The sequence below is a fragment of the Rhodococcus sp. I2R genome, assembly GCF_020889545.1.
Taxonomy (GTDB): domain Bacteria; phylum Actinomycetota; class Actinomycetes; order Mycobacteriales; family Mycobacteriaceae; genus Rhodococcoides.
In genome coordinates this window covers 56,838-147,538 of sequence record NZ_JAHUTG010000013.1, presented here as the reverse complement: position 1 = coordinate 147,538, position 90,701 = coordinate 56,838, and the positions used below count along the sequence as shown (strand labels likewise).

General features: G+C 64.8%; 88 protein-coding genes, 1 tRNA gene and 1 pseudogene (1 of these 90 only partly in view). 45 read left to right on the top strand and 45 right to left on the bottom strand.

What is annotated here, in order from left to right:
* Positions 1-120: 120 nt before the first annotated feature.
* Genes KVY23_RS15655 through nth form a run of 4 tightly spaced genes read right to left on the bottom strand, consistent with a single transcriptional unit; the run spans position 121 to position 3,390 of the window.
* A complete protein-coding gene (locus KVY23_RS15655; protein ID WP_230557356.1) occupies positions 121-1,311 on the bottom strand; it encodes a MarP family serine protease in 1,191 nt (396 codons plus the stop codon).
* The gene (locus KVY23_RS15650) at positions 1,308-2,051 is read right to left on the bottom strand and encodes a CoA pyrophosphatase (protein ID WP_083667501.1); all 744 of its coding nucleotides are present in this window, start codon (positions 2,049-2,051) and stop codon (positions 1,308-1,310) included. The genes KVY23_RS15655 and KVY23_RS15650 overlap by 4 nt, the downstream gene beginning before the upstream one ends.
* Positions 2,048-2,707 (bottom strand): TlpA disulfide reductase family protein, encoded by a 660-nt coding sequence (locus KVY23_RS15645; protein WP_206509037.1) that lies wholly within the window; start codon positions 2,705-2,707, stop codon positions 2,048-2,050. Before KVY23_RS15645 ends, KVY23_RS15650 begins: the two co-directional genes overlap by 4 nt.
* Positions 2,704-3,390: an endonuclease III gene (nth, locus tag KVY23_RS15640; protein ID WP_230557365.1), complete on the bottom strand. Its 687-nt coding sequence runs from the start codon at positions 3,388-3,390 to the stop codon at positions 2,704-2,706. The genes KVY23_RS15645 and nth overlap by 4 nt, the downstream gene beginning before the upstream one ends.
* Positions 3,391-3,551: 161 nt before the next feature.
* Here nth and KVY23_RS15635 point away from each other — a divergent pair, with 161 nt between their 5' ends.
* Together KVY23_RS15635 and KVY23_RS15630 are read left to right on the top strand one after the other, a co-directional pair.
* Positions 3,552-3,803, top strand: a complete 252-nt coding sequence (locus KVY23_RS15635) for a hypothetical protein (protein WP_075838459.1) — start codon at positions 3,552-3,554, stop codon at positions 3,801-3,803.
* Between the two features lie 223 nt (positions 3,804-4,026).
* On the top strand, positions 4,027-4,701 hold the full coding sequence (locus KVY23_RS15630; protein ID WP_019662947.1) for a Crp/Fnr family transcriptional regulator: 675 nt from the start codon (positions 4,027-4,029) through the stop codon (positions 4,699-4,701).
* On the opposite strand, the gene KVY23_RS15625 is transcribed toward KVY23_RS15630, so the two are convergent.
* Positions 4,698-5,480, bottom strand: a complete 783-nt coding sequence (locus KVY23_RS15625) for an MBL fold metallo-hydrolase (protein ID WP_206509035.1) — start codon at positions 5,478-5,480, stop codon at positions 4,698-4,700. The genes KVY23_RS15630 and KVY23_RS15625 overlap by 4 nt on opposite strands.
* 34 nt (positions 5,481-5,514) lie before the next feature.
* Between KVY23_RS15625 and KVY23_RS15620 the strand changes: the two genes are divergently transcribed.
* Positions 5,515-6,408 (top strand): Gfo/Idh/MocA family protein, encoded by an 894-nt coding sequence (locus tag KVY23_RS15620; RefSeq protein WP_230557355.1) that lies wholly within the window; start codon positions 5,515-5,517, stop codon positions 6,406-6,408.
* On the opposite strand, the gene KVY23_RS15615 is transcribed toward KVY23_RS15620, so the two are convergent.
* Together KVY23_RS15615 and KVY23_RS15610 are read right to left on the bottom strand one after the other, a co-directional pair.
* Positions 6,361-6,816: a RidA family protein gene (locus KVY23_RS15615; RefSeq protein ID WP_374108728.1), complete on the bottom strand. Its 456-nt coding sequence runs from the start codon at positions 6,814-6,816 to the stop codon at positions 6,361-6,363. The two genes, KVY23_RS15620 and KVY23_RS15615, sit on opposite strands and share 48 nt — an antisense overlap.
* 5 nt (positions 6,817-6,821) lie before the next feature.
* Positions 6,822-6,989: a DUF4177 domain-containing protein gene (locus KVY23_RS15610; RefSeq protein WP_075838463.1), complete on the bottom strand. Its 168-nt coding sequence runs from the start codon at positions 6,987-6,989 to the stop codon at positions 6,822-6,824.
* 50 nt (positions 6,990-7,039) lie between these two features.
* Between KVY23_RS15610 and KVY23_RS15605 the strand changes: the two genes are divergently transcribed.
* From KVY23_RS15605 to KVY23_RS15595, 3 genes are read left to right on the top strand one after another with little or no spacing between them, the layout of a single operon-like run.
* On the top strand, positions 7,040-8,425 hold the full coding sequence (locus tag KVY23_RS15605; protein ID WP_230557354.1) for a wax ester/triacylglycerol synthase domain-containing protein: 1,386 nt from the start codon (positions 7,040-7,042) through the stop codon (positions 8,423-8,425).
* A gap of 50 nt (positions 8,426-8,475) precedes the next feature.
* Positions 8,476-9,483, top strand: coding sequence for an ArsA-related P-loop ATPase (locus tag KVY23_RS15600; RefSeq protein WP_230557353.1), 1,008 nt, complete (start codon positions 8,476-8,478; stop codon positions 9,481-9,483).
* Positions 9,480-10,610: an ArsA family ATPase gene (locus KVY23_RS15595; RefSeq protein WP_230557352.1), complete on the top strand. Its 1,131-nt coding sequence runs from the start codon at positions 9,480-9,482 to the stop codon at positions 10,608-10,610. Before KVY23_RS15600 ends, KVY23_RS15595 begins: the two co-directional genes overlap by 4 nt.
* A 36-nt stretch (positions 10,611-10,646) precedes the next feature.
* Here the strand turns inward: KVY23_RS15595 and KVY23_RS15590 are convergent, their stop codons facing one another.
* Positions 10,647-10,970: a WhiB family transcriptional regulator gene (locus tag KVY23_RS15590; protein ID WP_075838464.1), complete on the bottom strand. Its 324-nt coding sequence runs from the start codon at positions 10,968-10,970 to the stop codon at positions 10,647-10,649.
* Positions 10,971-11,330: 360 nt separating this feature from the next.
* Between KVY23_RS15590 and KVY23_RS15585 the strand changes: the two genes are divergently transcribed.
* A complete protein-coding gene (locus KVY23_RS15585; RefSeq protein WP_308071004.1) occupies positions 11,331-13,685 on the top strand; it encodes a transglycosylase domain-containing protein in 2,355 nt (784 codons plus the stop codon).
* 103 nt (positions 13,686-13,788) lie between these two features.
* On the opposite strand, the gene KVY23_RS15580 is transcribed toward KVY23_RS15585, so the two are convergent.
* Complete coding sequence (locus tag KVY23_RS15580; protein WP_075838466.1) at positions 13,789-14,265, bottom strand: GatB/YqeY domain-containing protein; 477 nt, start codon at positions 14,263-14,265, stop codon at positions 13,789-13,791.
* A gap of 146 nt (positions 14,266-14,411) precedes the next feature.
* Here KVY23_RS15580 and KVY23_RS15575 point away from each other — a divergent pair, with 146 nt between their 5' ends.
* The gene (locus KVY23_RS15575) at positions 14,412-15,350 is read left to right on the top strand and encodes a metallophosphoesterase (protein ID WP_206509156.1); all 939 of its coding nucleotides are present in this window, start codon (positions 14,412-14,414) and stop codon (positions 15,348-15,350) included.
* 18 nt (positions 15,351-15,368) lie between these two features.
* Positions 15,369-15,442: transfer RNA gene (locus tag KVY23_RS15570), tRNA-Pro, on the top strand.
* Positions 15,443-15,495: 53 nt separating this feature from the next.
* Here the strand turns inward: KVY23_RS15570 and KVY23_RS15565 are convergent.
* The 10 genes from KVY23_RS15565 to KVY23_RS15520 form a co-directional block, all read right to left on the bottom strand.
* Positions 15,496-16,815 (bottom strand): ClC family H(+)/Cl(-) exchange transporter, encoded by a 1,320-nt coding sequence (locus KVY23_RS15565; protein ID WP_230557351.1) that lies wholly within the window; start codon positions 16,813-16,815, stop codon positions 15,496-15,498.
* Positions 16,816-16,909: 94 nt separating this feature from the next.
* Entirely contained in the window at positions 16,910-17,587 is a 678-nt protein-coding gene (locus KVY23_RS15560; protein WP_230557350.1) for an HAD family hydrolase, read from the bottom strand.
* Between the two features lie 89 nt (positions 17,588-17,676).
* The gene (locus KVY23_RS15555) at positions 17,677-18,150 is read right to left on the bottom strand and encodes a Dps family protein (protein ID WP_075838468.1); all 474 of its coding nucleotides are present in this window, start codon (positions 18,148-18,150) and stop codon (positions 17,677-17,679) included.
* Between the two features lie 28 nt (positions 18,151-18,178).
* Positions 18,179-19,720 carry a catalase gene (locus KVY23_RS15550; RefSeq protein WP_230557349.1) on the bottom strand — a complete coding sequence of 514 codons (1,542 nt, stop codon included), beginning with the start codon at positions 19,718-19,720 and terminating at the stop codon, positions 18,179-18,181.
* A 91-nt stretch (positions 19,721-19,811) separates the two neighbouring features.
* Positions 19,812-20,282 carry a Fur family transcriptional regulator gene (locus KVY23_RS15545; protein ID WP_230557348.1) on the bottom strand — a complete coding sequence of 157 codons (471 nt, stop codon included), beginning with the start codon at positions 20,280-20,282 and terminating at the stop codon, positions 19,812-19,814.
* Between the two features lie 55 nt (positions 20,283-20,337).
* Positions 20,338-20,988: an acetoacetate decarboxylase family protein gene (locus KVY23_RS15540; RefSeq protein ID WP_230557347.1), complete on the bottom strand. Its 651-nt coding sequence runs from the start codon at positions 20,986-20,988 to the stop codon at positions 20,338-20,340.
* A complete protein-coding gene (locus tag KVY23_RS15535) occupies positions 20,976-22,679 on the bottom strand; it encodes a GMC oxidoreductase (RefSeq protein ID WP_206509027.1) in 1,704 nt (567 codons plus the stop codon). The genes KVY23_RS15540 and KVY23_RS15535 overlap by 13 nt, the downstream gene beginning before the upstream one ends.
* Positions 22,676-24,163, bottom strand: coding sequence for an NAD(P)/FAD-dependent oxidoreductase (locus tag KVY23_RS15530; RefSeq protein WP_230557346.1), 1,488 nt, complete (start codon positions 24,161-24,163; stop codon positions 22,676-22,678). The genes KVY23_RS15535 and KVY23_RS15530 overlap by 4 nt, the downstream gene beginning before the upstream one ends.
* On the bottom strand, positions 24,160-24,753 hold the full coding sequence (locus KVY23_RS15525) for a TetR/AcrR family transcriptional regulator (protein ID WP_230557345.1): 594 nt from the start codon (positions 24,751-24,753) through the stop codon (positions 24,160-24,162). The genes KVY23_RS15530 and KVY23_RS15525 overlap by 4 nt, the downstream gene beginning before the upstream one ends.
* Before the next feature lie 154 nt (positions 24,754-24,907).
* Entirely contained in the window at positions 24,908-26,734 is a 1,827-nt protein-coding gene (locus KVY23_RS15520) for a multicopper oxidase family protein (protein WP_230557344.1), read from the bottom strand.
* A gap of 265 nt (positions 26,735-26,999) precedes the next feature.
* Between KVY23_RS15520 and KVY23_RS15515 the strand changes: the two genes are divergently transcribed.
* Positions 27,000-28,076: an ABC transporter ATP-binding protein gene (locus tag KVY23_RS15515; protein ID WP_230557343.1), complete on the top strand. Its 1,077-nt coding sequence runs from the start codon at positions 27,000-27,002 to the stop codon at positions 28,074-28,076.
* Between the two features lie 51 nt (positions 28,077-28,127).
* Here KVY23_RS15515 and KVY23_RS15510 read toward each other — a convergent pair whose 3' ends face one another.
* Both KVY23_RS15510 and KVY23_RS15505 read right to left on the bottom strand, forming a co-directional pair.
* A complete protein-coding gene (locus KVY23_RS15510; protein ID WP_075838514.1) occupies positions 28,128-29,150 on the bottom strand; it encodes an aspartate-semialdehyde dehydrogenase in 1,023 nt (340 codons plus the stop codon).
* 4 nt (positions 29,151-29,154) lie between these two features.
* Entirely contained in the window at positions 29,155-30,420 is a 1,266-nt protein-coding gene (locus tag KVY23_RS15505) for an aspartate kinase (protein WP_206509023.1), read from the bottom strand.
* A gap of 390 nt (positions 30,421-30,810) precedes the next feature.
* On the opposite strand from KVY23_RS15505, the gene KVY23_RS15500 reads away from it, so the two are divergent.
* From KVY23_RS15500 to KVY23_RS15485, 4 genes are all read left to right on the top strand, one after another.
* Complete coding sequence (locus KVY23_RS15500) at positions 30,811-33,483, top strand: LuxR C-terminal-related transcriptional regulator (protein WP_230557342.1); 2,673 nt, start codon at positions 30,811-30,813, stop codon at positions 33,481-33,483.
* Positions 33,484-33,615: 132 nt separating this feature from the next.
* Complete coding sequence (locus tag KVY23_RS15495; protein ID WP_206509021.1) at positions 33,616-33,843, top strand: hypothetical protein; 228 nt, start codon at positions 33,616-33,618, stop codon at positions 33,841-33,843.
* Between the two features lie 176 nt (positions 33,844-34,019).
* Complete coding sequence (leuA, locus tag KVY23_RS15490) at positions 34,020-35,831, top strand: 2-isopropylmalate synthase (protein WP_230557341.1); 1,812 nt, start codon at positions 34,020-34,022, stop codon at positions 35,829-35,831.
* Positions 35,832-35,975: 144 nt separating this feature from the next.
* Positions 35,976-36,353, top strand: coding sequence for an SHOCT domain-containing protein (locus KVY23_RS15485; protein ID WP_075838515.1), 378 nt, complete (start codon positions 35,976-35,978; stop codon positions 36,351-36,353).
* On the opposite strand, the gene KVY23_RS15480 is transcribed toward KVY23_RS15485, so the two are convergent.
* Positions 36,331-37,233: a LysR family transcriptional regulator gene (locus tag KVY23_RS15480; protein ID WP_075838473.1), complete on the bottom strand. Its 903-nt coding sequence runs from the start codon at positions 37,231-37,233 to the stop codon at positions 36,331-36,333. The two genes, KVY23_RS15485 and KVY23_RS15480, sit on opposite strands and share 23 nt — an antisense overlap.
* 72 nt (positions 37,234-37,305) lie before the next feature.
* Between KVY23_RS15480 and KVY23_RS15475 the strand changes: the two genes are divergently transcribed.
* Entirely contained in the window at positions 37,306-38,214 is a 909-nt protein-coding gene (locus KVY23_RS15475; RefSeq protein ID WP_206509019.1) for an EamA family transporter, read from the top strand.
* Between the two features lie 28 nt (positions 38,215-38,242).
* On the opposite strand, the gene KVY23_RS15470 is transcribed toward KVY23_RS15475, so the two are convergent.
* Positions 38,243-38,626, bottom strand: a complete 384-nt coding sequence (locus KVY23_RS15470) for a nuclear transport factor 2 family protein (protein WP_230557340.1) — start codon at positions 38,624-38,626, stop codon at positions 38,243-38,245.
* A gap of 94 nt (positions 38,627-38,720) precedes the next feature.
* Between KVY23_RS15470 and KVY23_RS15465 the strand changes: the two genes are divergently transcribed.
* Both KVY23_RS15465 and KVY23_RS15460 read left to right on the top strand, forming a co-directional pair.
* Positions 38,721-39,986 carry a MurT ligase domain-containing protein gene (locus tag KVY23_RS15465; RefSeq protein ID WP_075838475.1) on the top strand — a complete coding sequence of 422 codons (1,266 nt, stop codon included), beginning with the start codon at positions 38,721-38,723 and terminating at the stop codon, positions 39,984-39,986.
* A complete protein-coding gene (locus tag KVY23_RS15460; RefSeq protein ID WP_230557339.1) occupies positions 39,979-40,689 on the top strand; it encodes a type 1 glutamine amidotransferase in 711 nt (236 codons plus the stop codon). Before KVY23_RS15465 ends, KVY23_RS15460 begins: the two co-directional genes overlap by 8 nt.
* An 18-nt stretch (positions 40,690-40,707) precedes the next feature.
* On the opposite strand, the gene KVY23_RS15455 is transcribed toward KVY23_RS15460, so the two are convergent.
* The 4 genes from KVY23_RS15455 to KVY23_RS15440 all read right to left on the bottom strand — a co-directional run bounded on the left by KVY23_RS15455 (position 40,708) and on the right by KVY23_RS15440 (position 43,512).
* Positions 40,708-41,730, bottom strand: coding sequence for a type IV toxin-antitoxin system AbiEi family antitoxin domain-containing protein (locus KVY23_RS15455; RefSeq protein ID WP_230557338.1), 1,023 nt, complete (start codon positions 41,728-41,730; stop codon positions 40,708-40,710).
* Between the two features lie 114 nt (positions 41,731-41,844).
* Positions 41,845-42,462, bottom strand: a complete 618-nt coding sequence (gene recR, locus KVY23_RS15450) for a recombination mediator RecR (protein WP_206509017.1) — start codon at positions 42,460-42,462, stop codon at positions 41,845-41,847.
* A gap of 10 nt (positions 42,463-42,472) precedes the next feature.
* A complete protein-coding gene (locus tag KVY23_RS15445; protein ID WP_075838479.1) occupies positions 42,473-42,814 on the bottom strand; it encodes a YbaB/EbfC family nucleoid-associated protein in 342 nt (113 codons plus the stop codon).
* Positions 42,815-42,891: 77 nt separating this feature from the next.
* Positions 42,892-43,512 carry a siderophore-interacting protein gene (locus tag KVY23_RS15440; RefSeq protein ID WP_230557337.1) on the bottom strand — a complete coding sequence of 207 codons (621 nt, stop codon included), beginning with the start codon at positions 43,510-43,512 and terminating at the stop codon, positions 42,892-42,894.
* Positions 43,513-43,722: 210 nt separating this feature from the next.
* On the opposite strand from KVY23_RS15440, the gene KVY23_RS15435 reads away from it, so the two are divergent.
* Positions 43,723-44,370 (top strand): hypothetical protein, encoded by a 648-nt coding sequence (locus KVY23_RS15435; RefSeq protein ID WP_230557336.1) that lies wholly within the window; start codon positions 43,723-43,725, stop codon positions 44,368-44,370.
* Here KVY23_RS15435 and KVY23_RS15430 read toward each other — a convergent pair.
* Positions 44,367-44,801 (bottom strand): SRPBCC family protein, encoded by a 435-nt coding sequence (locus KVY23_RS15430; RefSeq protein WP_075838481.1) that lies wholly within the window; start codon positions 44,799-44,801, stop codon positions 44,367-44,369. The two genes, KVY23_RS15435 and KVY23_RS15430, sit on opposite strands and share 4 nt — an antisense overlap.
* Before the next feature lie 263 nt (positions 44,802-45,064).
* Here KVY23_RS15430 and KVY23_RS15425 point away from each other — a divergent pair, with 263 nt between their 5' ends.
* Together KVY23_RS15425 and KVY23_RS15420 are read left to right on the top strand one after the other, a co-directional pair.
* Positions 45,065-46,513 carry an FAD-binding oxidoreductase gene (locus tag KVY23_RS15425; RefSeq protein ID WP_374108727.1) on the top strand — a complete coding sequence of 483 codons (1,449 nt, stop codon included), beginning with the start codon at positions 45,065-45,067 and terminating at the stop codon, positions 46,511-46,513.
* Positions 46,510-47,826 carry a class I SAM-dependent methyltransferase gene (locus tag KVY23_RS15420; RefSeq protein WP_230557335.1) on the top strand — a complete coding sequence of 439 codons (1,317 nt, stop codon included), beginning with the start codon at positions 46,510-46,512 and terminating at the stop codon, positions 47,824-47,826. The genes KVY23_RS15425 and KVY23_RS15420 overlap by 4 nt, the downstream gene beginning before the upstream one ends.
* 69 nt (positions 47,827-47,895) lie before the next feature.
* Here KVY23_RS15420 and KVY23_RS15415 read toward each other — a convergent pair whose 3' ends face one another.
* Positions 47,896-48,828 carry an oxygenase MpaB family protein gene (locus tag KVY23_RS15415; RefSeq protein ID WP_230557334.1) on the bottom strand — a complete coding sequence of 311 codons (933 nt, stop codon included), beginning with the start codon at positions 48,826-48,828 and terminating at the stop codon, positions 47,896-47,898.
* A gap of 51 nt (positions 48,829-48,879) precedes the next feature.
* Here KVY23_RS15415 and KVY23_RS15410 point away from each other — a divergent pair, with 51 nt between their 5' ends.
* From KVY23_RS15410 to KVY23_RS15400, 3 genes and pseudogenes are all read left to right on the top strand, one after another.
* Positions 48,880-49,458: a TetR/AcrR family transcriptional regulator gene (locus KVY23_RS15410; RefSeq protein ID WP_206509014.1), complete on the top strand. Its 579-nt coding sequence runs from the start codon at positions 48,880-48,882 to the stop codon at positions 49,456-49,458.
* 31 nt (positions 49,459-49,489) lie between these two features.
* A complete protein-coding gene (locus tag KVY23_RS15405) occupies positions 49,490-49,750 on the top strand; it encodes an acyl-CoA-binding protein (protein ID WP_075838484.1) in 261 nt (86 codons plus the stop codon).
* 42 nt (positions 49,751-49,792) lie between these two features.
* Positions 49,793-52,075, top strand: a pseudogene (locus KVY23_RS15400) (FdhF/YdeP family oxidoreductase); the annotation flags it as partial.
* Between the two features lie 30 nt (positions 52,076-52,105).
* Here KVY23_RS15400 and KVY23_RS15395 read toward each other — a convergent pair.
* Entirely contained in the window at positions 52,106-52,774 is a 669-nt protein-coding gene (locus tag KVY23_RS15395; protein WP_230557332.1) for a GntR family transcriptional regulator, read from the bottom strand.
* Positions 52,775-53,039: 265 nt separating this feature from the next.
* Here KVY23_RS15395 and KVY23_RS15390 point away from each other — a divergent pair, with 265 nt between their 5' ends.
* Positions 53,040-54,536, top strand: coding sequence for an aldehyde dehydrogenase family protein (locus KVY23_RS15390; RefSeq protein WP_230557331.1), 1,497 nt, complete (start codon positions 53,040-53,042; stop codon positions 54,534-54,536).
* A gap of 3 nt (positions 54,537-54,539) precedes the next feature.
* The gene (locus KVY23_RS15385; protein ID WP_230557330.1) at positions 54,540-55,514 is read left to right on the top strand and encodes an oxygenase MpaB family protein; all 975 of its coding nucleotides are present in this window, start codon (positions 54,540-54,542) and stop codon (positions 55,512-55,514) included.
* Here KVY23_RS15385 and KVY23_RS15380 read toward each other — a convergent pair.
* Entirely contained in the window at positions 55,464-56,525 is a 1,062-nt protein-coding gene (locus tag KVY23_RS15380) for an alpha/beta hydrolase (protein ID WP_230557329.1), read from the bottom strand. The two genes, KVY23_RS15385 and KVY23_RS15380, sit on opposite strands and share 51 nt — an antisense overlap.
* A gap of 100 nt (positions 56,526-56,625) precedes the next feature.
* Between KVY23_RS15380 and KVY23_RS15375 the strand changes: the two genes are divergently transcribed.
* Both KVY23_RS15375 and KVY23_RS15370 read left to right on the top strand, forming a co-directional pair.
* The gene (locus KVY23_RS15375) at positions 56,626-57,579 is read left to right on the top strand and encodes a DUF808 domain-containing protein (protein ID WP_230557328.1); all 954 of its coding nucleotides are present in this window, start codon (positions 56,626-56,628) and stop codon (positions 57,577-57,579) included.
* A 406-nt stretch (positions 57,580-57,985) separates the two neighbouring features.
* The gene (locus KVY23_RS15370; RefSeq protein WP_230557327.1) at positions 57,986-58,663 is read left to right on the top strand and encodes a serine protease; all 678 of its coding nucleotides are present in this window, start codon (positions 57,986-57,988) and stop codon (positions 58,661-58,663) included.
* Between the two features lie 18 nt (positions 58,664-58,681).
* Here KVY23_RS15370 and KVY23_RS15365 read toward each other — a convergent pair whose 3' ends face one another.
* Positions 58,682-59,509, bottom strand: a complete 828-nt coding sequence (locus KVY23_RS15365) for an oxygenase MpaB family protein (RefSeq protein WP_230557326.1) — start codon at positions 59,507-59,509, stop codon at positions 58,682-58,684.
* A gap of 87 nt (positions 59,510-59,596) precedes the next feature.
* On the opposite strand from KVY23_RS15365, the gene KVY23_RS15360 reads away from it, so the two are divergent.
* Entirely contained in the window at positions 59,597-60,211 is a 615-nt protein-coding gene (locus KVY23_RS15360; protein WP_230557325.1) for a TetR/AcrR family transcriptional regulator, read from the top strand.
* Here KVY23_RS15360 and KVY23_RS15355 read toward each other — a convergent pair.
* Genes KVY23_RS15355 through KVY23_RS15340 form a run of 4 tightly spaced genes read right to left on the bottom strand, consistent with a single transcriptional unit; the run spans position 60,199 to position 64,190 of the window.
* A complete protein-coding gene (locus tag KVY23_RS15355) occupies positions 60,199-61,341 on the bottom strand; it encodes an acyl-CoA dehydrogenase family protein (protein ID WP_230557324.1) in 1,143 nt (380 codons plus the stop codon). The two genes, KVY23_RS15360 and KVY23_RS15355, sit on opposite strands and share 13 nt — an antisense overlap.
* Before the next feature lie 57 nt (positions 61,342-61,398).
* Positions 61,399-62,490: an NAD(P)-dependent alcohol dehydrogenase gene (locus KVY23_RS15350; RefSeq protein ID WP_230557361.1), complete on the bottom strand. Its 1,092-nt coding sequence runs from the start codon at positions 62,488-62,490 to the stop codon at positions 61,399-61,401.
* A gap of 2 nt (positions 62,491-62,492) precedes the next feature.
* On the bottom strand, positions 62,493-62,966 hold the full coding sequence (locus KVY23_RS15345) for a DUF4334 domain-containing protein (RefSeq protein ID WP_371829846.1): 474 nt from the start codon (positions 62,964-62,966) through the stop codon (positions 62,493-62,495).
* A gap of 18 nt (positions 62,967-62,984) precedes the next feature.
* Positions 62,985-64,190: a TetR/AcrR family transcriptional regulator gene (locus tag KVY23_RS15340; protein WP_230557323.1), complete on the bottom strand. Its 1,206-nt coding sequence runs from the start codon at positions 64,188-64,190 to the stop codon at positions 62,985-62,987.
* A gap of 199 nt (positions 64,191-64,389) precedes the next feature.
* Here KVY23_RS15340 and KVY23_RS15335 point away from each other — a divergent pair, with 199 nt between their 5' ends.
* The 14 genes from KVY23_RS15335 to KVY23_RS15270 all read left to right on the top strand — a co-directional run bounded on the left by KVY23_RS15335 (position 64,390) and on the right by KVY23_RS15270 (position 77,963).
* Positions 64,390-65,403, top strand: coding sequence for a nitronate monooxygenase family protein (locus KVY23_RS15335; RefSeq protein ID WP_206509004.1), 1,014 nt, complete (start codon positions 64,390-64,392; stop codon positions 65,401-65,403).
* On the top strand, positions 65,400-66,197 hold the full coding sequence (locus KVY23_RS15330; protein ID WP_230557322.1) for an enoyl-CoA hydratase: 798 nt from the start codon (positions 65,400-65,402) through the stop codon (positions 66,195-66,197). The genes KVY23_RS15335 and KVY23_RS15330 overlap by 4 nt, the downstream gene beginning before the upstream one ends.
* A 143-nt stretch (positions 66,198-66,340) precedes the next feature.
* On the top strand, positions 66,341-67,951 hold the full coding sequence (gene fadD5, locus KVY23_RS15325) for a fatty-acid--CoA ligase FadD5 (RefSeq protein ID WP_230557321.1): 1,611 nt from the start codon (positions 66,341-66,343) through the stop codon (positions 67,949-67,951).
* A gap of 3 nt (positions 67,952-67,954) precedes the next feature.
* A complete protein-coding gene (locus KVY23_RS15320; protein WP_230557320.1) occupies positions 67,955-68,764 on the top strand; it encodes an ABC transporter permease in 810 nt (269 codons plus the stop codon).
* Positions 68,764-69,612, top strand: a complete 849-nt coding sequence (locus tag KVY23_RS15315) for an ABC transporter permease (RefSeq protein ID WP_230557319.1) — start codon at positions 68,764-68,766, stop codon at positions 69,610-69,612. Before KVY23_RS15320 ends, KVY23_RS15315 begins: the two co-directional genes overlap by 1 nt.
* Positions 69,609-70,787, top strand: coding sequence for an MCE family protein (locus KVY23_RS15310; protein ID WP_230557318.1), 1,179 nt, complete (start codon positions 69,609-69,611; stop codon positions 70,785-70,787). The genes KVY23_RS15315 and KVY23_RS15310 overlap by 4 nt, the downstream gene beginning before the upstream one ends.
* Positions 70,784-71,800 (top strand): MCE family protein, encoded by a 1,017-nt coding sequence (locus KVY23_RS15305; RefSeq protein WP_230557317.1) that lies wholly within the window; start codon positions 70,784-70,786, stop codon positions 71,798-71,800. The genes KVY23_RS15310 and KVY23_RS15305 overlap by 4 nt, the downstream gene beginning before the upstream one ends.
* A complete protein-coding gene (locus KVY23_RS15300; RefSeq protein WP_230557316.1) occupies positions 71,797-72,774 on the top strand; it encodes an MCE family protein in 978 nt (325 codons plus the stop codon). The genes KVY23_RS15305 and KVY23_RS15300 overlap by 4 nt, the downstream gene beginning before the upstream one ends.
* On the top strand, positions 72,771-73,835 hold the full coding sequence (locus KVY23_RS15295; RefSeq protein ID WP_230557315.1) for an MCE family protein: 1,065 nt from the start codon (positions 72,771-72,773) through the stop codon (positions 73,833-73,835). The genes KVY23_RS15300 and KVY23_RS15295 overlap by 4 nt, the downstream gene beginning before the upstream one ends.
* Positions 73,832-74,857, top strand: coding sequence for an MCE family protein (locus tag KVY23_RS15290; protein WP_230557314.1), 1,026 nt, complete (start codon positions 73,832-73,834; stop codon positions 74,855-74,857). The genes KVY23_RS15295 and KVY23_RS15290 overlap by 4 nt, the downstream gene beginning before the upstream one ends.
* Positions 74,854-76,071 carry an MlaD family protein gene (locus KVY23_RS15285; RefSeq protein ID WP_230557313.1) on the top strand — a complete coding sequence of 406 codons (1,218 nt, stop codon included), beginning with the start codon at positions 74,854-74,856 and terminating at the stop codon, positions 76,069-76,071. The genes KVY23_RS15290 and KVY23_RS15285 overlap by 4 nt, the downstream gene beginning before the upstream one ends.
* Complete coding sequence (locus KVY23_RS15280; protein WP_230557312.1) at positions 76,068-76,538, top strand: hypothetical protein; 471 nt, start codon at positions 76,068-76,070, stop codon at positions 76,536-76,538. Before KVY23_RS15285 ends, KVY23_RS15280 begins: the two co-directional genes overlap by 4 nt.
* 222 nt (positions 76,539-76,760) lie before the next feature.
* Positions 76,761-77,075 carry an integration host factor, actinobacterial type gene (gene mihF / locus KVY23_RS15275; RefSeq protein WP_026347388.1) on the top strand — a complete coding sequence of 105 codons (315 nt, stop codon included), beginning with the start codon at positions 76,761-76,763 and terminating at the stop codon, positions 77,073-77,075.
* Between the two features lie 207 nt (positions 77,076-77,282).
* On the top strand, positions 77,283-77,963 hold the full coding sequence (locus tag KVY23_RS15270; RefSeq protein ID WP_230557311.1) for a GntR family transcriptional regulator: 681 nt from the start codon (positions 77,283-77,285) through the stop codon (positions 77,961-77,963).
* Between the two features lie 69 nt (positions 77,964-78,032).
* On the opposite strand, the gene KVY23_RS15265 is transcribed toward KVY23_RS15270, so the two are convergent.
* Positions 78,033-80,168: a 3-hydroxyacyl-CoA dehydrogenase NAD-binding domain-containing protein gene (locus KVY23_RS15265; RefSeq protein ID WP_206508994.1), complete on the bottom strand. Its 2,136-nt coding sequence runs from the start codon at positions 80,166-80,168 to the stop codon at positions 78,033-78,035.
* 8 nt (positions 80,169-80,176) lie between these two features.
* Positions 80,177-81,388, bottom strand: a complete 1,212-nt coding sequence (locus KVY23_RS15260; protein ID WP_230557310.1) for an acetyl-CoA C-acetyltransferase — start codon at positions 81,386-81,388, stop codon at positions 80,177-80,179.
* A gap of 227 nt (positions 81,389-81,615) precedes the next feature.
* Between KVY23_RS15260 and KVY23_RS15255 the strand changes: the two genes are divergently transcribed.
* Entirely contained in the window at positions 81,616-81,846 is a 231-nt protein-coding gene (locus tag KVY23_RS15255; protein WP_075838498.1) for a hypothetical protein, read from the top strand.
* Between the two features lie 39 nt (positions 81,847-81,885).
* On the opposite strand, the gene KVY23_RS15250 is transcribed toward KVY23_RS15255, so the two are convergent.
* The gene (locus KVY23_RS15250; protein ID WP_230557309.1) at positions 81,886-84,048 is read right to left on the bottom strand and encodes a DNA polymerase III subunits gamma/tau; all 2,163 of its coding nucleotides are present in this window, start codon (positions 84,046-84,048) and stop codon (positions 81,886-81,888) included.
* A 126-nt stretch (positions 84,049-84,174) separates the two neighbouring features.
* The gene (locus KVY23_RS15245) at positions 84,175-84,558 is read right to left on the bottom strand and encodes a nuclear transport factor 2 family protein (RefSeq protein WP_230557308.1); all 384 of its coding nucleotides are present in this window, start codon (positions 84,556-84,558) and stop codon (positions 84,175-84,177) included.
* Between the two features lie 100 nt (positions 84,559-84,658).
* Here KVY23_RS15245 and KVY23_RS15240 point away from each other — a divergent pair, with 100 nt between their 5' ends.
* Entirely contained in the window at positions 84,659-85,093 is a 435-nt protein-coding gene (locus tag KVY23_RS15240) for a helix-turn-helix domain-containing protein (protein ID WP_230557307.1), read from the top strand.
* Here the strand turns inward: KVY23_RS15240 and KVY23_RS25135 are convergent.
* Genes KVY23_RS25135 through phoU form a run of 4 tightly spaced genes read right to left on the bottom strand, consistent with a single transcriptional unit; the run spans position 85,090 to position 89,001 of the window.
* The gene (locus KVY23_RS25135; RefSeq protein WP_230557306.1) at positions 85,090-86,880 is read right to left on the bottom strand and encodes a helicase-associated domain-containing protein; all 1,791 of its coding nucleotides are present in this window, start codon (positions 86,878-86,880) and stop codon (positions 85,090-85,092) included. The two genes, KVY23_RS15240 and KVY23_RS25135, sit on opposite strands and share 4 nt — an antisense overlap.
* Complete coding sequence (locus KVY23_RS15230) at positions 86,877-87,452, bottom strand: HhH-GPD-type base excision DNA repair protein (RefSeq protein WP_230557305.1); 576 nt, start codon at positions 87,450-87,452, stop codon at positions 86,877-86,879. Before KVY23_RS15230 ends, KVY23_RS25135 begins: the two co-directional genes overlap by 4 nt.
* Before the next feature lie 38 nt (positions 87,453-87,490).
* Positions 87,491-88,294 (bottom strand): transglutaminase family protein, encoded by an 804-nt coding sequence (locus KVY23_RS15225; RefSeq protein WP_075838523.1) that lies wholly within the window; start codon positions 88,292-88,294, stop codon positions 87,491-87,493.
* Between the two features lie 53 nt (positions 88,295-88,347).
* Positions 88,348-89,001, bottom strand: coding sequence for a phosphate signaling complex protein PhoU (gene phoU, locus KVY23_RS15220; RefSeq protein WP_230557304.1), 654 nt, complete (start codon positions 88,999-89,001; stop codon positions 88,348-88,350).
* 134 nt (positions 89,002-89,135) lie between these two features.
* Here phoU and KVY23_RS15215 point away from each other — a divergent pair, with 134 nt between their 5' ends.
* Positions 89,136-89,465 carry a YnfA family protein gene (locus KVY23_RS15215; protein WP_230557303.1) on the top strand — a complete coding sequence of 110 codons (330 nt, stop codon included), beginning with the start codon at positions 89,136-89,138 and terminating at the stop codon, positions 89,463-89,465.
* Between the two features lie 25 nt (positions 89,466-89,490).
* On the opposite strand, the gene KVY23_RS15210 is transcribed toward KVY23_RS15215, so the two are convergent.
* A protein-coding gene (locus KVY23_RS15210) for a lipase family protein (protein ID WP_230557302.1) crosses the window boundary here: on the bottom strand, positions 89,491-90,701 show its 3' portion. It continues 109 nt past the right edge of the window; only the last 1,211 of its 1,320 coding nucleotides appear in the window; its start codon lies beyond the right edge, outside the window; its stop codon occupies positions 89,491-89,493.

Genomic DNA, 90,701 nt, shown 5'->3' with positions numbered 1-90,701 from the left:
AAACCAAACGCGACATCATTCGCTGCCTCAAACGAGCCGTCGCCCGCGAAATGTTCCAACTCCTCACCCACAAAACCACCGCTTGACACTCATAGGAGCATCACATGCGGCGGAGCCGCCTCACAGGATGCAGGCGCCGGTTCCGACAGCCACCGGGCTGGAGATACCGCGCTCGAGCTCGTCGGCGATCTCGGAGGCGGTGAGGACGAAGCCCGTGTCCGGGTCGTCGACGGCCGCGCCGAAGACCAGTCCGAGTACCTGCCCGTCCGCGGCAACCAGCGGCCCTCCCGAGTTGCCCTGCCGGACGGTGCCGCGGACGGTGTAGACCTCCCGCTGCACGGTGCCGGTCTGGTAGATGTCCGGGCCGCTGAGGTTGAGCGTCTCACGGACCCGCGCCGAGCTTGCGGTGTACGGTCCGCCGCCCGGGTAGCCCAGCACGATCGCGCCCTCGCCCGGTGCTGCCGGGTCAGCGCGGAAATTCAGTACCGGGGCCCGGAGTCCGGGGACTCGCAGCAACGCCACGTCCTCCTCCGAGTCGAAGAGCACGACCTCGGCGTCGAACACCGAGCCGACGGAGTCGACGGTGACGCCGTCGGTCCCGGCGACGACGTGGGCATTGGTCATCACGAGTTCGGGGGCGACGACGAAACCGGATCCTTCGAGCGCCTTCTGACAGCTCGAGGCGACGCCGCTGATCTTGAGGACACTCTGCTGCAGCTGCCCGACAACAGAGCTGGCCTGCAGTACCGGGTCGGGTGGTGCGACATCGGCCACCGGGGTCTGCCCGAACGGCCCGATGACATCCGGCAGCCCGGATGTATCGAGCAACGCGGAGAATTCCTTGGGTATCTCGCGGAGCCACTGCGGTGCGACCTCGTCGACCTTGCTCAGCACCTGCGACCCGCGAACCGCGCCGGCCAACTCGGGCTGTGAGGACGATGTCAGCGGGATCGCGAGGAGCCACGCGGCCGCGAGCACCGCGACGCCCTGCAGCCCTGCACCGATGACGCTGTCGACGGATCTGGCCCCCGGGGAGTGCATACCGCTGCGCAGCGCCCGCCCGAGCACCATCCCCGATACCTCGCCGATGATGACGAGCGCGATGATCACCGAGATGCCCACGATCACCCGCAGTCGCATGCCGTCGACGTAGTCGAGGACGTGCGGCGCGATGAGGATCCCGGCGACCGCACCGAGTACGACACCCAGAAACGCCATCGCCGACGCCACCGCACCCTGCCGCCATCCGGACGAGGCCGCGAGGAGGGCGACACCGATGACGATGATATCCACCCAGGTGGAGCCCGTCACCGGTCCAGTCCCGTCAGGAAGCCTGTCGAACGACTTCCTGATTGGTCCACTGCTGCCAAGCTGGCCTCCAGATCGCGAACGTCACTCGTGTCCCATTCGGTTTCCCAGCCGGAAACCGCGAGCAGACCCGCCAGAATACCGCCGGTGAATCCCCACACCAGCATCCCGTCGACGGCGAAGGCTGGGCCCTGGTAGCCGCGGGGGTGGCGAACCTGGAAGCGGTTGTCGGGGTCGAGCAGTGTCCTGATCGGTACCCGCATCACCCGATCGGCCTCGGCCGCGTCGACGACGCCGACGGCACTGGGTTCACGCCAGTAGGCCAGGACCGGAACGACGTCGAACCTCGACGGTGGCACATAGATGCCCGGCAACGTCGCGAGCGGCTGCACGCCGCGAGGGTCGAGACCGGTTTCTTCCTGCGCTTCTCGCAGCGCTGTCGCTATGGGCGATTCGTCTCCGGGGTCGGTGGCGCCGCCGGGGAAGGCAATCTGACCGCTGTGTTGACGCAACGTCGACGCCCGCTGGGTCAGCAGGACGTCCGCATCCTCGGGTAGGCCACCGCGGGCGAGCTGATGGGGCTCCCGCGATCCACCGAACAGGACGAGGACAGATGCGTGGCGCGTGAGCTCACCGTCGGCGGCGGTCCGCTGCAGCACCGGGTTGGTGCCGTTGGGATCGATCAGTCCCTGCTCACCGCCCACCGAGTCCACGACCTGCCGCAGCCACACCGGAGGGGTCACAGCGCAATTCCCAGGTTGGTTCGGACAGCATCGTCGATGTCGTCGACACTGCGGAACGGTTGAGGCAGCACGGAAACGACAGTGCCATCCGCGTCGATCAGAATCGACACCGGGAGGACACTGGGCGCGCCGACGGCCAATGCCGTACGCCCGGTACCGTCCTGCACGCCGGGCAGACGAATACCGTAATCGGCGAGTTTCGCCAGCCCGTTGGCCTCGTTTCGGTCCTGATGCACGGTGAGCACGGTCAGGCGCCCATCCATCTGCGCGGCGTAATCCTGCAGGTAGGGCAGTTCCTCGGCGCACGGAGCGCACCAGTACGCCCACAGGTTGATCAAAGCCGGGCGCCCAGCGAGGGCCTGCCCCAGATCCACCGAACTGCCGTCACCGATGCACTCGAGCACGAGTCCAGCCAGCGGACCGTCGTTCGCCGCAGCGCTGGTCGGTGTCGGGCACGCAGACAGATCCGCGCGTTCACGCAGCGGCGCGAGAGCCTCGGAGGTGTCGGCAGCGCGCCGTTCCTCCACTATCGGGGCGCCTCGGCCCATCTCCGGGGAGGCTGTCCCGGGATCTTCCCCGCGTGGCCAGATCGCGAAGATCAGCGCGACGACGACGAGCAGAGCCGCCAGCGACCACCGAGCCGCGGAACCGGTCACGAGTCCACTCCTGCCAGTTGCAGGAGGTGGTCGGTTTCGGGTCCCTTCACCAGGGCCGCCGCGGCAGCCTTGTCGGTGGGGCCGAGCCCGTACGACGGGCAGTCCTTGGCGAGGATGCATACGCCGCAGGCCGGTTTGCGGGCGTGGCACACGCGTCGGCCATGAAAGATCACCCGATGCGAGAGCAGGGTCCATTCCTTGCGTTCGATGAGCGCCCCGACCGCGTGTTCGACCTTGACGGGGTCTTCCTCGTCCGTCCATTGCCAGCGCCGCACGAGCCGGCCGAAATGCGTGTCGACGGTGATGCCGGGGACATCGAAGGCGTTGCCGAGGACGACGTTGGCGGTCTTTCGGCCGATTCCCGGCAGGGTGACGAGATCCTTCAGATTCGCTGGTACTTCGCCGCCGAACTTCTCGAGCAACGCCGAACCGAGTCCGATGAGCGAGGTGGTCTTGTTGCGGTAGAAGCCCGTAGTGCGGATGTACTCCTCGAGCTCGGTGCGGTCGGCTTCGGCGTAGTCGCGCGCAGTGCGATATCTCACGAACAGAGCTGGCGTAACCATGTTGACGCGTTTGTCGGTGCACTGCGCAGACAGGATCGTCGCGACGGCGAGTTCGAGCGGCGTCGTGAAGTCGAGTTCGCAGTAGACATGCGGAAATGCCCGCGCGAGCTCACGATTCATGCGTCGGGCTCGGCGGACGAGCCCCAGTTTCGTCTCTTCGCGTTTGCGCACCTCGCGCGCAGGAGGGACGGTCGATTTCACCCCACAACTGTACGGACAAGAATCTGCAACGAATTGGCGCTGTGTTCTTATCGAGACCTTTCCGGTGTTTACTGCTCGGTATGCAAGGACTCGCCGTGGTGCTCTTTCCAGTACTGCTGATGCTGTTCTCCCTCGCCATGGAGCGAGTGGAGTTCCGCCTCAGCAAGCTCGGGGTCCGCGAACAAGAGGTTCAGGAGTTCCTCGACAAGGCCAGCACGTCCGAGGTCGCGACACTCGCCAACGAAGGTTTCCCGCACGCTCTCGATCGTTTCAACAACCGCAAGCGTGGCGTAGCCACCATCGACGAGATGGCTGATCAGCGCGCGAGTTGACCGTTTTCGAGCCGACCGCAGGCATTGCGTTCGATATGTTCCTGCGCGCCCGTGGCGTCGATCACTCGGATTCGACCTTCGCGACGTAGACTTCACCGAGATATTGGTCATGTTTGAATACACGCGTGTTCCACGAGTCGAGAGTCTCGAGGTTCGCGTTGCGAGAAACGCCTTTCGTCGGCGCAGGTGACTGCGGCGGCGACATCCCCCTAAAGGAGCGCAAGTGGACGACGTCCTGGCACGGGCCGGCATCTTCCAAGGAGTCGAACCCTCTGCGGTTGCAGCACTGACCAAGCAGTTGCAGCCAGTGGACTTTCCCCGAGGCCATGTGGTCTTCAACGAGGGCGAGCCAGGTGATCGGCTCTACATCATCGTCTCCGGCAAGATCAAACTCGGACGCCGCTCTCCGGACGGTCGCGAGAACCTGCTGACCATCATGGGTCCGTCGGACATGTTCGGTGAACTGTCGATCTTCGATCCCGGGCCCCGTACGTCCACCGCCACCACGGTGACCGAGGTCCGCGCGGTCAGCATGGACCGCGACGCCCTCAAGGCCTGGATCGATCAGCGCCCTGAGATCGCAGAGCAGCTGCTTCGTGTCCTCGCGCGTCGGCTTCGTCGTACCAACAACAATCTCGCCGACCTCATCTTCACCGACGTTCCCGGTCGTGTCGCCAAGGCGCTGTTGCAGCTTGCTCAGCGCTTCGGCACCCAGGAAGCCGGGTCACTGCGCGTCACGCACGATCTCACGCAGGAAGAGATCGCCCAGTTGGTGGGTGCTTCACGCGAGACGGTCAACAAGGCCCTCGCCGATTTCGCGCACCGTGGCTGGCTCCGGCTCGAAGGCAAGAGCGTGCTCATCTCCGACTCCGAGCGACTCGCCCGCCGAGCGCGCTAGTTCTGACGGAGGTAGGCCAGCTGCGTCTTGACGGACATGCGTGCAGCGGGCCACAGCTTCTTGTCCACATCCGCGTAGACGTGCTTGACCACCTGCATGGGCTTCGCGTCCTCGCCCAGCTCGTCGAGTGCTGCTTTAACCTGCGCCAGGCGTTCGAGCCTGTGCGATCGGTAGAAGCGCACCACCTCGGCGGTATCGGGCACCTCCGCGCCGTGCCCCGGTAGCACCATCTTCCCGGCCCCGGCTTCTTCCAGGCGGTCCAGCGACGTCAGATAGTCGCCGAGGGAGCCGTCCTGGGGATCGAGCACCGTCGTACCGCGTCCGAGAATCGTGTCACCGGTGAGGACGGCGTCGTCGAGTACGAAGCTCAGTGAATCGGCGGTGTGCCCCGGCGTCGAAAGTACCGTGATGGACACTCCCGCCGCGTCGATCACCTCGCCGTCGACGAGCGGATCGGTGTCGCCGTGCAGGAACTCCCCGGAGTGCGCGCGGATCGGCGCGCCGGTCTTGCGATGAAACCGTTTCAGCCCGGCGGTGTGGTCGCGGTGCCGGTGGGTGACCAGCACCAGTGCAACGTTGCCCGTCGCGGCCACCGCGTCCAGGTGGCCGGATTCCTTGGGACCGGGATCGACGACGACGCAGTCCTCACTGCCCGGCGCCCGCAGCACCCACGTGTTGGTTCCGTCCAGGGTCATCCTGCCCGGGTTGTCGGCCAGTAGCACTGCCGCAGTGTCCGTTACCTGCCGGAGCCGACCGTAGGCCGGGTGCGCGAGAGTCATGATCGCTCCAGAGTCATAGTCGTACCCTAGGGACATGAGGGTCGGTTTGGTAGGCGCGGGGCCGTGGGCGCGTGCCACGCAGGCACCGTCGCTGCAGGCTCATCCGGATATCGAGTTCGCCGGGGTGTGGGCACGCCGACCCGATGCCGCCGCGAGCATGGGGGCGCCGGTGTTCGAAAGTTACGACGCGATGCTGGAAGAGGTCGAGGCCGTCGCCTTCGCCGTTCCGCCCGAGGTGCAGGCGGGGATGGCCGTCACAGCTGCCGATGCGGGCAAGCACGTGCTGCTCGACAAGCCGATCGCTGCGACCCTCGAGGACGCCTCCCACCTTGCCGACGCAGTCGCGAGGGCAGATGTGCGCTCGATGGTGACGCTGACGCTGCGGTTCGCACCGCAAACGCGTGCTTTCTTGGACCGGGCCCGTGCTGGCGATTGGAGCGCAGGCTCGGGCACCTGGCTGTCCGGTTCGGTGCTGGGTGGGGAGTATTCGAATTCGCCGTGGCGACACCGCGAGGGCGCACTGTTCGATATCGGCCCGCACATGTTCGACCTACTCGATCTCACCCTGGGGCCGATCGTCGACGTCGCACTCTGTCATCGAGGTGAGTCCGCCGATGCGTGGACGGTGGTGCTGAAACACGCGAACGGCGCGATGAGTACCTCGCACCTGTCCCTCGCGACACCGGTGCGACCATCCCTGTTCAGGGTCGAACTCAGCGGCACGGCCGGGGTGCTCTCGTTGACCGACCGTCCCGCATCGTCCACGGACTGTTTCCGCGTGCTGCTCGACGAGTTTCTCGCCTCGGTCGCCGCTGGTGTCGATCACCCGTGTTCCGTCCAGCGGGGTCTGCACCTGCAACAGGTACTGCACGCGTGTCGTCTACACCTCGACGATGAGCTCGATCTCGACTGCCGCGCCCAGCGGTAGTTCGGCCACGCCCACTGCCGAGCGTGCGTGCTTGCCTGCATCACCGAAGATGTCGCCGAGAACGTTCGACGCCCCGTTGATCACCGCGGGCTGACCGGTGAAGCCGGGAGCGGACGCCACGAAGCCGACCACCTTGACCACACGTTTGATCGCGTCGACCCCGACGAGAGAGTCGATTGCAGCCAGCGCGTTGAGCGCACAGGTACGTGCCGCGTCGGCCGCGTCCTCGGCCGTGACCGCGGCACCGACTTTTCCGGAGTGCGTCAGCTTGCCCGCCACCATCGGTAGCTGACCGGCCGTGTACACCAGCGAACCCGTCTGCACTGCGGGAACATATGCGGCCAACGGCGGGACTACGGCAGGCAGTTCGATGCCGAGCTCGGTGAGTCGCTCGCTCCAGCTGGTCACGGCGCTCAGGACTTGGGGCGCTTGAAGTAGGCCACCAACGAGTCGCCGCCGTTGGGTCCCGACATGATGGTCACCAGCTCCCAGCCCTCGGAACCGTAGTTGTCGAGTATCTGCTTGGTGGCATGAATCAGGACCGGTGCGGAGAAGTACTCCCAGATGACTTTTTCGCTCATGAACCGTGAGCCTAGTCGGGCGGCAGTTTCACTGTGAGAGGGTCGGGGCTGTGAGCCGTCTCGACATCATCGATGCCGCATTCCACTACGCATCGAAAGACCTTTCCCGAGACCAGTACGTTCTGTTGGCGTTCGGCTGGCCCGGGGATGCGCCGGCCTCGTTCGAGGAGATCGCGGAGTTCGTCTGCTCCCGCGCCGCTCGCGTTCCGGAACTCCTCACCCGGCTGCAGGAGGTGCCCGGCAACCTCGACTACCCACGGTGGGTTCACGACGATCGAATTCACGACGGTGCATCGCTGCGTTCTCGGGTGGTCGACTTGCCCTCGCAGACGTGGGAAGACGTTCCCCGGGCGGTCGAGGGCCTGGTGCAGATCCCCGTCGATGCCGCCGAAGCACCCTGGCGCGTTCATGTTGCGTGCGATGTCGAGGGAGCTCCCCATGCCGACGGGAAAGCTGCCGTTGTGGTGTTTCAGGTCAGCCATGCGTTGACCGACGGCCGTGGTGCCTCGCGTCTGGCGCGGTTGCTGTTCACACCGACACTCCCCACCGGACCCACCACCGGGTCTGTTGCCGCCGCCCCCGGAACGCAGCTTCCGCACGCGGTGTCCTCGCTTCTCGAGTTGCCGTACCGCCTCCTCGCCGCGCGGGTGGGGGCCGCGCGAGCTCGTCGCGCGTTCGTTCGCGCCCACGGTGTCGGGCCGACGAGCCGCGACGCGGCCAGGCCCGCCGTCCGGGGCAACGCCGCACCGATGCGCAGCCGCGTGGTCCACATGATCGCCTGTCCGCCAGGTGTATTCCGGCGCGCGAGCTTCTCGGTCACCACATGCGCACTCACCGCGGTATCCCTGGCGACGGACCGATACCTCGCCGACGCCGGTGACACGACCCCGGACTCGCTCAATGCACTGGTTCCGATGGCGCTTCCCGAGGAAGTTCGGTGGCCGGCCGTCAACCGGATCGTCAACGGCAGCGTCGATCTTCACGTCGAGATCGACGATCTCACCGAGCGAGCCGGGGCGATCCGCGCGTCACTGTCCGCTGCCCGCACCGCAGTGGTAGATCCGCTGCTGACGAGGTGGATCAGAGCCGAGAACAAGATTCCCGCGCCGATCTTCCTCGCGGCCCGCAGGCGCGGAGCCAAGCACGCGAGACCCAGCCACGACCTGCCCGAGGCGGTACTGACCAATGTCACCGTCGTCAGCGTCAATCGTGGCGACGCAGGGATCGAACTGTGCGGAGCTCGGCCGATACTGACGGCGGGTTTTCCGATGCTCGGGCCCGCCAGGTCCCTCTCGCACGGCTTCTACGGGATCGGGAACACGGTGACGGTATGCGTCACCGCCTGCCCTGAGACCTTCCCCGACCACGCGCGCTATGTGGAGATTCTCGAAAAAGCAGTGGCAGACGTCCTGGAGGCAACCACGGTGCCGAACTGAAATGCATGTTCCTGGCAAGCCAGTGACTGATTCGTCTATATGGTCGTGATGTGGGTACACCAAGGATTCATGGCTGGCCGGACAAGGCCGAAGCGGCGAGACTGCATTTCGTCTCCGGAAAAGGTGGGACAGGCAAGTCGACGGTTGCCGCCGCGCTGGCACTGGCGCTGGCGTCCGACGGTCGGCGCGTCCTCCTCGTGGAGGTCGAGGGAAGACAGGGCATCGCCCAGCTCTTCGACGTACCGCCGCTCCCGCCGGTCGAGACTCGTGTGGCCTCCGCTGAAGGTGGTGGCGAGGTCTACGCGTTGGCCATCGATATCGAGACCGCATTTCTCGAGTATCTCGACATGTTCTACAACCTCGGCTTCGCCGGTCGAGCGATGCGCAAGATCGGGGCCATCGAGTTCGCGACGACCATCGCGCCGGGCCTGCGCGACGTGCTGTTGACCGGAAAGGTCAAAGAATGCGTCGTCCGCACCGACCAGCTCGGATCGCGGGTCTACGACGAAGTCGTCGTCGACTCTCCGCCGACGGGACGCATCGGAAACTTCCTCGACGTCACCAAGGCGATGGCAGATCTCGCCAAGGGGGGGCCGGTGCGTTCGCAGAGTGAAGGCGTCGTGCGTTTGCTGCACTCGGCGGACACCGTCGTGCACCTCGTCACGCTGCTCGAGGCGTTGCCCGTTCAGGAAACCGCCGACGCTGCGCGTGAACTCGAGGCAGCTGACCTGCGATTGGGCACCGTCATCGTCAACCGGACCGAGCCGACGTACCTCACACCGGAGGAACTCCAAGAGGCCGCCCAGGGGTCGCTCGACGCTCAGGCCATTCGGACCGGACTGGACAAGTCCGGGATAACACTCTCGGACAACGACTTCGCGGGATTGTTGACCGAGACCATCGAGCACGCCTCGACACTCGCCGCGCAGGTGGACAGCGGGGCCCAACTCGACGAACTCGACACCGCGCGTCTGTACCTGCCGATGCTCGCCGACGGCGTAGACCTCGGCGGACTCTACGAGCTCGCAGCCGAACTGAAGGAACAGGGTGTGAAATGACGCGTACTGCAGCTCCCGTACTCGACATCGAGAAAATTCTGCTCGACGAGTCCTCTCGCATCGTGGTCGTGTGTGGCGCCGGCGGCGTAGGAAAGACGACGACGGCTGCGTCGATGGCGCTGCGCGCCGCTGAAAGTGGCCGCAAGGTTGTCGTTCTCACCATCGACCCTGCGCGTCGACTCGCTCAGGCGCTGGGGGTGGACGAGCTCGACAATTCGCCTCAGCCGGTGAAACTTCCCGAGGGCACAACAGGCGAGCTGCACGCGATGATGCTCAACATGCGTCGAACGTTCGACGAGATGGTCATCGAGCACTCGACGCCGGAGAAGGCCGAGCAGGTGCTGGCCAATCCGTTCTATCAAACTGTGGCCTCGTCGTTCTCGGGCACGCAGGAGTACATGGCGATGGAGAAGCTCGGACAGCTCGCCGCGGATTCGACCTGGGATCTGATCGTCGTCGACACCCCACCCTCGCGAAATGCGCTGGACTTCCTCGACGCCCCACAGCGGCTCGGATCGTTCCTCGACGGCCGATTCATTCGACTACTGATGGCGCCCGGTCGCGGGCTCACCAGGCTGGTGACAAGCGCGATGGGCCTGGCCCTGCGCGGAGTCTCGACGGTCATCGGCAGCCAGATGCTCTCCGACGCGTCGGCGTTCGTACAGTCGCTGGACTCGATGTTCGGCGGCTTCCGGGAACGCGCGACCCACACCTACCAGCTTCTGCGCCAGAGCGGGACCAGCTTCCTCGTCGTCGCGGCACCCGAACCGGATGCGCTGCGTGAGGCCGCGTTCTTCGTCGACAGACTCAGCTCCGAGGGAATGCCGCTGGCGGGCCTGGTTCTGAACCGGACGCACCCCACCCTGGCGGACCTGCCTGCCGACCACGCCGTCACGGCCGCCGATCTGCTCGACGAAACCGATACCTCCAGCGCCGCGCTCACCGCCGCCGTACTACGCATTCACGCGGCCCGCGCAGTCACAGCCGCACGCGAGCTTCGTATGCTCCGCCGGTTCACCTCTGCCCATCCGAGGGTTCCGATCGTCGGAGTTCCCTCGCTACCGTTCGAGGTGTCGGATCTGCACGCCCTGCGTGCGGTGGCCGACCAGTTGACCCGGTCGGCCTGACGCCCGCCTCGCTGGGCCCAGCTGCGCTGGGAAGGGTCACATAGCGGTCTGCTGCTGGCGCTGCGACTCGAAGAACTCCGACCAGGAGTCGACCTCCGGGTGCTGCTTGAGCAACGCCCGCCGCTGACGCTCGGTCATTCCACCCCACACCCCGAACTCGACGCGGTTGTCGAGCGCGTCGGCTCCGCACTGCATCAAAACTGGGCAGTGTCGACAAATGGTTGCAGCTTTGCGCTGCGCTGCCCCCCGAACGAAAAGCTGGTCCGGGTCCGTGCCCTTGCACCGAGCCTGTGTCACCCACGCAATGCGTGCTTCTGCTTCTTCCACATCTAGCCGCGTAGGTGCTGCCGTTGTGTGCATTGCGGATCCCCTTTGCAATTCGAACGTTCTCGCTGAACGTTCCACAAGCTCAAAAACCCTGTTCTCCACTGCTTGAAGCACATGGATCTAGGAGCTGCCCCACATTCATATACAAGTGTTATGTGAATCACACCGTGTCCATAATTTAGGGAAATTGAGCGTCGAACGCAAGACGAGATGAGCAAATTTCTGGTACGACCGTCTCGACCTGCGGTTCGACGCCGAAGACCGACTCCGCTCAGATGAGCGGGACCCCGCGCGAGAATCAGCACGGCAGTCCTCGAGCCGACTGAACGACCCGATTCGTGGGAGACCCGCAGGGGCCCACGTACGCTGTCCTACGTGTCAGTTGGAAAAACCGTGGCGAAGCTCGCCGGATGTTCCGCACTTGCGGGTGCGCTGTTGGCCGGAGTGATGTTTCCGTTGGCAGGCGGGTTCGGCTACGCCTCCAACCGCGCGGCGGACACCGTCGACAATGTGTCGGCCGAGCTCGTCGAGGGAACGGTGCCTGCCGTGTCCACGATGGTCGACTCGGCGGGCAATCCCATCGCCTGGTTGTACGAGCAACGCCGATTCGAAGTCCCGAGCGATCAGATCTCCAATCAGATGAAACTGGCGATCGTCTCCATCGAGGACCGGCGATTCGCCGAGCACCAGGGCGTCGACTGGCAGGGCACGCTGCGCGCCTTCCTCACCAACACCACGAGCGGTCAGGTCGAGCAAGGTGCGTCCACCCTCGACCAGCAGTACGTCAAGAATTACCAGCTACTCGTCGTCGCCAAGACCGACGCCGAGCGACGTGCCGCCATCGAGACGACTCCCGCTCGCAAGATCCGCGAGATCCGGATGGCGCTGACGCTGGACAAGGAACTGACCAAGGACGAGATCCTCACCCGGTACCTGAACCTCGTACCGTTCGGCAACGCCTCGTTCGGCATCCAGGACGCGGCACAGACCTACTTCGGCATCGACGCCAGCGACCTCGACGCAAAGCAGTCGGCGATGCTCGCGGGCATGGTGCAGTCGAGCTCGGCGCTCAACCCGTACACCAACGAGCAGGGCGTCACCGAACGACGCAACGTCGTGCTGGACACGATGATCGAGAACATTCCGGAACGAGCCGACGAGTTCAGGCAGGCCAAGACCGAGCCGCTCGGCGTGCTCCCCGTTCCTCAGACACTCCCCCGCGGCTGCATCGCCGCAGGGGACCGCGGCTTCTTCTGCGACTACGCACTGCAGTACCTGGCCGACGCCGGCATCAGCAGGGAACAGATCGACAAGGGCGGCTACCTGATCCGCACCACCCTCGACCCGGCGGTCCAGGATTCGACCAAGGCCGCGCTCGTGGGGAATTCCAGCCCCACCCTCAACGGCGTCGCGACCGTCATGAACGTCATCGCTCCGGGCCAGGACTCGCACCGGATTCTCGCCATGGGCAGCAGCCGTACGTACGGCCTCGACGCCGACACCAACGAGACGGTGCAGCCGCAGCCCTACACACTCGTCGGCCACGGTGCCGGCTCGATCTTCAAGGTCTTCACCACGGCTGCGGCGATGGAGCGCGGCCTCGGTACCAGCGCGACGCTGCAGGTGCCGCGTCGCGCCGAGGTGAAGGGTCTCGGTGACGGTGGCGCACCGGGGTGCCCTGCCAACACCTACTGCGTCGAGAATGCCGGCAACTACCCGGCGTCGCTGTCCATCACCGATGCCCTCGCCCAATCCCCGAACACGGCATTCGTCAAGCTCATCGAGTCGGTCGGGGTCAGCCCGGTGGTCGACATGTCCGTACGGCTGGGCTTGCGGTCCTACGCCAACCCCGGCACCTCGGGCTTCGACGATCAGTCCATGGCGGACTTCCAGAAGTCGCAGAACCTCGGTTCCTACACCCTCGGGCCGACATGGGTGAACCCGCTGGAGCTGTCGAACGTGGCTGCGACGCTGGCCTCGAGCGGCAAGTGGTGCCCACCCACCCCCATCGATTCGGTCTACGACCGCGAAGGCCAGCCCGTGCCCCTCACGCAGCAGCCCTGCGAGCAGGTCGTCGAGCCCGGCCTGGCCAACACCCTCATGAACGCAATGAGCAAGGACGATCAAGCGGGCGGCACCTCGGCGTCGGCTGCCGGTTCGGTCGGCTGGACACTGCCGATGGGCGGCAAGACCGGTACCACCGAGTCGCACATGTCCTCCGGCTTCCTCGGCTTCACCAATCGCTATGCCGCCGCGGTGTACACCTACGGCGACTCACCGACGCCCGGTGAGATCTGCTCGTTCCCACTACGACCGTGCGGCTCGGGCAACCTCTTCGGCGGTAACGAGCCCGCTCGTACCTGGTTCCAGGCCATTGACCCCGTCGCGAACAACTTCGGTTCGGTCGAGTTGCCGCCGGTGGATCAGAAGTACGTCCGTGGTTCGGCCAACGGGCAGGTCCCCGACGTCACCGGTCAGACCCAGAGCTCGGCAACTTCGACGCTGCAGGGTGCAGGCTTCCAGGTGACAGCCGTGATGACGGCCAGTTCGTCCTCACGGGGAACCGTCACAGGGATCTCGCCCTCCGGCTCGGCGATCCCTGGATCCACCATCACGATCTACGTCAGCGACGGATCGGTGCGGGAGGCTCCTCCCGCACCGGCCAAACCGGCACGGCCCGACATCGAGCTCCCGGAGCTGCCGCCGATTCAGATACCGGCGATTCCCGGGCTGACCGTGCCCCGGTAGGCAGCTTCGCCGCATGTGCGCGGAAATACATGGAGGGTCAGGAGCGCAGCCTGCGGAGTGACCCAGGTGCACAGTGTATTTCCGCGCACATGCGCGTCAGCGCCTACAGGCGGTCCTTGACCGCCTTGGACACACGAGAGCCGTCGGCCTTGCCCGCGGCCAACGCCGAGGCGGCCTTCATGACCAGCCCCATCTGCTTCATTCCCGGGCGCTCACCGAGCTCCTCGGCCACCTGAGCGATGGCGGTGTCCGCGACGTCGGCGAGCTCGGCGTCCGTCAGCGGCGTCGGGAGATACTCGTCGATGATCCGGGCTTCCGCGTGCTCGGTGGCCGCGAGCTCACCGCGTCCGTTCTGCGTGTAGATCTCGGCCGATTCACCGCGTTTCTTCGACTCCTTGGCGAGCACCTTCAGCACCTGCTCGTCGGTGAGTTCGTGCGCCTCCTTGCCGGATACCTCCTCGGTCTGGATCGCGGCGAGAAGCATGCGCAATGTGGCCAAACGCAGCTTGTCCTTGGCCTTCATCGCCGCGGTGAGGTCGGATCGGAGCCTGGTCTTCAATTCGGGCTTGAGTTCTGACATGTGACAGAACGCTACGCGGGCGCGGCCCGAGACCGCACGTCGATTCCCCACCCTGCCGTATCGTGGTGAGCGTGTTCGTCAAAAACAACGCTTCGGCACTTCTCGCGGCCGCCGGCAAGGCTCGCGCTGGGGCAGCCGATTCACCGATGAAGAGCGCCGCCCTCGCCACGGCCGGCGCCGCCGCACTGGGCGTCGGATATGCCACCCTCATCGAGCGCAATGCCTTCACGCTGCGCGAGACGTCGATGGCCGTCCTCGATCCCGACTCGTCGCCGCTGCGCGTCCTGCACATCAGCGACCTGCACATGATGCCCAGCCAGCGCCTGAAGCAGAATTGGCTCCGCGAGCTGGACCGCCTGGAACCGGACCTGGTGGTCAACACCGGCGACAATCTGTCCCACATGCGTTCGGTACCTGCCGTCGTTCAGGCGCTCGGGCCGCTGCTGTCCCGGCCGGGCCTGTTCGTCTTCGGCAGCAACGACTACTTCGCCCCGAAGCCGAAGAACCCGCTGAAGTACTTCAACAAGGACCACAAGCGTGTCTTCGGCGAGTCCCTACCGTGGCGGGACCTGCGCGCCGCGTTCACCGAGCGCGGTTGGCACGACGTGACGCACGTGCGCCGCGAGCTCGAGGTTGCGGGTGTGCGCATCGCCTCCGCCGGCGTCGACGATCCGCATCTGAAGCGCGACCGCTACGACACCATCGCCGGTCAACCCAATCCTTTGGCAGACCTGCGGCTGGGTATCACCCACTCACCGGAGCCGCGGGTTCTCGACAAGTTCGCCGACGACGGATACGACCTCGTGCTGGCCGGTCACACCCACGGTGGACAGCTGTGCCTGCCGTTCTACGGCGCGTTGGTGACCAACTGCCAGATCGACCGCTCACGTGTGAAGGGACCGTCGAAGTGGGGCGCCCACACACAGCTCCACGTCTCGGCCGGCGTCGGCACATCGCCCTACGCGCCCGCGCGTTTCTGCTGCCGACCCGAGGCGACGCTGTTGACACTCACCGCTGCACCACGCAAGGGTCCCCGAGAAGGGTCGGACGAGACCGTTTCGCGTTCCGAGGCAGTCGTGAGCTAGACTGCTCCAGGCGGTACACGGGGTGTGGCGCAGCTTGGTAGCGCGCTTCGTTCGGGACGAAGAGGTCGTGGGTTCGAATCCCGCCACCCCGACAGCAAGATCGAAACAAAGACTCGCCTGACTCTTCGGGCGGGTCTTTTTTCGTTCATCTTCGACCGTCGCCGAGCATTCGGTGACGCAGGCTGTCGTAAATCGGCGGCGACCCTGCCAGGTGTGCGACGAGGACGGCTGCCGCGGTAGCGGCGAGCATGGGGACTGTCACCGAAGTGACTGCGGTCATTTCGACGACTATCACGATCCCGGTAATCGGCGCTCGCACAACCGCACCGAAGAGCGCGGCCATTCCGACGACGACCATCGCAGGCAACGATGGCGTGTTCATGTCCGGCAGGGCAGCGTCGCCGACCCCCGCGACGAGGGCACCCCACAGGGCGCCGAGCGCAAGCAGCGGCGCGAACAGCCCTCCGGGAGTGGCCGAGGCGTAGGACAGAGGCCCGGTGATCAAACGGATGACGAGAAACCCGGCGACGACGGGCACAACCGGATTGCCGCCCCCGATCAGCGACTGCACCACCGCGTCTCCGCCGCCGGCGTAACCCTGATCCAACGTCATCAGGGCCCCTACGAGCGCGCCGATGAGCACCGCGCGGACCGTGGGAGAAACGTTGTCGAACCTCTCCGCGACGTCGACCGCGCCGAGAATCATCTTGCTGTACAGAACGCCGAGGACTCCTGCCGTCAGCCCGAACACGACGAAGTACGGCAGTAGCGCAATCGACGGCGCGTCGACGCCCCCTGCAAAGAAATCGGGCCTGTCTCCGTTGATCATTCGCGAACAACCGACTCCGACTGCTACCGCGATAAGGGTGGGCAGCACGGTCCGCGCACGAAAGGACTTCGTTACCTCCTCGAAGACGAACACCGCTCCCCCGATGGGGGCGTTGAACGCCACGGCGAGCCCGGCACCCGCAACCGAGGACTGCATCGATGCGGAGTCGGCGCTGCTGAGCCGCGCTCGCCTACCTGCTTCGGCCCCGATGGCAGCTCCCATGTGCACTGTCGGCCCCTCGCGACCCAGCACCAGGCCCGAACCGATCGAGAGCAGTCCGCCGATGAACTTCGCCGGGAGCACACTGCGCGGCGGCGCCTGCGACTCTCCCCTGGCGACAGCCTCCACGTGTTGAATTCCGCTCCCTGCCGCCAGCGGCGTCCATCTGACGATCAAGGCCGCCAATCCCGCTCCACCAGCGGTGACCGCAATGGGAATCAACAGCGCGGGGGCCGGGGCCGAATGCACCCACTCGAGGAGTTCGAGCCTGCGCTCGTCCGCTTGCCGAAGACACCATCGAAATGCCCCACCGACAAAGCCGATGACCACTCCACAGACCACTGCCACCCAGCACAGCCGCCACATGCCGAGTGCGTCCGGACTGTCCTCGGCCTGGTGCCGTGCCCCATGGTTCATCTCGCTCCTGGACGCCGACGAAGCCAATACCGTCGGCATCCACTATCTCAGGTGTTGCGTGCTTTCAACCCGCTGACGCAGCCCTCGATCCGACTCATGCGCGCGGCAAGCTCCAGATCGGGCCGGCTTCGAGATCGGCGATGATGGCCGCTGGATCGTCGTAGACGGCCACGGCGCCGGCCTCGCGCAGTTCGGCCTCGGAGATTCCGCCGGACCGCACACCGATGCAGCGCACGCCGACGCGTCGCGACGCCTCGACGTCCCAGACGCTGTCGCCGATCATGACCGCGTCCTCGGCGCCCACTGCTGCACGCTCGAGTGCGACACCGATGATCTCGGGACTCGGCTTGGCGACCTCCGCATCCTCGGACGAGGTCACCACCGACACGATTTCCTCGACATCGAGCAGGTCCCGGAGGGTGGCGAGCTCGTCCTCGGGCGCCGATGTCGCCAGCACCACGGTCAAGCCCAGATCCTCGATTCGCTGCAACAACTCCCGTGATCCAGGAAGTATCTGCAGGCGCTTGCTCGCCTCGGCGTAATAGGAGCTGTGCAGCTCCTTCGCTTCCAGCGCGGCCGCACTGTCGGAGGATCCGACGAGTTCCTCGAGCAGTTTCTCGCCGTCCATTCCGATGCAACGATGAATGCGCCACGACGGCACCGTGATACCTGCGTCGGCGAATGCGCGCGACCAGGTATCGACGTGTACGTAGTTCGAGTCGACCAACGTGCCGTCGATATCGAACAGAACTGCACCTGCACCAGAAGTCATGAATGAACGCTTACCCCGGCTGGCGGCGGGGAAACGTCGAAAAAGGCCCCCTCGCGTACGAGGGGGCCTTCTCCGTGGAGTATTCCGACTCAGTCGACCTGAGCCTGCCACATCCAGTGCAGCTGCTCGAGCCGCGCGGTGATGGAGATCAGCAGATCCTGGGTGACCGGGTCTGCCGCCTCGGTGTCGGCAATTCGACTCCGGAGACGGTCGATCACGGCCGCCAGGTTGTCGACGACGGCGGCGATCACCTGATCGTCCTTGGTCCAACCTTCGCCGAATCCCTTGGTGCCGGCAGTGGTGGACACCGTAGCCGAACGCCCATCGGGACTGACCCCGATCGCGGTGGCCCGCTCGGCGGCACTGTCGGTGAATTCACGTGCCGCTGTGACCAATTCGTCGAGCGCGAGGTGAACCGATCGGAAGTTCCTTCCGATGACGTTCCAATGCGCTTGCTTGGCGATCAGGGACAGGTCGATGAGGTCGACGACGGTGCCCTGCAGGGCATCTCCGGCTATCTTCTGCTGGCCGGCGTCGAGTGTGCTGGTGATGGGATTGGTCATTGATTCCTCCTCGTAAGGGGTTACTACTTTAGACCTGTTCGGCTTCGTCTCCGGGTGTGGTCGGCGACTGGCTGGTCGTGGGTGCGACACTGCCCTGCCCTGCCCGGACGCCTTCCTCGACCTTCTTGCCGAGATCGGCGTCGACGTTCTTCCAGTAGTCGAACACTCGCGCCAGGACTTGCTCGGTCACTCCGTTGAGCGCGTGCCCGACGATGTTGCCCACGAGGCGTTCGCGTTGGCCGTCGTCCATGACCTCGCGGTAGAGCGTCCCGGGCTGGACGAAGTCGCCGTCCTCGGGGTGTTCGACGTAACCGGTGCGGACGAAGCGCGGCTCGAAGTCCCACGACCCGTCGTTGCCGTACTTCGCGGTGTCCGCGTGCGGGCCACCGTACGAGTTGGGTGCGTACACCGGCGTCTGCGGGGAGTTGAACGAGTATCGCATCGCCCCGTCCTTGGAGTACGAGTTCACCGGCGACTTCGGCGCGTTGACCGGCAGCTGCGCGTAGTTCGCACCGATGCGGTAGCGGTGCGCGTCAGCGTAGGAGAAGATGCGGCCAAGCAGCATCTTGTCCGGGCTGACGCCGATTCCGGGAACCAGGTTGGACGGCTCGAACGAGCTCTGCTCGATCTGCGCGTGGAAGTTCTCCGGGTTGCGATTGAGCGTCATCTTGCCGACCTCGATCAACGGGTAGTCCTTCTGCGACCAGACCTTGGTGAGGTCGAACGGGTTGAACTTGTAGCCCTCCGCGTCCTCGTACGGCATGATCTGCACCTTCAGCGTCCAGCTGGGGAAGTTACCTTCCTTGATCGAGCCGAACAGATCCTGTCGATGATGATCGGGCGAGGTGCCGGCGAGCTCGTCAGCCTTCTCCTGCGTCAGGAAGTCGATACCCTGATCGGTCTTGAAGTGGAACTTGACCCAGTTCTTCTCACCGGCATCATTGATGAACTGGTAAGTGTGCGAGCCGAATCCGTCCATGTGGCGGTACGACTTCGGGATGCCACGGTCACCCATCAGCCAGGTGACCTGGTGCGCGGTCTCGGGCGAGAGCGTCCAGAAGTCCCACTGCATGTTGTGGTCGCGCAGGCCGGAATCGGGCATGCGCTTCTGGCTGCGGATGAAGTCCTGGAACTTGATCGGATCCTTGACGAAGAAGACCGGGGTGTTGTTTCCGACGAGGTCCCAGTTGCCTTCCTCGGTGTAGAACTTGAGCGAGAAACCGCGCGGGTCGCGCCAGGTATCCGGGCTGCCCTGCTCACCGGCGACGGTGGAGAAACGCGCGAGCATCTCGGTCTTCGCGCCGGGCTGTAGCGCCTTGGCCTTGGTGTATTTGCTGATGTCTCCGGTGATTTCGAGTTCACCGAATGCGCCCGCACCCTTGGCGTGCACGACGCGCTCCGGGACACGCTCACGGTTGAACTGCGCCATCTTCTCGATGAGGTAGTGGTCGTGGAGCAGGATCGGGCCCTGCGTGCCAGCGGTCAACGACTGGTCGTCGCTGGGGACGGGGATACCCGAGTTACTCGTGGTTGCCGGAGTGGTCTTCGGCTGGGTGGTCGGCTCGGTCATGAGCAAAGCCTCCTAAAATCACTTCACTGGAGCCTGTCGAGGGGCTGGCTCGAGAGGCAGAATTCTGTGACGCTCGTGCGTCGGTGTCGTGCTACTCGGTGGATATAACCGAAACGGAGCGTGCCGAATCCTGTCCGGACGCACACTCGGCACAGACGCCCCAGAACACCACCTCGGCCTCGTCGACGACGAAACCCTGCGAATCCGACGGATCCAGACATGGCGCGGCACCGAGAACGCAATCGACGTCGACCACCCTGTGGCACTGACGGCACACCAGGTGGTGGTGATTGTCGCCGGTTCGGCTTTCGTACAGCGCCGGTGAGCCTGCCGGCTCGATCCGACGCAAAAGTCCGGCATTCACGCAGGCGCGCAGCACGTCGTACACCGCTTGCATCGACACCGAACCGACCTCGGATCGCACCGAGGCAGCCACGTCGTCGGCGTCGGAGTGCGGCCGGGCTGCAACCGCGTTCAACACCGCTACACGAGGACCCGTGACGCGCAGCCCGACGGAGCGCAGCAGCGCAACCGGGTCCGCAGTCACATCGTCCAAGGGCATGTTCCCCAGTATGCCCCTTTTCTGGACTAAGTCAAGAAAAGGGGCATGGGAGTGCCTACCTCGCGTCGACCTGCGTCGCAGGGCCGGTGGACATCGAGCCCGAGACGATCTGCAGACCGAAATGGGTTCCGGCTTTCACCCACGAACCCAGCGTCGGGCCGCTCGCGGTGACATCGACGCGGCACAGCCTCGCCTTGCCCTTCAGCTTCGCCCCGCCCAACTCGAACACTGAATCACTCGGTTGCGCGAATCCCATCGCACCCATGATGGGCCAGGTAGGACCGATACCGCGCGAACTCGTCCGGACCTCCCAGTTCTCACCCGTGGCCGAGAAATCGCCGAGGACATCACCGTCGAAGTCCGCCATCACCTTCGGCAGATGCCAGTGCGACCGGCCGCCGTGCACCGATTCCTCCGAATCGACTGCGATGAAGGGCACTGCCATCCTCGGTATCACCCCCAGGCCGGAACCGGGGCGTCGGAGCACCGGGCTCGCGAGAATCTCCCGATACGGGCCAACCGGTGAACTCAGATAGTCGACCACCATCACCATGGTCACCGGGATGGAGGACGCCGGCAGCAACGCTCGCCCCGACACCGTCGCGCGGTGAAACCAGATGGTCGCTCGAACATCCGCAGGCCAGGGCGGCGGCGGGCTCTGCGGCCACTCGACACGCTCGGACTGCGATTCGGTCACGCTCCACATGTCGAGCTTCCTTTCACTGTGAGCGGCAGACGCAACGCGCCGGGAGCCGCTGCGGGAACCACCGGCCGACGGGGAGGCGTCGGCAGGATCTCACGGTAAGCGGACCCGAGTTCAGGCCGCAGATCCTGCTCGCCCTTGTTCGGCCACAGCGCCAAGGCGCGTTCGGCTTGGGCGGTGATGGTCAGCGACGGGTTGACGCCGAGGTTGGCGCTGATGGCCGAACCGTCGACGACGTGAAGTCCGTCGTACCCGTACACCCGGTGATACGCATCGACGACGCCTTGCTCGGCGGTTTCGCCGATCGCGCAGCCCCCGAGAAAGTGGGCGGTCATCGGTATGTTGACGATCTCGGCAATGGACCCACCAGGATCACCGCCGATCTTGTCGGCGAGGAGCCTGATTGCCTCGTGGCCCTGCGGAATCCACGACGGCGGCGGGTCACCGGCGCCCGGCTTACTGGTCAGACGTCGTCCGAACAGTCCCTTTTTCGAGCCCAGTTCGAGGGAGTTGTCGTCGGTCTGCATCACCAGCGCGATGACGGTGCGCTCGGACCAGCGCCGCACGGACAGACTCCGCCACGCGGCTCCCGGATGTCGCAGTGCCACACCGATGGTCTTCACCACTCGGGGAGTGCGGCCGCCGCCGTCGCTGAGAACGGTCTGCAGCAGCCCGATCGCGTTGCTGCCCTTGCCGTATCGCACCGGTTCGATGTGCGTGTGGTCGTCGGGATGGAACGAGGAGGTGATTGCCACGCCCTCGGTGTAGTCGATCTCGCGTCCGCGGGCCGTCGCGGCGAGCACGGCCTCGGAGTTGGTACGAACCTTGCTGCCGATTCGATCGGACAACTTCGGCAGCATCCGGTCTTCCTTCATGGCCAGCATCAGCTTCTGCGTTCCGTAGGTGCCGGCCGCGAACACCACCTGATCGGCCGTCAGCACCGTCTCCTTACGCCGTAGTTTTCCACCGGTTCGGCGCGTGATCACCTCGTATCCGCCACCCGGAGCAGGACGGACGCCTGTGACGGTCGTCAACGGCATCACCTCGGCGCCTGCCTGTTCGGCGAGATACAGGTAGTTCTTGACGAGGGTGTTCTTCGCACCCACGCGGCATCCGGTCATGCACGACCCGCATTCGGTGCAGCCGGTCCGCTCGGGACCGACGCCGCCGAAAAACGGGTCCTTCGACGGCTGTCCGGGCGTGCCGAAGAAGACGCCGACCGGTGTACTGACGAACGTGTCGCCGACGCCCATGTCCTCGGCGACCTCTTTCATCACCTTGTCCGACGGGGTGATCGACGGATTGGTCTCGACGCCGAGCATGCGCTTCGCCTGGTCGTAGTACGGTCCGAGTTCGCGGTGCCAGTCCGTGATCGAGGCCCACTGCGGATCCTCGAAAAATCGCTTGGGCGGCTGATACAGGGTGTTGGCGTAGTTCAGCGATCCGCCGCCCACACCCGCTCCCGCCATGACAAGGACGTCCGGCAGGAGGTGAATGCGTTGGAGTCCATAGCATCCCAGCGCAGGTGCCCACAGATACTTGCGCAGCCGCCAGCTGGTCTTGGGTAGCTCCTCGTCGGTGAAGCGGCGACCGGATTCGAGAACTCCAACGCTGTAACCTTTTTCGACTGCACGCAGTGCCGCGACACTGCCACCGAATCCAGATCCGATGACGAGGACATCGAAGTCGCTCATACCTGTTGGCCTTCTTTCGCTGGTGCGCCCTCGTAGTGCCCGAGGTCGAATGTGCGTGTCGAGTTGCGGAACTTGAAGGTGTACGTGGGCCACATCACCGGGTTGCGCCCCTGAGCATCGAGGTACCAGCTCGAGCAACCACCGGAGTTCCACACCGTCCCCGCGAGCGAGTCGTGCACCCACGAGTTGTATTGCTGCTGCGCATGTTCGCTGACCTCCACCGATGCCAGCCGGTGATCGGCCATCCGGCGCAGCGCATCGACCACATAGTTGGCCTGCGACTCGAGCATGTAGACGATGGAGCTGTGCCCGAGGTTGGTGTTGGGGCCGTACATCAGGAAGAGGTTGGGAAATCCGTGCACGGTGGTGCCGCGGAAAGCGTTGGGACTGCCACCCCAGTGCTCGGCCAGCGTGCGACCGTCCGTACCGACCAGGGCGTTCGAGATCGGCGGTTCGGTGGGGGTAAATCCCGTGCCGAAGATGATCGTGTCCACTGGGTACGAGTTACCGTCCGCATCGATCACCGAGTCCTCGGTGATCCGGGTCAACCGGCTGGCCACGAGGTCCACGTCGTCTCGATCGAGCGTCTTCAACCAGTCGTTGGACAGCAGCATGCGCTTGCAGCCGAGAAGAAAGTCGGGCGTCAACGCGGCGCGCTTGACCGGGTTCTTGACCTGTCGACGCAGGTGAATCTTCGCGACGTTCGAGATCAGCGGCAGCACCTTGGGATGATGCGCGAGGGCGGTGACATATGCCTCGCGGTAGCCGTAGATAACGCCGCGCACTGCCTTCTGCGTCGAAGGGAACCGCTTGTACATGGCCTTTTCGAGCTTGCCGAGGGTTCGGTCGAGGCGGGGCACCACCCAGGCCGGGGTCCGCTGGAAGACGGTGAGCCGCTCGGCCCGGTCGACGATCTCGGGCACAAATTGCACCGCCGAGGCGCCGGTCCCGATCACCGCGACCCGTTCCCCGGTGAGATCGTGATCGTGATTCCACGTTGCGGAGTGGAACATGGTGCCGCCGAAGATGTCGAGGCCCGGAACATCGGGCAGTTTCGGTGTCGAGAGCGCGCCGGTGGCCGCGACGAGTACTTCGGCGCTCACCGGCCCCTGCGAGGTTTCGACGTTCCACTGCGATCGCTCGGGATTCCACACCGCGGAGGTGAGCTCGCAGTCGAAGACGATCCGGCTACGCAGGCCGAGCGAATCGACGACGCCGCGCAGGTAGGTGAAAAGCTCCGGTTGGCGCGCAAAGGTGTGCGTCCAGTCGGGGCTGGGGGCGAACGAGAACGAGTACAGCGAGGTCGGCACATCGCAGGCACAACCCGGGTAGGTGTTGTCTCGCCAGGTGCCGCCGACCTCCGAGGCGCGCTCGATGATCAACACGTCCGCACTGGGATCATCGTCGAGAATGCGTGCTGCGGCGGCGATGCCGGCGAAGCCCGCTCCGACGACGAGTACGCGTACCGATTCTGGAACTGTCATGAAGTGACCACCTTCGACTCCCAGACAGGGAGCAGTCGGGCCCGAAGCGCAGCATCGGCGTCGGGCGTGCGGAAGAGTGCCGAGACCGCGAGACCGCGGGCCAATTCGACGGTGAGTTCGATCGATTCGTTCGTCATGCGGCTGCCCATGATCGCGGTCGCGCCGCCCATGATCGCCTCGGAGACCCGACGTTCCAGCGGGACCATGGCCTCGTGCAGCGCGGGGTCGGTCCGCGCTGCCACCCACAGCTCGAGCGCCGCGTAGAACAGTGGGCCGGAGAATGCCTCGCTGAGCACCTCGACGCCGCGATCGGGATCGGGATCGGCCTCGAGGATCTCGGCGAGGCGCTTCTCGACGAGGTGTCCGACGGCTGCGGTCACCAGCGATTCCTTGGTCGGAAAGTGGTGCAGCTGAGCGCCGCGCGATACTCCGGCACGGCGGGCGATCTCCTGAGTGCTGGTCTTGGCGAAGCCGAGTTCGACGAGGCAGTCGATAGCGGCGTCGAGCAGTTTCGCCTGCGTACCGGCCGTACGTTCGGCTTGGGTTCGCCTCTCTGGAACCTCGGTGGCTTGGGTCACACTTGCGACCATAGCGTCAAATCAACAAACAATCCAGACTGCTTGTAAATGAGCTGTGCGCGAGCGCGGGTCGCATGGCTGTTCGCGCAGGTTTCAGTCGTTCGCACAGGCTGCAACACGCGCGGACAGCCGAAAAGTGTGCGAAAAGCCGCGCGACCCCACAGGGTCAGACCACCCGGTACCGCAGCATCATCTCGTGATCCTCGTGATCGAGCATGTGACAGTGCCACATGTAGCCCTGCAGCTCGGCCCCTGCGCCCATATCGTGCCCCGCGCCGTGGCCGATGTCGTGGCCCATGTCGTGGCTCGAGCGATTGCCGCTGGAGGGCGCCGTGAACGTGGCGTCGGGATCGAATCCGAGCTCATCGCCGGTCGGGAAACGCACCAGAATGCGCGTCACCGTGCCGGGGTATGTGTTGACGGTGTCCTTCGCCCCCGCTTCCCACGCCGGCGGCGGTGCGAGCGGACCGGTGACGTAACGCTCCACGTCCGGCGCCCACTTGACGCCGATATCGGGCCGCGGGTGATCACGCATGTACGCCGCGAGATCCACCGGAGCGCGGCCGAGGGTGCGAAAGTGCACCAGATGCAGATGGATCGGGTGCGGCTCGAGCGTGGTGTTGACGATGTTCCACTGCTCGACGGCGCCCTGCGCCGGCATCTCGATATCGGGGTCGCTGTAGCGAAGATTGTTCAGTGTCATCATCGGCGGCGCCAAAGACAGTCCCGCCGACGGCTGATTGACTGTCACGGTCCGCTGCACCTGCGCGAGGGGTATCTCCGGGAGCAAAGCCGGTTGTCCCTTGCCGCCGCGATACATCGTCATGATCTCTCCGGCGAAACCGCGTCCCGACGCCACCCTGAACTGACAGAACAGCGGCATCGGTACCGCGCCCAGCGACGCGGCCTGTGCGGGCGGCGGCTCGTCGTTGCGGAGCTCGATCACCTCACCCGGCTCGACCGATCCGAAGTCCACCAACACGTCGAGGCGTTCAGCGGGGGCCAAGCGGATGCTCTCGGTCCGGACGGGGGCGTCGAGCAAACCGCCGTCGTTTCCGATGACCCAGAACGTCATTCGATTGCTGAGAAACAGATTCCACACACTGTACGAACCTGCGTTGACGATACGGAAGCGGTACATCCCTCGCGCAACTTCCATCGTCGGCCAGATCTTTCCGTTGACGACGCCCACGTCGCCGGTACCGCCACCTTCCCACTTGCCTTGCGGCACGGTGATGTTGGTACGCAGGCTCATGCTGCCGTCGGGATTCATGATCTTTTCCTGCAGTACCAGAGGTACCTCGAATTCACCGGACGGTAGACCGAGCGAATTGTCTGCCGAACCCGAATCGAACTGATCACGAACAAGATTGACACCGACGAGACCGGCATAGACGTTGATACGCGTCATCGACATGGCGTGATCGTGGTACCACAGACCAGCGGATTCGTTGAGCCCCGAGAAATTGTGTGTGAGGGACTCACCCGGCTGCACGAGCATCTCCGAGTGACCGTCGCTCTCGGGCGACGTGATTCCGCCGTGCAAGTGCAGCGTGGTCGCTGTCTGCTCGCGATCGCGCTCGCTCAGGCCGTGCAAGGCGGTGTCGACGTCGGCGGCGAGTGGATTGCCCTCGGTGCTGTTGGTGTACCGCAGCGTCCACGGCTGGCCTTGCACGCTCTCGATCGTCGGGCCCAGGTAGTTGCATTCGCCGTACCCGAAGGTGGGCCCCTCCGGCAGATCGGCATGGAAGCGATGCACACTGCTGCGCGCCTCGAGCGAAAGGTCGGTGCCGGTGAGCATCGGCAGGCGTGGCAGCTCGTCCCGGAACGGTTGCAGCGGCGGAGAGTGGAACAGCAGCGGACTGTTGCCGCCGAAGATGTCGTCAGCGAACGCGTGGCGAGCCCGAGAACTGGACGGGAGCGCTGCCGCCCCCGCAACGAGCGCCATGACACCGGCCGCACGGAAGGCCGACCTGCGAGAGACCTCGTTCAAGCCGTACCCTCCCCATCCCAGACCGTGGCATGGATACCAGGGTCATTCCGCAGGCTCCACTACAAGCTTCACCCAGGGTCGTTCCGCAGGCTCCACTGCAAGCTTCACCCAGGGGCATTCCGCAGGCTCCACTGCAAGCTTCACCCAGGGTCGTTCCGCAGGCTCCACTCCCGCCGCCATACTATGTTGCCTCGTCGACACCCGTCGACACCCGTCACTCGGATCGTCCGGCACGTTCCTGCCGGTGGAGGGATCACACATACCCATGGCATCTATCACGTTCGACCGCGCCACCAGGCTTTTCCCGGGCTCTGAGGTGCCCGCGGTCAACGCCCTCGACCTCGAGATCGCCGACGGCGAATTTCTCGTTCTCGTCGGCCCGTCGGGCTGCGGCAAGTCCACATCTCTGCGCATGCTCGCCGGCCTCGAGGAGGTCGACAGCGGTCGCATTCTCATCGGCGGCTCGGACGTCACGCATTCCGAACCCAAGGACCGCGACATCGCGATGGTGTTCCAGAACTACGCGCTCTACCCGCACATGAGCGTCGCCGAGAACATGGGCTTCGCGCTCAAGCTCGCCAAAGCCGGCAAGGAGGAGATCCGAACACGCGTCCTCGAAGCCGCGAAGCTCCTGGACCTCGAGGACTACCTCGATCGGAAGCCGAAGGCGCTCTCGGGAGGGCAACGCCAGCGCGTGGCCATGGGCCGGGCCATCGTCCGTCAGCCGCAGGTCTTTCTGATGGACGAGCCGCTGTCGAATCTGGACGCGAAACTCCGAGTTCAGACCCGCACGCAGATCGCGCAGCTGCAGCGCAGGCTGGCCACCACCACGGTGTACGTCACCCACGACCAGGTGGAGGCGATGACCATGGGCGACCGCGTCGCGGTGCTCAAGGATGGGAAGCTGCAGCAGTGCGCCACGCCGCGCGAGCTGTACCGAACTCCCGCGAACGTCTTCGTCGCCGGGTTCATGGGATCCCCGTCGATGAACCTGTTCAGCGCCCCGATCACCGACGGCGGAGTGCGGATCGGCGACCAGGTCGTTCCGATTCCGCGCGATGTCCTGGCCCGCTGCAGTGGCTCCGAGGTGATGTTCGGCATTCGGCCGGAACACGTCGAGATCGTCTCGTCGGGATTGAAGCTGGAGATCGATGTGGTCGAGGAGCTGGGTTCGGAGGCTTTCGTCTTCGGTCGCGCCGACATCAACGGTCGGACGCAGACCATCGTCGCGCGTGCGGATTGGCGTGACCCACCCCAGAAGGGCGATGTGGTGGCCGTGCGGTTCGACGAGGCACATGCGCACGTCTTCGACGGGTCGGGCGAAGGCGCTCCGCGCATGTGAGTGGAAATACATAGCGGGACACGTATTTCCACTCACATACGCCGAAGGCGCCTAAACGAGCAGTTCGGCGATCTGAATCGTGTTCAGCGCCGCACCCTTGCGCAGGTTGTCGCCCGAGACGAATAGTGCGAGACCGCGGCCCTCGGGTGCACCCGGGTCCCGACGGATACGGCCGACGAGAGAAACATCCTTGCCCGCGGCCTGGAGCGGGGTAGGCACGTCGGTCAGTTCCACGCCGGGGGCCGAGGCGAGCAACTCTCGGGCTCGCTCGACGGTCAGCTCCCGAGCGAACTCGGCGTTGATCGAGAGCGAGTGTCCGGTAAACACCGGTACGCGCACGCAGGTGCCGCTGACCAGCAAATCCGGGAGGCCGAGGATCTTGCGTGATTCATTGCGGAGCTTCTGATCCTCGTCCGTCTCGCCCGATCCGTCATCGACGATGGCGCCGGCGAGCGGCAGCACGTTGAACGCGATGGGCGCGACGTACTTGTCGGGAGCCGGAAAGTCCACCGAGGAACCGTCGTGGACCAGTTTCTCGACGTCGTCGATGACGGCGCGTGCCTGGGTGGCGAGCTCGTCGACACCGGCGAGGCCACTACCGGACACCGCCTGGTAGCTCGAGACGATCAAACGCGTCAGGCCGGCTTCATCGTGCAGCACCTTGAGCACCGGCATGGCGGCCATGGTGGTGCAGTTGGGGTTGGCGATGATGCCCTTCGGGGGATTCTTCGCCTCCTCCGGATTGACCTCGCTGACGACGAGCGGCACGTCGGGGTCCTTGCGGAACGCCGACGAGTTGTCGATGACGACGGCCCCGGCCTCGGCGAAGCGTGGCGCCTGCTCACGCGAGAGGGTCGCCCCCGCGGAGAACAGCGCGATGTCGATGCCGGAGAGGTCCGCGGTGGATGCGTCCTCGACGATGATCTCTTCCCCGCGGAACGGCAGCTTCTTGCCCGCAGACCGAGCCGAGGCGAAGAATCGCACGGTGTCGGCGGGGAAGTTACGTTGCTCCAACAGTGTTCGCATGACGGCACCGACCTGGCCGGTGGCACCTACTACTGCAACTGTGGTCATTTTTCTACCGTCCTGTTCCTGCGTGTACGACCGCGACGTCCTCGCCACCGAGGTCGAAGGCCTCGTGCAGCACGCGGACCGCGTCGTCGAGCTGAGTGTCACTGCACAGCACCGAGATTCGGATCTCCGAGGTGCTGATCAAGTCGATGTTGATACCGGCGTCGGCGAGTGCTTCACAGAACGTCGCCGTCACACCCGGGTGGCTCTTCATACCGGCACCGACGAGCGAGACCTTGCCGATGTGGTCGTCGTAGAGCACCTGGGTGAAGCCGATCTCCGACTGGAGCTTGGTGAGCTTCTCCACGGCGGTCGGGCCGTCGGACCTGGGACACGTGAACGTGATGTCGGTCCTGCCGGTGTCCACCTTGGAGACGCCCTGCAACACCATGTCGATGTTGATCTCCGAGTCGGCGACGGCGCGGAAGACCTTGGCCGCGTAGCCGGGCGCGTCGGGAATGCCGACGACGGTGACCTTCGCCTCGCTGCGATCGTGTGCGACGCCGGTGAGAATTGCTTCTTCCACGGGAATGTCCTCCATAGATCCGGAGACGATGGTTCCGGGTTTGGTGGTGTACGACGACCGAACGTGTACTGGAACGTTGTAGCGACGCGCGTATTCGACGCAGCGCAGCATGAGCACCTTGGCGCCGCAGGCAGCCATCTCGAGCATCTCCTCGAACGAGACGGTGTCGAGGTGACGTGCGTTGGGCACGATGCGCGGATCGGCGGTGAAGATGCCGTCGACATCTGTGTAGATCTCGCATACGTCGGCGTTCAGCGCGGCCGCGAGCGCAACGGCGGTGGTGTCGGAGCCGCCGCGACCGAGCGTCGTGACGTCTTTGCTGTCCTGGCTGACGCCCTGGAAACCGGCGACGAGCACAATCGATCCTTCGTCCAGGGCGCTCCGAACACGACCCGGTGTGACGTCGATGATCTTGGCGTTGCCGTGCACGCTGGTGGTGACCACGCCGGCCTGCGAGCCGGTGAACGACCTCGCCTCGGCGCCGAGCGAGGCGATCGCCATCGCTACGAGTGCGTTCGAGATACGCTCGCCGGAGGTGAGCAGCATGTCCATCTCGCGCGCCGGTGGCGCCGGGCACACCTGCTGTGCGAGATCGAGTAGCTCGTCGGTGGTGTCACCCATCGCGGAGACCACGACGACGACGTCGTTGCCTGCCTTCTTGGTCTCGACGATTCGTTCAGCGACGCGTCGGATACGTTCGGCGGTGCCCACCGACGATCCCCCGTACTTCTGGACGATGAGAGCCACGCGTGTGTACCTCCGCTGCTTTCGGGTGCGATTGCTGGTGCATCTGGCCTGGCTACCTTACCGAGTTCCGGGTCCGATCCGCGCCGCGGGTACACCGGCACCATCTCTGACCTGGGACGATTCCGGCACAGACGCTCCCGACTCGAAATCCTGGGCCCGTTCGAACAAAGAGACCCGAAGCGATTCCGAGGCCCCGTCCGCTTCGGACGCCATTTCCCAGGCGACAGATGCGAAAAAGGCGAGCGAATCCGGCATCGAGAACATCAAGTCTCGACAAAACAGACCGGGCCACCCGATTTGCAGTGTTGGCACCCCAAACCGTAAGGAACGTAATACTATTGGGCCGTCCGCCACATCGCTTGCGCCTTGTCAGTCGGGAGAGGGTTGCGTATGACCACGTTGCCCTACTCCACGCCCACGCTGCGCAGTCGCGTGCCGGCGCCCGGCCGGTCCACCATTCGACGTCGACGCTTGCTCGATCTACTCGACCGCGCCGACACTGCCGGTACGGTCACGCTGCTGACGGCGCCTGCTGGTGCAGGCAAGACGACGTTGCTCGCCGACTGGGTAGCAGCACGCCGCTCTGCCACCAGCCGCGCGCTCGACGCCGAGGCGATCGCATGGCTCACTGTCGACGAATCCGACAACGACCTCGCGCATCTGCGCGAGGTCATCGTCTCGACGTTCTCACAGTCCGGATCGGCCGCCCTGGCCGCGGCCGTCGAGTCACTGCCCACCGCCGACGATCCGTCGTACGCGAATTTCACCGCCGCTCTGGTCGATGCGCTCGAATCCGTCGACGAGCACATCACGCTGATTCTCGATGACTGCCACCTCCTGCACGAGAACGACATGCTTACCGTTCTCGGCAACTTCCTGCGCTGGCCGCCGCGCAATGTCCGGACCATCGTCGCGGGCCGGTTCGAGCCACCACTCGCACTACAGAAGCTGCGCCTCGACGGCCTCGTGCACGACATCTCACCCTCGGCCATAGCCTTCACCGAGGACGAGGCCTCGCAGCTGTTCGCGCGGTCGGCTATCGAGCTCGATCCGAGTGACTCCGCCAAGCTGATGAACAGAACCGAAGGCTGGGCGGCGGGATTGCGCCTGGCAGCAATGGCGCTCACGGGTTCACAGCGCCCACCGGAAGTGATCGAGGCATTCACCGGCTCGCAGCACAGCGTGGCCGACTATCTCGTCGGCGAGATTCTGTCGCACCTGACCGCCGAGGTTCGCACATTTCTACTGGAAACCTCTGTGCCGGAATGGTTCACAACCGATCTAGCGGAGCGACTCACCGGCAACCCGCATGCACAGGACATCCTCGACGACCTCATCGCGCAGAATTTTCTCCTCGACCGGATCCCCGAATCGGACCCCGTCTATCGATACCACCCGCTGATGCGCGAGTATCTGCGCGCCGAGATCGCGCGCCTCGGTGCAGCTCAGATACGCAACCTCGAGCGCGTCGCGTCGTCCTGGTTCAACGACTATCGGCAACCACTGCAAGCGCTCTCGCACAGCGTTCACGCCGGCGACTGCCCGGCGATTCTGGCGATCCTTGTCGAATCCGGACTCGGGATGGTGTTGCGCGGCAACTCAGCCGAGGTACTCAGCGCCATCGAGCACAGCCCCGTCGACGTCCGACGCGACCCCACCGCGTCGCTGATTTCCGCGGCGGCTCTGATGGCCGAGGGCAACACTGCCCCGGCGGTGTCGATACTGTCCGCACTCCGACGCGCGAACTACACGCCGCACGGAGATCGCGATGCCGAGATGCTGCGTCGGGCACTCGAGCTGCATGCGACTCTCGGGGCCGGAAATACCTCGGCAGCGCTGGACCGCCTCGAGCAACTCGACGTGGGAGCGTCCGGTTCACCCGAACTCGATGCGTACACGCTGATGGTGGTAGGTCTGGCCCACCTGCACCTGAGTCGATTCACCGCCGCACAGCAGTCCTTGTCGGACGCAGCGGCCAATGCCAGGGCCGGCAACCTCCACCTCACCGTCCTGGCCTGCCTGACGCTCGAGGCCGGATGCCAGTTTCTGGCCGGGCACCTCAGCGATGCGTTGGGCACCGCAGAACAGGGCCGGGAGTACGCACTGAAGTACCGCCTCCTCGATTCACCCGTCTACGCAATGAACCAGTCGATCGATCTGATCGTTGCGGCCGTGCGGCTGGATCCGACATCGACACCGAATCCGGAGGACGTCTGGGCAGCCTTCACCGGATCACCCGTTCCCGCAGTCGCAGAGTACGGACGCCGTGCGCACTGGGTTGTCGAGGCAGCGCGGGCGTCGAACGCGCGCGAGGCATCCCGCGCTGCAGGTGAGAACCACGGGCGTCATGACCGGGAGAGGCTCGAGTTCGATCTTCCGGTCGTTCCTGCCTTCGAGGGTCTGCTGGTTCCGATGATCGCCCACCGCTACCTGGCGTCCGGGCAGGTGCATCGCGCCACCGAACTGGTCGAACTCACGGCTCGGCGGCTCGGACGAGTCGGGGAGGTCTCGGTGCTCGCCGCGGAGGTGCATCGCTTCAACGGCCGACTCGACGCCGCCGATACCGAACTGAACGCGGTGATCACCGGCAGCCGCCGCTGCCTCAACCAGGTCACGCTCGTGCGCGCACTCCTCGCCTCGGCGTGCGTGGCAGCAGCGCGTGCGCATCCCACTCGGGCGTTCGACACGGTGGTGCGGGCTTTGGCGATTGCGGAACCGGAGAGCATCCTTCTGCCCTTCGCCGAAGCCGGCCTGCCCATTCGCGACATTCTCTCGCACAACCACGGGCGCTTCGGCGCCCTCGAGTCCTTTGCGGACCTCGCGCGCGCCGCGGTCCCGCAGGACGCGAACATGACCGCTCGCCGAACCTCGGGAGCATTGACTCGCCGGGAGCTCGAACTGCTCCGTGAACTGCCATCGTGGCGAACCGCAGAGCAGATCGCTGCCGACCATTTCGTATCGGTGAACACCGTCAAGACACACCTACGAGGGATCTATCGCAAGCTCGAGGTGCGCTCTCGTCGTGACGCCATTGCCACGGCACACGAACTTGGTCTGCTCTGAGCACAGCAGCCCCGCATTACTCATCTCCTGCGGGTGATGCCGACCGGGCGCGGTGGATGGACGCTGATAGTGACGCCGGTAGCCCGGCCCCAAGTAATCACGATCCTTGCGGACCCGACGAGGAGCACGACCATGGCTCAGCCCGCCGACACACATCCGGTGCGCTACGAGTTCGTCGTCGAAGGCGACATGACCGACCGCACCAAAGCCGCATTCCCCGATCTTGCCGTGGCAAGGACGCCATATCCCTGCACGCGATTGTTCGGGCCGCTCGAAGACGACACGGCGCTGCGCGGCATGCTGGCGCGATTCGACGCCCTGGGGCTGACCGTCGTCGAACTGCGCAGGTTGCCGGACTGACCGGTTCGGTCAACCCACGGGTGCGGAGGGTGTGTGCGGTAGTACACTCGGCGTTATGCAGCGCGCGCTCCTCCTCGATCGCCGCGACGGGGTCTGACACAGACTGGCTTCCCGTCGCGGGGTTCTTCGCGCCGGTCGATAACCATTTCAGGTAATAACCTCGGAGATCAAAGCCAATGTCACCAGCCGACGCATTCACATCCGGATCGCGCACCATCACCCCACCCTCGCGTCCCGCACCGAGCGATCAGCCCGTGTGGAACACGCAGAAGAATTCCTCGATGCCGACCTACCGCTACCGCCCGTTCGCGGAGGAGGTCGAGCCAGTCACGCTGGCCGACCGCACGTGGCCCGACAAAATCATCGACCGCACCCCGCAGTGGTGCGCGGTAGACCTACGGGACGGCAACCAGGCCCTGATCGACCCGATGAGTCCGGCCCGCAAACGCCGGATGTTCGACCTGCTCGTGCGCATGGGTTACAAGGAGATCGAGGTCGGCTTCCCGTCGGCCAGCCAGACCGATTTCGACTTCGTCCGCGAGATCATCGAGGACGGCGCCATTCCCCATGACGTCACCATCCAGGTGCTGACGCAGTGCCGACCGGAGCTCATCGAGCGCACCTTCCTCGCCTGCGAGGGCGCACGCAGCGTCATCGTGCACTTCTACAATTCGACGTCCATCCTGCAGCGCCGGGTGGTCTTCCGCGCCGAACGCGAGACCATCACCAAGATCGCCACCGACGGCGCACGCAAGTGCCTCGAGGTCGCCGCGAACTACCCGGATACGGAGTGGCGGTACGAGTACTCCCCCGAGTCGTACACCGGCACCGAGCTGGCGTACGCCAAGGAGGTGTGCGACGCGGTGGTCGACGTCATCGATCCCTCTCCGGCCAAGCCGATCATTCTGAATCTGCCGGCGACGGTCGAGATGGCAACCCCGAACGTGTACGCCGACTCCATCGAGTGGATGAGCCGCAATCTCGATCGCCGCGACAGCATCATCCTGTCGCTGCATCCGCACAACGACCGCGGAACTGGCGTGGCCGCAGCGGAACTGGGTTACCAGGCCGGCGCCGACCGCATCGAAGGGTGCCTGTTCGGTAACGGCGAGCGCACCGGCAACGTGTGCCTGGTGACGCTGGGACTCAACCTGTACACGCGCGGCGTCGATCCGCAGATCGACTTCTCCAACATCGACGAGGTACGGCGCACCGTCGAGTACTGCAACCAGCTGCTGGTGCCCGAACGCCACCCCTACGGCGGCGATCTGGTCTACACCGCGTTCTCCGGTAGCCACCAGGACGCGATCAACAAGGGTCTCGACGCAATGAAAGCGACTGCAGACGAACAAGATTCGGATGTCTCCGAGATCACGTGGCAGGTTCCGTATCTGCCGATCGATCCGAAGGACGTAGGCCGCACCTACGAGGCGGTCATCCGCGTCAACTCGCAGTCCGGCAAGGGCGGCGTCGCGTACATCATGAAGTCCGACCACGGCCTCGCGCTGCCGCGTCGGCTGCAGATCGAGTTTTCCCAGGCCGTGCAACGCATCACCGACGGTGAGGGTGGCGAGGTTTCGCCGAAGGAGATTTGGGACGTCTTCGCCCAGGAATACCTGAGCCCCATTCGTCCGCTCGAACGCATCAAACAGCGCGTCACGGCTGCGGAGACAGACGGCGGCACCGACGCCATCGTCGCGACGGTCAAGCTGGAGGGCGTCGAGCAGGACATTTCCGGTTCCGGCAACGGCCCGCTCGCAGCGTTCGTCGACGCACTCTCCACCGTCGGTTACGGCGTCAGCGTTCTGGACTACTCGGAGCACGCCATGTCGGCGGGCGACGACGCGCAGGCGGCCGCCTATGTCGAAGCATCGGTCACCGGGCCCGACGGCAGCGCAGTCACGGTGTGGGGGGCAGGTATCGCGACGTCGATCACCACCGCCTCGCTCCGGGCCGTGGTGTCGGCCGTCAACCGCGCCCTGAAGTAGCCCCGCCGAGATCGAGGTTGTGCACGGATAGTCGCCGGAAACACAGCACAACCTCGATCTCACCTGTTTCGGATGATGATCTTGACCCCGCCACGGTGCGACTATTGCGCTGGATCTTTCACCAGCGGAAATGGAGCTGTCATCGTGGACTCGTTCTGGGATTTTTTGTGGCTCATCATCGTGAGCTTCGCGTTCATCGCGTACCTCATGGTGCTCTTCTCGATCATCGGCGATCTGTTCCGGGACCACAAGAGCTCGGGCTGGGTCAAGGCCATCTGGGTGTTCTTCCTCATTGTTGCTCCGTTCCTGACCGCGTTGATCTACCTCATCGCCAAGGGTGACGGCATGTCCAAGCGTCAGGTCGCGGCCATGCAGGAAGCGAAGGACGAGCAGGACCAGTACATCAGGCAGGTCGCGGGACGCACGTCGGCCGAGGAGATCGCGCACGCCAAGACGCTGCTGGACAAGGGAACCATCACCGAAGAGGAATTCGGACAGCTCAAGGCAAAGGCGTTGCAGTAGCGGCCACCTCACCACGAAAGGCCTCTATCACCGCGGACACCGCCGGGAGTGCACGCGCACCGGGCCGGGTCGCCAGTTCGTAGATCCGACCGGCCCGCACTCCGGACAGCGGCAGCCGCACCAGCGAGGGGTGCACCACGGCGTAGCGCGGCAACAGCGCTACGCCGTGTCCGCGCGCAACGAGCTCCTCGGTGACACGAAAGTCGTTGATACGCTGCACCACCCGCGGTGCGACGCCGGTCGCAGCGGCGACCGACAGCAGGACGTCGTCGACGGGGAATCCGCCGCGAACGCTGATCCACCTTTCGTCGGCGAGCTGGCGTACATCGACCGAATCCTGGCCGGCCAGGCGATGACCCGCAGGGAGCACGAGATCGATCGGCTCCCGCATCAGCGCCGTCACCTCGATTCGGGGACCAGCGGTGGCGGGCGCACGCTCGTCTCGATGCGTCAGTACGACGTCGTAATCGGCGAGCAAGACCGGGACGGCAGAGGCGGGCACATCCTCGTCGCTGGCGTCGAGGAGGATCTCGCTGCCCAGCAGTCGCTCGAACACGCCCGGCAGCAACAGGGCCGCACCCGAGGGGAAGAGTGCCACGCGCACGCGTCCACGAGGTGAGGCGCTGTAGGAGGCCATCTCGGCAGCCGCGCGATCGAGCGCAGCGAGAACCTCGTCGGCACGCAGTACGAGCGCTCGACCGGCGTCGGTCAGTCGCAGCCGTCGACCGTCCGGTTCCAGCAACTTCACGCCGGCCTCTTTGGCTAGCAGCTTGAGTTGCTGCGACACTGCCGACGGCGTCAACGACAGTGCTGCGGCCGTCGCGCCCACGGTGCCGCGGTCGGCCAACTCGCGCAGGATGCGTAGACGCTCGAGGTTCATGTAGAGAATCTTAAGTGTCATTGCACTTTTATTCGATTGTCCTGATGCATGCTGGCATCCACCATGGATCACGTGAACACACGCGACCGCCTCCTCGGACTGACCGTCGCCGTGCTGTGGGGACTGAACTTCCTCGCCATCCGCGTCGGACTCGACCACTTCCCACCGTTCTTCTTCGCTGGACTGCGCTTCCTGGTCATCGCCGTCCCCGTACTCCTTTTCGTGCGACGCCCCGATGTCCCGATCAAGTGGCTGCTGCTGTACGGCTTCGGGTTCGGATTCGCCCAGTTCGCATTCCTCTTCGCCGCGATGAACGCCGGCATGCCCACCGGTCTCGCCTCCCTCGTGCTGCAATCCTCGGCACCGTTCACCATCGTTCTCGGCGCGCTTCTACTGCGGGAACACGTGAGCCGACGCCAGATCCTCGGTATCACCATCGCCATCGCCGGTATGTGTCTCATCGGATACGACCGCTCGCAGGCAGCCTCACTCGTTCCCGTTGTCCTGACGCTGCTCGCGGGACTGGGCTGGGCTTTCGGCAACCTGGGCAACCGCCTGGCGAAGTCGACCGAACCGATGCGACTGATGTTGTGGATGTGCGTCGTCCCGCCGATCCCGATGCTCGCCCTGTCCGCAGCCACCGAGGGACCGACAACCGGGTGGCGCGCGCTCGCAGAGTCGTTCAGCGCAACCGGGTGGCCCGCGCTTGCCGGACTGGCCTACATCGTGCTCGTGGGCACCATCGCTGGATCAGGCCTGTGGACCGTGCTCATCAGCCGCAACCCCGCTGGAGTCGTCGCACCGTTCTCACTGCTGGTCCCCGTCGTCGGAATCGGGGCGGCGTGGATATTCCTGGCCGAGATACCCACCGTGCTGTCACTGATCGGGGCAGCCGTCGTCATCGTCGGGAGCGTGGGAGGAATGGCAAGCAGGCGCGCCGCCGCAGCCCCCGCGCCGTTGGCCGAGCCACTGCGGGTGTGATGTCGCCGACTGCGATCTGGGCATTCCGTCAGTTTCCAGAAAGCTGGACCAGATCCTCGGGCGACCAATACGCCCGCATCGATGTGATTCTGCCGTCGTCGTCGAATTCCATCACGTCGATGGGTGCCACTTCGAACGTGTTCTCCCCGAATTTGGACACCAGCCTGAAGTGGAAAGCCGCAGAGTTGGAAGCGATCTTGCACGCGAGGAGTTCCGCCGACTGCTCCAAGGGCTCCAGCACCGCGTAGAACTCCCTGATCGCCTGCTCGGTCGTCCTGACCTCGGTACCGACCGGATCTTCCACGGTCGCTCCCTCGGCGTACAGGGCAAGAATGTCATCGACGGTCCCATGCGCGACGGCCTGGACATAGGCGTCGACGGTCTTACGGACGACATCGGCAGCTGGGACCATGCGAGTTCCTTTCTAGAACCTGTTTCAGTCAACATAGCGGGTGGCGCCACATTACGAGGAGAGTCGAGCCGGATGTTTGTGCCAGACTCGGCGCATGGTTCGAACGGGTGAGCGCAGAGCGGCAATCGGTGCGCGCGGCCGATTGGCGCTGCGGGCGGCGGAAGCAGCGAGATGGGCGTCACGCAAGGCAGGGCGCGGTAAAGGATCGATGATCGGTGGCCTCGTCGCCCTCAAAATCGACCCGGACATCCTCACCGGGCTCGGATCGGGGCGTCGTACCGTCGTCATCACCGGAACCAACGGCAAGTCGACGACGACGAGGATGGCCGCTGCCGCACTCGCCACGCTCGGCGAGGTCGCCACGCAGGCCGACGGAGCGAACATGGATGCCGGCATCGTCGCGGCTCTGCACGCCAACTTCGACGCACCGCTCGCCGCGCTCGAAGTCGACGAACTCCACGTACCGCACGTGTGCGACGCCGTCTCACCCGCGGCCGTCGTCCTACTCAACCTCAGCCGCGATCAGCTCGACCGTGTCGGCGAGATCAACATGATCGAACGGAAACTCCGCGCCGGGCTGGCGCGGCACCCCGAGACCGTCGTCATCGCCAACTGCGATGACGTCCTCGTCACCTCGGCCGCCTACGACGCCCCCAATGTCGTCTGGGTGGCGGCCGGTGGCGGCTGGGCCGGCGACTCGGTCAGCTGCCCGCGCACCGGCGAACCCATCGTCTGGGACGGCGCGCACTGGTACAGCACCGGATCGGATTTCCAGCGGCCGGAACCGGACTGGTGGCTCGACGACGACTATCTCTACGGCCCCGACGGGCTGAAGATCCCGATGACATTGGCGCTGCCGGGCCGGGCGAACCGCGGCAACGCAGCCCAGGCCGTCGCCGCCGCAGTGACGCTCGGCACCGCGCCCTCCGATGCCGTCGCGGCCGCAGCAGGCGTCGAGGAAGTCGCGGGCCGATACTCCACAGTTCAATACGGATCGCACTCGGTGCGGTTGCTCCTGGCGAAAAATCCCGCCGGGTGGCAGGAGGCCCTGTCGATGATCGACCCCACCGTGGACGGTCTCGTGATCGCCGTCAACGGGCAGGTCCCCGACGGGGAGGATCTGTCGTGGTTGTGGGACGTGCGCTTCGAGCACTTCGAGAACGTGGCCGTCGTCGCCTCCGGTGAGCGTGCCACCGATCTCGGCGTGCGGTTGCTCTACGCCGGTTCGCCGCACACCACCGTCGCGGACCCACTCGCTGCCATCGCATCCTGTCCGCCGGGACGCGTCGAGGTCTTGGCCAACTACACCGCGTTCCGCGACCTCGGGCGCGCACTCGCACGCGAGGTGAGCGATGTCTGAGTCCACTGTCCGCATCGGTCTCGTGCTACCCGACGTCATGGGTACCTACGGGGACAACGGCAACGCCCTGATCCTGCGCCAGCGGTTGCGCATGCGCGATATCGACGCCGAAGTCGTGCACATCACGCTCAATGATCCCGTTCCGGAATCGTGCGAAGTCTACACCCTGGGCGGAGCCGAGGATTCAGCGCAACGCCTGGCCACCCGCCACCTGACGAAGTATCCCGGGCTGCAGAAAGCGGCGGAGCGGGGCGTTCCGGTTCTCGCGATCTGCGCGGCGATCCAGGTACTCGGGCACTGGTACGAGACCTCCGCGGGTGAACGCGTGGACGGCATTTCGATGTTCGATGTCACCACCGCACCGCAGGAGAAGCGATCCATCGGGGAGGTCGTGAGCGAACCTTTCCTCGACGGTCTGAGCGCAAAGCTCACCGGGTTCGAGAACCACCGCGGTGGAACCACTCTCGGCCTCGACGCAGCTCCGCTGGCGAAGGTCACCTCCGGTGTGGGCAACGGCGTCGGCGACGGACGCGAGGGCGTCGTGCAGGGGTCGGTGATCGGCACGTACATGCACGGCCCCGTGCTCGCGCGGAATCCGGAACTGGCGGACTACCTGCTGGAGAAGGCCCTGGGCACCCGGTTGGCGCCCCTTGATCTGCCGGAGGTAACCCAGCTCCGGAGGGAGCGGCTCCGCCACATGTGAGTGGAAATACATAGCCCGCTATGTACTTTCACTCACATGCGCGCAGCGCCTGCAGGGAAAAGACACATCACTCCATCCCTCCCGCACGAGCACTGCCCGGACCTCCCCGTAGACCGCGCAGGGATCCTTCGTCACGTCGTCCCAGCCGTAGGACAGGCGCGGGAGATTGCGCAACTCGGCTGAGTTGTCCCGTCTTCGGTCTCGGAATCTTCGCTGCTTCGCGCTGTGGAAGGCCTGGCCGTCGAGCCTGACGATGAGCCCGAACTGCTCGTAGAGCACATCCTCGAACAGGACGCGGCCGTCGACGTGATGGGGCGCCTGACGCGTCGCCGTCGGAAGTCCGTGCGCCTGTTCGACGTCGAGGACATACCTGTGTTCGAGGACGGAATGCACCCCTTCGCCGAGCAGGACGACGGTGTCGAACAGCGCTCGCCGGTAGCGCCGAGGCCGACGAAGCTCGAGTTTGCGGCGCATGAGGTCCACCGACACAGCACCCGAGGCCATCGCCGACACCATGCAGATCATCGCCTCTCTGGCTGCCGGTTGGGCCACCGCGAGGTCCAGGACGGTATCGGGTTTGCCAGTTCGTAGCGGGTTCGTGCCGGCTCCGATGTGTGCCATGGCTCGCGACCTGTGCACCTCGACGCCCGGATGGATGACCTCGTGCGCAGTGGCTGTGAATCTTCGATCTGCGTGGCGCAACGTCGGCGGCTGACTGATCGCGGAACAGCCGTACGGGACCGTCACGTGTACCGGCCCCTCCGTCGGTCGTGAGATCCCCCATGCCTCGGCTGCGGTGTCATGGCTCAACAGTGCTCTCGGCCCCGCGTAGAGGAGAGCCGCCGACAACTGCATCTCGCGCGTCAGCGGGCCGTTCGTGACGGCGAAGACTCCCCGGAAGACTCGCAGCCATTGGCCGGTCTCGACCGCGTGTCTGATCGACTCACGGTTCTCGCCCAGACCGTAGAGCTGCCGGGTCGTCAGGATGCCGCATTGCTCGTCGAGATGTTCCTGCAAGCGGCCGCTCGGTCTGGTGTCCATGAAGGCACAGCATGCCCGACGGGCGGGCCGCCCGAGGGTGCAAATCGCCGGTTATCCACAGCCTGTGGATAACCGGATGTGAGTGGAAATACTTGTCCTGCTATGTATTTCCACTCACATGCCGCGGAGCGGCCTACGACCCGTCAATGCCCGGCCCAGGGTGAGCTCGTCGGCGAACTCGAGGTCGCCGCCCATCGGCAGACCGGAGGCGAGTCGGGTGATGGACAGCCCGGGGAAATCGCGCATCGTCCGGACGAGATAGGTGGCGGTCGCTTCACCCTCGGTGTTGGGATCGGTGGCGATGATGACCTCCGCGACATCTACCCCGTCGTCCTGGTTTCCGAGTCGGATCAGCAGTTCTCGGATGCGGAGTTGATCAGGCCCCACTCCGTTCAGCGGATCGAGCGCGCCGCCGAGCACGTGGTAGCGGCCCTTGAACTCGCGCGTGCGTTCCACTGCCTGAACGTCCTTGGGTTCTTCCACGACGCAGATGATGCTGCGGTCGCGGCGCGGATCGGCGCAGATCCGGCACAGCTCCTTGTCCGATACCGTGCCGCACATGGTGCAGAACTGGACGCCGTCCCGCACTCGCTGCAGCGCCTTGATCAGCCGCTCGACCTCCGGCGGTTCTACGCCCAGGAGGTGAAAGGCGATGCGCTGAGCGCTTTTCGGGCCTACACCCGGCATCTTGCCGAGTTCGTCTATCAGATCCTGAACAGGACCTTCGTACACGCGGTGCGCCCTAGAAGCCGGGAAGGCCGAGCGAACCCCCGCCGAGCCCACCCGCCAGCGGACCCAGCTTCTCGGCAGCCAACGCTGATGCCGACTTCGATGCGTCGGCCACTGCTCCGATGATCAGGTCCTGCAGGGTCTCGACATCGTCGGGGTCGACCACCTTGGGGTCGATGGAAAGTCCGACGAGCTCGCCGGTTCCCCGCACCGTCGCAGAGACCAGTCCGCCGCCTGCTTGCCCGGTCACCTCGGTGCCGGCGATCTCGGCCTGTGCCGCCATCAACTGCTGCTGCATCTGCTGCGCCTGCGCCATGATGGACGCCATGTCGGGCTGCTGGTCACCGGGTTGCACTGGTGGTCCTCTCGGTCGGTAGTTCGCTCGCTACGCCGCCCACCGTTTTCGGGGCGCCCGCACGCGTGAGCACCAGCCTAACTGCGCCGCTGGCCGGCGTTGTCCGCCCAGTATCCGAAGACCCTCGTGTCGGACTCGGGGAGCCCTGCGGCGAGGCACGTTGCCCGGATCTCGTCCATCCTGCGGGTCTCTCCGGCAGCCCAGACGGTGGCGCTCGAGTCCAGTTCCACTCGGCGCGCCGCGGTGACGAGCGGGTCGAAACCCATGTCGACATGGAAGCTGACGACCCCGACTCCGGCCACGACGGGCAGATCGGCGATATGGCGGGGGTCCCGGGTGTCCAGCCACATCGTGCCCGGCACCCCTGCCGGCCACTGGGCGAGGATCGCGCGAACTGCGGAGATCGACGACTCGTCGGCGAAGATCAGCACTCGACGTCCGTCGGCGAAGTTCGGCATGTATCCCACATCGGGCTGGGCAAGACGCGTCCGGGATCCGATCTCGACCGAATCGAGCCACTTGTTCATGATCGTGCTCTCGGGGCCGGGAGTGAGATCGAGTTCGAGGATTCCACGTTCGGCGTCGTAGCGACGAACGGTGTAGTCGACACGAGAACAACCCGGAAAATGCAGCCAAGTCGCGATGGCCTCTTCGCCCCAGCTCGGTTCCAGCGTCACCGAGGTGAGCATGGACGTCATCCGTACCAGTCCTGGTCGCGGTCGGTGCATCGCAAGTGTCTGCAGTGTCGGCACGGCTGATTCGGCAGACCGATCGGGCAGCTCCATACTGGCCCCCCTCGGTTCGCGGACCGCTCGCTCGCGCACCATTGAAGCTTGCCATGAACTGCTCGCGCCCGCGGGGTTCACTCGACAAGGCCGCGATGAGGCCTGCCGTCGTATGCTGCGTGTATGCACGACCCGAAGCCGCTCCGAGCGTCGCGTCGTCGGGTGACTCCGGAGAGCCTCATCGAGGCGGGGATCGAACTCACCCTGCCGAAGGTCACCGTCAAGGCCATGGCCGAGAAGATCGGCGTGAGCATCGTCGCGATCTACAACCACATCGAGGGCGTCGAGACGCTCCGCACGCTCATCGCCGAGGAAATTCTGGCGCGCTGGCAATTTCCCATGCCTACCGAGGCCGACACGCTCGAAGAGGCGCTGATGCACATGAGCGTGGAGCTGCGGGCTCTCGTGCACCGCAATCCTGGTATCGCCCGCTACCTGCTAGACCTCGATGCCGACTCACCCAACGCGCTGGCTCGAATAGATGCCGTCGAGCAGCGGTACGCCACCCTGTTCGAGTTGAATCCGATGCAGGCGCGTTGGGCGGTGAGCACGGTGTCCGAACACGCGATCGCCTTGGCCGAGATGATTCACACACCGAACCGGCGATCCGAGGACAGCGAAGCCATGTTGGCGCGCACCGACCTGACGCTCATTCCGTTGACCGTCGACGGAAAGGTACGGGACTCGGACACGGAGTTCGAGTGGTCGATGCGTGCCGTCATCATGGGTACCGCGGTCGTCATCGGCCACCCGCGGTTCGCAACCTATTAGTGGACGTGCTTTTCCAGGTTGGTCAGCGTCTGCGCTTGGATCGCGTTCAGTCCGCGCGGCGCGAAGATCTTTTCGAAGAAGCCCCCGATACCGCCCGCACCATCCCATTCGGTCAGCACGGTCACCTCGCTTCCTGAACCCGACGGGGCGACGGTCCAGGTGGTGACCAGGGACGAGTTCGCGTCCCGTTCGACTACCTGCATACCCTCGACCGTCACGGACATCTTCATGTTTCGCGAACGCTTGGAGGTGGCCTGCAGAATCCACTGGACGACAGTTCCGGATCCCTGCCCGCCTTCCACGACGGCGTAATCACGGTATTGCTCGGGCAGGATGCGGGGACGAACGGTCTCGTAGTCTGCGAGCGCCGCCAGAACTCGGTCCGGTGCCTGAGCAATGGTCTTCGACGTGCTGGCCGTAACTTTTCCCACTGACATGTCTCCCTAGATCGTGTGCTGCTGTTGGTTCTGCGTCCATCCTGCCCTTCTCGTGGCAGAGCGGAAACCGAGCAGGCGAGTGGGTGTGACATGCTTCACCAAATATTTTTAGCAGTGCAAATGACTTGCATGTTTCATGCATCTGCGCATCAAATGTCCGTTTCTACACGGAGTCTCGAACAACATTTGGGTGAAGTTTCGCTCGCCGTCGCACATTCTCGGTAGCCCGCACCGGGCAGCGGCGATAGCGTCTCCCTGTGGCTCCTGCATTGGCACTACCGAGACGACGATCCGCTCCTCGCGAATGCGGCTTCGCCGCGCATCGCACCGGCGTCGAACGGCTGCTCGACAGTTACCGAGCGATCCCGGCGGACGCAACCGTCCGGCTCGCGAAGAAGACATCCAACCTCTTTCGCGCCCGCGCCGAACCGACCGCACCTGGGCTCGACGTATCGGGGCTGACGACGGTCATCGCGGTCGATGCCCAGAACAGGACCGCCGACGTCGCCGGCATGTGCACCTACGAGGACCTCGTCGCTGCCACCCTCCCCTACGGTCTGGCTCCGCTCGTCGTACCCCAGCTCAAGACCATCACACTCGGCGGCGCCGTCACCGGCCTCGGCATCGAGAGCACGTCCTTTCGTAACGGACTTCCACACGAATCGGTCCTCGAGATGGACGTGCTCACCGGTAGTGGAGAGATCGTCACCGCGACACCCGACGGCGACCACTCCGCATTGTTCTGGGGCTTTCCCAACTCGTACGGCACGCTCGGATACGCGACGCGGCTGAAGATCCGACTCGAACCTGTGCTGCCGTATGTCGCACTGCGACACCTCCGGTTTCACGATCTCGACAGCATGCAGCAGGCGATGGACGAGATCGCCTCGGACCGGTCCTACGACGGCGTCGACGTCCATTACCTCGACGGCGTGGTCTTCTCGGAAAGCGAGAGCTACCTGACGCTCGGCATCCAGACCGCCGCGACGGGTCCCGTGTCCGATTATCGCTCCGGATCCGAGATCTACTACCGCTCGATTCAGCACGACGGCAATGCACCCAAGACGGACCGTCTGACAATCCACGATTACCTGTGGCGGTGGGACACGGACTGGTTCTGGTGCTCGCGCGCATTCGGCACCCAGAACCCCAGAATTCGACGCTTCTGGCCCACCAAGTATCGCCGGTCGAGCTTCTACTGGAAACTCGTTGCGCTCGACCGGAAGTACGACATCGCCGACCGCCTCGAGGCCCGCAAGGGCAACCCGCCACGTGAGCGCGTCGTCCAGGACGTCGAGGTGCCCATCGAGAACACCGCATCGTTCCTGCGGTGGTTCCTCGACGAAGTTCCGATCGAACCGCTGTGGCTGTGCCCGCTGAGGCTTCGCGAACCGGCGCCGCCGGGCGCCGACGCCGCACGCCCGTGGCCCCTCTACCCCCTCGAACCGAAACGAACCTACGTCAATATCGGGTTCTGGTCCTCGGTCCCCGTCGTTGCCGGTGAGCCCGAAGGCGCCACCAACCGGGCCATCGAACACAAGGTCACCCATTTCGACGGACACAAGTCGCTCTACTCGGATGCGTATTACACCCAGGCGGAATTCTCCGAACTGTACGGCGGCGAAAGAAGCGCGGAGCTGAAGAAAAGGTACGACCCTCATTCACGGTTATCGACCATGTATGCAAAGGCGGTGCTAAGAAAATGACGACGTTCAAAGAACCCACTACACGAGATGTGACCCGCGCCCACAAGCTCACCATCTCGGAGATTCTCGAAACCCTTTCCGAGGGCAACATCCCCCTGCGCTTCACCGCGTACGACGGTAGTGCCGCCGGGCCCGAGGACGCCGCTATCGGCCTCAACCTCAATTCCCCACGCGGGACGACCTACCTCGTTACCGCACCCGGCGATCTCGGCATGGCGCGGGCCTACGTCTCCGGCGACCTCGAACCCGTCGGAGTTCACCCCGGCGACCCGTACGACATGCTGCGGCTGATCAGCGACGAACTGCACTTTCGACGCCCCGGTGCACTGACGTTGGCATCGATCACTCGGTCGCTCGGGTGGGATCTGCTTCGGCCCATCGCACCACCGCCGCAGGAGGTGGTACCGCGGTGGCGTCGGATCGCGGAAGGCCTGCGCCACTCGAAGACTCGTGACGCCGATTCGATCTCGCATCACTACGATGTCTCCAACACCTTCTACGAGTACGTGCTCGGGCCGTCGATGACGTACACCTGCGCGACGTACACCTCCCCCGAGGACACTCTCGAGGCCGCGCAGGAGAACAAGTATCGACTCGTCTTCGAGAAGCTGGGCCTGAAGGAGGGCGATCGACTTCTCGATATCGGTTGTGGCTGGGGCGGAATGGTTCGCTACGCCGCACGTCGCGGGGTTCGGGCGATCGGTGCCACGCTGTCGAAGGAGCAGGCGGCGTGGGCGCAGCAGGCCATCGCGGACGAAGGGCTGTCAGATCTGGCCGAGGTTCGTTTCTCGGACTATCGCGACGTCACCGAGACCGAGTTCGACGCGGTCTCCTCCATCGGACTCACCGAACACATCGGCGTGCACAACTACCCGGCGTATTTCGGGTCGATCAAGTCCAAGCTTCGGGTCGGTGGCCGGGTGCTCAACCATTGCATCACCCGTCCGGACAACCGTGCCCATGCGCGCGCCGGATCGTTCATCGACCGATATGTCTTCCCCGATGGTGAGCTCACGGGCTCGGGTCGCATCATCACCGAGATGCAGGACGTGGGGCTGGAAGTTCGGCACGAGGAGAATCTCCGCGAGCACTACGCGCTCACCCTGAAAGCGTGGTGCGAGAACCTGGTGGAGAACTGGGACGCCTGCGTCGCCGAAGCCGGTGTGGGCACCGCACGTGTGTGGGGTCTGTACATGGCCGGATCGCGGCTCGGATTCGAACGCAACGTCGTTCAGCTGCACCAGGTGCTGGGCGTCAAGCTCGGCAGCAAGGGCGAGGCAGATTTGCCACTGCGCCCCTGGTGGGAGGGGTGAGGCGGCTCCGCCGCATGTGAGTGAAAATACATAGCTGGCTATGTATTTTCACTCACATGTGCGAAGCACCTAAGGGCTGTAGTGCTTCGGATCGTCGCGGGAGGCCAGCGGCGGGAGATTGCGCGCGGGCGTCTGCGGCAGCGGTGAGTCGGCGGCCACTCGGCCGAGCGCTCGATCCCAACCTGCCCGGCCGCGTGGATGCATGCGGTAGCGCGGCGGCACCAGCTTGAAAAGCGCATCGACCACTTTGCCGGTGATACGGAACAACCGCTCGTCGCGCGCGGTCCAGGTGTAGCCCAACAGATCGCGCACCGGTTGCTCGTACAACCCGACGGTGAGCCAGACGAACCCTCGGGCGATCGGCCTGCGAAAAACGGACCACACGCGCTCGGGCATCCACAACGCATAGGGCGGCGGGCCCAGGTTCGACAGATCCAGCACGTCGCGGGTGGCCTTGTTGTCCTCGAGCACCTCGGTGCACATGTGCCTCCAGTACTCCTGGAAATCCTCCCACGTCTGTGGCACCGGTTTCATGCTCATGCCGTAGAGCCGGTACCACTGGATGTGCTCGGTGAACAGTTGCCGTTTCTGCGCCTCGGTGAGGCCTCCCATGAAGTGGTCGGCGGTAAGGATCGTGCCCATGAAGAACGTGGCATGGGCCCAGTAGAAGGTGTCGGGATCGAGCGCATGGTAGCGCCGCCCCTTCGCGTCGACGCCCTTGATGTTGTCGTGGTAGCCACGCACCTGCAGGGCTGTCTGCTCCGCTCGATCGCCGTCGAACACCACTCCCCCGATGGGATACAGCGATCGGTACAGCCGTTGCCAACGCTCGTCGAAGAAGATCGAGTGCTGCTCGACGCCGGCTCCGAGGCCGGGGTGCATGTTCTGCATCGACCCAGCCCAGATGCCCTGCAGCATCCCCCTCCAGTCTCCGAAGTACTTCCATGTCAGCGATTCCGGCCCCAGAGGCACCGGTCGCTCGCCACCCGACTGACTACGCATGTTGTCAGACTATGATCTGACAACACCTGTAGTCAATGGCTTGGGAGAACGGTGAATCTCGACGAACGACGACAACGACGACACGAAGCACTGCTCACCGCGGGTGTTGCCTTGCTCGGAGCCAGCGATGGACCGTCGGTCTCCGTCCGCGCGGCATGCCGCAGCGCCGGGCTCACCGAGCGATACTTCTACGAGAGCTTCGCCGACCGCGACGCCTACGTTCGCGCCGTCTACGCCCACGTCGGCGAACAGGCGCGCACCGCCATCGCCGCTGCCGCTGCAAGCGAACCGGCCGATATCCCCGAGGCCGCTGTTCGCGCATTCGTCGAACTGGTCCTCGATCACCCCAGCGTCGGACGTGTCCTGTTGTTGGCACCGCTGACCGAGCCCGCCATCGGCGGCAGTGGCCTCGCGTTGGTTCCCAGCTTCGTCGAACTGGTGCGACCACACCTGAGTGCCGGTGACGACGACGAGCGACACCTCGTCGCGGTCGGTGTCGTCGGCGCCCTGACGGCTTTGTTCGTCGGCTATCTCGACGGCACCATCACCACCGCGCGCGAGAAATTTCTCGCGCATTGCGTGCGACTCGTCGCCGACGCCGGTGCACGTCCGTCGACCTCCGTGCCATGATCGACACACCCGACACTCAAGGAGCACACACATGTCCGATCTCGACGCGGCTTTCCAACAGGCACAGGTGGACGTCAAGACCCTGACGTCCAAGCCCAGCAACGACGATCTGCTGCGCCTGTACTCGTTGTTCAAGCAGGGCACGAAAGGCGATGTCGACGGCAAACGGCCGGGTAGATTGGACATGGTAAACCGCGCCAAGTACGACGCCTGGGCGAAACTCGAAGGCACGAGCCAAGATTCCGCCAAGCAGTCGTACATCGACCTGGTTACTGGCCTTCTCGGCAAGTAAGCAGGGCCACTGCGCGCGGACCCGGACTCGAAAAGGATCGGTATGCGCATTCACGACGAGGCCGACTCTGCGCTAGGCGGGTCCGGCGACGAGACCCGGTTGCGTGTGGAGAAACCCAAGACGCACGCTGCGGGACCCGTCGCCGTTGCCGTCTCACTCAAGCGAGCACTGGGCCACATGGGCCCGGTGCGCACCGCGAGGACACTCCTCGATCTCAATCAGGCCGAGGGTTTCGACTGCATGAGCTGCGCGTGGCCCGACCCGGACCCGGGCCACCGCCACGCCGCCGAGTTCTGCGAGAACGGCGCCAAGGCAGTCGCCGAGGAAGCAACCACCACGCGGGCCACGCCGGAGTTCTTCGCGCGACACAGCATCGACGATCTCGACGCGCGGTCCGAACACTGGCTCGGCCAGCAGGGACGCATCACGCATCCGATGGTCAAACGCCCCGGCGGCCGCTTCTACGAACCCATCGCATGGGAGGATGCGTTCTCCCTGATCGGTGATCAGCTTCGGGCCCTCGACAGTCCGGACGAGGCAATTTTCTACACCTCCGGGCGGGCGTCGAACGAGTCCGCGTTCGTCTACCAGCTTTTCGCTCGTGCGTTCGGGACCAACAATCTGCCGGATTGTTCCAACATGTGTCACGAGTCGACCTCGGTTGCACTGCAGGAAACCATCGGAATCGGCAAGGCCAGCGTCACCCTGGACGATGTCTACGACGCCCAGCTCATCGTCATAGCCGGCCAGAATCCGGGCACCAATCATCCCCGCATGCTGTCCGCTCTCGAGAAGGCGAAGCAGAACGGCGCGAGAATTCTGACGATCAATCCGCTGCGCGAGGCCGGACTGGTCAATTTCAAGAATCCTCAGACTCCGCGTGGGATGGTCGGTCCCGGAACCGATCTATCCGATTTTCACCTACCGATCAGGGGCAACGGTGACCTCGCTCTGTTCCAGGCCATCGGGTCACTGCTGGTCGAGTGGGACGCCATCGATCACGAGTTCGTCGAGCAGTACACGACGGGCTTCGAGAGATGGCGGTCCAATGTCACCGCCGTCGACTGGGACGTCGTCACCACATCGACAGGGCTGACCCGGCAACAGATCACCGAAGCCGCGCAGATGCTGCGCGAGTCCACGGCCACAGTCTTCTGCTGGGCGATGGGACTGACACAGCACCGCAACGCCGTCGCCACCATCAAGGAAGTCACCAATCTCGCGTTCGCGCAGGGCAACATCGGCAAGCGCGGCGCGGGGCTGCTCCCGGTTCGGGGGCACTCGAATGTGCAGGGCGACCGCACGATGGGTATTTGGGAGCGCGTACCGAAACATTTCCTCGACGCCCTGGAGAAAGAGTTCGGATTCGACCCACCTCGCGAGCACGGTCTCGACACCGTGGATTCGATTCGGGCGATGCGCGACGGCAAGGCGCGGTTCTTTCTCGGCCTGGGCGGCAATTTCGTGCAGGCGACACCGGACTCGAATGTCACGTTCGACGCGATGCGTGGCCTGCGGATGACGGTGCACATTTCCACGAAGATCAATCGCTCGCACCTGGTCACCGGGGATACCGCGCTCATTCTGCCGACGCTCGGACGCACCGAGAAGGATGTGCAGAAGTCCGGCGAGCAGTGGATCTCCGTGGAGGATTCGACATGCTCGGTGCATTCTTCACGCGGGCCATTGAAGCCTGCGAGCGAGAATCTGAAGTCCGAGGTCGCTATTGTCACCGGCATCGCCGAGGCAACACTGGGTGGCCGCCACGGCATTGCTTGGAAAGCCATGCGGGAGGACTACCGGAGCATTCGCGCACATATCTCGCGAGTGGTGCAGGGCTGCGATGGCTACGAGGTCAACGTGCGACGCCCCGGCGGGTTCGTGCTTCCGCATCCGCCCCGCGACTCACGCACGTTCGACACCGCCTCCGGCAAGGCTGAATTCACGACCTCGCCGATCGAGGTGCTTCATGTGCCAGAGGGGCATCTGCTGCTCCAGACGTTGCGAAGCCACGATCAGTTCAACACGACCATCTATGGTCTGAGCGATCGCTACCGCGGGATCGAGGGCGGTAGGCGCGTGGTGTTCGTCCACCGCGAGGACATTGCTGCGCTGGGTTTGCGTGACGGCGAGATGGTCGATCTGGTCACCAGGTGGGAGGGCGACAAGCTCGAACGACGCGCGTCGAGGTTCCGGATTGTCGAGTACGACACTCCACGCGGGTGCGTCGCCGCGTACTACCCGGAGACCAACCCACTGGTCCCGCTCGACTCGACTGCGGTCGGTAGCAACTGCCCTACGTCGAAGTCCGTGGTGATCGAGATGGTTCCCTCTCGTTCCGCCGACTCGGACTGATCAGGTCCAGACGCCGGCCTGTTCGAGGTGGGCGATCAAGCGCTCGGCTCCGTCGGTGAACTGGCTACGCATCAGCTCACCGACTGCGCCGTGGTCACCGCGCGTGAATGCCGAGAGCAGGGCGTCATGATTGCGGACGGACTCGCGGCCCCACGCCGGATCCGCGGCGTACAGCCTCGCCGGGGTGTATCGGATCGCGCCGAAGAGGAACCACGCGAGTTTCGGTCCACCGGCGAGTCTGTTGATGAAGCGATGGAACTCGAACTCGCAGGATTCGACGGCGTCCGCGTCTGCTCTTGCGACGGCCTCCCGGACGCGGTCGTTGAGACCCGACAGCTGCTCGATCTGGGCCGCGGTGATGACCCGCGCCGCGCGACGTGCCAGCGTGCTGGCGATGGTGCCCTGGAGCCAAAAGATGTCCTCGACATCCTCGCGGCGTAGCTCGCCCACGCGATAGCCGCGCCGAGGGATCTGCTCGACCAGCCCTTCACCACGCAGGGTGACCAGCGCCTCCCGCACGGGGGTTGCGCTGACGCCGAGTTCGGCTGCGGTGTCCTCGATTCGGACGAACGAGCCGGGGCGCAGCGCGCCGGACATGATCTGGCTGCGGAGGTGCCCCGCGACTTCCTCGGACAGTTGGGGCCTGCGAAGCAGCACGGTCGCCGTCACGGTCCGTCGGTCGTGCCGACGACGGGTGTAACCCAGCGAGCGAGAGCCGCCTGCTCCGGGGTGAAGTCGATACTCGTCACGAAGGATGCTCCTGTAGTCGAGGCGATCGCACCGGCCCTACGGCCCGTTGTCCGAGTCGGGATGTGAACGACTTGTCGAGCGGGCGCGCACCGCATAGTGTGAGCTGAACAACAGTAAATCACATCAAATATATGTGATGTGATTTGCGTGAGTGACCGAATTACCTCCAGCTGAAGGGCTGCCCATGACGGACCAGGTCGTACAGACGAAAGCTCGTACCTTCGACAGTCTCGACCCACGGACCGGCATGGCTCTCGCCAGCTATCCCGTCGCCGACGCCGACGAGGTCCGCGCCGCTGTCGAGCGCGCCCGTTCCGCGGCGCGATGGTGGGACAGCCAGGGCTTCACCGGACGCAAGCGGTGGCTTCTCGAATACAAGGCCGCAATCGCGAAGGACGCCCAGAGCCTCGCCGCAGTCATCGCTGCCGAGACAGGCAAACCCGACGAGGACTCGCTACTCGAGGTCATGTTGGGCGTCGAACACATCGATTGGGCCGCCCGCAACGCGAAAAAGATCCTCGAGCAGCGCAAGGTCTCCGCTGGCCTGATCAGCTTCAATCAGAGTGCCTACGTCGGCTACCGCCCGTTCGGGGTCGTCGGAGTGATCGGGCCGTGGAACTACCCGCTCTACACCCCGATGGGCTCGATCGCATACTCACTTGCCGCCGGAAACACCGTCGTGTTCAAGCCCAGCGAACTGACACCAGGTGTCGGTGTTTGGCTCGCGGACAAGTGGAACTCACTCGCTGCGGCGCATCCGGTGTTCCAGACCATCACCGGCGACGGATCGACCGGAGCCGCGCTGTGCAAGTCGGGCGTCGACAAGATCGCGTTCACCGGCTCGACTGCAACCGCCAAGAAGGTCATGGCCACCTGCGCGCAGCGCCTCACACCGCTGGTCGCCGAGTGCGGCGGCAAGGACGCCATGTTGGTCGACAAGGATGCCGACCTCGACGCGGCAGTCGAGTTCGCGACGTTCGGTGCGATGGGCAATGCCGGTCAGACGTGCGCGGGTGTGGAACGGATCTACGTTGCCGAGCCCGTCTACCAAGATTTCGTCGAAAAGCTCACCGCCGCGGTGTCGGCACTGAAGCCGGGCGGCGCCAAGACCTCCTCCTACGGACCGATGACGCTCGGAAAGCAGAGCGACATCGTGCGCGCGCAGATCGAGGACGCGTTGGCCAAGGGCGGACGGGCAGTGCTGGGCGGGCTGGATTCGCTGCACGGCCCGTACATCGACCCCGTCATCCTCACGGACGTGCCAGAGGATTCGACGGCGATCACCGAGGAAACATTCGGGCCGACCGTCGTGGTGAACAAGGTGCGCGATCTCGACGAGGGCATCGAGCGCGCGAACGCTTCGGTGTACGGCCTCGGTGCCTCGGTGTTCACCAAGGATCCAGGTGCGGGACGTCGCGCTGCAGAAAAGCTGGACTGCGGTGTGGTCACCGTCAATTCGGTGCTCGGTTTCGCCGGCATTCCCGCGCTCCCGTTCGGCGGCACCGGCGATTCGGGGTTCGGCCGCATCCACGGTGCTGACGGCCTTCGTGAGTTCAGCACCGTCAAATCGCTTGCAGTGCAGAAGTTTGCCGCACCCATGAATCTACTGACGATGCAGCGCAAGGCGCGCGACCTGAAGGTCTCGGCGTTGATGCTCAAGCTGCGACACGGAAGAAGCTGAGCGATGGCCAACGCAGTGGAATCGAAGCCCCGACGCGGCCGGTACGGGTGGGTTCGACGCATCGAAGAACTCGACACGGAGCGCGATTGTCACGCGATTCACCGCATCACCGCCGGGTTCGAGTTCCCGTGGGACTATCAGCGTGCGCTGGAGTTTGCGCTGTTCCGGACGTACTGCGTGCCAACCATTTCCACTCTGCTGGAGAAGACGGGCGAGTTCGCCAACCGGCCGCAGAAACGGTACGACGACACCGCACTGTTGATGGCGGAGATGCTCGAACACGGCTACGAGTCCGAGCGCGGGGTCGAGGCGCTACGCACCGTCAATCGCATGCATGCCAAGTACGACATCTCCAACGACGACATGCTGTACGTGCTCAGCACTTTCATCTACGAGCCCATCGACTGGATCGACAGGTACGGCTGGCGCCGGCTTCTCCCGAAGGAACGCCTCGCCGCGTTCCATTTCTATCGGCAGATCGGCATCCGAATGGGAATCAAGAACATACCGGAGTCCTATACCGAGCTCGCGAAGTTCAAGCTCGACTACGAGGAACTGACGTTCCACTACACCGAGGACAATCATCGGGTCGGCACGTACACGCTCGAACTGTTCTGCTCGTGGTTCCCAGAGGCAATGCACCCCGCCGTCCGGCGCGGGGTCTACGCACTGATGGACGACCGGATGGCACGTGCCTTCGGCTTTCCGACCGGATCGCCGACGGTCCAGCGCTTGGCCGAGATCGCACTGCGCGCCAAAGCCCGAGCGGTGCGGCTCATGCCGACGAGAAAGCGGTCCAAGAGCACCGACGACGGCAAGAACCGGACGTACCCGGGTTACCCCGCGAACTACCGTCCGCGAGATCTCGGCGCTCTCGCCGATCCGCCGCGATGCCCCTTCCCCACAGCCGGCTCCAGCAGCACCGATTCAGCTGAAGGTGTTCTCCGCCCACGTGCCGAGCGCACCGCGGAACTCTGAGGACAGCGGCAGCGGGAGGTAGAGATCGACACCCGTAGCAGGAAGCGGGCCGAGCTCACCGAGGGTGTGCGATGCGTTGGCAAACCGGGCGTATTCGACGTCCGTCCCTGCCAACGCATCGTGCAGTCCGTCGATCTGATCGCAGGAGACGTTGAGGTCTTTCTCTGAGCAAGTCAGCAGAACGTCGGTCGACGGGGCCAGGGTGGCTGCGATCGAGGTGGGTTCGACGGCGTCGATCTCGGTGAGGAACGTGGCGTTGATCGGATTGATGCCGAGCGGGGCCAGCGTGGGATCTTCCGGATACGGCAGTGGCTGGCCGGCTCGCAGCGCCTCGATGCTCACCGCGAGCCGCGCTCGCTCCGAACTCGCGGCCTCGGGCGTCATCTGACCGCCGGCGACCGCACGATCGAAAGCCGCGTTGAGCTGCAGCGACATCAAGTCCAAGTACCTCAGTGCCGGCGGTGCGAGCAATCCGACGGGTCCGAAGTCCACACCACGGTCCTTCAACGACAGCGTCGTCAACGATCCTTCACTGTGGCCGAGGACCGCGAGATCCTCCGACGCCACCCCGGTGCGTTCCCGCAGCACGTTCAGCGCAGCCTCGGCCGTGTCGACCTGGTCGGTGTAGCCGAGCGAATCTGCGGGATCGAGGCCGGCCATGCCGGTGCGGCCGCTGCCGAACTTGTCGTACCGCAGCGTGGCGACGCCGCGTTCGGCGAGGACATCAGCGGTATAGGCCAGTGTGTTCGGGGTAATGCCGTCCTGATTGCCGTTCCGGTCGGTCGGCCCGCTGCCGGGGAGCAGCAGTGCGGCGCCGCGAACCTCACCGACGGGCGCGCGGAAGCTTCCGTAGTACGTCACATCTCCCGAGGTGAACTCCACCTCGGAATCGAGGGCAGCGTCGGGAGACCACGGAACGTTGATCGGCGCGGCCTGCGCAGCGGCAGCGGATCCCCCGATCAGCAGCAGCGAGGCGGACAGCGCGGCAATTACTCGTCTCGTCAGCAACACGGGAGGATGGTAACAGCCTTCTTGGTCTGGTTTCGGGTGGCGAGCGGCGCGGTATCTTGAGTTCTGGTCATGGCGACCGGACCGATCTCAGGAGGACTCCATGGCGGGTGGACTTGTCGCTCTTCTCGACGACGTTGCCGCGCTTGCGCGTTTGGCGGCGGCCTCGATCGACGACGTCGGTGCGGCAACGAGCAAGGCGACGGCGAAAGCTGCCGGTGTGGTCATCGACGACGCCGCGGTGACGCCGCAGTACGTCCGGGGCCTCGCCGCCGAGCGTGAGCTCCCGATCATCAAGCGCATCGCGATCGGGTCACTGCGCAACAAACTCATCATCATCCTCCCCATCGCGCTGCTGCTCAGCCAGTTCCTCCCGTGGCTGCTGACGCCGATTCTGATGCTCGGAGGCTGCTACCTCGCCTACGAGGCGGTGCACAAGATCTGGGGCGCGGTCTTCGGCCACGGTGCTCACCACGAGGCCGCCGAGGACGTACCGAAGGACGAGGACACAGTCGTCTCCGGCGCTGTGCGCACCGATCTGATCCTGTCCGCCGAGATCATGGTCATCGCCCTCGACACCATCGCCGGCGAGGGCTTCTGGAGTCGGCTGATCATTCTCGCGGTGGTCGCGGTGGTCATTACCATCGTCGTCTACGGCGTCGTCGCACTGATCGTGAAGATGGACGACATCGGGTTGCAGTTGGCAGATACCAGGTCCGGTGTCGTCGAGAAGTTCGGCCGCGGACTCGTCAAGGCGATGCCGAAGGTGATGTCGGTGCTCAGCGTCGTCGGCACGGCTGCGATGTTGTGGGTCGGTGGCCACATCCTCCTCGTCGGTATCGACGAGTTGGGTTTCCACCCCATCTACGACGTGGTCCATCACGGCGAGGAACTCGTCGGGGACGTCGCCGGCATCGGTGGTGTGCTCGCGTGGATCGTGAACACTCTCGCGTCGGCTCTGCTCGGCCTGATCGTCGGCGCCATCATCGTCGCGGCGCAGCTCGGCGTTTCGAGGCTGCTGAAGAAGCGAAAGCGGAGCACTAAGGCGTCGTCGTAGGTCGATAGTTCCCAATACTCTCTCCGGTCGTTTCCTACCGCATCTAACTTGTACGGCGGATCTTCTCGATCCCGACGTCTAGTGAAAACGCCTCGACAAGAGTAGAACTGAGAGAAACGTCGGGGACGTCGTACTCACACCGGAGAACACTATGAAATCTCGTGTGGTGTCACTGCTATCGCTACCCGTGCTTGCCATTGCGCTTGTGTCGGGTTGCTCCAGTTCTGATTCGACTACGGAATCCGAAAGTGGTGACGCCGCGCCCGCGGCAGCTACGGACGCCTCGGGAGCCGTCAGCGACAACAAGGTGATCGACGACTCGATCGTGTTTCTTCAGATCGAAACCTCGGGATACGTCCAGTACCCGACGACGGACGGTGGCCTCGAGTGGTCCGACGAGTGGACAGTGACTTCGGGTTGCACGGGATGGTTCGCCGGGTCCGAGGGAGAAATCGTCACCGCCGGACATTGCGTCGACCCAGAGGAGGCGCGAAAGCGAATAATTCAGGAGTTCCTCGACTACGAAGGCGCAATAGACCTGGCCAATGATGCCATCTCGAACTGGAAAGTCGAAGGGTTCGACGCGGGCGCGCCGCTGGACGTCGTCCTGACAATCAAGCAGCCGAGCATCGAAGGCCAAGTTATCAACGATTGGATGCCCGTTCAATTGGTGGATCTGATCAAATCCCAAGACGGCGATCTGGCGCTTCTCCGCGCAAACGGCGTCAATGGTGATACTCCTGCTCTCAGAGTTGCAAGCGAGCAAGCGGAAAGTGGCGATCCGGTAACCGCGATAGGGTTCCCGTCGAGCGTCAGCGCTGTTTCGAACGAAATGGTAATTCCGAATCCATCGTTCAAGACAGGAACAGTGTCATCGAGGCAGATATCCGAGCGGGGCGTCGCAGGTCTCGAGGTGAACGCTGACATCAGCGGTGGCATGTCGGGCGGACCGACAGTCAATGCAAACGGCGAAGTAATCGGGGTCAACTCCTTCACGATCAGCGGTGAAGAGCAGGCCTTCAACTTCATCACCGATACGCGCGATCTGAATCGCTTTCTTCAGCAGAACGGCGTGGGCAACTGACCCGCGCACCGAACTTGCCTAAACCAGGCTGCGTCCCTGCACCATTCGGGTCCGCACGTCCCAGAGCAGAATATTGAACGGCATCTGGCGCAGCACGGTCGGTGTCACTCGATTGGCCATTGCGAGCGCCCGGACGAGTCGGTCGAATCGCCGCTGCTTGACCGGATCCCAGGGCAGTTCCATCTCGTCGCGGAACCGCTCGGGGAGAAAGCCCGTGGTGACGAAGCGCATGAACGGTCCGATGAGCGGATGCAGGACATGGGGTTTGACGAACGTCGCCGACGCGATCCCGTACAGGTACTTCCTGATGGTCGGGTCGATGTGCACCTCGTCGAGCGCTGCGTTCCAGTAGTTTTCGAATGCGAGGCGGTTCGACGGCCACTTCTCGCGTGGCATCTGCAGCGTCGAGCCCAGCACATGGCAGCGTTGGTACATCTCGTCGAGGAAGTCCGCGTCGGGTTCGCCGTAGAGGGCATAGTAGACATCTTCGAAGCCGCGGTACAGGCAGGCCGCGACCCACAGCTGTAGGTCGGGGTCGAACGCGTTGTATTTCACCGGGCTGTCCGCCGTCGACTTGACCGCAGTGTGAGATCTGTTGGTGGCCTTCCGGTACGCGGCTTTGACATCCTCGGCACCCATGCCCGCGACGGCCAGGTAGGACAGCGTCGTGCGGGTTCGCTTGACCGGGTGACGGTTGATCTGCCCGGTCTCGACGGTGCTCTCGTAGACGCCGTAGCCGACGGCGGGGTGGGCGAGCTGCATGATGACGTTTGCCCCGCCGGCGAGCAGCCCGAACCCTGACATGGATTTGCGCAGTAGTTCGTTGTCTTCCGTGTGGGCGGTCATCGCCACTTCCTTCGAATTCGGCCATCTGAGTACATGCGTGTGCAGATGACGCTAGGCGCGCGGGTAGAACGATGTCAAGATGTCTCCATGGATCCATCCCCTCGGACATACGGCGGAGTGGACGGCTCGGCACGTGTCGCCGAACGCCGCCGCACCCTCGTCGAGGCCGGCCTCGACCTGCTCGGCACCAGCGAACCCGAGCTGAGCGTGCGAGGCGTGTGCCGCCTTGCAGGCGTCGCATCGCGGTACTTCTACGAGAGCTTCGCCGACAAGAATGCACTGGTGGAAGCGGTGTACGACCACGTGATCGGTGAGATCACCACAACCACCCTCGCCGCACTCGCGGCCTCCGGCGATTCGGCGAGCGAACGCGTCCGTACCGCCGTCGCCGCCGTCGTCGAAGCAGTTGCCGAGGACCCACGCCGCGGACGGCTTCTGTTCGCGGCCACGGTGTCGGATGACGCGCTCGCCGCCAAACGCGCCGAGTCGACCCGCATGTTCGCCGGCTTGCTCGCCGCCCAAGCCAGTGAGTTCTACGGCACCGAAGCCGACACGCACCTCGATCTGACGGCCCACTTCATCGTCGGTGGTCTCGCGCAGGTACTGACGGCCTGGCTCAACGGCTATCTCGATCTCGACCAGAATGCGGTCGTCGAGCACTGCTCCGAACTGTTATTGGTGGCCGGCGGTCACAATCCGTAGGTCTTGCCGATGATGTCACGCTGAATCTCGTTGGTGCCGCCGTAGATCGAAGACACCAGCGTGGTGCGGACGTGCTTCTCCATGTCGAACTCGGTCGCGTAGCCGTAGCCACCCATCATCTGCATGCCCTCGAGTGCAACCTTCTTGGCGGTCTCGGTGAGCTTGAGTTTCGCCATCGACGCCTCCCGCGGGAAGAACTTGGCCGGGTTCTCGTCCACGAGGCGGGCGAGGTGGTAAACGAGCAGTCGACCGCATTCGATCTCCGTCGCGAGATCGGCGACACGGTGCCGAAGTGCCTGAAACGTCCCGACCGGGCGTCCGAATTGCTTTCGCTGCGTGATGAACTGGAGCGTGTCTTCGAATGCTCGCTGCGCGGTGCCGAGCATCATGGCCGCCAGGATCAGCCGCTCGATGTTCAGGCCGGTCATCAGTTGTCCCCAACCCTGGCCTTCCACGCCGATCACGGCATCCTCGGGAAGGAGGCAGTCGGTGAAATAGAGATCGTTGACTTCCTTGCCACCCATCGTGTCGATACCAACAATGGACAGGCCCGGGGCGTCGGCGGGCACGTCGAACATCGTCAGTCCCTCGTGCTTGCCTTCACCTCTCCCTGTCCGGGCAACGAGGAGGATGCGGTCGGCGAAATGCGCGTTGGAGCACCACGTCTTCTGACCGTTGATCAACCAACCGCCGGCAGTCTTCTCGGCGCGGCAGCTGAGGTTACCGACGTCGGATCCGGCCTCGGGCTCGGACATCGAGATCGAATAGCTCCTACCCTCGACGATGCCCCCGAGTACCGATTCCTTCTGGGCCTGGGTACCGAACTTGGCGTACGCCGCTCCGGTGATCAGCGTCGGTCCGATTCCGCCGATCGGCGCCATGCCCTTGGCTGCTTCCTCGAGGAGGATGCACATGTCGACTGCCCCGCCGTCGGCGCCGCCGAACTCCTCGGCAATGGTCGATCCGAGCCAGCCGAGTTCGGCCATCTTCTCGTAAAGCGCCTGGTTGTGGGTGTGGGTACCGTGTTCGGTGAGGGCATCGCGTTGTTCGCGCGTGCCTGCCTCACGCTTGCAGAACGCGGCGACAGCCTCGGCGAACGAACGCTGTTCCTGGGTGAAATCGATACTCATCGAAATTCTCTCCTGATCAATGGGGTGAGGGGCCGGACGGCCATGCGCGAGAGCGCGTCACGTCCACAGCAGGACCGGCTTGACCGTGTCCCCGCGGCGATTGTCTTCGAGCGCAACGTTGATGTCCGCGAACGGATACCGCGTGACAAGACGGTCGATGGGGAAGGCTCCAGCAGCGTACATGCGAAGCAGTTCGGGCACGAATGTCGCGGGCACGCAGTCGCCTTCCAAGCAGCCTCGAATGGTCTTGCCTTTCAACACGATATCGAGAAGGTCGAGATCCAGTCGCCCCTTGCCGAGGGCCACGGTGACCAATGCTCCGCCGATTCCCAGGGCGTCGAACGCCTGCGCGATCACGGCGGAGTTGCCGGTGGTGTCCAGCGCGTGACTGGCCCCGCCCTTCGTCGTCTCTCGTACCGCCACGAGCACGTCGTCACTGCCAGGATCCACGACGTGGTGGGCGCCCAGCTCCGAGGCCAATGCGCGACGAATCGGTGACGGTTCGACCACGACAACGGTTCCCACGTCGACTGCTACGGCGGCCAGCAGGGCAGCCATTCCTACTCCGCCGACACCGTAGACGACGATGCTGTCCTGCGGTCCCGGACGCAGAGCGTTGAGTACTGCACCGGCTCCGGTCTGGATGCTGCAGCCGAGCGGGGCGGCAGTCTCGAGGTCGATATCGGCGTCGATCACGACTGTGTTGTCCTCGGTGGCGACAGCGTAGCGAGCGAAACTGGACTGACCGAAGAATCCGTCCCGCATCCGAGCCCCGTCGAGACTCACGCGTCTGGTCCCGTCCGCGCGTGCCCCGAACTGATTCAGCGCCGGGCCGTTCTGGCAGTACGCAGGCCTGGACTTGGCACAGTTGGCGCAGGCACCGCAGTGCCGGAAGGTCAGAATCACATGGTCACCCGGCCGAACCCTCGTCACCTCTGATCCGACGCGTTCGACGATGCCGGCGCCCTCGTGGCCGACCAGCACGGGCCGATCCACTGCGCCAGCTCCTCGCGCGACGAGATCGGTGTGACAAATACCGGTGGCGACGAGTCGGACAAGGATTTCGTCGGCCCGCGGCTCCTCGACGTCGACTTGCTCGACGGTGAACGGCTCGCGTGGATCACGCGAGACAAGCGCATCGGTACGCACCATCAGCACAGTTCCAGCGCGAAGTAGAAGAACTCGCCGCGTGATTGGACCAGTTCCGGTTTGCCGTTCATGATGCCCATCAATGACTTCGAGTCGATCCTCTTGAAGTGATCGAAAACGGCCTTGCCGTCGTAGACCATCGTGGCGGTGACCTCGCCGCGGAACTCGATGTTCCACAGTGAGGCTTCACCTTGACCCAACTCGATATTCGAGAACAGCGTTCCGTCCTCGGCCCGGCAGATCAGCGGCTTGGCATCGGTGATCGAGCGAAAGTCCTTGCCGTACCAGTTGCTTGCCGGCAGGGCCCGGCACAGTCCATGGCCCGTCGCAAACGCACTGCCCTTGTACGAGCCGAGAATATCCTCCGCCCGGACCGTGTCGAGGCGAGACCAAAGCTGATCCAGCTCGGTAGTCTCCACGCCGGACTCCATCGCGAGTAGCTCGCGAAACCGTTCTGGTGCTGCAGTGTCTGACATGTGTACTCCTAGAGTCGTTTATCCCAGTAGGACGGTGGTCATCAGGTGCTGGACCCTGCGGATCGTGCTCGGACTGCGATCGAAGCGAACGACGCGTCCGACGTCGAAGACCAATCCGAGGGCGGCGTGAACCAGGAAACGTGCCCCGACGCCGGTGAGTTCGGGCCGTGCCTCACGCACCAGATGTGCCCACTCCTCGACATTGAGTCGCTGCACGTTGCGGAGCGTGGTTCGCTGATCGGCCGGTACGTTGCCGATCTCGGCAAAGTAGACTGCGAGCAATTCGCTTCTTTCGAAGGATAATTCGGTGTAGAGACGCGCGAGGGCTTCGATGGCTTGGACCGAGGATTCGGACTCCGCGAGCGCGTCGCCGAGTGCAACTGTCAGCCGCTCGTTGGCTCGCTGGAACGCTGCCGCCAGCAACTCCGCCTTGCTCGGGAAGTGCCGGTACACGCTGGAAGCGTTGATCCCGGCCGCAGCGCCGATCTCCTCGATACTCACCTCGTGGTACCCGCGAGCGTAGAACAGCGCAATAGCCTGGTGTAGCAGTACTTCACGCTTGGACACCGGCGCACGACGGGGCGCCTCGGTCACCGCGGTTGTCGGCGAATCCGGCGGCAGGTCCGCTCGGAGAATCGACCAGGCAGCGCTGGACATCAACGCTTCGATCTGCTTTGCGGACAACGCTGATCGGTGCGCCGTGATACTGGCGATCACGCTGATCGCCGCCGTCGAGAGCATCGCTGTATCTGTTTCGGACAGTTCCGGGCGGAGCCGGTGCAACGGTCTGCGGACACGCTCACCGAGTTCGAAGACCGCGTCTCGGAGCGCGATTTTGTCGTCGCCGATCAGGTAGCGCCCCTCCCATCGGTACAGACCGCCCGTCCGACGGTTGTCGATCGTGGTGCGGATGATGGCGAGGACGACGGCGTCCAGCGTCGACTCCGGATCGGACTCCGTCGTCAGTGCCGGATCGGTCGCAGCCATCAAAGTGTCGGCGAGACGCATGACCGCGTGCGTGAACAGGGCGTACTTGGTCGGGAAGTGCCGGTAGAGCGCGGGCCCAGAGATTCCAACGACTGCCGCGATGTCATCGACACCGACCGCGTGGTACCCCCGCTCACTGAATGCCTCGGCAGCGGCACTCAGAATCTGGGCCTTGCGGTTTTTCGGTCGCCGACGACGAGGTGGTGCGTCGTTGCCAGCTGCCGCCGTGTCAGTCATTGCCGTCCTCGATGCTTGTGGAAATTTCCATCATATTAGCCGTAGCTCGCACCTTGTGTTGACATTGAGGATATTGCTCCACCCTTGACAGGCAGCCGAATCCCAATGTTAAGTTAGCGGCAATTCGCCTAATTGAGCTTGAGGTGGCGCCATCTGACGCCCGGCAGGCCAACGATCCGATCGGAAGTGTCGCCAAGAGATGTTGCACACCTCGTTCACCCGCATGTTCGAAGTCGACCACCCCATCGTGCAAGGCGGCATGATGTGGGTCGGTCGCGCCGAGCTCGTGGCAGCCGTCGCCAACGCAGGGGCCCTGGGCTTCATCACCGCCCTGACCCAACCGACCCCACAGGCTCTGATCGAGGAGATCGCGCGCTGCAGGAAGCTGACGGATCGCCCGTTCGGCGTGAACTTGACGATCCTGCCCTCGATCGACCCGCCGCCGTATGCCCAATACCGCCAGGCCATCATCGATTCGGGCATCAAGATCGTCGAAACCGCCGGATCCAACCCCGTCGAACATCTTCCGTACTTCAAAGATGCCGGGATCAAGGTCATCCACAAATGCACCAGCGTCCGGCATGCGGTCAAAGCCGAACTCACCGGCGTCGACGCCGTCAGTATCGACGGGTTCGAGTGCGCAGGTCATCCGGGTGAGGACGACGTGCCGAACCTTGTCCTCATCCCCGCGACCACGTCGCGGTTGCGCATTCCGGTCATCGCCTCCGGCGGGATCGCCGACGCCCGCGGCCTCGTCGCCGCGCTCGCGCTCGGGGCCGATGCGGTCAACATGGGTACCCGGTTCATGTGCACCGTCGAGTCCCCGGTCTCCCACGCGGTCAAGGAAGCCATCGTCGCTGGCAGCGAGAAGGACACGACACTGATCTTCCGCTCACTCGGCAACACCGCACGGGTCGCCAAGAACGCGGTCAGCGCCGAGGTGGTGGCCAAGGAAAGCCTCGGATGTGAGTTCACGGACATTGCCCATCTGGTCAAGGGCGCCCGTGGACGCAAGGTTTTCGAGGACGGCGACATGGACGCCGGGATATGGACCGTCGGCCAGAGTCAGGGACTCATCGACGACATTCCGACGGTGCAGGAGCTGGTCTCACGCATGATCTCCGGAGCCGAATCTATTGTCACCGAACGCCTGTCGCCGCTTCTCGACGGGCAGGCCGCCCACTGTTCGCCAACCACGGTGGGAGCACGATGACCACGGGCGTCGGCACCGACGTGGCCGCCGGCATTGCGAGAATTCGCATCGACAGGCCGGCCCGGATGAATGCGTTGGACGGTCCCGCCGCGAACGCGTTGACCGAGGCGCTGACCGGTCTCGCCGACCGGCCCGACGTGCGTGTCGTCGTGATCACCGGAACCGGTAGCGCCTTCAGCACCGGTGCCGATATCACCGAGTTGTCCTCGGCCGCTCCTGCCTCCCCGGAGGAATCGACAGCGAACGCGACCGAGACGATGCGCACGGGGAATGCTCTGATCCGCGCCGTCATCGAACTACCCGTGCCGGTCATCGCCCAGGTCAACGGCATCGCGGCGGGTGTCGGCGCCTCTCTTGCACTGGCATCGGACCTGGTGTACGCGGCCGAGGAAGCAGTCTTCCTGCTTGCGTTCACGAACGTGGGGTTGATGCCCGACGGCGGTAGTAGCCTGCTGGTGCCCGCGGCGATCGGCCGTGCACGCGCCAACGCGATGACACTGCTGGCCGAACCGATGAGCGCCACCGACGCCGCCCGATCCGGACTGATCAACGAGGTTCTGCCCGCTGCGGACCTCGAAGAACGGGTGCAGAAGATCGCTCGAAAGCTCGCACGCGGCCCACGCCGAGCACTGGAACTGACCAAACGCGCGATGACCGCCTCGACGCTGGCGCTGCTCGAGGACGCACTCTGCCGCGAAGCCGCGGGACAGATCGAACTGCTGACCTCGCCCAATTTCCGCGAGGGTATCGCGGCAGTGCTCGAGCGGAGAAGACCGGAGTTTGCACGCGAATAGCGACAAACTTATCCACGTTGTCACATGCGCAGATGAACTTGGCAAACCGTAATCAGCCGTTGCCATTCTGGCTTCGGATCGGACGCGGCGATTGTAAGCTGGCTCACACTTGTCCCCGCCCGCAGACAGACAGGAACCCCACGATGGCAGCCCACTCGGACCTCGAAACCCCATCCCCCGAAACCGCATCCCCCGAAACCGCAGCCCCCGACGTCAACGAACCAGAGCGATCGACGCGAAACAACTGGAACAACCAGGTGCGACGCCACGCGTTGATGCAGCCCGACGCTCTCGCGCTTCGCTTCGAGGGCGCTTCCATCACGTGGAGCCAGCTTTCCGATCGAGTAGACCGTTTCGCGGGTGTCCTGAGCCGTCGAGGGGTCGGCTTCGGAGACCGCGTACTCATCCTGATGCTCAACCGACCCGAGTACCTGGAAGCGGTGCTCGCAATCAACGCACTCGGCGCCCTTGCCGTACCGGTCAACTTCAGAATGACGCCCCCGGAGGTCTCCTTTCTCGCCGAGAACAGCGGCGCCGCCCTGATGGTGACGGACGAGACGCTGGCCCCGTTGGCGGGAGCCGTTGCCGATCGGACCGATTCACTCTACGAGATCATCACTGTCGGCGAGACCTACGAGGCCCTGCTGGCCGAATCCACACCGGCGTCACCCGTGGACGTCCCCGACAGCGCACCCGCACTCATCATGTACACCTCGGGGACGACCGGTAGGCCGAAGGGGGCAGTGCTCACGCACTCCAACATGGCAGCCCAGTCACTGACGTGCATCCGTGCGCTGCAGATGCGCGGCGTCGACGAGATCGGCTTCTGCGCATCGCCGATGTTTCACATCGCGGCCCTCGGCAGTCTCGCACCCAACCTGCAACTCGGCATACCGACCGTGGTGTACCCGGTGGGCGCATTCGACCCGGCAGCGCTGCTCGACGTGCTCGAAGCCGAGGGCGTGACCACCCTGTTTCTCGTCCCGGTCCAGTGGCAGGCCATGTGCGCCGAGCAGTCCCGCCATCCACGAAAGTTGCGATTGCGAGTCATCTCCTGGGGCGCGGCACCGGCGTCGGACACGGTCCTCGAAGCCATGGCGGAGACGTTCCCGGACGCCCTGAACGTCGCCGTATTCGGTCAAACCGAAATGTCGCCCATCACGTGCGTTCTCGACGGCGAGGATGCTCTCCGCAAGCTGGGTTCGGTCGGACGAGTCATCCCGACGATCGCCGCACGGATCGTCGACGACGAGATGAACGACGTCGCTCAGGGCGAGATCGGCGAAATCGTCTACCGGGGGCCGACATTGATGGAGGGGTACTGGCAGGACCCCTCGGCGACGGCGGACGCCTTCGCCGGCGGCTGGTTCCACTCCGGTGACCTCGTGCGGCAGGACGAGGAGGGTTTCGTCTTCGTCGTCGACCGCAAGAAGGACATGATCATTTCCGGCGGCGAGAACATCTACTGCGCTGAGGTCGAGAACGTCCTGTTCGGACACCCGCGCATCCTCGAAGCCGCCGTCATCGGACGCCTCGACGACAGGTGGGGAGAAGTCCCCGTCGCTGTCGTCGCTCTCCACGACAGCGAAAGCGCTGATCTGACGCTGGAGGAACTCACCACCTGGCTCGGCGAACGTCTGGCGCGATACAAGCACCCCAAGGAACTCGTCGTGGTCGATGCGCTCCCTCGAAACGCAAGCGGCAAGGTCGTCAAAGTTGCTCTGCGCAAAACATATTCGCCGACACCCGCCTAGCAGGTGAACGTCGAACTGCCCGTGGCGAAGGGCCCTGGACGCGACCTCGCGAATCAGGTCGGAGGGCTCATCGCGTTCTCGGTGACGGCACTCACGCGTACCGTGCTCACCCTCGCACGCAGGAGACTGTCCCTGGCAGAGACAGTTCTGCAGGCACTGTTCATCGCGCGCGTCTGCACGGTGCCGACACTGCTGCTGATGCTTCCCATCGGCGTGCTCATCGCGGTGTCGGTCGGCTCGCTCGCCGGAAGGCTCGGCGCCGGTGCCTATTCCGGCGCCGTGGTGGCGTTCGTGGTGGTCGGGCAGGCAGCCGCACTCGTGTGCGCCCTGATGATGGCGGGCGTGGCGGGCTCGGCCATCTGCGCCGATCTGGGCTCGCGCACCATTCGCGAGGAGATCGCCGCGATGCAGGTGATGGGCCTCGACGTCATCGACAGGCTCGTCGTGCCGCGGTTGATCGCATCGATGTTCGTCGCCGTCGCGGTCTGCGCCATGGTGACGGTCGTCGGAGTCGGTGCGTGCTTCTTCTACCAGGTGTTCGTCGCCGACCAGTCCGCCGGCGCCTTCCTCACCACGTTCAGCGAGTACGGACGGGTTTCCGATTTCACGATGGCGATGGTGAAATCGGTGTGCTTCGCCGTGACCTCGACGCTCATCGCCTCCTACAAGGGGCTCAACGCCAAGGGCGGACCCAGCGGCGTCGCCGATGCCGTCAACGAGGCAGTCGTATTGGCGTTCGTGATGGTGTTCGTGGTCAACACTGTGCTGTCCCAGTTGTATGCAGTCGTGGTCCCCGCAGTGGGGACGTACTGATGGTCTCGGACAACCTTCATCGTCTGCGGCATCGAAGCCGAAGAGCGACGGGCATATTCACCGAGTTCGGCCGTCACGTGACGTTCTACGCCGAGACGGTCGCAGCCATTCCCTTCACTATCCGAAGATACTCCAAACACATCGCACACCACATCGGCGAAGTCAGCTTCGGGTACGCATCCCTGCTGGCGGGCGGCGGCACCATCGGCATAGTCTTCGCCATGTCCGCCGTCGCAGCGATGATGGTGGGCGTCGAAACCTATCGCGGCCTGGACCTGATCGGCCTGACATCGCTGTCCGGGCTGCTGTCCGCCATCGTGAACACCCGTGAACTGGCACCGGTCATCGCCAGCATTGCCCTCGCGGCCAAGGTCGGTACCGGTTTCACCGCACAACTCGGCGCGATGCGCATCTCCGACGAGATCGATGCGCTGGATTCGATGGCGGTGCGGTCGATTCCGTTCCTCGCCACCACCCGATTGATCGCCGCCGTCGTCTGCATCATCCCCATCTACCTCGTGGGGCTCATCGCCGCGTTCGTCGCCACGCGGTTGGTCGTGGTGAACTTCGGCGGCAGCTCCGCGGGAACCTACGACTACTACTTCCACCTTGCCCTGACACCCGGGGATCTCGTCTACTCGATGACCAAGGCAGTGGTCTTCGCCATCGTCGTCGCACTCGTGCACTGCTGCTACGGCTTTCACGCCTCGGGTGGCCCCGAGGGCGTGGGCCGCGCGGCCGGGCGTGCACTGCGCACCAGCATCCTCGCGATCGGTATCACCGACGTCTTCCTCACCTTCGCGCTGTGGGGCATCGTTCCGACCGTGCCCGGGCTCGGTGTGTCGTGACCGCCGCCCGCTCGACGACGCCACCGCGTCGCCTCGGTCCGAGCCCGAGCATGCTCGCCGCCCGTGGTCTCGCCGCAATGATCCTGCTGGTGGCAACCGCCGCCGCCAGCGTCGTCTACGGCAGCGGCGCGCTGGACGAGGACCCCGTGGTCTTCGCCGACGTACCCGCCTCGGCCGGTCTGCTCGTCGGCGAGATCGGTGTGGCACATCGGGGAGTGCAGATCGGTACGGTCGCCGGAATCGACAGCGGCGTAGAGATCTCACGGGTGACGATGCGCATCGACGCCGACGAGATCGACCGCGTTCCGGCCTCGGCCCTCGTGCGCATAGTTCCGCGAACGTTGTTCGGTGACGTCTACATTCAACTGATTCCCGATCCCGGCGCACCTACCTCGATACCCGGTGCATCCGCGTCGCTCGAGGCCGGTGATCGGCTTGCCGTCGACAGTTCCGAGGAAGCGATTCAACTCGGCGAGGTCTACCGAAAGGTGACCGACCTCCTGCACCGGCTCGAACCCGCCGAGCTCCAAACCGCGCTGACCGCGATCAGCACCGCCCTGCGCGGCCGGGGTGAGGACATCGGCGCCACCATCGACCGCCTCTCGTCGACAACCGCCCTGCTCGAACCACACCTCGATGCCGCGATCTCACGCCTTCCCGAGATACGCCAGGTGACAGAAGCTTTCGACGCTGCCACACCGGACGTCATCGCCACCCTCGATGCTGCTACGTCCCTGTCGCAGATGGCGCTCGACCGTTCCGGCGGAGTCGAAGCACTGTTGACCAGCGCCGCCGTGCTGGCTTCCTCCGCCGATGACATCGCGTCAGAAAACCGTGCCCACACCGTCGCTGTGATCCGGCGCGGCGCACCGGCATTGGACACCGTCGCCGGCAACGCCTCTGGTCTGGCAACCGCGCTCGATCGGTTCGCACCCTTCGGCGCCGCAGGTACGCGGATCTTCGCCAGCGGGCGCTTCGACATCACCGCCGTACCCGACTTCTCCGAGCCCCTCCCCTACACAGCGGCCGATTGCCCGCAGTATCCCGGTCTGGACGGGCCCAACTGCGCGCTCGCGGAAGTGCAGGAGGCAGCGGGGGCACCTGGCCCGCTGAACCCCGCGAGCACCATGCTGCTCGCACCGATTCTGCGCGGCACCGAGGTGGCGATCCGATGACCTCGCTACGCCGCCCCCTCACACAGCTCGCCGCGTTCGCGGTGGCCGGAGCGATCTCGGCCGTTCTCGTGGTCAATACGCTCAGCGTTCCCGTCCAAGGCACAACGGTGAGCCACACTGCCGAGTTCACCGGGGTCGAGGGTCTCCGAAGCGGCAACGACGTGACGCTCGCCGGGGTTCGGATCGGCCGAGTCGACGACGTCGAATTCAGCACTGCCGGATCGACAAGTACTGCCGTCGTGGGATTCTCCGTGCAGTCGGCGGTGCCGATACCCGCCAACGTCACGGCCGAGATCCGATACGGCGACATGCTCGGTGCCCGCTATCTTGCGCTGGTCTCCCCGATCGAGCCGTCGGGCACGCTCGGTGCGGACAGCATGATCGGACTCGATCGAACCACCCCACCGGTCGATCTGACCGCGCTGGTCAACGGCTTCAAACCACTGTTCGACGCCATCGAGCCGGAACAGGTCGAGACGTTGGCGCGGTCCATCGTCGACGCGTTCAGCGGGGAGGCAGCCACCATCGACTCGCTTCTCGCCCATGTGGCCACCGTGACGAGGGGGCTCGCCGACAACGACCGGATCATTTCCGATCTGATCGCCGACCTCGACGCGGTACTGCAGACGATGACGGCACACGGCGATGACATCTCGCGCCTCATCACGGGACTGACGGAGATGAGTCAGGTCGTCGCCGACCGGAATGCCTCGGTGATCACCGTCCTCGACGACGGCGCAGGCGCTGTCGCTGCGCTGACCACGCTGATGACCGGCACGGCCGAACCACTGGATGTGACAGTGGATCGCGTCAACGAGATGACGGATGCGTGGACCGCGAACACCACGCAGTTCGAGCGCACGATGACGCTGCTGCCAACCCTTGCGCGGTCCATCAATCATCTCGGCGACTACGGAAGCTGGCTCAACTTGTACACCTGCAATTTCACGGTGAAGGCGGGCGATCAGGAAGTGAACATCTTCGGGGACAGCTACACGGAGATCTGCCGATGACCACGGCGAGGCTCGGTGTGGTCGGCATAGCGCTGATCGGTGCACTCTTGTTGGCAGCACTGGCCGTTCCGCAAGGCTGGTACCTGGTACGGACAGGGGCGTACAGCGCAGAGTTCGCCAATGCCGGCGGACTCACCGCGGCCGACCCCGTGTACGTGGCGGGAGTTCCGGCCGGACGCGTCGACAGCGTGGAACTGGCTGCCGGCCGCGTCGAAGTGCACTTCCGCCTCGACGATCGACAGTCCCTCGGCGACCGCACCAGGGCCGCCGTCAAGCTTCGCACCGTGCTCGGCAAGAGATACCTCGAGATCACCCCTGCTGGCAGTGGCCCGGTCGGGCCGGATCGGACCATTCCGATCGATCGCACCTCGGTGCCGTACTCCCTCGACGAGATAGCTGGAAAGGCAAGCACAACGGCAGCCGAACTCGACGTACCCGCCCTCGAAGAGATGGTGAGCACGCTGCGCGAGACGGTACCCACCGACCGGACCGTCGTGACCGACGCGCTTGCCGGGGTCACCGCAGCATCGTCGATGTTGGCACGCAACGACGAACAGATCGCGAGCCTACTCGAGACCACGAAAGCACTGTCGACGACCATTGCCGCCGAGAGCGAGTCCATCGCGGTTCTCGTCGGCAACGCCGAGCTCGTGCTCGGCACTCTCGCCGACCGCCGAACTGCGCTCGGTTCTCTCGTGACCGACCTGCGAACTCTGATCACCTCGGCTTCGGCGTTCCTCGGCGACAACGTCGCCGAGCTCGATCACCTGCTGACGAACATGCGCTCGGTGACCGACACCCTCGATCGCAACGGCCGCAACATCGACGAGTTGCTGACCACACTGCCGGCGGGCATTCGCGCTGTCACCGACGCCACCGGAAACGGCAGCTGGGTCGATGTCTCCGCGCCGGCAGGCCCCCTGCCCGACAACCTGCTGTGCGCGATCGGTGTCCAACAGGGGTGCGGCCGATGAAGACGCTCGCGCTCACCGCCGTCCTTGCCGTCGTCTCCGCGGGCGCGTGGTTCGTCTTTTTCGCCACCGACGATGCACGCACTGTCACAGCAGACTTCGCCTACATCAACGGCATCTACCCCGGCAGTCCGGTGCACGTGCTGGGCGTCCCCGTCGGCACCGTCGAGACCGTCACACCGCAGGGTCCGTCCGTACGCGTAACCATGTCGGTCTCCGCCGATGTGGACATCCCCGCCGACGCGGAGGCGTTCGTGATGAACCCCTCCGTCATCAGTGACCGGTTCGTCGAGCTCGGACCCGCGTACGACGGCGGCCCGACGCTGGGCGAGGACGTCATTCCGGTCTCACGCAGCCACGCTCCGATCAATTGGGATCAACTGCTCGACAGCGTGAACACCATCGCCGGCGCCCTCGGTCCGGAGCAGGCGAATGTGGGCGGCGCAGTGGACGTCCTGGCCGAGGGCACGAGGGGTCTCGGCCCAGACATTAACGACGCGATCCTCGCCGTGTCCTCGGCAACGGCCGTCGTCGGCGGCAACAGCGAGCAGATCGGCATGCTCATCGAGAACGTGGATCGACTGATCAGCGCGGTCGCGGCACGTGAAGGCGCGGTGGCGTCGATGACGAACTCCTTGGCCGATCTGGGCGAGGAGATCCGTCGGCAGGATCTCGAGATCGGCGAACCCATTGCGGCACTGCGGGACATGTTCGACCGACTCGATCAACTGCTCGCGGACCGCGGGGACGACATCCGCGCGGTGCTGCAGAATGCCAGCGCACTGACGGGGCAGCTCGCGGCGAACGAGGCACAGTTCGCCGAGCTGGTCGACACCGTGCCGCTGATGCTGCAGAACATCGGAAACACCATCGGCGAGGACCGCCGCGCCCGGATCAGGCTGAACGTCTCGACCGATCTGAACCAGTTCGCTACCGCGGTCCCACTGTGCCGCGATCTCGCACTGCCCATCTGCACCGGGGCCGGCATCACCAATCCGATACCGGTCCCGCTCAGCACCTCCGATCCTCTCGGCCTCGCACAGTTGATGGAAGGCGGCCGATGATGCGCGCACTGCTCCTGTTCGGCGTGTGTCTACTACTGTCCGGCTGCAGTGTGGGTTTGGGACAACTTCCCATCGGGCGCACAGCCGACGGCGACGACTACGTCGTCACCGCACACTTCGTCCGCGCGGATCGAATCCGACCGGGTACCGAGGTACGAATGGGTCAACAACTCCTCGGACGCGTCCACGACCTCTCCACCGACGGACGTTCAGCCCAGGTACGACTGAGCCTGTCCCAGTCGATCGAGCTGCCCGCCACCGTCACCGCGGCAATCGAACTTCCCTCCGCGCTGGGCGAGCCGTATGTGAAACTCTCCGCCCCGTCACCGATACCAACCGACGCAATACTGGCTGACGGCGACGTCATCGAGGACACGGAGATCGGGCCCGAACTCGAATCCTCGCTCGCTGCCCTCGGCCTGGTGCTCAACGGCAGCGGATTCGATCAACTCGAGTCGATCATGACCGAGATGAACGCGGCCTTCGGTGGCCGCGGTCCCGACATCCGCGAACTGCTTCTACGCACCGACCGCATCATGGCCGCCGCGGCCGCCCATCGCGCGGACGTCGACCGCGTACTCACCGCTGCAGGCTCGGTGTCCCGCGCGCTCGCAGACAACCGCGAGCGACTGAACGAGGGCCTCACAGTCGCCGCGCCGACGATGGAACTACTGGTCCGACAACGCGACCACATCGCTTCCCTCGTCGAGCGCAGCGCCTCGCTCGCCGCCACCGCAGAGGACGTTTTCGCGGGCCACGAGGATCAACTGGTCAGCGGTGTCGACCAACTCACGCAAATCATCGAATCGATCCGAGGATTCAACGAGTCGGTTACCCCGGCTCTGGACAACATGAACGGGTTCATCGACGGGTTCACCGGCGCTGTCCATGGTGACTACCTCGTCTTCGACGGAGCTCTCGATCTGCCCGAGACGATCGCCGAGCTCATGACCGGCGGCCGTCTCGCGGACGTGCCGTCCACGCTGCAGCAGCAGCAGCTACCCACGGGGGCCGGAGAATGAGACGACCCGTCCTGATTCAGTTGTCGCTGTTCGTCATCACAGCGGTGGTCGCGGCGATCGTCGGAGTCGGCTACGTGCTGGGCCCGGGTACGCAGATCTTCGGCGGCTCGCTCACACTGACTGCGCAGATGGACGACGCGGTGAACCTTGCCGTCGGCTCGGGCGTCACCTACCGCGGCGTCGCCGTCGGTTCCGTCACCGATATCTCGATCTCCGAGACGGCCCTCGGAGCCGACCTTCACCTCACCCTCGACCCGGGCACACTGGTACCCGTCGGATCCGTGGCGAGAGTGACCAACAACAACGCCCTCGGCATCCAGACACTCGACATCATGCCCACGACCGCCGACGGCCCGTACCTGACCGACGGAGACCGACTCGACGTGCCGTCCGATCTGCAGCCACGCAGCCTCGACGAGCTCCTCCTACAGGCCTCGACTCTCACGGAGTCCATCGACCCCGACTCCGTCGCCGAGCTCTCGAAGACGATGTCCAGCGCGCTGGCCGGTACCGGTGACGCACTGGCGGGGCTCATCGATGACGCCGAAACACTCTCCCGCATGCTCGACGCACACGCCCCCGCACTCACGAACATCGTCGAAACGGGCACCCCCATGCTCGACGCCTTCGCCGCGCGATCGGACTCCATTCCGGGGTCGGCGAGTGCGGCGCGCGAGATCACCCAACAGCTGCTCGCGCAGGAACCCTCGCTGATCCACCTGGTGGACCGCTCCCCCGACGCGCTCGCACGCACGAGTGCCCTACTCGACGACACCCGCGGGACCGTCGGGGCGCTGATGACCAACATGGTGTCCGTCAGCAGTGTCCTCGGCGATCGCACACCGGCCCTGTCGGCGCTTCTCGTGGCGCTACCCGACACCCTCGGGGAGTTGACCTCGATTGTCGACGGGGACCGCGGCAACTTCACTCTGGTCGGCACTCAGGGGCCGGTGTGCTGGTACGACACCACACGCCGAAGCGTCGGCGACGAGTCGCCGCGCGAGCCGAACCTGAACCTCTACTGCCCACCCGGGCCCGATCTCGAGCAGCGCGGTGCACAGAACGCCCCGCGCCCGAACGAGCTGGGCCGCTCGGGCGCGAGCGAGCCGGGGAACGTGACCGGACCGCCGATGGCCGAGGATCCGCTGCTGATCCCGACCGCAGTGGAGGCGCTCGACTACTGGACGACACTGTTGGAAGGAGTACAGGGATGACGCGTAGACGAGGCGCCGTCGCCGCGGCTGCAATTCTGGTCGCGGCTGCGCTGGCCTGGCTGGGAGTGTCCTACGCCGAGCACCGCGAACTCGACCGGCTCAGGGTCTCGGCGCTGGAATCGGCGACCACCTACACGGAAGGTCTCGCCACCTACGACTTCGACGACCCGGACGCCAATCTCGACCGTGTGACGTCGACGTCGACCGAGGAATTCGCCGGGACGTACCGCGAGGTATCGGCGAGCCTGCAGGACTTGCTGACCAGCGGGCAGGGACAGGCGACCGGGCACGTCACCGCCGCCGGAATAGTCGAGCTCGACGACAGCAATGCCGTCGTCGCGGTGTTCCTCGACCAGCAGGTCCGCAACCTCACCGTGCCCGACGGACGCACCGACTCCTCGCGAATGCTGATCGGCCTCGCCCGCGTCGACGACCGGTGGTTGCTCGACTCCGCGGAACCGAAATGACAGGTGCGCGGGCATGGTCTCACCTCGCCGGAGCACGCCCAACTCCTGGTCGGGGCGCACCCCGAATCGCGCAGGACGTAGCCTGGCGTGGAAGGATCGGTGGCCGGGGTCGAATGACACCCGTGTCGTTCGAAAAGATTGTCCGAGCCACCGTGCACGATGCAAGAGGGTCGAAGACCATGTCAACGAGCGACGGGTCGAAACTATCGAGGAGATAAGGCCATGGCTTTACCAGTACTGACTCCGGAACAGCGCACCGCAGCGTTGGCCAAGGCGGCCGAGGCGCGCACCGCGCGGTCGAAGCTGCTGGCCGCCGTCAAATCCGGCGAGCTCAGCGTTGCTGACGTTCTCGCGAAAGCCGAGAACGACGAAATCGTCAAGAAGACCAAGGTGTCCGCCCTGATCAAGGCACTCCCGGGTGTCGGTTCGGTGCGCGCCGCTCAGCTGCTCGAGCAGCTGTCCATCGCAGACACCCGCCGCATCGGTGGCCTCGGCGCAAACCAGCGCGAAGCGCTGCTGGCTGCTGTCGCTTCCTGACACCGCTGGCGCGTGTAGGAACACACCGTTTCGCACGAGGACGATCACGATGCCGTACGGGCGTCGAGTGACTTCGAGCAATGAGGAAACGGCGGCGCCGAGCAACACGCTCGGCGCGCCGTAACTCATTGCTCGATTTTCTGTTCTCGGCCCCGGTGTTCCACCTGGGCGTCCACCGTCAGGTCGGTGATGTGATTTGCTGGTCCGATGGCTGTGAGACGTCAACCCGCCCAGGCGGCCGCATCCGCGCTGCGCCGGCGGCCTCAGCTGAGCGAGGACGTCGCCAATCATGTGCGGCACCTCGTGATGTCCGGGGAGATCCGGCCGGGTGATTTCATCAGGCTCGACGAGACGGCAGCCGAGCTGGGCGTCAGTGTCACCCCGGTGCGTGAGGCACTACTGACTTTGCGTGGCGAGGGCATGGTCGAACTCGTCCCGCACCGCGGTTACGTCGTGTCACCGCTGACGGTCGAGGACATCGTCGACATCTTCTGGCTACAGGGGCAGATTGCCGTCGAACTCGTTCGGCGGGCAGCACCGCTGATCACCGAGTCCGTACTCGCCGAACTGACGACGCTCAACGCGTCGCTGTCGGCTGCGGTGGACGCGGGGCAAGCCGACGAGGTCGAGGACTACGAGTTCGAGTTTCATCGCGTCCTGAACCGTCTGACCGAGGCGAACAAGCTCGCCTGGTTCCTCAACAATGCAACGCGCTACACCCCGAAGCGGTTGTACGCTGCCGACCCCGACTGGGGTCGATCCACGGTGCGCAATCACGAGAAGCTGATCGACGCCCTGCGCGCCGGTGACGTCGAGCTCGCATGCACGCTGATGCGGCAACAATTCACCGACGGCGCCGAACGTCTGATCGCGTACCGCAACATGTGAGGCGCTACGCGCATGTGCGCGGAAATACATAGCAGGCTATGTATTTCCGCGCACATGTGACGAAGTCGCCTACCTGAGCGAGTCCGGCGCGGTGAAACGCTCGCCGTACTTGGCTGCGAGCTCGTCAGCGCGCGCGACGAACCCCGCCTGACCACCCTTGTAGCCGACGACGTACTGGTGCACGCCGCCCGTCCACGCCGGGTAGCCGATACCGAAGATCGAGCCGATGTTGGCATCGGCCGTGGTGTTCAGCACACCCTCGTCGAAGCACTTCTGGGTCTCGATGGCCTCGATGAACAGCATCCGCTCGATGAGGTCCTCGAACGGAACGTCCGCCGAACCCGACTTGAAGGCATCGCGCAGTCCGGGCCAAAGACCGGTGCGCTTGCCGTCGGCGTACTCGTAGAAGCCCGCGCCCTTCGCCTTGGACGGACGCTCGAACTCGTCGACCATCTTGTCGATGACCGCACCCGCCGGATCCTCGGGAGGGGTCTGACCCGCAGCAACGAGCGCGTCGTAGGTTTCCTTGCGGATCTTCTGCATCAGGTTGAGCGTCAGCTCGTCGGAGAGCTGCAGCGGCGCTGCCGGGTAGCCGGCCTGCAGACCTGCCTGCTCGATGGTCGCCGGCTCGACGCCCTCACCGAGCATCGCGATGGCCTCGTTGATGAAGGTGCCGATGACGCGCGAGGTGAAGAACCCGCGACTGTCGTTGACAACGATCGGGGTCTTCTTGATGATCTGCACCAGGTCGAAAGCCTTCGCCAACGCAGCATCGGAGGTCTTCTCGCCGCGGATGATCTCCACCAGCGGCATCTTGTCGACGGGTGAGAAGAAGTGGATTCCGATGAAGTCTTCCTGGCGCTTGATGCCCTGAGCGAGGCTCGTGATCGGCAGCGTCGAGGTGTTGGAACCGAGCAGTGCGGTCGGATCGACCAGGTCTTCGATCTCCTGGAACACCTTCTGCTTGAGCTCCTCGGACTCGAAGACTGCCTCGATGACGAGGTCGGCACCCTCGACGTCCTTGGCGTCCGCGGTCGGGTGAATCCGGGCGAGCAGAGCGTCGGACTTCTCCTGCGTGGTCTTGCCACGCGAGATTGCCTTGGCCTCGATGGCCTCGGAGTACGCCTTGCCCTTCTGAGCGGACTCGAGCGCAACGTCCTTGAGCACGACCTCGATGCCGGCCTTGGCGCAGACGTAGGCGATGCCTGCGCCCATCATCCCGGCGCCGAGGACTGCGACCTTGGTGAACTTCGTCTTCTCGATGCCGTCCGGACGCGACTTGCCCGCGTTGATGGCCTGCAGATCGAAGAAGAACGCCTGAATCATGTTCTTCGAGACCTGGCCGGTGACCAACTCGGTGAAGTAACGCGACTCGATGGTGCACGCATTGTCGAAGTCGACCTGCGCACCCTCGACTGCCGCAGCGAGAATCGCGCGCGGAGCCGGCATCGGTGCGCCCTTGATCTGCTTGCGCAGGTTGGACGGGAACGCCGGCAGGACCTGCGCGAGCTTCGGGTTCGACGGGGTTCCGCCGGGGATCTTGTAACCCTTGACATCCCAGGGTGCGACGCCGCCCTCCGGATTGGCCTTGATCCACGCCTTCGCGGCGGGCACCAACTCGTCGATGCTGCCGACCAGTTCGTGAATCAGACCGATCTCGAGGGCCTTCGACGGACGGAACCGAGTGCCCTGCGCGAGGACGGTCATGAAGCCGTTCTGAATGCCGAGCAGTCGCGTGATGCGGGCAACGCCGCCGCCGCCGGGCAGCAGGCCGAGCGAGACCTCGGGCAGACCGATCTGGACACCGGGTACATCGGCCGCGATGCGGTGATGCGTCGCGAGGGCGATCTCGAGTCCGCCGCCGAGCGCCGCGCCGTTGATGGCGGAGACGACCGGCTTGCCGAGCTTCTCGATGCGACGCAGCTGAGCCTTGACTCCCTGCACCTCGTCGAAGATCAGCTGCGCGTCCTCGGGACGAGCAGCCAGAAGGTTGTTCAAATCTCCGCCGGCGAAGAAGGTCTTCTTCGCCGAGGTGAGAACAACACCGGTGATGCTGTCCAGCTCCGCCTCGAGGCGGTCGACGGTGGCACCCATCGACTCCTTGTAGAGCTGGTTCATCGTGTTGGCGCCCTGGTTGGGGTCGTCCATCGTGAGTACGACGATGCCGTCGGCGTCTTTTTCCCAATTGATCATGTTGTTCGACATAGTGTTCCTCAGACTCGCTCGATGATGGTGGCAACGCCCATGCCGCCGCCGATGCACAGGGTGATGAGGGCGTACCGGCCGCCGCGTCGTTCGAGCTCGTCCAGCACGGTTCCGGTGATCATGGCGCCGGTGGCGCCCAGCGGGTGACCCATAGCGATGGCGCCGCCGTTGACGTTGAGCTTCTCGTTCGGGATCTGCAGATCCTTCTGGAAGCGGAGCACGACGGACGCGAACGCCTCGTTGAGCTCGAACAGATCGATATCGTCGACGGTCAGTCCGGCGGTGGCGAGCACCTTCTTCGATGCCGGCGTCGGGCCGGTGAGCATGATCGTGGTGTCCGCTCCGCTGGTGGCGGTGGCGACGATGCGGGCGCGCGGAACTAGGCCCAGATCCTTGCCGGCCTGCTCGCTACCGACCAGGACCAGAGCCGCACCGTCGACGATTCCGGAGCTGTTGCCGCCGGTGTGGACGTGATCGATCTTCTCGATCCAGTGGTACTTCTGCAGCGCGACGTCGTCGAACCCGCCCATTGCGGCGATACCGGTGAACGCCGGGTTGAGCTTGCCGAGGGATTCGACTGTGGTGCCGGGACGCATGTGCTCGTCGTGGTCGAGGATCAGCAGCCCGTTCTGGTCGGTGACCGGGACGACCGACTTGGCGAAGTATCCACCTGACCATGCGGCTGCCGCGCGCTCCTGCGACTGCACGGCGTACGCGTCGATGTCCTCGCGGGAGAAGCCCTCGATCGTCGCGATCAGATCGGCGCCGATGCCCTGAGGAGCGAAATAGGTGTCGTAGTTCGTCGCCGGGTCCATGGCCCAGGGGCCGCCGTCGCTGCCCATGGGGACACGGGACATCGACTCGACGCCGCCGGCGATGACGACCTCGTCCCAGCCGGAACGCACCTTCTGTGCCGCCAGGTTGACGGCTTCGAGGCCGGATGCGCAGAAGCGGTTGAGCTGGAATCCGCCGACGGTGTCGGGCATCTTCGCAGCGAGAACCGCGGTGCGCGCGATATCGGCGCCCTGGTCGCCCACCGGCGAGACAACGCCGAGGATGAGGTCGGAAATCCGGTTCTCGTCGAGGTCGGGGAATCGACGGCGGAGCTCGTCGATCAATCCTGTGACCAGCGAAATCGGCTTGACCGAGTGCAGGGACCCGTTCTTTCCCTTGCCGCGCGGTGTTCTGATTGCTTCGTAAATGAACGCCTCTGTAGTCACAGCGGGTAGTTCCTTCCACGTACTTCGGTTCGGCGGCGACGCTCACCGACGCCGCAGGACACGAGGAATACACCTCGGATCGTCACAGCCTAGAACGTGTTGCACGGGCGGGAGAAGGACTCAAACGAGCGTGGTCCGTGACCGCATAGCTGTTTGGGAACAAACGCGCCCGGGTATATATCATCGACCCGTGGGGGGACATTGGCGCAAAAGCAGGAGATGAAGCGATGGACACCCGACAGCCGTTCACGATAGGCGCCCCCGTCAAGGTGCGTTACAGCTCCGACCCGGAACTCCCCCGGGATCAGTGGCCGAAGGAATCGGGCGTGGTCAAGGAGGACTTCGGCGATCAAGCCGCAGTAACCGATCGCACCTGGGCTCGTGCCCACCGTTACGCCGTCGCGCTCGACGACGGTCGGCTGGTATTCGTCGATCCGGACGACGTCGAGCCTGCCTGACCGCCTAGCGTTGAACTTCTGACCTACTCAACTTCTGACCTACTCCTTGAGCGGTGTGGCGCCGAGCTGAGATTGCAGCAGCTCCATCGCGACGGTCTCCGGGTCACGGCGGACCGAGGGGTCCGCTGGTTCCGCTGCCGCTTTGAGCAGCTCTTCCTCATCCTCTGCCGTTTCCGGTGGCGGCGGTCCCGCCGGTTCGGGCTCGTCCGGATAGTCCGGCGCCTCGGGCGGCGGAATGTCGTCGTCGGCGTCGCTGGATCGGACGCCGCTGGCCGCCCCGCCGCCGGAACCATCTCCAGCCGAGCCGAAGGCGTCGTCGGTGCTGCGGGCCGGTCTGCTCTGGCTGGGACGAGAGAACTTCGCTGTGGGCGCGTTCGCGGCCTCGGCGGCTGACTTGACCACCGGGGCTTCGTCGGCTGGAGCAGTTGCTCCGACCACGCACGTCACCGCCCAGTCCACGCCGAATACATCACGCAGCGCATCCCGGATGACATCGGCATTGCGGGGTTCTTGCAGTCGCTTGGCCAGCGGCGCCGAGTCGTGGCCGAGCGTGATGGTTTCGGTGTCGACCGCCCGCACGGATGCGCCGGAGAGCATCACCTCGACGGTGCGGCTGCGCTCACGGACCTTTGTCCGGACCTCCGACCAGACAGCGCGCACAGCGGCCGCATCGGGCTGTGTGGAGGCCGCCGGTGCAGGCTCGGGTGTCGGTTCCGGTTCAGGTTCGGGTGTCGGTTCAGGTTCCGGCACGGGCTCGGGTGTCGGTTCAGGTTCAGGGGTCGATTCGGGCACCGGCTCCGGCGCGGGTTCAGGCTCGGGCTCGGGCGTCGCCACGGGCTGTGGTTCGGGCTTTGGTTCGGGCGCAGGTTTCGGCTCGGGTGTCGGTTCCGGCGTCGGCTCCGGCTCGGCCGCGGGCCGCTGTGAGGGACGCACGAACTTGGGAGGGGGCGCGTCGGCGGCGGGCGCAGCCGCCTCGGGCTGCCGCTGCGGGGCCACGCGATCGTCTGCTACCCGGTCCACGGCAGCCTGTTCACCAGCAGGCAGGGTGACGTCGAGACGACGCTCGAGCCGCTCGAGGCGTTGCAACACGGCCGATTCGGCATCGGAAGCCGAGGGCAGCAACATACGCGCGCACATCACCTCGAGCAGCAGGCGCGGGGCAGTCGCACCGCGCATCTCCCCCAACCCCGAATGGACGATCTCTGCGTACCGCGCCAAGGTCGCCGAACCGATGCGCTGCGACTCCTCGTGCAACCGCTCGAGCACGTCACCGGGCACGTCGACGAGTCCGCGCTCTCCCGCGTCGGGAACCGCTCTGAGCAGAATCAGATCGCGGAGCCGTTCGAGAAGGTCGGTGGCGAACCGTCGTAGATCATGACCGGCGTCGACGACCTTGTCGATGGTTCCGAACAGCGACCCACCGTCTCCCGCGGCCAGTGCGTCGACGGCTTCGTCGATGAGGGCGACGTCGGTGACACCGAGCAGCGAAAGGGCCCGCGGGTAGGTCACGCCCTCCGGGCCAGCACCTGCGAGCAACTGGTCGAGCACACTGAGCGAGTCACGCGGTGACCCGCCGCCTGCCCGGATGACGAGCGGAAATACCGGATCTTCGACCGCCACGGCCTCTTGTGCGCAGATCTTTTCGAGCAGACCTCGCATCGTCGACGGCGGCAAGAGACGAAACGGGTAGTGATGCGTTCTGGACCGAATCGTCGGCAGCACCTTCTCGGGCTCCGTCGTGGCGAAGATGAAGACGAGATGCTCCGGCGGCTCTTCGACGACCTTGAGCAGAGCGTTGAAGCCTGCCGTCGTGACCATGTGGGCTTCGTCGATGATGAAGATGACGTAGCGCGATTCAGCCGGTGCGTACACGGCCTTGTCGCGGAGATCGCGGGCATCGTCCACGCCGCCGTGACTGGCCGCGTCCATCTCGACGACATCGAAGTTGCCCGGACCGCCCGGGGCGAGTGCCACGCACGAGTTGCACACACCGCAGGGCGTCGACGTCGGGCCTTCCGAGCAGTTGAGCGATCGCGCCAGAATGCGTGCCGACGAGGTCTTTCCGCATCCCCGGGGCCCGGAGAAGAGGTACGCGTGGTTGATCCGATTGGCGTCGAGCGCGACGGACAGGGGTTCGGTGACATGCTCCTGACCGACGACCTCGGCGAACGTCGCGGGACGGTACTTCCGGTAGAGAGCCACGGGTCAGAGGGTACCGGCGGTCACCGACACCGGCAGCGATGCCCCGGCACAGCCGAAAAGGACCGCCTCGCGCACTCGGTCCCACCGGCTATGGCCGTTCCGTGTCGAGTCTTCTCGGCGCACTGGTCAGGAGATGAGGCGAGCTCCGAAGGGGTTGTCGAGCATGATCTTCCAACTGTCGTCGACCTGGCGGCGCAGGGTAGCCACCGACAGTCCGCTGTCGACGATCGGTGTGCCGTCGGCGGCGGTGCCGCTCATCGTCCACGGCGCAATATGCACCGCGATGTCGCCGGTGGTCATGACCTCGTGTCCGTCGTCATACCTGAATTCCGGTTTTGCCGCGGCGAAGGCCGCGAACCCGGCCCGCAAATGCTGCTCACCGCGTACGGGTTCGCCGGGCTCGAATGCCACCACCGCGTCGTCGACGTAGAAGGACATGACGGTGTCGATATCGCCGCGTTCGAGGGCAGCGGTCATCGCGGAGACAGTGTCGATCACGTTCTGTTGCACAAGTACTCCTCGGTTCGAGAACTGCGGGTAGTCGATGGTTCGCCGACAATCGTAGCTCAACATTCTGATCATGCAAATGTTTACGGGTATGCTGGCAGACATGAAACGCGCGGTGGGAAAATCTACGTGCCCGATGAACATGTTCCTCGAGGTATTCGGGGATCCGTGGACGTTGCTGGTGCTGCGCGACATGCTGCTGGTCGGCAAACGACGTCCGGTGGAGTTCCTCGACTCCGACGAACGGATCTCGACCAGCGTGCTGATGGATCGACTCAAGCGACTCGAAGCCGCCGACCTGGTAAACCGAGTGGGCGGTAGCGAACGCAACCAGGTCAAGTACGTCCCGACCACAAGAGCTGTCGACGCGCTGCCGGTGCTCTTCGAGATGGTCTTGTGGAGCATGGAACACGAACCGCAGGCTCAACCACTGGAACGGGTGATGACCCGTATCCGCTCCGCGCCCGGGGCTTACATCGCCGAGATCCGCGCCGAACTCGAACGCGAGATGAGCGAATCGGCTCGGATGGATGCCTAGGACCGCAGCGCCCGCACCATCCGGATACTCGTCAGTTCGATACTGCGTCGGCCGTTCGCCCGCAGCGACCATGCGTGCACGACGCCTGCGTCGAGAACCGCATCACGCAACTCGTCCCTGACAATTCCCGACTTTCGGTCGACGAGGTCGACAGCAACAGGTTCGCCGTGCGAGACCGCACCGGCCAGTACGACGCAATCGCGGGCCGGCAACCCAGCCCCGGCCCGCAGCCTGTGTGCCACACGGTCGAGATCGACCTCGACGGGCGTTCCGGACACGAGGTGGGCGGCCAGCGTCGCTGGATCGAAACCCGTGCGTTCGATCAACAGGGATCGGTCAGCGAAGCTGCTCGGGGTCGCCTTCGCGGAGGTAGGAGAACCTGCCGTGGGTGTGAGCGGCGCGTAACCACAATCGAACATCGCCTCGGCGATTCCGTGGCGACGCGCGCAATCGTTGATCAGGTACTCCAGCGACTGTGGAATGACCGTTGCAGCGGTGTCGGACAGCTCCGCCAGTAGCCCTTCGGCGGTTCCCCCGGCGTCGAGGCATCGGTGCACCGAGGTCGGGGTGAACCGCCACGTCGACGCCGCGTCCTTCGATTCGGCTTCGGCCGATGCTGTCAGAAGGGCCGAAATCCGGTCGCTCACCGGGCCTGCCACCACCGCAGTGAGGTCAGGCAGCAGGTGCAGCGTGCACGCCGAGGAGTCGACGATTCTCCGCGCCGCCGGTTTCAAGGCGAGCACGACGTCCTCGACCTCCGCCGAAACGAGTCGCCCCAGTTCCGACGACAGTTCGCTCGGAGACCCATCGACCAGAACTCCGAGGATCATTGCCTCGCGCCAGATCGCGGCGACGTCACCGGGCTGGGCTTCGTCGACGAGATCGGGCATGGCCCACTCGAAGAACGCCGCCGCCTCGCGCTCCGAGCCGACACCGGCAGATGGCATCTCGGCGATCATTCGGTGTCGCAGACGGGTGGTCGACGGCCAATGCGGGGTCATCCGCAGCACCGGGGTTGCCTTGTCCTTCGACGGAGCCCTGTTCGTCGGCGATCCTCCCGAGCACCACCACAGCGCCACCGATCGTGCCCATTTCACCTCGCGTTCAGATTCGCGCCAGGCAGCCAACGAGGTAGTACATCGGGCGAGGTCGCCCTCGGCGGTGATCAGCCCGGCAGCCGCACCGAGGGTGAGCACGAGTTCGACGACGAGCTCATCGTCTTTGACGGTCTTGGCCAGCGACTTCACCACCCGGGCCCCGATTCCGCGCGATTTGAGCACGGGGACCGAACCCGAATCCACCTCGGTGAGGACCGCATCGGCGGTATCGCAGTATCGGGCGAGCGCCAGTTGTTGCGAGGACGGTGGGGACACCCGGATCGGCCGCAGAGGCGGCGGCGCCAGGTGCGGGACCGTGTCGATATCGATCGTGCGCCCATCCAGCGGTGAGGTCCGATAGCTGTGTGCGGCGCTGGGCCAGACGATTCCGCGGTCGACGAGTTCGGCGAGCGCCCGGTCGATGTCTTCGGTGGTGTTTTTGCCGCCCTCGTCGAATCGGGCCCCGAGCTCGGCCCGTGTGCAGTTCTCGTCCAACGCTGCAAGCACGAGCAAGGCGCTACGGTCGACCGATCGCAGCGCTGCCGTGATCGACCGCGGCGTGTGCAGCAGGTATTTCAGCGAGTCGAAGGTGCGGGGCGGCGGATCGAGCGCGACGTCCCGGCGCAGCCGCAGCAGCGTTTCAAGCCGATCGGCACCGAGACCAGCGAGCCAATCCTCGTACGTCGTCACTTCTTCTTTGCTGCCGCCTTTGCGGCCTTCTTGAACTCCCGGACCTCGAGCAGAGACTGCGCGTCGACGACATCGGCGATCGATCTGCGGGCTCCCTCGTCACCGTAAGCACCTGCGGCGCTGCGCCAGCCCTCCGGTGTGACACCCATCTGCTTACCGAGCAGAGCCAGGAAGATTCGCGCCTTCTGGTCGCCGTACCCCGGCAAGGCTTTGAGACGTTTCAACACTTCTGCGCCATCGGGGTCGCCGCGTCGCCAGATCTGATCGGGCTTGCCGTCGTAGTTCTCCACCAGATACTCGGCGAGCCCTTGGATTCGCTTGGCCATGGACCCCGGAAACCGGTGCACGGCAGGCGTTGTGGCGCACACGGCTGCGAACTCTTCCGGATCGGCCGCGGCAATGGTGTTCACCTTCAGATCACCGAGCCGGTCGACGAGTTTCTTCGGGCCGGCGAACGCCGACTCCATCGGCACCTGCTGATCGAGCAACATCCCGATCAGCAGCGCGAACGGATCCTCGGCGAGGAGCGCATCGGCCTCGGGGTCGCCGACCAGGTGCAATGTGACAGACATGACCTCGATCATGTCACTTCTCCGGCACTGCCGTCGATCTAGGTGATCGACACCAGTTGAGTGATGTCGTCGAACGGGAGTGGGCCGTCGACGATGGCTCCCACCGTGGCACTGTTGAGGATGATGGACCCGCCGTGGTTGTCGAGGAATGCCGTGTCGGCCGCATCACGACCGGTCGCGATGCGTACGAGAGTCGAACGCGGTGCCAGGCACGTGGCATCGACCACTCGCCACTGACCGTCGACGAACGCCTCGGCGACGGCATGGAAGTCCATCGGGTCACAGCCCGGCGCGTAGACGGCCACGAGCCTGGCCGGCACGTTCACCGCGCGCAGCAGCGCGACAACCAGATGCGTGTAGTCGCGGCAGACTCCGGCACCGGCGAGCAGCGTGTCGGCGGCTCCATCGATCGGATCACTGCTGCCGGGTACGTAACTCAACCGTGAACCTACCCACGAGGACACCTCGGCCAGCAACTTCTCCGACGGCTCGTAGGATCCGAATTCTGTTGCAGCGAAACCGAAGAACTTGTCCGCCTCGGCGTAGCGACTCGGCCGCAGATACAGCGACAGGTCGTAGTCGGAGACGGGCGCCGGATCGGCGTTGCCGTAGATGGTCGCCGAGTACGAGACCTCGAGCTTGCCCACACCGCAATACAGCTTGTGGATGCGAGTGCCGTGCGCACCACTGATCTCCTGGGCGTCGACGGGCTGGCCATCGAGGCTGAACGAGAGCGCTTCCCACACGTCGGCTCCGGGATGTGGGGCGATGGCGATCTGGAACTCGAGGGTGCTGGCCTCGGTGACATCCACGTCGAGATAGGCCGAGACGTCACGTTTCATTTGGCTGATACTGCCACCAGTGGGCTCTGTGTGCAGTTCGAGTGCCCCCTCGGTCACGACTCCTCCGGGCGGAACTCGCCGGTGACGAGAAAGATGACGCGTTTGGCCACTTCCACGGTGTGATCGCTGAACCGTTCGTAGAAGCGCCCCAGCAGCGTGATGTCGACCGCGGCCGCCACCCCGTGCGGCCAGTCCGGCGCGGAGGTCAGGGTGAACAGGCTGCGGTGCAGCTCGTCCATCGCCTCGTCCTTGGTCTGCAGTTCGGCGGCCAGATCGGCATCGCGGCCCAGCAATACCGCGCGCGTGGCGTGCGCTTGGTCGACCGCGACGCGGCCCATCTCGGCGAACACACCCTCGACCTCGGGCGGCAGCACGTGGGCGGGGTGACGACGGCGAGCCAACTCGGCGATGTGTATCGCGAGCCCACCCATCCGTTGCAGGTCAGCGACGATATGGATGCCGCTCACGGTACTTCGAAGGTCCATTGCGACAGGAGCCTGGAGTGCGAGCAAAGCAAAAGCCTTCTGCTCCCACTCCACGGCGAGCACGTCGATCGGTTCACGGCCACTGATGGTCTCTTCGGCCAAGGTCAGGTCGGCAGTCAACAACGCGCGAGTAGCCGACGCCATGGCGATCTCGGCCAAGTGGCACATCTGCGCCAGGTCGGATGCCAGATCGTCGAGTTGAAGGGTATAGGACTCACGCACGGCGGCCAGCCACCTCGTGATCGTTCGCGTTGTTCAGCATTGTCGTTGATCCTCATCGTTGCGCGTTCGCACTCTCATACCCGGAACACGCTCTTTCTACACCCCCTTGCGCAGATATGGGACGATTGCGCCCTGTGACGGTTCTGAAGTCGGTCCTGCTGTTCGGCGTGGCGGCCCTGTTCGAGATCGGCGGTGCCTGGCTCGTTTGGCAGGGCGTGCGCGAGCACCGCGGTTGGATCTGGATCGGCGCCGGGGTGATCGCCCTCGGCCTGTACGGGTTCGTCGCGACCCTGCAGCCCGACGCCAATTTCGGCCGCATTCTCGCGGCCTACGGTGGCGTGTTCGTCGTCGGTTCCCTTGCTTGGGGCATGGTCGCCGACGGTTTCCGCCCGGACCGGTGGGACATCACCGGTGCCTCGATCTGTCTGATCGGCGTGGCAGTGATCATGTACGGGCCGCGCTGAGAACGCACGACCCGTACATGGGGGGTCATCGGCAGTTGGTCGGCGCAGGTACGCCGTAGAAGCGATCCTTCAACCAGGCCTGCGCCTCTCCCATGCCGAGGAAACCTGGAACGGCCGGAATGACATGGCCTGCACCGGATCCTGGCACGAGTGGCGGGAGGTTCATGGCACTGAACTGAACCGTTGCACCCTGACCGCACCAAGCTCCGGCGAGTTCTTCGGCCTGACCGTAGGGAACGATATCGTCCGAGGTGCCCGATTGAATCAGCACCGGTGCACTGGGAGTGCGCTCGCCGATCTTGTTCTTGGCGAGAACCTCCTTCGCCTCCGGAAGGCGATCCAGGATGACCGACAGCGGCTCGCCGCTGTTGGTGTACTGCTGCGTACGACGTAGTCCGACAGTCAAAATCGTCTCACCGGCGCACTGATTTGCCACCATGTTCAGCATTGATCGACCGGCGTCGTTGATGTTTGCGTCCACCAACGGTCGCAGGTGGGGGTCCGATTCGAGCAGCCCGTTGAGCGTGTAGCCGATGACGCCCGTGAGGATGGTGCCGTCGACCTGTTCGAGCACCTTCTTCAGATCGGCAGGCGGTGCACCCGCGTACGTTCCGACGAGGTCCAGCTCGGGAGCGTACTCATCGGCGAGCTCGGCGGCTGCGGCGGCTGCGCCGCCGCCTTGCGAGTAGCCGTACGCGCCGACCGGGCCGTTCCCGGAGATCTTGGTACCCGACAATCGCTGCGCCGCACGCGCTGCGTCGAGCACTGCGTGCGCCTCGGCCGCGCGGTTGACGTAGGTGTGTGCGCCGGGGGTGCCGAGACCGTCGTAGTCGGTGATCACAACGCCGTATCCCTGGACGAGGAACGAATAGGCGGCGAGCACCTCGTACTCGACCATTGGGCCGATCGGCGGGGTGTAGGTGATGAGGTGGTTGAGCATCTTCGACGGCGCGCACTGGTCGCCCTGCCCCTGCGTGCCGGGCGCGACCACGACGAGCGGACGCGGCCCGGGGCCCGTCCATTCGGCTGCCGGGTCGATGTAGGTGCCTGTCACTGCATTGGCTTCGCCATTGGAATCGTTGCTGCGGTACATGATTCGGGTTGCCACACCCGGCAAAGTCCCGCCGATTGAGGGTAGCGAGATCGCAAGGTGCGATGGCTCCGAGCGGATCAGGTCCCCCGGCGAACCTGCGGGCAGTGGACTCGGCGGCAGATAGAAGTCCGACTCCACCGTCG

Coding starts and splice junctions, on each gene's coding strand:
- nth (WP_230557365.1), bottom strand. CDS start 3,390: ATGAATCGTGAGCTCGCGCGGGCATTTCCGCATGTCTACTGCGAACTC.
- KVY23_RS15635 (WP_075838459.1), top strand. CDS start 3,552: ATGCAAGGACTCGCCGTGGTGCTCTTTCCAGTACTGCTGATGCTGTTC.
- KVY23_RS15625 (WP_206509035.1), bottom strand. CDS start 5,480: ATGACTCTCGCGCACCCGGCCTACGGTCGGCTCCGGCAGGTAACGGAC.
- KVY23_RS15620 (WP_230557355.1), top strand. CDS start 5,515: ATGAGGGTCGGTTTGGTAGGCGCGGGGCCGTGGGCGCGTGCCACGCAG.
- KVY23_RS15610 (WP_075838463.1), bottom strand. CDS start 6,989: ATGAGCGAAAAAGTCATCTGGGAGTACTTCTCCGCACCGGTCCTGATT.
- KVY23_RS15595 (WP_230557352.1), top strand. CDS start 9,480: ATGACGCGTACTGCAGCTCCCGTACTCGACATCGAGAAAATTCTGCTC.
- KVY23_RS15590 (WP_075838464.1), bottom strand. CDS start 10,970: ATGCACACAACGGCAGCACCTACGCGGCTAGATGTGGAAGAAGCAGAA.
- KVY23_RS15580 (WP_075838466.1), bottom strand. CDS start 14,265: ATGTCAGAACTCAAGCCCGAATTGAAGACCAGGCTCCGATCCGACCTC.
- KVY23_RS15575 (WP_206509156.1), top strand. CDS start 14,412: ATGAAGAGCGCCGCCCTCGCCACGGCCGGCGCCGCCGCACTGGGCGTC.
- KVY23_RS15565 (WP_230557351.1), bottom strand. CDS start 16,815: ATGAACCATGGGGCACGGCACCAGGCCGAGGACAGTCCGGACGCACTC.
- KVY23_RS15560 (WP_230557350.1), bottom strand. CDS start 17,587: ATGACTTCTGGTGCAGGTGCAGTTCTGTTCGATATCGACGGCACGTTG.
- KVY23_RS15555 (WP_075838468.1), bottom strand. CDS start 18,150: ATGACCAATCCCATCACCAGCACACTCGACGCCGGCCAGCAGAAGATA.
- KVY23_RS15550 (WP_230557349.1), bottom strand. CDS start 19,720: ATGACCGAGCCGACCACCCAGCCGAAGACCACTCCGGCAACCACGAGT.
- KVY23_RS15545 (WP_230557348.1), bottom strand. CDS start 20,282: ATGCCCTTGGACGATGTGACTGCGGACCCGGTTGCGCTGCTGCGCTCC.
- KVY23_RS15540 (WP_230557347.1), bottom strand. CDS start 20,988: ATGTGGAGCGTGACCGAATCGCAGTCCGAGCGTGTCGAGTGGCCGCAG.
- KVY23_RS15535 (WP_206509027.1), bottom strand. CDS start 22,679: ATGAGCGACTTCGATGTCCTCGTCATCGGATCTGGATTCGGTGGCAGT.
- KVY23_RS15530 (WP_230557346.1), bottom strand. CDS start 24,163: ATGACAGTTCCAGAATCGGTACGCGTACTCGTCGTCGGAGCGGGCTTC.
- KVY23_RS15525 (WP_230557345.1), bottom strand. CDS start 24,753: ATGGTCGCAAGTGTGACCCAAGCCACCGAGGTTCCAGAGAGGCGAACC.
- KVY23_RS15515 (WP_230557343.1), top strand. CDS start 27,000: ATGGCATCTATCACGTTCGACCGCGCCACCAGGCTTTTCCCGGGCTCT.
- KVY23_RS15510 (WP_075838514.1), bottom strand. CDS start 29,150: ATGACCACAGTTGCAGTAGTAGGTGCCACCGGCCAGGTCGGTGCCGTC.
- KVY23_RS15500 (WP_230557342.1), top strand. CDS start 30,811: ATGACCACGTTGCCCTACTCCACGCCCACGCTGCGCAGTCGCGTGCCG.
- KVY23_RS15495 (WP_206509021.1), top strand. CDS start 33,616: ATGGCTCAGCCCGCCGACACACATCCGGTGCGCTACGAGTTCGTCGTC.
- leuA (WP_230557341.1), top strand. CDS start 34,020: ATGTCACCAGCCGACGCATTCACATCCGGATCGCGCACCATCACCCCA.
- KVY23_RS15480 (WP_075838473.1), bottom strand. CDS start 37,233: ATGAACCTCGAGCGTCTACGCATCCTGCGCGAGTTGGCCGACCGCGGC.
- KVY23_RS15470 (WP_230557340.1), bottom strand. CDS start 38,626: ATGGTCCCAGCTGCCGATGTCGTCCGTAAGACCGTCGACGCCTATGTC.
- KVY23_RS15465 (WP_075838475.1), top strand. CDS start 38,721: ATGGTTCGAACGGGTGAGCGCAGAGCGGCAATCGGTGCGCGCGGCCGA.
- KVY23_RS15460 (WP_230557339.1), top strand. CDS start 39,979: ATGTCTGAGTCCACTGTCCGCATCGGTCTCGTGCTACCCGACGTCATG.
- KVY23_RS15455 (WP_230557338.1), bottom strand. CDS start 41,730: ATGGACACCAGACCGAGCGGCCGCTTGCAGGAACATCTCGACGAGCAA.
- KVY23_RS15440 (WP_230557337.1), bottom strand. CDS start 43,512: ATGACGTCCATGCTCACCTCGGTGACGCTGGAACCGAGCTGGGGCGAA.
- KVY23_RS15435 (WP_230557336.1), top strand. CDS start 43,723: ATGCACGACCCGAAGCCGCTCCGAGCGTCGCGTCGTCGGGTGACTCCG.
- KVY23_RS15420 (WP_230557335.1), top strand. CDS start 46,510: ATGACGACGTTCAAAGAACCCACTACACGAGATGTGACCCGCGCCCAC.
- KVY23_RS15415 (WP_230557334.1), bottom strand. CDS start 48,828: ATGCGTAGTCAGTCGGGTGGCGAGCGACCGGTGCCTCTGGGGCCGGAA.
- KVY23_RS15405 (WP_075838484.1), top strand. CDS start 49,490: ATGTCCGATCTCGACGCGGCTTTCCAACAGGCACAGGTGGACGTCAAG.
- KVY23_RS15390 (WP_230557331.1), top strand. CDS start 53,040: ATGACGGACCAGGTCGTACAGACGAAAGCTCGTACCTTCGACAGTCTC.
- KVY23_RS15385 (WP_230557330.1), top strand. CDS start 54,540: ATGGCCAACGCAGTGGAATCGAAGCCCCGACGCGGCCGGTACGGGTGG.
- KVY23_RS15375 (WP_230557328.1), top strand. CDS start 56,626: ATGGCGGGTGGACTTGTCGCTCTTCTCGACGACGTTGCCGCGCTTGCG.
- KVY23_RS15365 (WP_230557326.1), bottom strand. CDS start 59,509: ATGACCGCCCACACGGAAGACAACGAACTACTGCGCAAATCCATGTCA.
- KVY23_RS15360 (WP_230557325.1), top strand. CDS start 59,597: ATGGATCCATCCCCTCGGACATACGGCGGAGTGGACGGCTCGGCACGT.
- KVY23_RS15355 (WP_230557324.1), bottom strand. CDS start 61,341: ATGAGTATCGATTTCACCCAGGAACAGCGTTCGTTCGCCGAGGCTGTC.
- KVY23_RS15345 (WP_371829846.1), bottom strand. CDS start 62,966: ATGTCAGACACTGCAGCACCAGAACGGTTTCGCGAGCTACTCGCGATG.
- KVY23_RS15340 (WP_230557323.1), bottom strand. CDS start 64,190: ATGACTGACACGGCGGCAGCTGGCAACGACGCACCACCTCGTCGTCGG.
- KVY23_RS15335 (WP_206509004.1), top strand. CDS start 64,390: ATGTTGCACACCTCGTTCACCCGCATGTTCGAAGTCGACCACCCCATC.
- KVY23_RS15330 (WP_230557322.1), top strand. CDS start 65,400: ATGACCACGGGCGTCGGCACCGACGTGGCCGCCGGCATTGCGAGAATT.
- fadD5 (WP_230557321.1), top strand. CDS start 66,341: ATGGCAGCCCACTCGGACCTCGAAACCCCATCCCCCGAAACCGCATCC.
- KVY23_RS15315 (WP_230557319.1), top strand. CDS start 68,764: ATGGTCTCGGACAACCTTCATCGTCTGCGGCATCGAAGCCGAAGAGCG.
- KVY23_RS15305 (WP_230557317.1), top strand. CDS start 70,784: ATGACCTCGCTACGCCGCCCCCTCACACAGCTCGCCGCGTTCGCGGTG.
- KVY23_RS15300 (WP_230557316.1), top strand. CDS start 71,797: ATGACCACGGCGAGGCTCGGTGTGGTCGGCATAGCGCTGATCGGTGCA.
- KVY23_RS15295 (WP_230557315.1), top strand. CDS start 72,771: ATGAAGACGCTCGCGCTCACCGCCGTCCTTGCCGTCGTCTCCGCGGGC.
- KVY23_RS15290 (WP_230557314.1), top strand. CDS start 73,832: ATGATGCGCGCACTGCTCCTGTTCGGCGTGTGTCTACTACTGTCCGGC.
- KVY23_RS15285 (WP_230557313.1), top strand. CDS start 74,854: ATGAGACGACCCGTCCTGATTCAGTTGTCGCTGTTCGTCATCACAGCG.
- KVY23_RS15280 (WP_230557312.1), top strand. CDS start 76,068: ATGACGCGTAGACGAGGCGCCGTCGCCGCGGCTGCAATTCTGGTCGCG.
- mihF (WP_026347388.1), top strand. CDS start 76,761: ATGGCTTTACCAGTACTGACTCCGGAACAGCGCACCGCAGCGTTGGCC.
- KVY23_RS15270 (WP_230557311.1), top strand. CDS start 77,283: ATGGCTGTGAGACGTCAACCCGCCCAGGCGGCCGCATCCGCGCTGCGC.
- KVY23_RS15265 (WP_206508994.1), bottom strand. CDS start 80,168: ATGTCGAACAACATGATCAATTGGGAAAAAGACGCCGACGGCATCGTC.
- KVY23_RS15255 (WP_075838498.1), top strand. CDS start 81,616: ATGGACACCCGACAGCCGTTCACGATAGGCGCCCCCGTCAAGGTGCGT.
- KVY23_RS15240 (WP_230557307.1), top strand. CDS start 84,659: ATGAAACGCGCGGTGGGAAAATCTACGTGCCCGATGAACATGTTCCTC.
- KVY23_RS15230 (WP_230557305.1), bottom strand. CDS start 87,452: ATGTCTGTCACATTGCACCTGGTCGGCGACCCCGAGGCCGATGCGCTC.
- KVY23_RS15225 (WP_075838523.1), bottom strand. CDS start 88,294: ATGAAACGTGACGTCTCGGCCTATCTCGACGTGGATGTCACCGAGGCC.